The organism is Achromobacter sp. NPDC008082 (assembly GCF_042957345.1).
In the GTDB taxonomy this organism is placed as follows: Bacteria; Pseudomonadota; Gammaproteobacteria; order Burkholderiales; family Burkholderiaceae_B; genus Achromobacter; species Achromobacter kerstersii_A.
On sequence record NZ_JBIBIB010000005.1, the window covers coordinates 56,706 to 140,992 of the forward strand.

The following is an 84,287-nucleotide window of genomic DNA, read 5'->3' on the forward strand; positions in this document are numbered from 1 at the left end:
GTCTGTGAACCTATGAAGAATCTGCAATTGGCGGGCGTTGCCCGCGCGATGTTCGCCAGCCGGCGTGCATGGGTATTTGGCGCCGCGATGGCCATCGCGGGTGTGGCGAATGCCGCCCCAGTGGAAATTCAAGTCTGGCACACGCTGTCTGACGCGAATAAGGCCGAGTTCGAAAAGCTGGCCAAGCAATACAACAAAGAACAGGACCAGGTCAGCGTCAAGCTGCGTGGGTTCAGCTCGCAGGACGCCCTGGAACAAGAAGCCGTCAGCGCCGTCAAGGCGAAGAAGGCGCCTAACCTGGTGCAACTGACCGACAACCACTCCCCGGAAGTCGTGGCCCAGCACAAGGCCATCCTGCCCATGCACGAATTGCTGGCCAAGTACCCGATCAAGGACCTGAATTGGTTTGTGCCGGCCACCAGCAGCTTCACGCGCGACAGCAAGGGCCGTCTGCTGGCGTTCCCCTGGATGGCGGAAATCCCGGTGATGTTCTACAACACCGCCGCCTACAAGAAGGCCGGTCTTGACCCCAACAATCCCGCTCGCACCTGGACCGGCCTGCAAGCCGAACTGCTGAAGCTGCGCGACGTGGCCGATATCGACTGCCCCTACGCCTCCAGCGATCAGGTCACGGTCCACCTGGAGAACCTGGCCCCGATCAACGGCCAGCAATTCACCACCAACAACAACGGCCTGGATGCCGTGACCAAGAAGAGCGCTGCGCCTGCCATGCAGTTCGACACGCTCTACATGCGTCACGTCTCGCTGATGGTCAGCTGGAAGCGTTCGCTGCTGTTCATGGCGCACACCGGCGACGCCTCGGCGGACAAGCTGTTCGCCAAGGGCGAATGCGCGGTGCTGACGGCGAACTCGGGCGCGTTCGGCACGTTCCTGAACACCAAGTCCCTGTCGTTCGGCGTGGCGCCGGTGCCTTACTACGATCAGGCCACGAAGTCCGCCGGCCAGCCGTTTGTGAGCGGTTCGGCCCTGTGGGCGCTTGAAGGCCGCCCGCAAGCCGAAGAAAAGGCCACCGCGCAGTTCCTGGCCTGGCTGTCCAAGCCGGTTGTGGCTGCCGAGTGGCATCAGCGCACGGGCTTCCTGCCGCTGACCGAAGCCGCGTTCCGCGCCTCGGACGTGTCGTTCTACAAGAGCATCCCGGGCGCACAAGCCGTGATCGCGTCGATGAGCAACCGTCCGGCCAGCAACAGCCGCGGCTTCCGCATGGCGAACTACAACCGTATCGAACCGGTGCTGAACCAGCAGTTGAACGATGCGTTTGAAGGCAAGGTGCCGCCCGTCTCGGCCCTGAACAACGCCGCGACGCAAGCGCGCTCCATCGCCGCGCAACGCTGATCGCACACGGCTGACCGGACGGCGTCCGCGCCGTCCGATTCGCCTGCAAGAACCCGGCCTCATGGCCGGGTTTTTTTTCGTCCCTGTTTTCATCCATAAGGCTCGTCAGGGCAGGGTGGATCAAAGCATCCATGCGTACATGCCAGTCTGGCGGGCAGTCTGCCCGTCGTCCACCATGCGCGGCATGCGTACTACTTCCGGTGCGCCCTTTGCTCGTGGTGAGGCATGGTTCGAATCTTCTTCCTGACGGCTGCGCTGTCCTGCCTGGGGGCCTGCACAAACGGGCCGTTCAATGGCGGCGTCAGGCCTTCCTGGTCAACCTCCGCGCCGGTTGCGCGGGCCTTCCGCTTTGACTGGCGCCTGTCGGGCGACCCTGCGGTCGCGCCGTTGCAAGTGTTCGACGACGGCAAGGATGTCTGGCTGCAATTCACGCCTGGCCAGGCGTTGCCAGCGATTTTCGGTGTGCGTGGAAATGGCGAGCACGCGCTGCCGTATGTGCGGCGCGAACCCTATGTCGTCGTGTCGGGCGACTGGCACGCGTTGCGGTTTCGCGGAGGGCGGCTGGCGGCGCGGGCCGAGCGGGATGGCGACGACGATGTCGCGGCGCAAGCGCCGGTGGATGCAGAGCCCGTGGTGCTTGAATCCGCGACGCCGCGCCAAAGCGTCAATGACCAAAGCGTCAATGACCAAAGCGTCAATGAACTGGCGTCCAACGGGCCGTTGCGCCCAGCTGTTCTGGCGGGTTCCCATTCAGACGAGCCCACAGCGCAGACGCCGGTCAGCGCTAACGCATCAACCGTTCTCTCCGCCCCGCAAGCGCCGTTGCCGGTTGCGGCCGCTCCGCGATATCGCGCCGCACCGCCAGACACCACCTTGCGCGGCGTGCTGGCGCGCTGGGCGGATAGTTCAGGTTGGACGTTCGCGCCGCAGCACTGGGCGGTCGACGTTGATATTCCCTTGTCCGCATCGGCGGACTTTGCGGGCGACTTCAAATCCGCCGTCCGTGAATTGCTGGGCGCCACAGAGCTGGCCGACCGGCCATTGCAGCCGTGTTTTTACGGCAATCAGGTGTTGCGGGTGGTGCCCTTGGCGCAGTCCTGCACACGCGCCGCCACGCCCGCGGGAGGGGGAGCATGATGTTCCGTCAAGGGATGCGCATCGTCGCGGGCGGGGTCGTGATCAGCATGCTGGGCGCTTGCGTGGCGTCGCAGCAGGCGGCGGAACTTGGCCGCAGCGCGAGCCAGCGCCACGCCACGCTTGCGGACCAGCATCAGGCATTTGCGAATGGCCTGACTGACCGCCAGGCACGAATCGCCGCGCAGGAAGTGGCCGCGCCTTGGCTGGCCGGCAAACCGCAGCCGTTGGCGCGCGACGTCACCTTGCCGCCCGCATTGCGTGAAAACGTGCCGACCACGCTGATGCTGGCTGAAGAAGCCGATCTTTCCACCTTGGCGCAGCGGCTGGCCGCTGCGACGGGTATTCCGGTGCGGGTCAAGCCCGATGCCTTGCTTGCGCTTGAACATTTCTTGCCGCGCCTGGCGTCGAATGCCAGCTTGCCCGTCCCCGCGCCCGCCCGTCTGGAAGTCCGCGATGGGCCATTGCCGCTTGCCGACTTGCTGGACGCATTGGCTGCCCGGTTCTCAGTGCATTGGCGCTATCAGCATCAAGCCATTGAGTTCTATCGCACGGAAACCCGGGTGTTCGACATGCGCGCGCTATCGCTTGCCAGTACGGTCGACATCCGGCTGGGCCGTTCGGGCAGCGACGACGGCGAAGGGTTCGAAAGCACGTCCAACACCACCTTGTCCGCCCGTGAGCACAACGCGTTAGCGGTATTGCGAGCCAACATCACCCCGTTCCTGACGCGCTCAGGTTTCGTTGCTGACGCAGTGGACGGCGCGACGGCGTTGGTGGTCACGGACACGCCTGAAGCGCTTGACCGTGTGGCGCTCTATCTCGACCGCGAGAACAAGGCGTTGACGCGCCGCGTGCGGCTGGTGTTTGAAGAGATCACCGTCATTGCCAAGCAATCGGCGTCCGGAGGCTTGGACTGGAACGCGCTTTACGCCGCCGCAGGCGCGTCGGCCCGCTTCGCGATGGGGGCGGTATCGGGCATAGGCGCGGCGGAGTGGGCTGGCGGCGTGGGCAGCGGGCCGTTCCAAGGGTCGCAGGCGGTGGTGTCGGCGCTAAGCACCATGGGCGCCATCGTCCGGCACAGCAAAGTCCCCGTACTGACCTTGAACCGCCGGCCCGTCACGCATGCAATCCGCACCACGTTTTCCTATATCGACCGGGTCCAGAGCACGTCGGTGCCGGGCGCAACGGCAGCCGGCGCCAATGGCTCGCTGCCCGCCGTGTCCATCAGTCAGAAGGAAGAAACCGTCGGCTCGTTTTTGACCTTGCTGCCCGATATCCAGGAAGACGGTCAGATCCTGCTGTCTGTTGCCTATGACAACGCGGTGGCGCATCCGCTGAAGACGATCACGTTCGGCGAACGCGGCAATCAGGTGCAAGTCCAGCAGATCACGATTGACGGCAACGGCACGGTGCAACAGATCGAACTGCGGCCCGGTCAGCCCGTCATCTTGTCGGGTTTCGACCGCCGGCAAGACCAGCACGATCGCCAACGGCTGGCGCCGGGCATGCCGCTGATCACGGGCGGGCAAGACAGTGCGGCGCAGGAGCGCGAGACCACGTTGATGCTGGTGACGGCGCAGGTCGAAGAAGGCTACTAAGGACGCGATATGAACCGAGCTCCCTATTTTTTGATGGTTGAATGTCCGGGCAGCGCACGCTATCTGGCGTTCGGGCTGCGTTGGCTCGCGCTGATTGGTTCCGACGTGCCGGGTTTGGCGCGGGCGCGTGGCCGGCGGCTTCGGGCGACCCACGTGGTAGTCGGCGGCTCGCCCGCCACCATGGCGGGCTATGGCAGAACGCAGTCGGCATGGCGCCGGGGCGGTCGCGCGGGGCGGTCCCGCTGCGGCGGTGCGCCGCACATCCAGGCGGCCGCTCAGCTATACGCGCTGTTGTATCCCGCGGGCGGCCATTGCCTGATCCCGTTGCCTGACGGCCGCTATTGGCTGGCGGCGGCGCAAGATGGCATGGCGCTGTCGCAGGCGGATCGCGTGTTTGACTCGCACGATGAGGCGTTGCACGCGCACAGGCGCTTGGCCGATGACCGGCCCGGATTGCAGGCCCATGACGCTGGCACGGTATGGGCGGCGCTGTTGCAAGCGGTGGAACCCGGCGCGCAGTTGACGCCATTGCAGACGCGCTGGGCCGCATTGCCGCTTGTGCCGCGCGTTTTTCTGGCGTGCGTCGGGCTGTCGGCTGTGGCGCCGCCGGTATGGAACCTGTTGTCGGCACGCTTCCCGGTTCGTGAACCTGCGGTGGCTTTGCCATCCGCCGAGCCGGTGGCTGCGCTGACGCCATCGCGGCCGTTGCTTGCAGGCATGTCGGCGCATGCTCGCACGGAACTGTCGATGCTGTTGCGCAGCGTGGGCAAGCTTCCCGTTCTCGTGCAAGGTTGGGCGTTGCGCCGCGCGCAGTGTGACGCGGGCGAAAAAGTCTGGGATTGCGCTGCGGTTTACGCGCGCGCCTCGCCGCAGGCCACGAATCTCCAACTGCACCATCGGTTGCCTGTCGGCTGGAGGGTGTCTTTCAATCCGCTTGAAGAAGCGACGTTGCGCTGGCGCATCCCATCGGCGCTGGTGCCGTTGGCGTCCATGACGTTACCCAGCGCGCTGCGCGTCGATACCGAACTGGCCGGGGCGTTGCAGCAGTTGCAGCCTGCTTTCACCGCTGTGGCGCTGGCGCCAGCCGTTGCCTTGTCGTCACCGTCGCCATCCTCTCCCTCTTCTACGGGCGGGCCGGCAGAGGCTGCACAAACATTCCAACCTTTGGTCCGGCGTCGCGCGTTGCGCATGCACGGCCCGTTGCGGTCATTCGCGCTGTTGCCTGGCCCGATCGAAACGGTGCGCTGGTCTCGTCTGGCCGTGAACGTGCAGCCCCTACACCGGCCCACGTTGGCGGCCAGCACGCTGGTTGCCGAATTGCACGGAGATCTCTATGAACAGGATTAGGCTTACCGTCCGGCGCGAGGCGCAATGCTTGGCTGTGGCGGTCTCGCTGGCCATCTGTGCGCCGGCCCAGGCGTCGTCGCCGCAAGTGGATGAGGCTCACGTGTGGCCAGATGTTGAGACGGTGCAAACGCTGTTGCGGGCCGATGCGGCCGCCGCGTTGGCCGATTGCCGGACGCCGGGGATCTGCCAGCCGGCGGCCGCCCCCGCGGGCCATTCGGCCTCCAGCGGGCCGAAACAGGACGACATCCGCGTGGCCGCGATCTTCGGGTCCACTCGGCGGCTCACTGTCGATGTCGTGGTCAATGGCGCGTTGCTGCGCTATCGGGCAGGCCATGGTGCGCCTATCGCCGGGGCGGTCTCGGCGAATGGTTATCAACTGCTGGCAGTCGTTGGGGCTTGCGTGCACTTGCGCCGCAACGAACACGATCACATGGCCTGCGTGCCGCTCGGGAGGGCGCTGCCATGACACTGCCTGCAACGCAGCCAGACATGCGTGGCGCTATGCGGCAAGCTGAAACGCGACTGAAGCCGAGCGAACCGCAAGCGCTGCAAACCGCCGACGACATCTCCCGGCTAGCGCCCGCGTTCGTGCGCGCGTTGGGCGACGAATTCGATCTTGCCTCATTGGCGGGCCGGTTGTGCCCGGTGCTGCTGGACAGCGGCGAAGCCGCGCTGTTCGCTGTCACCGAATACGCGCTGGGCGATACCGCCGACGAACTTGAACGCATGGTGCGCGCGGCCGGATACCGCCTGGCCAGGCCGTCACGCTACATCCTGCCTGCGCCCTTGCTGCTGATGATTGCGCGCGGGCAATTGACGGCGGCGGGCTTGGCGCGGCGGGGAAAAGGATCGCCGGCTGAGCGTACATCCGCGTTGGCGGCCTTGTTTCAGGACATCGTCCGTTGGGGCGTGACGCAAGGCGCCAGCGATGTCCATATCAACGTCAATCAGCGGCAGGCTTTTTGCGATATCCGCTACACCATCAATGGCGAGTATGTCGGCACGGAGCGCTTTGCGGGGCTTTCGAATGCGACATTGCTGGAAGTTCTGGCGGTGGCCTGGATGGAGGTGCGTGGGGGCAACGGCGCGGTGTTCGATCCGGCGCTTGAGCAGCAAGGGCGTATTGCGCTTGAGGTCGACGGCATCCCGATTGTGTTGCGCTGGGCATCGCTGGCAACGGATGCAGGGCCGTCGGTCTGCCTGCGGATGCTGCGCTTGGACGCCACGGCGGATGGCGATCTTCACGCCCTGGGTTATCTGCCCACGCAAATCGAGACGTTGCTGCGCGCCCGCGACCGCGAAGGTGGCGCCATTGTGCTTGCCGGCGTGGTTGGTTCCGGCAAATCCACGACCATCGCGACGTTGATGCGGGGTATCGACGCTACGCGCAAGGTCATCACCTTGGAAGACCCGGTTGAATACGTTATCGCCAACGCATTACAGAACACGTTGAACGGCGCGCTGGCGGAATCCGCGTGGCCGACGCTGGACGCCAAGTTGAAGACCATCAAGCGGTCGGCAATGAATGATCTGCTGATTGGAGAAATCCGAGATGTGGATACGGGACGCGCGTTCATGGACCTGGCCAGTTCGGGCGTCAGCCTTTACGCCACCACGCATGCGGGGTCGGCGGCCATGGTGCCTGAACGGCTGGCGTCGGAGGCGATTGGCGTGTCCCGGGATTTCCTCGCGACACCCGGCATGCTCAAGCTGCTGGTGTATCAAACCTTGTTGCCGCGCTTGTGTTCGGCCTGCGCGTTGCCGCTGGAATCTCTCTGGCGAGAGCAAACGTCTTCACGCACATCGGATTCGGCGTTCGCTGCCCGGTGGGATTGGCAGGCGTGGGCACACGACATGGAACGCGTGTACCGATTGGAGCCGCATACGCTGAAGGTCAGGAATGCGGCCGGCTGCGACGCGTGCCGCCGTCCGCAATTGCCTGATCTCAATGGCACGGCGGGGCGCTGTGTGGCCGCGGAAATGATCGAGCCCGAGCGGGTAGAGGGTTTTCTGGAACGCGTACGTGTGCGCGATAACGCGGCGTTGATGTCGGCCACGCAACGGGCAGACCCCTGGGCGTGGCGCGATGCTGCATCACGCGGCGCAAGGGCGTTGGACGGCGCCTTGCATCGCGTCAGCACCGGCGAGGTGGACCCGCGAGCGCTGCTGCGCCGCTTCGACCTTCTGGTTTTGCCGCAAGCAGCCAGCGCAGGACTGGGCGCAGAACTAGGCGCAGAACCGCACGCCGCTCCGCACGCCGCACCCGTCGCCGCACCGGTCGCCGCACCGTTCGCCAGCCGGGATCGGGGGCTGACATGACTTGGCTGACTTGGCCGGCGAGGGTCCGATTGGGGCCTCTTTTCGAAGCCGCGCCGCGATGGATCGATGCGTTGCGCTTTCGTTTCCACCGCGCCGACTACTACGCCTATCTTGCCGATCTGATCGACGGCACGCAGGGGCGCAAGAATCTGCGCGACATTTTTGATGACGATGCGCGTCGATACGGCTCGCGCACGGTACGGGGCCGGCTGGCTCGCCATTGGGCTGCCGCGTACCTTGAGGCGGGCGGCGACCTGGGCTTGGCGTGGCGCGACACGTTTCCTTCGGGCGAATGCTTGCTGCTTAGCTGCGTGCAGGAAGAGGGCGGCGATCTTGCGGCGGCGCTGCGCGACTTGTCGCGTGCCGTCCAGTTGGCCGGGGATGCCTGGCTGGCTGTGGCAACGGCGGCTGCGGCGGGCGTCGTTGCGGCCGCTGTCGCCTTCGCCCTGCTGTGCGCGATTCCCTACTTCAGCGTGCCGCGCTTGAAGCAGGTCTTTCAGCTGGTGCCGCCCGAAGACTATCGGGGGCTGACGCGCGGTTTGTTCGCCCTGGCGCGCGCGTTGAAGCAGTGGCTGCTGCTCTGGCTCGTGCTCAGTTTGGGCCTGGCGGGTCTGAGCCTATGGTCGCTGCCGAATCTTACCGGTCCATTCCGGCGCGTGATTGACCGGTGGCTGCTGTGGCGCTTGTACCGGGATTTTCAGGCGATTCGATTTCTTTGCCTGCTATCGGTGCTGGTTCGCCAGCACGGGGCGGCGGACACCCGGCTTCGCCGTGCGCTGTCTGTCCAGGCGCGCAGCGCGCAACCCTGGATGCACGCGCACCTGCAAACCATGTTGGAACGTATCGATGCCGGGGCAAGCGGCCCCGAGATATTCGGCACGGGCCTGCTGGATCAGGAAACCTGGTGGTACATGGCCGACATGATGGACGCGCTGGGGCTGGAGTCCGGTCTGGCGCAGGTTCGCCAGCGCGTCGAGTTGCGCCTGCTGGTGCGGGTGCGCCGGCAAGCCGCCACGCTGCGATGGTCGTTGCTGATCCTGTCGCTGGCGACCGTGTTGGGCCTCACGTTATGGCATTACGCGGTCATTGATGAGCTTCGCCAGTCCTTGACCAATTTCTACGCAAGCCAGTAGCGCGGCGACGCATCACTCAAATCACTGATTTCATCAACCAAAGGAGGCAACCATGCCTGGTCTACGGGTTCAGCAATATCGGCGCAGCACGACGCGTCAGCGAGGGTTCTCGTTGATGGAGGTGTCCATCGTTACCGCCATCGTCTTATTGATTGCCATCGTGGGCATTCCCGCGATTGGTGCGTACGTGATCGAGAACAAGGTGCCCAAGGTGGGCGAAGAACTCCAGCGGTTTATCGCCAGCATGAAAATCAATGCGCAAGGGGGCGGCGTCACGCCGTACGTGGGGTTGGATACTGGCGCAATGGCGAATGCCTTGCGCGACTCCAGCGTGCTGTCCGTCCAGGGCAGCGGCGCGTCGACGCGCGTCGTGCACGGCTTGGGCGGCAGTGGGACGGGCCGAAATGGCGTGGTGGAGGTTGTTGCCGCTGCCGTAGGGGGCGCAGGCCTGGGCTCTGCTTTCACGGTGACGCTGACCAATGTGAGTCATGCAGCCTGTCCTGCGTTGGCGTCGGTGCTGCAAAGGGTGTCGGACACGATCACCATCGGCGGCAGCGAAGGCGCCAAAGTCGTCAAAGATCTGCATTCCATCCCCATCCTGCCGTACCGCGCCGTGCAGGCCCAGGCGCATTGCGGCCAGGGAGACGTCAACACCTTTGTCTTCACGGCAAGATGATGCGGCCCGCGATTTCTGCCGGTGTGCAGTGGCGCGCCATCTTGCGTCCGCACCAGCAAGCCGGCTTTTCGTTGGTGGGCCTGGCGCTTGCGCTGGCGTTGAGCTCCGTCATCGCCATCTGGGCGTCGAACCAGGTTGTACAGCGCATCGAAGACGCGGCCGCGCGCGCCTCGGGGGTATGGCTCACGCAGGTCCGCGATGCCGCGGCAGGGATGTTGGCTCGGCATTTCGACATCTTGGCCAAGGGAGATGCCCCGTTAAGCGCGGGCGGGCAGCCCTTATTCGCGGATGCGGTGACGCCGACAGTCCCCGAGCTTCGCGCCCTGGCGCTCTTGCCGGCCGCTTTCCCGGAGCGATCGGCGATGGGGTTCGGCGCGCAGATCAGGGTAGTCAAAGGCGAAGCTTGCCCCGGCGATCGATGCCGGATCGACGCCCTGGTCTATAGCGCTGCACCGATTGTGAAATCAGGGACGCGCTTTCCTGATCTGATCGGCATTGCCGCCGTCATGGATGCTGCGCAAGGCTATGGCGGCGCGGTGTGGGCGGAGGCTCCCGGCCAGGTGCGCGGTTCGGCCTTCAGCTTCCCGAACCCGATGGAGCCCGGCGCGCCGGCCTATGCCGTTGGCACGGTGGCGCTGTGGGCCGGGGCGGGGCCTGGAACCGATCGTTCGCCCGTCATGCCCGACCTGGACCCTTTCGTCAGAATTGGCGACGCGCGTGACCCTATGCTGCAAGGTACGCTGACAGCCGCATCCTCCGTGATTGCAGGCGGGTATGTGTCGGTGGGCGCACGCGCCCAGGCGGGACAGCCCTGCGGCGTCTCCGTCGGCACGATTGCCGCGTCAGACGTTGGCGAGCTCCTGACCTGCCAATCGGGCGTCTGGCAACGAGCCAGCAGCGGCTTTGGGGGCGCCTACAGCATCAATTATCCGCGGGGCTGCTGGCATTTTTCCGGGGCATCCACCGCGAACCCCGTCACCGGGCAATGCTCTTGCCCGCCCGGCTTTGCTGACGTCATTGTGTCCGCAGGCGGGAAATGGACTGAAACCGAAGGGTGGACCACCGGTTATGTCTGCGTCAGATAGGGTGTCTGGCACCCATTCCCGCGCTTTTCCGCCAAACCTCTATAATCAAAGATTCGCCTAAATCCTGCGTCATCCACGATGAAATCCTCCGAGATTCGCCGCCAGTTCCTGCAATTCTTCCAGTCGAAGGGACACACCATTGTTCCCTCGTCGTCGCTCGTCCCCGGCAACGACCCGACCTTGCTCTTCACCAATTCGGGCATGGTCCAGTTCAAGGACGTGTTCACGGGCAAGGAATCGCGGTCGTACTCGCGCGCCACCTCGTCGCAGCGCAGTGTGCGCGCCGGCGGCAAGCACAACGACCTGGAGAACGTGGGCTACACCGCCCGCCACCATACGTTCTTCGAAATGCTGGGTAACTTCAGCTTCGGCGACTACTTCAAGCGCGACGCCATCCAGTACGCCTGGGAACTGCTGACGCAGGTTTACAAGCTGCCGGCCGAAAAGCTCTGGGTCACCGTGTACCAGGAAGACGACGAGGCCTACGACATCTGGGCCAAGGAAGTCGGCGTGCCGACCGAGCGCATCATCCGCATCGGCGACAACAAGGGCGCGCGCTACGCGTCTGACAACTTCTGGCAGATGGCCGACACCGGCCCTTGCGGCCCGTGCTCGGAAATCTTTTTTGACCACGGCCCCGAAATCTGGGGCGGCCCCCCGGGATCTCCCGAGGAAGACGGCGACCGCTACATCGAAATCTGGAACCTGGTGTTCATGCAGTTCGAGCGCGACGCCCAAGGCAATATGCCGCGTCTGCCGCGCCCCTGTGTCGATACCGGCATGGGTCTGGAACGTATCGCCGCCGTTTTGCAGGGCGTGCATTCCAACTACGAAATCGATCTGTTCCAGAAGCTGATTCACGCTGCTGCCCGCGAAACCGGTGTGAAGGATCTGGACAACAACTCGCTGAAGGTCATTGCTGACCACATCCGCGCGTGCTCGTTCCTGATCGTGGACGGTGTGATCCCCAGCAATGAAGGCCGCGGCTATGTGCTGCGCCGCATCGTGCGCCGCGCGCTGCGCCATGGCTACAAGCTGGGTCAGACCAAGCCGTTCTTCCACCGTCTGGTGCCGGATCTGGTTGCCGAAATGGGTGAAGCCTATCCGGAACTGGCCGCCATGGCCGACCGCGTGGGCCAGGTGCTCAAGCAGGAAGAAGAACGCTTTGGCGAAACGCTTGAGCACGGCATGCGCATTCTGGACACCGCGCTGGCCAACGTGCCCAAGGGCGGCGTGCTGGACGGCACGACGCTGTTCACCCTCTATGACACCTACGGCTTCCCCGTGGACCTTACCGCCGACATCTGCCGCGAACGCGAAGTGGAAGTCGATATGGCCGGTTTTGAGGTCTCGATGGAGCGCCAACGCGACCAGGCTCGCGCCGCCGGCAAGTTCAAGATGGCCGAAGGCCTGAGCTACGAAGGCGCCGACACGCGCTTCGAAGGTTACGAAAAACTGGAACTCGACAACGTCAAGGTCACGGCCTTGTATGTCGATGGTTCGCAAGAGCAAGAAGTGAAGGCCGGCCAAAACGCTGTGGTCGTGCTGGACGTCACGCCGTTCTACGCGGAGTCGGGCGGCCAGGTTGGCGACACCGGCTTGCTGGAAGCGGATGGTGTGCGCTTTGCCGTGGCCGATACGCTCAAGATTCAGGCCGGCGTGTTCGGTCACCATGGCACGCTGGAAGCGGGTTCGCTCTCGATCGGCGATACGTTGCTGGCGCGCGTTGACGCCGTCCGCCGCGCCCGCACGGTGCGTAACCACTCGGCCACTCACTTGATGCACAAGGCCTTGCGCCAGGTGCTGGGCGCGCACGTGCAGCAGCGCGGCTCGCTGGTGGACCCTGACAAAACCCGTTTCGACTTCGCGCAAGATGCACCGATGACCGCCGAGCAGATCGCGCGTGTCGAAGCCATCGTCAACGCCGAAGTGCTGGCCAACCAGCCCACCGTGGCCCAGGTCATGGCCTACGACGACGCGGTCAAGGGCGGCGCCATGGCGCTGTTCGGCGAAAAGTACGGCGACACCGTGCGCGTGCTGGACATCGGTTTCTCGCGCGAACTCTGCGGCGGCACGCACGTCAGCCGCACGGGCGACATCGGCCTGTTCAAGATCATTTCCGAAGGCGGCGTGGCGGCCGGTGTGCGCCGTATCGAAGCCATCACGGGCGACAACGCGTTGGCTTGGGTGCAGAACCAGAACGCCTTGCTGACCCAGATCGCGGGCATGTTGCGCAGCACGCCGGCCGATGTGCCGGCGCGTATCGCGCAGGTGCAGGATCAGGTCAAGGCGCTGGAAAAAGACCTCGAGCAATCGCGCAACAAGCTGGCCGCCAGTGCGGGTAACGACCTGGCTACCAGCGCCGCCGTTGACGTCAAGGGCATCAAAGTGCTGGCCGCCAGCATCGCCGATATTGATCCCAAGGCGTTGCGCGGCATGGTCGACAACCTGAAAGACCGTCTGAAGCCGGCGGTGGTGCTGCTGGCCACCGGCGCGGCCGATGGCAAGATCAGCGTGGTGGGCGGCGTTACCGCCGACCTGACCGACCGCATCAAGGCTGGCGATCTGGTGGGCTTTGTCGCCAGCCAGGTCGGCGGCAAGGGCGGCGGCCGCCCGGACATGGCCATGGGCGGCGGCACTGATCTTGCAGCCTTGCCCGCCGCCATTGCCGGCGTGCAGAAGTGGGTGGACGAGCGTCTGTGATGAGCAGCGGGGATACCGGCCTGAATGCGGGCGCGCAAACGCCTGCGTTTCAGCAGGAAGTGGATGCCAGCGGCCTGACGTGTCCGCTGCCCATTCTGCGCGCCAAGAAGGCGTTGGCGCAGATGGTCAGCGGCGAAGTCTTGCGCGTCGTCACCACCGACCGCAATGCCATTCGTGACTTCCAGGCGTTTTCCCGGCAAACCGGCAATGCGCTGGTTGCGCAGCACGAGGCCGATGGCCATTGCGTGCACTACCTGCAACGGCGCTGATCTTCCGGCCTTCGGCCAATAATCATCGGCCGATGCAATAAAAAGGCCCGCGTTCCTGCGGGCCTTTTTGCTTGGCGCTGACGGCTTTACTTGTGGATGGCCGCAGCGACTGCCTGCGTGATGGTGAAGTCCACCAGATCGCCTTCTTTTAGCTGCTGCAAGCGTGCCTGAAGCGCCGGGTCCTTGACCTGGATGGTGCGCATCCCGCCTTGCGGGCCCTTCAGCGTGACCAGGTTGGCGCTTGTATTGATGTGCCAGATCTCGGCAGTGATGGTCGTTTGGCGGCCCATCGCGCCGCCTGGCTTGGCGCCTGGCGCACTACGGGTCGCGGCGGTTTCTGTCACGACCTCGGGCGCGCCCGAGCCTGCGCGGCGTACGTCGACCGCGACGGATTCGTAATAATCCAGCGTCAGGGTATCGCCCGTTTTGATCTGTTGGAAATTGCGCACCTCCGGGCCTGCGACGACATCGATGGAATTGCCGTTGGCGCCTTGCAGAGTGATGGTGCGCGTGGCGGGGTCGACCGCCGTCACCTTGCCGGACGCCGTGGTGAGCGCCGCGCCGACAACGCGGGCAGACGCCGCAAATGGCATCGCCAATGTGCCCAGCAAAATGCCCGTCAACGCCAGGCGCGCAACGGGAGTGAAGACAGATTTCTGGTTCTTCATGATGTGGCACCCTCCAGTAGAGGAAGTGTTGGGAAAAAACACGAGGGGAACTGGGGATAAAGCGAGCTCAGCGGAAGACATCCGCCTTCAGGACGAGGGTTTGAATACTGCGATGAGCCGACGCCGCAGGGGCGTGGCCGGGTGGAGCAAAGCGTGGAGTAAGGCGCAGGATGACATAAATCCGATCTCTCCAATCGGGTTATTCTTCAAACGCACTAACGATCAACCGCAGGAAATGCAGACGTGGGCGCGGCGGGAAGGCTACACTTTGGTCTGCGGCGGGCTCCGGCCCGTTTTTGTAGAATACCCGGATGTGGTGTTTTAGGATACAAAACGCGCCGCCACGACTGATTCAGCACCTGCATTTGCCAGCTGGCTTGTTTAGGTGCTAGAATTTCCCGTTTTTCACAACTAATTCAAGGGATTACCTATGGTGGTGATTCGCCTGGCCCGCGGTGGGTCCAAGAAGCGTCCGTTTTACAACCTGGTGGCCACCGATTCGCGTAACCGTCGCGACGGCCGCTTCATCGAGCGCGTGGGTTTCTACAACCCCGTAGCTAGCGAAGGCACGGAAAACCTGCGCATTGCGCTGGATCGCGTGCAGTACTGGACCGGCACTGGCGCCCAACTGTCGCCTGCTGTTGAGCGTCTGGTCAAGGACTACTCGGCTAAGGTTTCCGCCGCTGCTTAATTGCCGCGTCGACCAACCAAGTCGTTAGTTCAGCTGTAAAAGCTACCATTCTTAGCTGTTTCATCCTTACCAAGAGCGCGATACATGTCTGATGCCGCAACCTCTAACGCGGCGCCTACGGATTTGATCGAGCTGGGCCGCATCACTGCAGCCTACGGTGTGAAAGGCTGGGTCAAGGTGCAGCCTCATTCGGCCAATGCCGAAGTGCTGCTCTCAGCATCTCAATGGTGGTTGACTCGCCCTGTGCCTGAATTGGCGCGGGGCGCTGTCGCGTCTGCGCCTGCCGCAATCAAAGTTCTGCAAGCCCGCTCGCAAGGCGCCACGGTCGTGGCCCAGCTGGCGGGTATTGCTGATCGCGATCAGGCCGAAGCCTTGCGCGGATATTCCGTGCAGGCGCCGCGCGGATCTTTCCCCGCGCCGGAAGAAGACGAATACTACTGGGTCGACCTTATCGGCTGCGCGCTGTACACCAGCGCCAACGGTGAACCCGCCTTGATTGGCGTGGTGGACGAAGTCCTTGATAACGGCGCTCACGCCGTCTTGAAGGTCTTGTGCCAGCGGGCAGGGGCCGAAGGGCCCGAGCCCATCCTGACCGCCAAAGGCCGACCCGCCGAAATGCTTGTTCCGTTCGTACGTGCGCACATACACGCCGTCGATCTGGCTGCTCGCCGCATTGACAGCGACTGGCCGGCGGATCTTTGATGCGATTTGACGTCGTTACGCTCTTTCCCGAAATGTTCGGGGTAGTGCGCGATCTGGGTGTCACCGGCCGGGCGCATGCCCAGGGCCGGTGGTCCTTGCATGCATGGAATCCACGAGATTTCACGCACGACGTTCATCGCACGGTGGACGACCGCCCTTACGGCGGCGGCCCCGGAATGGTGATGATGGCGGGGCCTTTGGAAGCCGCTGTCAACGCCGCTCAGGACGCGCGCGCCGCGCTTGGCCTGGGCCGAGCCCCCGTTGCGCTGCTGGCCCCGGTCGGGCAGCGCTACGATCAGGCGGGCGCCGAAACACTGGCCGCAAGCGACGGAATCATCCTGATTTGCGGCCGATACGAAGGGGTGGACCAGCGCTTCATTGAACGCTGCGTGACCCATGAAATCTCGCTGGGCGACTTTGTGTTGTCTGGCGGAGAAATCGCCGCGCTTGCGGTGATCGATGCCGCCGTGCGTCTCTTGCCCGGCGTGCTCAACGATGGCGATTCCGCCTTGCAGGATTCGTTCAACGACACCTTGTCCGGCTTGCTGGACAGCCCCCATTACACGCGCCCCGAAGTCTACGAGGGTGAGTCCGTGCCGGCGCCGCTGCTTAGCGGTCACCACGCCAACATCGCCCGTTGGCGACGCGAACGCTCGCTGGCGTTGACCGCCGCCCGGCGCCCCGAGCTGCTTGAATCCGCCCGCGCCAAGGGCTGGTTGAACAAAGCCGATGAGCGCTTTTTGGCTGAACTGGCCGGCACGTATGACCCGGCTTCCGATCCGCCTAAGCGTCGGCGTAAATCTTCAAGCAAGCCTGCGGCCAGTATGCCCGCAACGCCGAACGCTTCCGTAGCCTCCAACGAAGCGGCAAGCGCCAGTGCATCCCCAACGCCTGATGCGGCCGCCACCCCGGACGCTGCTGCGACGCCGGACGCATCTTCCTAACGCTTTTCATCAGACTGGCGCTGTTCGACCCCGCTAGGGATGTTCCTAGGTTGTGGGCGGTTTGCGTGCTCCTTAGTATTGAAAATTACATGCAAATGAAATTTTCATATGAATCAGCCCCGCCGCGCCGAATCTGGCCAGTCCTCCTCTGAACGCCCAGGCCCGGCGTCATCGCGCCTGTCGTCCGGGCGGCCGGAATCCGCCGTTGATATGTGGCTGGGTCAGCAATTGCGCCAGTTGCGCAAGCAACAGGGCCGCTCGCTGACCGATGTGGCCAGCGCGTGCGGCATGTCGGTCGGGCTGTTGAGCCAGATCGAGCGGGGCTTGAGCTCCGCTTCGGTCAAGACGCTGGACCTGCTTGCCCGTGAATTTCAGGTGTCGGTCAATTCGCTGCTGCGCAATGCCGAGCACACGCAGGGCGAGGATGGCGGCCGCGTGGCGCGCGCCGGTACGCATCGGTTTATCGACCTGAGCGAAAAAGGCATCAGCAAAGAGATGTATACGCCGCCCGCCTGCCGCAGCATGGACCTGTGCCGCGCCACCATCGAGCCGGGCGGCTCCACGGGCAATGAGCTATTCGTGACGGGGCAGGGCGAGCAGATCGGCGTCGTGCTCAAAGGGTCGTTAGAACTCTGGGTGGGCGACCGCGTCGTGCTGCTCAACGAAGGCGACAGTTTTTGCTATGCCAGCAGCACGCCGCGCCGCTGGCGCAATCCTGGCTCGCAGGCGACGGAAGTCATCTGGGCCATTTCCAACATCACTCAAGCCGCGGGGGACGACACGCAACAAGCGCTCTAGGCGCGCAGCATCCACAGCGGCGTGGCGACACTGGGGATCGCCGCGCCACCGGACACGCCAGGCGTTGCCCGGACTTCTTTGCCACGATGAGGAAATGTCATGAAATTCAAGACTCTGGTTGTCTCGGTATTTGCTGCATTGTCCATGGCCGCGGGCGCGCACGCCCAGACGGTGTTGAAAGTGGGGTCCACACCCACCGGCAGTCCGTTCACGTTTCTCGACACCAAGACCAACAGCATTGAAGGCGTGATGGTCGACATCGTGAAAGCGGTTGGCAAAGAAGCGGGCTTCGAAGTGCAGATCGAACCCATGGCGTTTTCGGCGCTGATCGGTTCGCTGACGTCCAAGCGCATCGACATCGTGTCCGCGGCCATGTTCATCACGCCGCAGCGTCAGCAGGTGGTGAGCTTTTCGGACCCGGTCTATCGCTATGGCGAAGGGCTGATGGTGCTGAAGACCGACAACAAGGATTACAAGTCCTTTGCCGACATGAAAGACATGACGGTGGGCGTGCAGGTAGGGACGGCGTTTGTCGAGCCCATCCAAAAGAGCGGCATGTTCAAGGAAGTGAAGCTCTACGACAACCCGCCTGACATGATGCGCGACGCCAATGCCGGCCGCATCCAGGGCGGGTTCATGGACTACCCGATTGCAGCCTACATCCTGACGCAGGGCAACTACCCGAACCTGAAGATGGCGCAGTCTTACCAGCCGACCATCATGGGCAGCCTGGGGCTGGCGACCCGTAAGGAAGACACCGCGCTGCTTGACCGCATCAACAAGGCGCTGGTCAAGCTGAAGGCGGACGGCGCCATCGACGCCATCCTGAAAAAGTGGGGTCTGTCCGGCGCGTGATGCCGGCCTGATCTCAAGCAACTCGCAGTTTTTGCATCAGCCTGGCCGGTGCGCGTGCGCGCGCCGGCGGGCGGGGCGCATCCCGCGTTCCCGTGGGCTGTCTCGTCGGGGTGGGTGAAGTCATGATGGAATTCTTCAAGGATTCGGCGGAGTACCTGCCGATACTGCTGCAAGGGGCAAAGCTGACAATCCTGGTGACGCTGGGGTCGTTGGCGCTGTCGACCGTGCTGGGCCTGGTATGGGCGCTGATGCGGGTGTCGGGCAACACGTTCCTGTCCAAGCTCAGCGGCGGCATCATCAATCTGCTGCGCGGCATTCCGATCATCGTGCTGCTGTTCTATATCTATTTCGTGATGCCCGACATGGGCGTGTCGTTGACAGCCGTGCAGGCCGCCATCATCGGTTTGGGCGTGGCGTATTCCGCCTATCAGGCAGAGAATTTTCGTGCGGGGATTCAGGCGATCGATCGTGGCCAGATCGAAGCCGCGATGGCGATGGGCATGAGCTGGAGCATGACGATGCGCCGCGTGGTGCTGCCGCAGGCCGTGAAGATTGTGCTGCCGCCGTACGGCAACATCATGATCATGATGCTCAAGGATTCCTCGCAAGCCTCCACCATCACCGTGGCGGAACTGGCCTTGCAGGGCAAGCTTATCGCCGTGTCGACCTTCAAGAACGCGACGGTGTTTTCGCTGGTGGCGTTGATGTACCTGGTGATGTGCGTGCCGCTGATTCTGCTGGTCCGGCACTTGGAAAAAAGGAGCGCCACGAAATGATCGAACTCCAGGGAGTCCGCAAAAGTTTCGGCCCGCTAGAGGTGCTGAAGGGAATTGACGCCGAAGTCAGCAAGGGCGAAGTCGTCTGCGTGATCGGCCCATCGGGTTCGGGCAAATCCACCATCCTGCGCTGCATCAACGGGCTGGAACGCTACAACGCCGGCCGCATCACGGTGGATGGTGAATTGGTTGATGCTGACGCGCCTTCCATCGTGTCCATCCGCACGCAGGTGGCGATGGTGTTCCAGCGCTTCAACCTGTTTCCGCATCGCACCGCGTTGGAAAACGTGATCGAAGGGCCGATCTTCGTCAAGAAGGAGCCGCGTGCGCAAGTGATGGAACGCGGGCGTGAATTGCTGGCCAGTGTGGGCTTGGCGGACAAGGCGGACGCGCATCCGAATCAGTTGTCGGGCGGCCAACAGCAGCGCGTGGCGATTGCGCGCGCGTTGGCGATGCAGCCCAAAGCGATTTTGTTCGACGAGCCCACCTCCGCGCTGGACCCGGAGCTGGTGGGCGATGTGCTGGGCGTCATGCGCAAGCTGGCGGAAGCTGGTATGACGATGGTGGTCGTGACGCACGAAATGAGTTTTGCCCGCGAGGTTGCCGACCGCGTCATGTTCTTCGATGGCGGCGTCATGGTGGAGCAGGGCGCGGCCCGCGAAGTGCTGAATCATCCGCAGCATCCCCGTACGCAGGACTTCCTGCGCCGCGTGCTGCATCCCATGTAAGGAATCATCATGCAGCAAGCGCCGTTTCCCTTATCTCCGTCATTGTGGGCGGCCACCGCCGCGCCGCCTCCGCCGACCGTGCCGCTGATGGCCTCCACGCAGGCGGACGTGCTCGTCATCGGCGGCGGATACGCCGGCCTGAGCACGGCCTTGCATCTGGCCGAGCGGGGCGTCAAAACCGTGGTGCTGGAGGCGCGCGAGATCGGCTTTGGCGGATCGGGGCGCAATGGCGGGCAGGTGATTCCCGGCTTGAAATACGACCCGGACGCCTTGATCTCGATGTTCGGCCACGACCGCGGTGAGCGGCTGTTGCGGTTCGCCGGCGCTACGGCTGACTCGGTGTTCAACTTGATCGACCGCCATGCCATGGATGTGCCGCATGTGCGTAAAGGCTGGATTCAAGGCGCGCATACCGCCGACGCGTTGCGCACCGCGCACGACCGCGCCGCCCAATGGGCGCGCCATGGCGTGGATGCGCAGCCGCTGGATCGCGCGCAGGTTGCCCGTTTGCTGGGCACGGATCGGTATCTGGGCGGATGGGTCGATAACCGCGCGGGCGCCGTGCAGCCCTTGAGCTATGTGCGCGGCCTGGCGCGTGCGGCATTGAATGCGGGTGCGGTCATTCACACCGACACGCCGGTCACGGGATTGAAGCGCGATGGCGGTAAATGGACCGCCACCACCGCGCGCGGCGCGACGGTTTCCGCCGACCGCGTGGTGATGTGCACGAACGCCTATGGCGGTGATTTGTTGCCCGGCTTGAAGACGTCCATCATCGACGCCAACACCTTCCAGGTGGCCACGGCGCCGCTGCCGGAGGCCGTGCGCGCAGGCATCTTCCCCGAAGGGCATGTCACGTCGGACACCCGCAACCTGCTGCTGTACTTCCGGTTGGATCACCAGGGCCGATTGCTGATGGGCGGCCGCGGGCCTTTCCGTGAACCCAAGGGGCCGCAGGACTGGGCGCATCTGGAACGCGTGATGCTGAAACTGTTCCCGCAGGTGGCCGGCACGCCGTTCGAATATCGCTGGTGCGGACGCGTCGCCGTCACGCGCGATTATCTGCCGCATCTGCACGAGCCCCAGCCGGGCCTGCTGGTGGATATCGGCTGCCAAGGGCGGGGTGTGGGCTTGCAGACCAGTATGGGGCGGGCGATGGCGCAATACGTGGCCACGGGTGACGCCAATGCGCTGCCGGTGCCGCTGTCGCCGATCGTGCCGTTCCCGCTGTACGGGCTGCGCCGGCTTTACGTCAATGCGGTGGTGACCTGGTATCGCCTGAATGATGGTGGCGTGTAGAGCGGGGCCGCAATGAAAAAAACCCCGGACCCATCGTCCGGGGTTTTTCGTTCAAGCGGCCAGACCGTTTGCTTAGTCGCCCAGCTTGGCGCGCTGTTCGCGCACCTTCTGCAACGTTTCACCAAACTGCGCCATGCGCGCCTTTTCCTGTTCCACAACCGCTGCCGGGGCGCGTTCGACGAAGCTGGCGTTGGACAGCTTGCCGTTGGCCTTGGCGATCTCACCCTCCAGGCGCGCGATTTCCTTGTCCAGGCGGATGCGTTCAGCGGCCACGTCAATTTCCACGTGCAGCATCAGGCGGCTGGCGCCCACGACCTGGACCGGCGCACCGGCGTCGGGCAGCGTGTCCAGCACATCGACCTGGCTCAGCTTGGCCAGCGCGGCCAGATACGGCGCATTGCGCTTGAGCGTGGGCGCGTCGCCTTGGGCGCACAGCGGCACCTTCTGGGCGGGCGACAGATTCATTTCGCCACGCAGCGCGCGCACGGCTTCAACCTGCGCCTTGAGCTCAGCCACATCGGCTTCCGCCGCGGCGTCCACGGCGGCCGGGTTGGCTTGCGGATACGGCTGCACGCTGACGCTGTCGGCAACGCCTGCCTTGCGCTTGCCCGCCACCACCGACACCTTCTGCCACAGCTCTTCGGTGATGAACGGAATGATCGGGTGCGCCAGGCGCAACACGCATTCCAGCACGCGGATCAGCGTGCGGCGCGTGCCCAGTTGCTGGGCTGGCGTACCGGTCTGGATCTGCACCTTGGCCAGTTCCAGGTACCAATCGCAGTATTCGTCCCAGACAAAGCGGTACAGCGCGTTGGCGATGTTGTCGAAGCGGTAGTCGGCAAAGCCGCGCGCCACATCGGCTTCCAGCGTCTGCATCTGGCTGACGATCCAGCGGTCCACGAACGAGGTTTCGCCCGCGTCCGAACCCGTCAGGTCATGGCCTTCGGTGTTCATCAGCACGAAGCGGGTGGCGTTCCACAGCTTGTTGCAGAAGTTGCGATAGCCCTCGCAACGCTTCAGGTCGAAGTTGATGTTGCGGCCCAGCGTGGCGTAAGCGGCCATCGTAAAGCGCAGCGCGTCGGTGCCGAAGGCGGGAATGCCGTCCGGGTACTGGCGGCGCGTGGCCTTTTCAATGGCGCCTGCTTGCTTGGGATTCATCAAGCCGTAGGTGCGTTTGGCGACCAGGCCGTCCAGGTCGATACCGTCGATGAGGTCAACCGGGTCCAGCGTGTTGCCCTTGGACTTGCTCATCTTCTGGCCGTCGGCGTCGCGGATCAGGCCGTGCACGTAGACGTGCTTGAACGGGATCTGGCCGGTCATGTGCGTGGTCAGCATGACCATGCGGGCGACCCAGAAGAAGATGATGTCAAAGCCGGTGACCAGCACGCTGGAGGGCAGGTAGCGTTGCAGGTCCGGCGTGTTGTCCGGCCAGCCCAGCGTCGTGAAGGGCACCAGGCCCGACGAGAACCAGGTGTCCAGAACGTCCGGGTCGCGCTTCAGGTCGCCCGTCACGCCAGCGGCGCGGGCTTGCTCGATGGCGCCCGCTTCGTCGTGCGCCACAAAGATCTGGCCGTCGTCGGAATACCACGCCGGAATCTGATGGCCCCACCACAGTTGGCGCGAAATGCACCAGTCCTGGATGTTGTTCAGCCACTGGTTGTAAATGGTGGTCCAGTTCTCCGGGTAGAACTGGATGCGGCCGTCGGCCACGACTTCCAGCGCCACTTCGGTGATGCTCTTGCCCGGATTCAACGTGCCTTCCGGCGCGGGCTTGCTCATGGCCACGAACCATTGGTCCGTCAGCATGGGCTCCAGGACGACGCCGGTGCGGTCGCCCTTGGGCTGCATCATCTTGTGCGGTTCGATCTTGACCAGATAGCCTTCGGCATCCAGCTGGGCCACGACGGCCTTGCGGGCTTCGTAGCGCTCCAGGCCCTGGAACTGCTTGGGACCGTTTTCGTTGATGTGCGCGTCTAGCGTGAAGATCACGATCAGGGGCAGATCGTGGCGCATCGCGCAGGCGTAGTCGTTGAAGTCGTGCGCGCCGGTGATCTTCACGCAGCCAGTGCCGAACGCCGGGTCGACGAAATCATCCGCGATGATGGGGATGTTGCGGTCGCACAGCGGCAGCTCGACTTGCTTGCCGATCAGGTGCTGGTAGCGCGGATCTTCCGGGTGCACGCACAGCGCGCCGTCGGCCAGCATCGTTTCCGGGCGGGTCGTGGCGATGGTCATGCCGCGCAAGGTGACGGTCTGGCCGTCCTTGTCGACGATGGTTTGCGGGCCGTCGACGAAGGGGTAGAGGATGTGCCACATGTGGCCATCGGTTTCTTCGGACAGCACTTCCAGGTCGGACACGGCGGTCAGCAGTTTCGGGTCCCAGTTGACCAGGCGCTTGCCGCGGTAGATGAGTCCCTGTTTATGCAGGCGCACAAAGGTTTCGACGACGCCGCGCGACATGCGGTCGTCCATCGTGAAGTATTCGCGCGGCCAGTCGGCCGACGCGCCCAGGCGGCGCACCTGCTCGGTGATGGCGTTGCCCGACTTTTCTTTCCATTCCCAGACCTTTTCCACGAATTTTTCGCGGCCGAGGTCGTGGCGGGAAACCTTCTGGGCGTCGAGCTGTCTTTCAACCACGATCTGCGTGGCGATGCCGGCGTGGTCGGTGCCGGGAATGAAGACGGTGTCGTCGCCCGACATGCGGCGGTAGCGCACCAGCCCGTCCATGATGGTCTGGTTGAAGGCGTGCCCCATGTGCAGCGTGCCCGTCACGTTGGGCGGCGGGAACTGGATGACGTAGGGCTGGCTTTCCGTCCCCGTTTTTACATGCTGGCCCGCCGTGAAGTACCCGCGCTTGTCCCACTCGGCGTACCAGCGGGATTCCAATTCGGAGGGTTCGAAGCTCTTGGAGAGTTCCGGGGTGTCGCTCGCGGCATTCGCGGCGTTCGGGGGGGCAGCTTGAGTCATTACAGGGTTCCGGCAAACAGGGCGCCCGGCGTAGGGATACGGGCAGCAAACCGCTCATTTTAAGATGTAATGCGGTCTTCTCAGCGTGTTAGAATACCGGGTTACTGAAAACCTTTTAGAAGTCCCTGAATTCATTGAGGATTCCTTCAGAAATATGCGCCGAAAAGCGCACCTTTCTGTATTCTCAACAAGAATTGAGGGCGCATCCGATCGGTAGGCAGTGTCGAATCCCTGCCTTGGCCATGTGGTTCAGGACGGCCCGGAATGCGCAACGGCATCGTTCAAGCAATCCGGACCGCCTGTGCGCCAACAGCGCGATGACACTTCAAGGGTGACACCGACAAGTGCAGAGCCACGCCAGGCAATTCATCAGAAACCAGTCAGAAATCAGCTTTCGGAGTTCCTTATGTCCATCCAACGCACCCTCTCGATCATCAAGCCCGACGCCGTCGCCAAGAACGTCATCGGCCAGATCGTCGGCCGTTTCGAGCAAGCCGGCCTGAAGGTCATCGCCGCCCGCCTGGCGCAACTGTCGCGCGCCGACGCCGAGCGTTTCTACGCCGTGCACTCGGAACGCCCCTTCTTCAAGGACCTGGTCGACTTCATGATCTCGGGCCCGGTCTTCGTGCAAGTGCTGGAAGGCGAAGACGCCATCCTGAAGAACCGTGACCTGATGGGCGCCACGGACCCGAAGAAGGCTGCTCCCGGCACCATCCGCGCCGACTTCGCCGACAGCATCGACGCCAACGCCGTGCACGGCTCGGACGCTCCGGAAACGGCTGCTGTCGAAATCGCTTTCTTCTTCCCCGAAATCAACATCCACAGCCGTTGATTTTCGCGTAAGCACTGTTCTTGTTTTTTAGCGTTACCCAGGTCATGGAATCCGTCGAACGAATCAATCTGCTGGGGCTGGATGGCTCCGCCCTGTCCGAACTTGTCGGGCAGTGGGGCGGCAAGCCGTTTCGCGCCCGCCAGCTGCAGCGCTGGATGCACCAGCGCGGCGCCGATTCGTTCGACGCCATGACCGACCTGGCTCGCGAATTCCGCAGCCAGCTCGCATCGAATTGCCGCATCGAAGCCTTGCCCGTCAACATCGAGCAGCGCTCGACCGACGGCACGCGCAAGTGGCTGTTCGATGTGGGGGAGGGCAATGCCATCGAAACCGTCTTCATTCCTGAAGACGATCGCGGCACCCTTTGTATTTCCAGTCAGGCCGGCTGCGTGGTGAATTGCCGCTTTTGCTCGACCGGGCATCAGGGCTTTAACCGCAATCTGAAAACCAGCGAAATCATCGGCCAGCTGTGGTGGGCCAAGCGCGTGCTGGAGGCCGACATCGGCACCGCCCGCCTGGAAAGCGCCAAAGCCACCGAAGATACGCGCGTCATCAGCAACGTGGTCATGATGGGCATGGGCGAGCCCTTGCTCAACTACGACCAGGTGCTGCCGGCGCTGCGTCTGATGCTGGACGACAACGCTTACGGCCTGTCGCGCCGCCGCGTGACGGTGTCCACGTCTGGCGTGGTTCCCATGATGGACCGCCTTTCGCAAGACTGTCCGGTGGCGCTGGCCGTGTCGCTGCACGCGCCCAACGATGCGCTGCGCGATGAGCTCGTGCCGCTGAACAAGAAGTACCCGCTGAAGGAGTTGCTGGCGGCCTGCGAACGCTATCTGGCGTTTGCCCCGCGCGACTTCATCACGTTTGAATATTGCATGCTGGATGGCATCAACGATACCGACCAGCACGCCAAGGAACTGATCCAAATTGCACGCCAGCTGCGCTGCAAGCTCAATCTGATTCCGTTCAACCCCTTCCCTGAGTCGGGCCTGAAGCGTTCCAACTCCGCGCGCGTAAAGGTGTTTGCGCAGCGCCTGATGGACGCCGGCATCATCACGACCGTGCGCAAGACCCGGGGCGACGACATCGATGCCGCTTGTGGTCAACTGGCCGGAGAAGTGCGCGACCGCACTCGGATTACCGAGCGCAATGCCGCACAGCGCCAGACCATACCAATTAAACAGGTGCATGCATGACGCAGGATTTCGCTTCTGCAGTTTCTGAAACGCCCGCCAGTGCAGCGGGCAACGTCGGCTCGGCGTTACGCGCGCTGCGCCAGTCCAAGGGCTGGTCGCTCGACGAAGTGTCCAGCCGCATCAAGTTCTCTACCAAGCAGATCGAAGCCCTGGAAAACGAAGCGTGGGCTGACTTGCCCACCGGCGTTTCCCTGCGCGGCCTGGTGCGCAACTACGCGCGCCTGCTGGGCGCGGATTCGCAAGCCATCGTCGATTCGCTCGACCCGAAAGCGCGCGTCACCGGTCCGGTGAAGCTGAGCCCGGGCGCGCTGCATTCGGCCAATTCCATTCCCCAGTCCAGCGCCGATGACGACCGCTCGTCCTCGACCTCCTGGGGGTGGCTGATCGCCATCGTGCTGGTGCTGGCTGCCGGCGTGGCGTATGCCTTCTGGCAGGGCTGGTTGCCGCAGCAATGGCTGCCGTTCGACTGGCTGCCGAAGCCGACCAAGTAAAAACCGGTTCCACCGATGCAAGATTCCTCTCTGCCTTGCCAGGACGCGCCGCCTCCCGCCGTGGGCGCCGCTACGCGCCGCGCCACGCGTTCGGTGGCGGTCAAGTGGGGCGAACGTGTCGTGATGATCGGGGGCGATGCCCCTGTCGTCGTGCAGTCCATGACCAACACCGACACCGCGGACGCCATCGCCACCGCGATCCAGGTCAAAGAGCTGGCGCTGGCCGGCTCCGAGCTGGTGCGGATCACGGTGAATACGCCCGAGGCCGCCCGTGAAGTGGTCGCCATCCGCGAACAGCTCGACCGCATGGGTGTGAACGTGCCGCTGGTGGGCGACTTCCACTACAACGGCCACAAGCTGCTGACGCAGTTTCCCGAATGCGCGCAGGCGCTGTCCAAGTACCGGATCAACCCCGGCAACATGGGCGGCGGCAAGCGGCGCGACGACAACTTCGCGCAGATGATCGAAGTGGCTTGCCGCTACGACAAGCCCGTGCGCATTGGCGTGAACTGGGGCAGCCTGGACCACGAGTTGATGGCGCGCAAGATGGACGAAAACAGCCGCCGCGCGCAGCCTTGGGAAGCCCAGGCCGTGATGCGCGATGCGCTGGTGGTATCGGCCATCACCAATGCGCAGCGCGCCGAAGAACTCGGCTTGCGGCGCGACGCCATCATCCTGTCGTGCAAGGTCAGCCACGTTCAGGACCTGATCGCCGTCTACCACGATTTGTCTGCCCGTTGCGACTACCCGCTGCATCTGGGCCTGACCGAAGCCGGCATGGGCAGCAAGGGCATCGTGGCGTCCACCGCCGCGCTGGCCGTGCTGCTGCAACAGGGCATCGGCGACACCATTCGTATTTCGTTGACGCCGGAACCCGGCGGCGACCGCAGCCGCGAGGCGGTTGTGGCGCAAGAAATCCTGCAGACCATGGGCCTGCGCGCGTTCACCCCCATGGTGGTTGCGTGCCCCGGCTGTGGCCGCACCAGCAGCACGTTCTTCCAGGAACTGGCCGATAGCATCCAGTCCTTCCTGCGTCGTCAGATGCCGGTCTGGAAGTCGCAATATCCGGGCGTCGAAAGCATGAACGTCGCGGTCATGGGCTGTGTGGTCAATGGGCCGGGCGAAAGCCGCCATGCCGATATCGGAATCAGTCTGCCGGGAACGGGCGAAGTGCCCGCGGCGCCGGTATTCGTGGATGGCGAACGCACGGTGACGCTCAAAGGCGACCACATCGCCGAAGAGTTCCAGGCCATCGTCGAAGACTACGTGGCGCGCCGTTACGGCGTGCTCGCCTCTCATTAAAGAAAGGGTGTAGCCGTGAAGCGCGCCGGCAGGCGCGTGATGCGGCATGATCAAGATGACTCAAGCTTTCCAGAAAGTCGCCGCCATACGCGGCATGAATGACGTGTTGCCCGGGCCGAGCGCCCGCTGGGAACAATTCGAGGAAATCGTGCGCGGCTGGCTGCGCGGCTACGGCTATCGCAATGTGCGTACGCCCGTGCTTGAGCATACGCGCCTGTTCACGCGCGGCATCGGCGAAGTCACCGACATCGTCGAAAAAGAGATGTACACGTTCACCGATGCGCTGAACGGCGAATCGCTGACGATGCGTCCTGAAATGACGGCCGGCATCGTGCGTGCGTCGATTGAGCACAACATGCTCTATGACCGCCCGCAGCGCGTGTATTCGATCGGCCCCGTGTTCCGCCACGAGCGCCCGCAGCGCGGCCGCTATCGCCAGTTCCATCAGATCGATGTGGAGGCCCTGGGCTTCACCGGCCCCGATGTGGACGCTGAGCTGATCGTCATGCTGGCCCGCCTGTGGAAGCTGCTGGGTCTGAAGGACGTGCGTCTGGAATTGAATTCGCTGGGCCAGCCCGCCGAACGCGCCGCGCATCGCGCCGCGCTGATCGAGCACCTGGAAAAGCATCGCGACATCCTGGACGAAGACGGCCAGCGCCGCCTGTACACCAACCCGCTGCGCGTGCTGGACACGAAGAACCCCGCCATGCAGGAAATGGCCAACAACGCGCCGCGCCTGTTCGACTTCCTGGGCGAAGAGTCCCGTGCCCACTTTGACGGCGTGTGCCAGCGCCTGACCGAAGCCGGCATCGAATACAGCTTGAACCCGCGCCTGGTGCGCGGTCTGGACTACTACAACCTGACCGTGTTCGAGTGGGTGACCGATCGCCTCGGTTCCCAAGGCACCGTGTGCGGCGGCGGCCGCTATGACGGCCTGATCGAACTGCTGGGCGGCAAGCCCGCGCCGGCCGTCGGGTTCGCCATCGGCATGGAACGTCTGCTGGACCTCTGGGAACAAAGCGTTGAGCTTGCGGCGCCTGCAGAGTGCGACGTTTACGTCGTGCATCAGGGCGAAGACGCGCAGCGCCTGGCCGCCCGCGTGGGCGAAGACCTGCGCGATGCGGGCCTGTCGGTCATCGTGCATGCCGGTTCGGCGGGCTTCAAGTCCCAATTCAAGCGTGCCGACGCCAGCGGCGCCCGGGTTGCGGTTATTCTTGGCGCCGATGAAGTCGCGTCGCAAACCGCCAGCGTCAAATATTTGCGTGCGGACGCCCAGGGCGACGCCGCGCAGCAGCAGGTTCCGTTGTCGGGCCTGGCTGCGGTACTGAACAACAAGGGTTAAGGCATGGCATACGATCTCGAAGAACAGGAAAAACTCGACGCTATCAAGGCGTGGTGGGCCCGTTACGGCACGCTCGTCGTGACGCTGTTTGCCGTGGTGGCGCTGGCCTGGGGCGGCTGGTGGGGCTGGAAGGCCTACGAATCGCACCGTGCCAATCAGGCCATGGGCTACTTCGAAGCGCTGGAAGATGCGGCCCGTCTAGGCGGCGCCGATTCGTCGGTGCGCATCAAGACCGCCGCCGCCACGCTGCGCGATCAATATCCGGCAACCGGCTACGCCGCCCGTGGCGCGCTGGTGGCCGCGCAGGCCCTGGCTGCTCAGAAGGACGAAGCCGGCGCCCGCGAACAGCTGGAATGGCTGGCCGCGCAAGGCAAGAACCCGGCCATGCAAGCCGTGGCGCGCCTGCGTCTGGCCGGCATGCTGCTGGATCAGAAGCAATATGATCCGGCGCTTGCACAACTGAACAACCCGCCGGCCGCTTTCGCCGCCTTGTTCGCTGACCGCCGCGGCGATATTCTCGCGGCGCAAGGCAAGCGCGACGAAGCGCGTGCGGCATGGCAAAGCGCCATTGATGGCCTGGGTACGGCAAACCCGCTGACCCAGGTTGTGCAATTGAAATTGGATGCCCTGAGCGGAGCGTGACTGTAATGCGTAAATTTGCACCTGGTCGTACGTGGCGTGGCGCCGTTTGCCTGGCAAGCTTGCTTGCCTTGGGCGGATGCGGCCTGTTTTCCCATGATGACGGCCGTTACGATCCCGCTCCCCTGACCGAGTACAAGGCCGGCATGTCCGTGCGCCAAGTCTGGTCTGCATCGGTTGGCAGCGGTTCCGGCCTGGGTTTTGCGCCCACCGTGCTGGGCAGCGCCGTCTATGCCGCGACGCCGGATGGCTCGGTTGGCAAGTTTGATCTGCAAAGCGGCCGTCCCCTGTGGAAGGCCAAGACGGACGGCAAGCTGTCCGCCGGCGCCGGCAGCGACGGCACCACCACCGCCGTGGCGTCGCCCGACGGTGACGTGATCGCCTTTGATGACAACGGCAAGGTGAAGTGGAAGGTTCGCGCCACCAGCGACGTCACGATCCCGCCGGTGGTGGGCTACGGCATCGTCGTGGTCCGCAGCGGCGACTACCGCATCCAGGCGTTTGACGCCAACAGCGGCGAGCGCGTCTGGAACGTGCAGCGTCCCGGGCCGTCGCTTGCCCTGCGCAGCGTGTCGCAGATGGTGCTGGCCGAAGGGCTGGTTATCACCGGCCTGCCGGGCGGCAAGCTGATGGCGATTGCGTCCGACAGCGGCAACGTGCAATGGGAAGGCACCGTGGCGACCCCGCGCGGCGCCAGCGATCTCGAACGCCTGACGGACGTTGTCGGCGCGCCGCGCATTGCGGGTAACCTCCTTTGCGGGGTGGCCTACCAAGGGCGTATCGTGTGCTTTGACGTCACCGCCGGTGGCCGTCCCCTGTGGGCGAAAGACTTTTCCAGCGTCAGCGGTTTGTCGCTGGACGATCGTTTCGCCTACGCGGCCGACCAGAACAGCGTCGTCAATGCGTTTGCACTGGATAATGGCGGCAATGTCTGGAAGCAGGCAGCGCTGAAGAACCGCCAGCTCACTGCACCGGCTATGCTCGGTGGTGCGCTTGCAGTTGGCGACCTGGAAGGCTATTTGCACTTCCTGTCGCGTAGTGATGGCAGCCTGATGGCGCGGCTGTCCGTGGGTGGAGGCGCCGTCGTTTCGCCGCCGCAAACCACCCCCCAAGGTGTGCTGGTCCAGACGGGCAATGGCAATCTCGTCATGATCGGCGCCAACTAAAACCTATAGAACAAAGCCTTACACCGTGTCTTTCAAGCCTGTCGTTGCCCTGGTCGGTCGCCCCAATGTGGGGAAGTCGACCCTTTTCAACCGCCTGACGCGATCGCGCGCCGCGTTGGTGGCCGATTTTTCCGGCCTGACCCGCGATCGCCATTACGGTGAGGGCAGGGTAGGCGATATCCCGTTCATCGCAATCGATACCGGCGGTTTCGAGCCGGTCGCCAAAGACGGCATCCTGCTCGAAATGGCCCGCCAAACGCGCCAGGCCATCGCCGAAGCCGATGTCGTGGTGTTCCTGGTGGACGCCCGCGCCGGCCTGAATGCGCATGACCACGAGATCGCCCAGTTGCTGCGCAAGTCGGGCCAGCAACGCGTGCTGCTGGCGGTGAACAAGGCGGAAGGCATGGGCCTTGGCCCCGCTATCTCCGAGTTCCACGAACTGGGTTTGGGTCAGCCGTATCCGATTTCGGCCGCGCACGGCGACGGTATCGTCGACCTGATCGAACTGGCCTTGAAGGATCTGGCCGAGCCGCCCGCCGAAGACGTGCCGTTTGACGAGGATCACGCTGAAGGCGAACACGATCACCGCATCAAGCTGGCGATTGTGGGCCGCCCGAACGTCGGCAAATCGACGCTCATCAACACGTTGATGGGCGAAGAACGCGTGATCGCGTTCGACTTGCCCGGCACGACGCGCGACGCCATCGAAATCGATTTCGACCGCGATGGCCGCCGCTACACGCTGATCGACACCGCCGGCCTGCGCAAGCGCGGCAAGGTGTTTGAAGCCGTTGAGAAATTCTCCGTCATCAAGACATTGCAAGCCATCGAGGCCAGCAACGTCGTGCTGCTGATGCTGGACGCGCACACCGAAATTTCCGAACAAGACGCCCACATCGCGGGCTTCGTGCTGGAAACAGGCCGTGCGGTGGTCGTCGCCATCAACAAATGGGACGGCCTGGACGGCGAAGAAAAGGAACGCATCGAACGCGAATTCCAGCGCAAGCTGCGCTTCCTGTCGTTCGCGCGCGTGCACACCATTTCGGCGCTGCGCGGGCAGGGCATCAAGCCGCTGTTGAAGTCGATCAATTCAGCGCACGCTGCGGCATTCGCCAAGCTGTCCACGCCCAAGCTGACGCGCGAACTGCAAGCCGCCATCGAGCAGCAGCAGCCGCCGCGCAAAGGCATTTTCCGTCCGAAGATGCGCTATGCGCACCAAGGCGGGCAAAATCCGCCGCTGGTCGTCATTCACGGCAACGCGCTGGACGCCATCCCCGATTCGTATCGCCGTTATCTGGAAACGCGTTTCCGTAATGCGTTCGATCTGGCCGGCACGCCGTTGCGCATCGAATTCAAGTCGTCGCATAACCCCTACGCGCAGGAAAGCTGATCCATGAGCCGTTTCTGGAGTCCCGTGGTCGGGACGCTCAGTCCGTACGTTCCGGGCGAGCAGCCCAAGCTTCAGAACCTGGTCAAGCTGAACACCAACGAGCATCCTTACGGGCCGTCGCCCAAGGTGCTCGATGCGATCCGCGCGGCTTGTGACGATACGCTCAAGCTGTATCCCGATCCGTCGTCGGACCGTCTGCGCCAAGCGATTGCGGCGACGGTGGGCGTCGAGCCGGGTCAGGTGTTCGTGGGCAACGGTTCCGACGAGGTGCTGGCGCACGTCTTCCTTGCGCTGTTGAAGCACGATCGTCCGCTGCGTTTCCCGGACATCACGTACAGCTTCTATCCGGTCTACTGCGGCCTGTATGGCGTGCAGTACGAAACGGTGCCGCTCACGGCAGATTTCCGCATCAACGTCGATGACTACCTGCCGGGCGCAAACGGCGCGGCGGGCGCCATCATCTTCCCGAATCCCAATGCGCCTACCGGCCGCGCGCTGAGTTTGGCGGAAGTCGAGCGCGTCGTCGCCGGCAACCCCGACGCGGTTGTCGTCGTAGACGAGGCCTATGTGGATTTCGGCGGCGAATCGGCGGTGGGCCTGGTTGCCCGTTACGACAATCTGCTGGTTGTGCAGACCTTGTCGAAATCGCGCTCGCTGGCCGGGCTGCGCGTGGGTTTCGCGGTGGGCAGCGCCGAACTCATTGATGGGCTTGAGCGCGTAAAGAACAGTTTCAACTCCTACCCCATTGATCGCCTGGCATCGGCCGGCGCAGTGGCGGCGCTGGAAGATACAGAGTACTTTGAGAAGACTCGCCAAGCCGTGATCGAAACCCGGTCGCGGATGACGGCAGGCTTGGAGTCGTTGGGGTTTGAGGTGTTGCCGTCGGCTGCGAATTTCGTGTTCGCGCGGCACCCCTCCGAAGACGCTGCAAGTTTGGCCGCCGCCTTGCGCGAGCGCAGCATCATCGTGCGCCATTTCCGTCATGCGCGCATCGATCAGTTTCTTCGCATTACCGTGGGCACGGATGAGCAGGTTGACCTGCTTTTGAAGGGGCTCGCGGAGGTCCTGCAAGGGTAAGCTTCAGGGGCTTTTCAGCTTGAAATCTCTGGTGTCACTTTTGCTTCCGGGCCAAGTAGCACGGCCCGGGAAAACCCTGTAGAGTACGTGTTTCGGTGTGCTCCACCAGTACAAAAAAGCACACCACCACTCAATAACAAACAAATGGAGCCTGGCCAATGAGCAATAAAGGGCAAACTCTGCAAGATCCGTTCCTGAACACGCTGCGCAAGGATCATGTGCCCGTGTCGATCTACTTGGTGAACGGTATCAAGCTTCAAGGGCAAATCGAATCTTTTGATCAGTACGTCGTGCTGTTGCGCAACACGGTCACGCAAATGGTTTACAAACACGCCATTTCCACCGTCGTTCCCGCCCGCGCCGTTAACTTTCAGGTGGAAGTCCCTGCTGAGTAATCTCGCTCCAGCTGTACCTTTTATTGCCCGCCAGACGGTAAACGTCGGCGGGCATTTTCGCTTTGGCTCCAATATGGTGCATGTATGCGCGCTCTGATTATCAGCGTTGATCTGGGTGATCCAGACTTCGCGGCCCATGCCGAAGAATTCGCCATGCTGGCCAAGGGCGCTGGCGCGGAAGTCGTCGGCACCCTGACTGCCCGTCGCGATCGTCCCGACGCCAAGTTCTTCATCGGCTCCGGCAAGGCGGACGAGGGCGTGGCGATGGCGCAAGCCTTGCTGGCCGACATCGTCCTGTTCGATCAACCCTTGTCGCCCGCGCAGCAGCGCAACCTTGAACGCGCATTCAACCTGCGTGTCGTGGATCGCGTTGCTCTCATCCTGGATATCTTTGCGCTGCGTGCAAAAAGCCATGAGGGCAAACTGCAGGTCGAACTGGCGCAGTTGCAGCATCTGGCCACGCGTCTGACGCGCATGTGGAGTCACTTGGAGCGTCAGCGCGGCGGTATCGGCATGCGCGGCCCGGGCGAATCCCAGCTTGAAATGGACCGCCGGATGATCGGCGCCAAGGTCAAGACGCTGCGCGAGCGGCTGGATCGCGTCGAACGCCAGCGCACGACCCAGCGCCGCGCGCGGGCGCGAGGCGGTGCGCTGTCGGTATCGCTGGTGGGTTATACCAACGCCGGCAAGTCGACGCTGTTCAATGCGCTGACGCGCGCGGACAGCTATGCCGCCGACCAGCTTTTCGCGACGCTGGACACGACCACCCGCCGCATCTGGATCGAAGGGGCCGGGTCTGTCGTGGTGTCGGATACGGTAGGATTCATCCGCGATCTGCCTCACGGTCTGATCGCCGCATTCCGGGCGACGCTGGAAGAAACCGTGCATGCGGATTTGCTGCTGCACGTGGTCGATGCGGCCAGCCCCCAACGCGACGAGCAGATTTTCGAAGTCAACAAGGTCCTCGCTGAAATCGGCGCCTCCGCGATTCCCACCATCCTGGTCTACAACAAGATTGACCGGGCTGGATTGGAACCCCGAGTGGAGCGCGATGCACATGGTACGATTGCGCGAGTATTTGTAAGCGCCACCGAGCGCGCCGGTTTGGACGCGTTGCGCGGGGCAATTGCGGAGACCGGACAGATTGTGGGAAACAATGCCGCGAATTATCAAACTCTTCAATCTGAATGACCCCGGCTGGGGTCGTGGGAACAACAATGGCTCCGAGCCGCCGCCGAAGCGGCCTCAAGGCAATGGAGACGGCCCACCTGACCTGGACGAAGTCTGGCGCGATTTCAATAATCGCATCGGATCGCTGTTCGGTCGCAAGGGCGGTGGCGGTGGCAATAACCGCCCCAATAACCGTGGCGGCATGACGCCGCCTTCGCCGCGTGGCGCGCGCATCGGCCTGGGCGTCATCGCTCTGGTCGCGGCGGGTGTCTGGCTGGCAAGCGGCTTCTACATCGTGCAAGAAGGCCAGGTCGCGGTAGTGACCCAATTCGGCAAATACAAGAGCACGTCGCAAGCCGGTTTCCAATGGCGCTTGCCGTACCCCATTCAAAGCCAGGAAATCGTCAACGTGTCGCAACTGCGCACGTTTGAAGTCGGTTTCCGTGGCGGTTCGCGCAACAAGGTGCTGCCCGAGTCGCTGATGCTCACGACGGACGAGAACATCGTCGATATGCAGTTCGTCGTTCAGTATCGCCTGCGTGCCGATGGCGCACCCGATTACCTGTTCATGACGCGCGACCCGGACGAATCCGTCCGCCAGGCCTCTGAAACGGCAATGCGCGAAGTCGTGGGCAAGCAGTCGATGGACTTCGTGCTGTACGAAGGCCGTACGATGGTGGCCACGCAAGTGCAGGCGCTGATGCAGCAGATTCTGGACCGTTACCAAAGTGGCGTGCAGGTCAGCACCGTCGCCATCCAGAACGTGCAGCCGCCCGAACAAGTGCAAGCCGCATTCGATGACGCCGTCAAGGCCGGTCAAGACCGCGAGCGCCAGATCAACGAAGGCCAGGCTTACGCCAACCAGGTTGTGCCGCTGGCCAGTGGCCAGGCTTCCCGCATGACCGAACAAGCCGAAGGTTACAAGGCCAAGGTCGTGGGTGACGCGCAAGGTAATACGTCGCGCTTCACCAGCATCCTGGGCGAATACGAAAAGGCGCCGCAAGTCATGCGCCAGCGTATGTACCTGGAAAGCATGCAAGACATCTTCACGCGCGCCAGCAAGGTCATGGTTGACACCAAGAGCAACAACAACATGTTGTACCTGCCCTTGGACAAGATCATGCATCTGGCCGCTCAAGACGCCAGCAAGTCCAGCGTCGGCAACCCGGGTTCGCCTGCGTTGATCAGTCCGCCGGTTCAGCCGCCGTTGCGTGGCAATGCCGTTCCGGCGCCTCAGTCTTCCGGCAGCAGCAATAGCAACACGCTGCCTCGCGACCGTACGTCGCGCTAACCCGGAGGAGTCCTGATCATGCAACGTTTTATGCCCATCCTGGTCGGCCTGCTCATCGTGCTGGCCGCCCTGTCTTCCTGCGTCTTCGTCGTGCGCGAGCGCGACTACGCCCTGGTGTTCTCGCTGGGTGAAGTGCGCAAGACCATTAGTGAACCCGGCCTGTATTTCAAGGCCCCGCCGCCGTTCCAGAATGTCGTGACGCTCGACAAGCGCATTCTGACCATCGAAACCAACGAAGCCGAACGCATCCAGACTTCCGAAAAGAAGAACCTGCTGATCGATTCCTACGTGAAATGGCGTATTGCGGACCCCCGCCAATACTACGTTTCGACGGGCGGCAACGAGCGCGTGGCGCAAGAGCGCCTGCAAGCGCTGATCCGCGACGCGCTGAACGCCTCGGTCAACGTGCGTACCGTGCGTGATGTGGTCTCGACCGAACGCGACAAGATCATGGCCGAGATTCTCACCAACGTGGCCAAGCGCGCCGAGCCTCTGGGCGTGCAGATCGTTGATGTGCGTCTGCGCCGTATCGAGTTCGCGCCCGAGATTTCGGAATCGGTGTACCGCCGCATGGAAGCGGAGCGTACGCGCGTCGCTAACGAGCTGCGTTCCATCGGTGCTGCCGAAGGCGAAAAGATCCGCGCTGAAGCCGACCGCCAACGCGAAGTGATCGTGGCCCAGGCCTATGCCAAGGCCCAGGGCATCATGGGTGAGGGCGATGCCGCCGCGGCAGCCATCTACGCTCAGGCCTATGGCAAGAACCCGCAGTTCTACACGTACTACAAGAGCCTGGAAGCCTACCGTGCTTCGTTCTCGAAGCCGGGCGACGTGCTGGTGGTCGACCCCAGCTCCAGCTTCTTCCAGTTCATGAAGGACCCGGCCGGCGACGCGCTGGCGCCCGTTACCGTACCGGCCAAGTAATTGCCGCGCGAGTAGCAGGACAAAAAGCCCCTTGGATATCCAAGGGGCTTTTTACTGGCGCGGCGACGGTGGCGGTGACCGTGGTGGCGACGGTGGCGGCACCCCTGTCAGGGCAACCAGGGACAGTTCCCCGCCAGCATCATCCCGGCTGGCGCTGGCCGCTGACTCATGTACAATATCGCGTAAGCTAGAAAACATTCCGCAGCGGCTGAGCGGGCTTACGCCCCCTCAGCCGCTTTTTCGTTTGGGCGACGCCCACGCATCACTTGGCGTTATTCAGGTAAACATTCATGGGTAACTGGTTGCTGCCCGAGAGCCTTGCCGACGTACTTCCGGCAGAGGCCCGGCGCATCGAGGAATTGCGCCGCGAACTTCTCGATTTGTACCGTACTTACGGCTTCGAGCTGGTCGCGCCGCCCCTGGTCGAATACATCGATTCATTGCTGTCCGGCACCGGTAGCGATCTGGATCTGCGCACGTGCAAGCTGGTCGACCAGCTGACCGGACGCACGCTTGGCGTGCGGGCGGACATGACTCCTCAGGTCACGCGCATTGATGCGCACTTGTTGAACCGCGCTGGCGTGACCCGCCTGTGCTATTGCGGCAACGTGCTGCACGCCCGCCCGGCGGACTTGCTGTCCAGCCGCGAGCTGTTGCAGATCGGCGCCGAGATTTACGGTCATGCCGGTTTTGAAGCCGATCTGGAAATCATCCAGCTCGTGCTGGAAACGGTGGCGATTGCTGGTGTTCGTAACCCCCGTCTGGACTTGTGCCATCCGGGTGTGGTTCGCGCCATCGTCGAATCCGACCCGGCGGCTGTGGCCCTGGCTGAAGACGTCATCCGCCTGCTGCGGGAGAAAGACGTGCCAGGGCTGGGTGAATTGGCCGCGCGTGCGCCTGGCATGCGCGCAGAGACGCTGAAGGCGCTGCAGTTGCTGCCGAATTTTTATGGCGGCCCTGAAGTGTTGAAGGAAGCTCGGCGCGACCTGCCGTTGCTGCCGGGTGTGGCGGCGGCGCTGGACGCCTTGCAGGTGGTGGTGGATGCCATGCCGAATGTCGCGTTCGGTGTTGATTTGGCCGACGTGGGTGGCTATGGCTACCATTCCGGCGTGAAGTTTGCGCTGTACGCGGAAGGTTGGCACGACGCCCTGGTCAGTGGTGGCCGCTATGACGACGTCAGCCGTGCATTCGGCCGGGCGCGTCCCGCCACCGGCTTCAGTCTGGATTTACGCAAACTGGCGGCAGGTTTGCCGCCAGCGGAACGGGCGCGTGCAGTTCGCGCGCCCTGGGGGCAGGCCCCCGCCTTGACCGAGGCGGTTCGCCGTCTGCGCCGGTCAGGGGAAATTGTCGTTCAGGTATTGCCCGGTCACGAGCAGGATCAGGACGAATTCGTTTGCGATCGCGAGCTGGCGCTACAAGATGGCGCCTGGACGGTCAGAACGCTGTGACTAACTCCCTCTTGGAAACGAGAGGGCCGCGGGGAGATTTCCGGATTTCCCGAGAAACTCGATATTGATTCGTAACATGAGCAAGAACGTAGTCGTAATCGGCACCCAATGGGGTGACGAGGGCAAAGGCAAGATCGTCGACTGGCTGGCGGAATCCGTCCAGGGCGTGGTGCGCTTCCAAGGCGGTCACAATGCCGGCCATACGCTGTGGATCAATGGCAAGAAGACGATTCTTCGCCTGATCCCGTCGGGCATCATGCATCCCGGTGTCACCTGCTTTATCGGCAACGGCGTTGTGCTGTCCCCGGAAGCTCTGCTCAAGGAAATTGAAGAGCTGGAAGCTGCCGGTCTGGACGTGCGCTCGCGCCTGCAGATTTCTGAAATCTGCCCGCTGATCCTGCCTTACCACGTCGCCATCGACAAGGCGCGCGAAGCGCGCAAGGGCGACGGCAAGATCGGCACGACCGGTCGTGGCATCGGCCCCGCATACGAGGACAAGGTCGCCCGCCGCGCGCTGCGCGTGCAAGATCTGTTCAATCCCGAACTGTTCGACGAGAAGCTCGCCGAAGTGCTGGATTACCACAACTTCGTGCTGACCCAGTATCTGGGCGCCGAAGCGGTTTCGGCCAACGAAGTGCGCGACCAGGCCATGGCCTTGGCTCCCGCCATCGCGCCGATGGTCAAGGACGTGTCGAGCAATCTGTACGCCATGCAGCAGGAAGGCAAACGCATCCTGTTCGAAGGCGCGCAGGGCGCTTTGCTGGACGTCGATCACGGCACGTACCCCTTCGTCACCAGCAGCAATTGCGTGGCTGGCGCGGCGTCGGCCGGTGCTGGCGTGGGTCCGCAGCAGCTGGATTACGTCCTGGGCATCACCAAGGCCTACACGACTCGCGTCGGTTCGGGCCCGTTCCCGACCGAACTGGTCGACGAAATCGGTACCCGTCTGGCCACCATCGGCAAGGAATTCGGTTCGGTCACGGGCCGTCCGCGTCGTTGCGGCTGGTTTGATGGCGCGGCCCTGAAGCGTTCCGTTCGTCTGAACGGCATTTCCGGTCTGTGCATCACCAAGCTGGACGTGCTCGACGGTCTGGAAACCATCCAGCTGGGCGTTGGCTACCGTGTGAACGGTGAGTTCCGCGACGTGCTGCCTTACGGCGCCCACGCTGTGGCTCAGGCTCAGCCGGTGCTGGAAGAACTGCCGGGCTGGTCGGAATCGACCGTTGGCATCACCGAGTACGACAAGCTGCCCGTGGCGGCTCGCCGTTACCTGGAGCGCGTTGCCGAAGTGTGCGGCGTGCCGATCGACCTGGTGTCGACCGGTCCCGACCGTAACGAAACCATTGTCCTGCGTCATCCCCTGAAGGGCTGATCGGGTTATTATTCCAAAGGCCGCCGCCGGTCTCATACCGGCGGCGGCCTTTTCGTATCTTTAAGCAGGAGATGCTTGCCTATGAGCACGCCGACCAATGATGACAGCCATCTGTGGGTGACGTGGGACGATTACAACCGCCTGATCGAACGCCTGACGTTGCAGGTGCATCAGTCGGGATGGAAGTTCGACAAGATTCTGTGTCTGGCGCGCGGCGGTATGCGTGTCGGCGACGTAATGTCCCGTATTTTCGATGTGCCGCTGGGTATCTTGGCCACGAGCAGCTATCGCGAAGCGGCAGGCACCAAGCAAGGCGACATGGATATCGCCCAGTTCATCACCATCACGCGCGGCACCTTGTCCGGGCGGGTGTTGCTGGTGGACGACATGGTCGATACCGGTAAAACCTTCAGCAAGGTCTATGACCACCTGAAAAGCCAGTTTGCCGACATCACCGAGCTGCGCAGCGCCGTGTTGTGGTGGAAGGGGCATTCGCAGGCAACGCCCGACTACTACGTCGAGAAGCTGCCCACGAATCCCTGGATTCACCAGCCGTTTGAAGACTACGACAGCCTGCGTCCGCATCAGCTGGAAGCCTGGATTCGCAAGGGCTCGCAAAGCTGAATCCGGCGGGGTGGAGGAAGGGGAGTTTGGCGGCGTAGTCGCCAAGCGTCCCTCCTAGTAGTCAAACTATGCATGACCATGCTAGAATCGCTGGTTATCGCTAAACCGAACTTGGCTTGTTACTCTTTGGGTAGTCTTTGGGTAACGGAAACAGCCAGCGCAATTCGTTGCGCCGCCCAAGGTCCCCGTTCCGCGATCATCGCGGACCTGGGTCTCACCTAGCGCGGCGTTGCTGGTAAGCAAGCCAGGTTTGTCATCAACTTTTGTTACCCTACAAGCAGGCCAATCACTTTATGCCTATCGTTCGACTGAAGGAAAACGAACCGTTTGAAGCCGCTCTGCGTCGCTTCAAGCGCACCATCGAAAAGACCGGTTTGCTCACCGAGCTGCGTTCGCGCGAGTTCTATGAGAAGCCCACGGCTGAGCGCAAGCGCAAGCATGCTGCCGCTGTGAAGCGCCACTACAAGCGCATCCGTAGCCAACAACTGCCCCCGCGCCTGTATTGATTTTTGATTCCCGAATCTATTGATTCCAGAATCATTCATCCAGGATCTACTCGCCCGAGTCGACGTCGTCGACGTAGTCGGGCGATATGTGCAGTTGCGAAAGGGTGGGGCCAACTTGCTTGGCCTGTGCCCCTTTCATAACGAAAAAAGTCCGTCATTTACTGTCAGCCCCACCAAGCAGTTCTATCATTGCTTCGGCTGTGGAGCGCACGGCAGTGCCATCACGTTTCTGATGGAACATACGGGCACCAGTTTCCCCGAAGCCGTGCGTACGCTCGCGGCTTCGGCGGGAATGACGGTTCCCGAAGAAAATCGTAGTCCACGCCAGCAACAGGAATCCGCGCGCCGCAAGGCCGAGGAGTCTCGTCATACGCAGGTGCTGGATGCCGCTCAGGCGCATTACCTGAAGCAGTTGCGTGCATCGCCCGCCGCGATCCGCTACCTGAAACAGCGTGGCCTGACAGGCGAAATCGCGGCGCATTTCGGCCTGGGCTGGTCAGGTACAGACCGCCACGGCTTGTCGCACGTTTTTCCGAATTACGAAGACCCCACGCTAGTGGAGTCCGGCCTTGTCATTGAGTCCGAAGACGGGCGTCGTTACGACCGTTTCCGCGAACGCATCATGTTTCCGATCCGCAATGCGCGAGGAAGCTTGATCGGGTTCGGTGGGCGCATCATCGGCAAGGGCGAACCCAAATACCTGAATTCCCCCGAAACCCCCCTGTTTTCCAAGGGCCATGAACTCTATGGTTTGTGGGAGGGGCGCCAGGCCATCCGGCAGGAAGGGCAGGTGATTGTGGTTGAAGGGTATATGGACGTTGTCGGGCTGGCGCAGCAAGGCATTGCCAATGCCGTCGCTACCCTGGGCACCGCCACGACCCCTGACCACGTGAAGAAGCTGCTGCGTACCAGCGACAAGGTGATCTTCAGTTTCGATGGGGACGGAGCCGGTCGGCGAGCGGCTTGGCGCGCCTTGCAGGCTTGCCTGCCGGTGCTGCGCGATGACATCGCAATTCGCTTCCTGTTTTTGCCCTCGGAACATGACCCGGATTCCTATGTTCGCGAGTTGGGCGCCGAAGCGTTCCGGGCTTGCTTGGGCGATGCGGTTGCGCTGTCGCGCTTCTTGCTGGATGAATTGGCGTCGCGGCACAACATGAACGAGGCCGAAGGCCGGGCAAGCTGCCTGCACGAAGCCAAGCCTTTGTTGGCTGCCATTCCCGAGTGCGCATTGCGCGTGCAGATCGAGCGGGAGATGGCCAAGCTGGTCCAGCTGACGCCCGAGGAAATGTCGCAGATCCTGGCGCAGCAACCGGCCAAGCCCTTCGCGCCAGCGGCCAAGCCGGCGGCGGGTGAGGCGGCCCCGGGTCCGGGGCCGGCAGGGCCAGATCATGATGGCGGTCATCCTGACATGGGCTACGACTTTGCGGGCCATGACTTCAGCGACATCCCTGCCGACGAGCCAGACTACGCCGATTATGGCCATTTCCCGTCTCAAGGCGGGGCGTCTGCGGGCGCTGGCGGTGGTCAGCGCGCGGGAGGCAAGCCGGAATGGAAAGGCAAGAGCGACTGGAAGGGCAAGGGTGACTGGAAGGGCGGCAAGGGCAACTGGAAAGGGCGTCGGGATAACGACGTTGGGGGTTTCGAAGGGCGCCGTACGATGCCGTCGCTGGCAAAGCGACTGCTGGGATTGCTGCTGGCGCACCCGGAATTAGTCGATTCCATGGGCGATCAGCAGCTTGAAGTCATCGACCATGGCCCCCATCTAGGGTTAGTAAGGGACTTGATCATGCTGGCGCAGTCCAGCGGTGCGCGCCACGTGGGCGCATTGCTCGAGGCCGCGGAACCGGATTCGGATTTGGCCACGGTTCTCAAGGGCTTGCGGGCGGATGTTTTGTCGCAGGAAGACTTGCCCGACCCCCAGACCGAGTGGGATGACGCTTTGCGGCGGATTGAGTTTGACTCAGCCAAGCTTGAAATGGCGAAGTTGGCGGCAGCGGGGTTGGCCACGGACGAGGCGCGCAAGCGCTACCTGGAGCTGTCCAGCCGATTGGCCGTACTGAAAGGTGCCGGGATTCGTTAAATGCGCTAAAATCAAGGGTTTTCCGCTTGCCGGAAGCTAAGGTTCTTCGCCCCCATTTGATTCATTTTCAGTTGATGTCGGCTTAATTCTTCCTGAATGTGCTGATAGTCCTGGATGATTGGATGGCCGGGCGGGATCTTGCTGGCGGTTCGGTAAAGAGTGTGCAGGAAGCTGGAATCAATTCTGGCCGTTGGAATCTAAGGAAGACGGATTGCAGCTAGCGATTGGAAGGGCGGCGCGGCGGGTGAAGGCAAAGCGTGTGCAGGCAAAGCGTGTGTAGGCCAACCCTCCCCCCATCGGCGCCAGCCTATTGAAGCAAGCCCTTTGTGTACGCCCTTCAAACGATAAGTGAAGACAAAATTTTAGGTTTATGCGTTCGGGTTTAAGTTGAGGTTTAGGTTAAACACCAACGCGTAAACGATACATCGTTAATTATTATGCTGACAGCGTATCGCTGAAGGCTGAGCGGTGAATCAGGCAGTTCAGCGGTGAGCATTTTTGCGTAGCGTTAGTGGTTTGGGTGCTGTGTCTACATAAGCTGCTAGGGGCAACGACCCCCATAAGCAAGCAAAGCCTATTTATAGGCAGACAGCCCCCCCGGCGCCCGGAATCCGCCGCGGAATGAGGTCATGCACGTCAAGCGCCTAACAGGTATTGCACCTGAATGGCTCCTGGCGAGCTCGAAAGAGTTGGCGCTGCGAACAACGCAGCCGCGTGGCCTTAGCCGATTCACCAGTTTTACCCGTATTTGCGCCGCGCTGGGCCACCGTCCAGGGCGGCTTTATGCGGTGCAACATGCCCAAACGGGTTGCGACGACCACGGAAGCGACTATGACCAAATCCACCGGCAAATCCTCCTCTGCAATTGATGCGGCTGAAATCAAGGCCCCTGCGGCCAAGCGCGCCGTAAGCATGGCGGCGGAAAAAGCGCCCGCCAAGACGGCGGTGAAGGTCGCCAAGCCCGCTGCCAAGACGGCTGCCAAGAAGGCAACCAAGACGGCTGCGGCTGATAAGCCCGAAAAAGTGACGAAGGCTCGCGCCAAGAAGGCTGAGGACAAGCTCGCCGACTTGGTGGGTGGCAGCGCACCGCGTTCGGGCCCGGTTCCGAGCGGCCGCCGCCCGGGCCGTCCCGCCAAGAACGCCAATAACGATTCCGACGGTTTCGACGACACGATGGACGGCGAAGGCGAAGTCCTGCCCGATCTGAAGCCGCCCAAGCGCGGTGGCAAGCGCGGCAAGGCTGATCCCAAGGATCTGATCGCCCGCGGCCCCGTGACGCCGGAAGAATACGAAGCTCGCCGCAACCGCCTGAAGCAGCTGATCAAGCTGGGCAAGGACCGCGGCTACCTGACCTACGGCGAAATCAACGACCATCTGCCTGACGATCTGGTCGACGCCGAAGCCATCGACGGCATCATCAGCACGTTCAGCGACATGGGGATCGCGGTCTACGACCAAGCCCCCGACGCCGAAACGCTGCTGATGAGCGAAAACGCCCCGGTTGCGTCCAACGACGACGACGTCGAAGACGAAGCCGAAGCTGCGTTGACCACGGTGGATTCCGACTTCGGCCGCACCACCGACCCCGTGCGTATGTACATGCGCGAAATGGGCTCGGTTGAGCTGCTGACGCGCGAAGGCGAAATCGAAATCGCCAAGCGCATCGAAGACGGCCTGAAGCACATGGTCATGGCCATCTCGGCCTGCCCGACCACGATCAACGAAATCCTGGCCCACATCCTGCGCGTGCGGGAAGGCCAGGCGCAGATCGACGAAGTGGTCGACGGCCTGGTTGATCCGGAAGACGGCGAAGAATATGCCGGCGCCGGTGTCACCGCCGATGAAGACGAAAGCGATGACGGCCCCGCGGGCGGCATGTCCAGCAAGCAGCTGGAAGACCTGCGCGTGAAGGCGCTGGCCAAGTTCGACGAAGTCAACAAGCAGTTCGACAAGATGCGCCTGTCGTACGAGAAGGACGGCTACAAGTCGGACATCTACGTGCGCGCCCAGGAATCCATCCAGAACGAACTCATGGGCATCCGCTTCACGGCCAAGATGGTCGAGAAGCTGGCTGACACGCTGCGCAACCAGGTTGAAGAAGTGCGCCAGCTTGAGCGCGCCGTTCTGCACACGTGTGTGGACCGTGCCGGCATGCCGCGCACGCACTTCATCAAGGTCTTCCCGGGCAACGAAACCAACCTGCAGTGGGTGGTGGACGAAGTCGCGGCCGGTCATCCGTACGCCGAGACGCTCGAGCGCCAGATTCCCGCCGTGCAAGAACTGCAGCAAAAGCTGATCGACCTGCAAACGCGCGTCGTGCTGCCGCTGAAGGACTTGAAGGACGTCAACAAGCGCATGGCCACGGGCGAAGCCAAGGCTCGCAAGGCCAAGCGCGAAATGACGGAGGCCAACCTGCGTCTGGTGATCTCGATTGCCAAGAAGTACACGAACCGTGGCCTGCAGTTCCTGGATCTGATTCAGGAAGGCAACATCGGCTTGATGAAGGCCGTGGACAAGTTCGAATACCGTCGCGGCTATAAGTTCTCGACGTACGCCACGTGGTGGATTCGTCAAGCCATCACGCGTTCGATCGCCGACCAGGCGCGTACCATCCGTATCCCGGTTCACATGATCGAAACGATCAACAAGATGAACCGGATCAGCCGTCAGATTCTGCAGGAAACCGGCGCTGAGCCCGATCCCGCGACCCTGGCGCAGAAGATGGACATGCCCGAGGACAAGATCCGCAAGATCCTGAAGATCGCGAAAGAGCCGATCTCCATGGAAACGCCGATCGGTGACGACGATGATTCGCACTTGGGCGATTTCATCGAAGACACGTCGACCCTGGCGCCTTCGGATGCGGCTTTGCACGGTTCCATGCGTGATGTGGTCAAGGAAGTGCTAGACTCTCTCACCCCGCGTGAAGCCAAGGTTCTGCGTATGCGTTTCGGTATCGAAATGAGCACCGACCAGACCCTGGAAGAAGTGGGCAAGCAATTCGACGTGACTCGCGAGCGCATCCGCCAAATAGAGGCTAAAGCGCTGCGTAAGCTGCGTCACCCCAGCCGGGCCGACAAGCTGAAGAGCTTCCTGGAAGGGCAGTAATTTTTTCCTGGGCCTCTAGCTCATGCCTGGTTAGAGCAGCGGACTCATAATCCGTTGGTGCCGAGTTCGACTCTCGGGGGGCCTACCAAAGAAATCAAGGGGTTACGTCACGTTGACGTAACCCCTTGTTCTTTATGGAATTGACTGTGTCCAGTAGTGTGTACGGTGCCGCTTGTGCAGCGACCCGACGTGTCAGTCAAACACATTCAACAGCACGTCGGCCACCACGGCGGTCGCCACAGCGACAAGAATAAGATCCGTGCCAGCAACCTGCCATTCATAGCCAGGGTAGACCGGTAGCCTCGCCAGCATGGGAGCAGGGACCATCTTCTTGGCAATGCCTGGGGGCAGGGGCTTTCCTCGGGCGAGGTTTTTCCGGATGCCCGGTGGCAGCGAGCTATAGCCAGATAACCCGTACTCCCGCGCATAGCCTTGGGCGGTTGATAGGGTTATGCCGGCGTACCGTAGCGTGACGTTCCCGCCGCCGTCATGACTATCTCCGCCCTTGTCCTTGGACGACTGGCCCTTATCCCCCTTGCCCTTGTTATTGCCATTGCCGTTGTTGCCTTGGCCCTGTCCCGCGTTGTCGGGTTTTCCTTTGCCTTCCGGTGGAGCTGCGGGAGTCGCGCTGGCCCAGGCCACACAGCATGCGGCGGCAATTACAACAAGCTTCAACTTTGCGCGGTACATAGCAAACACTCCTAGGCAACGCAAATGCGCTGAGCTGATTCTAGAACTGCTGATCCAGCGTAGCGGGACAACGTCTGATAAAGATGTAATGGTTAAGCATGTCGGTGACGTGACTCGCCCACCTTCAGCCGTCAGTGCTCGAATTGTTCCGACTTGGAAAACATATTTCGTCACGACGCCGTCGAAGTGCCCAACGACAAGGGCGACGCCCTACGACGCATTGATTGTCAGTTCCTACCAAGAATTCGCGCGGGTTGCGTGGTCTTTCACGCCTCGCGCTTTTCTTTTTGAGGAGTGATTTTTTGTGGTTTAAAAATATCACTATTGTGGTCGACTTCAACACCATCTGGATGGTATGGTGCGGACTCTCATTCACTTTTGAGGCCATTGCGGACACTGGACGCCTGGTGTTGGATTGACGCTGCATGAGTCAGGCAAGTGAGCGCAGTTGGCATACTTTCTTCGCATGGGGAGGTATGAACGATGTCTTATCTGGGTATCGACGTGTCCGAACTCAAACTGCGCTGCACCCTGCTGCTCGGACCGAAGAACGACAAATGCAAACGCAAGGTGGTGGCCAATAATCGGCAAGGCGTGTACGAGCTGATTCGATGGTGCGCCAAACACGGGGTGTCGTCGGATCAGGTGCATGGCGTAATGGATGGCACGGGGCTTCATCACGAGCAATCGGCCACGACGCTGCACGACACGGGCGCGACGGTTTCGCTCGTCAACCCGGAAGATGTTCATGACTTTGGCCAAACGCGGGATATGCCATCTCGGACCGATGGGCTCGATAGCCTGACGCTGGCTCGTTACGGTGTCGCGGCGCAACCGCCGACCTGGCAGCCGTCTCCCGCTCACGTCCGTGCACTTCGGGACTTGGTGGCGCAATGGGAGGCGTTGTCGGAAGACCGGACGCGATCGCTGAACCGGTTAAAAAAAGCTGACGCGAGCGCTGCGCTGGCGCTGGTGGAAAGCTCGATCAGCAATTCGCTGTGTTTCTATGATGGCGAAATGGCGCGATTGGAAAGGGCGATTGACGATCACATCGACCACCATTCTGATCTGCAAGAAGACGCTGCCTTACTTGCGATGATTCCCGGGACCTGTCTGAACCGTTCCCCCTCTCGTGAGAATTGTTGAACATCATCTCCGGTTTCATTTTGTAGTATCTCCACTGAAAGCAATTGGAAAGGTGGAGAAATGCCGGCTTGTAATGATTGCGAGGGCATTGTTCAGAATAAACGTGGCGCGCCCGGTCACGATCAGTTGATATGCCTGGAAGTCGTCAGAAGTTTGGCGTCGGTCACGCGCGGCGCCAGGCACGAAGCATTCATTTGCTCGGTCTGCAATACCGAGTGGGATCACCTGTACGACAAGAAAGACGAGAACGCGGGGTGGAGCCGGTGTTAGGCCGCCAGCGCCAGCGTGCGGTTGACGCTAGTGCCGCTGTTGTCACCGCGGCGCCATTCCCTTGCGTAGCCGGTTAGGCGCTTCCATCAGCGACGTCGTCATGTCGTCGCGTTCTTGCACACAGGGTTCGTCGCGCAAGGCTTTCATGAAGTCGTCGTAGAGCTCGCCCGTCAAACCGGCGGGCCGCTTGAAGTCGCCCGACAACTGATAGGCGCGCAGCAAGACGGACCTAAGCCGTTTGACCTCCCAGAGCAGAGAGATCACGTCGGGGTTCCAGGGCTGACGCTCGCGGATGGTGCGCAAGTCGGCGTGGGTGAGCGGGGATTTGAACGGCATAGTGGACAATACTGTTTATATATCCAGTATAGTCCGCCATAAACGGGGTCATTTCATCGGCGTGGCAATCAATTTTTCGGCGGGGTAGGGAACGAGGAAGTCACGGGTCCGTTCGCTGGGCGACGTCAGCCAGTCGCCGTAGGCGCCTTCGGGCAGGATGACGACCATGCGCTTTTCCTCGCCGGGCCGGTGGTAAAGCTGGAACAGCGGGTCGTGGTCGGCGTTGATGGTCAACATGGTGAAGCTTTCGTTGAGCTGGCCGCTGGCATCGCGCCATCGGTCCCATAGGCCGGCGATCCCTAGCGGAGCCCCATCGGCTCGCGCAAAGCGCGTCGAGATGGTCGAACCCGACCGCCAATCCGGCTCGAATATCGCGTCCGCGGGAATGATGCAACGTTGCGCCCGGCGCCAAGCATTGCTGAACGTGAACGACTTGGCGGCGGTCTCGCTGCGTGCATTGAACGTAGAGAGTTTGCCCGCCTTGTCTTGCCCGTCGGCGCGAGTTAACGCAGAGATCAACCCCCAGCGGCCGGTCACGGCTTCGCGCTCGGGGACGGCGTCGTCGCCGGCGTCGTGTTCCACCGGCCTGCGCACGAATACTCCCTGATATCGAGGCCACATGTCATAGGGGCCGGCAGCGGGTTTCGTGCGCACGCCGAACTTCTGTAGCAGCAGTTCGGCATCCTTCAGCGTCTGATAGTGCGAACACATGCATGCCTCGTCAGGGGGAAGCGGCGAAATCAGTATACGGGTGTCTGTCAGCCTTCCGTTGGCATCCTGAGAGTACGATTTATTCCATGGAAAAACCTTCATCACAGCAGGCCCTGCTCTGGGTAGTCGCGGCCTGCTTTTTCATGCAGACGCTGGACACCACGATCGTCAACACCGCCTTGCCCTCGATTGCACGCAGCTTGGGCGAGGACGTACTGGCGTTGAAGCCTGTGGTGGTCGCGTACACGCTGACCATGGCAATGTTCACGCCCGCGTCGGGCTGGCTGGCGGATCGCTATGGCACGCGTCGCGTGTACTTGGCGGCCATTTTGATATTTGCCGTGGGCTCGGTGTTTTGCGCCGTGGCTCAGACGCTGACGCAGTTGACAATTGCGCGGGTGGTGCAGGGCGTGGGCGGCTCCATGCTGTTGCCGATCGGGCGCCTGGCGGTCCTGCGCACGGTGCCGGGTGACCAATACATATCGGCGTTGGCCTTCGTGTCGATCGCGGGTCAGATCGGTCCTATTTTTGGTCCGACCCTGGGCGGGTTGCTGGTGCAGGTGGCAAGCTGGCACTGGATTTTCATGATCAATGTCCCGATCGGCATCGCAGGCCTGTTTGCCGTGCGCCGCTACTTGCCTGAAGATGCATTGACGGATGTGGCGCCGTTCGATGTGCTGGGTTGCGCCTTGTTGTCGTTGTGCATGGTGTCGTTTTCGCTTGGCCTGGACTTGCCGGCGGGTGCCGGCCGCATGGCGTGGTCGGCAGGCTTGTTCGCGCTTAGCGCCCTGACGGTGTTGCTATATGTGGTGCATGCGCGCCGGCGTCAGAATCCGCTTTTCCAGTTGCGGTTATTTAACGAGCCTAATTTCAGCGTCGGCTTGGTGGGCAATCTGGTTTGCCGGATCGGCAGCAGTGCGGTGCCGTTCCTGTTGCCGCTGTTGCTGCAATTGCAGTTGGGCTATAGCCCGCTGCAATCGGGGCTAATGATGCTGCCCGCTGCCATCGCGGGGACGATATCCAAACCGTGGATCGCCCCGCTTGTGCGGCGTTTCGGCTACGACACGTTCCTGTTGGTCAATACGCTGTTGGTCGGCGCGTCGATCGTGTCGTTCGCCGCGATTTCCCCTGGGTGGCCACTCGCGTTGCAGGTGCTTCAGCTTGCCCTGTTCGGAGCGACCAACTCCATGCAATTTGCGGCGATGAACAGTGTGACGTTGAAAGGACTGAGCAAGCGGGACGCCGCTAGCGGGAACAGTCTTTTTTCAATGATCCAGATGCTCGCCATCGGCTTGGGCGTCACCATCGGTGGCGGGTTGGTCGGCATGTTCTCGGGCGAGGCGAATGCCGCATTGGGCCGCGCATTCACGTTGAGCTTCGTCTGCGTGGGCGTCATCACCTTGTTATCGGCCTGGGTGTTCCGGCGGCTGGATATGACGCAATTGGGCCGTCCGGCGGGCAACCGGCCCGCCGCTGGCTAACGAATTCTTAGCGCCCGAAATGGAAGAGCGCCCCAGCTCTAGATGAGTCTGAGGCGCTCCTGCCCGGCTTCGCACGCGATGGGTGTCAGACAGCCCGGCAACTCAAATCTACTGCTCGGCAATCACGTCGACAATAGGGAAAACCCTGGAAAATTAGTGGCTTACATGATTTCCTAGCGATAGGAATATCACGCCTGAATCACCCCTCGCCGCCGTCGGCGCGAGGGGTTTTTCTTTGTGCATCGCAATGGATTTTGCGTTGAAAAAAGGGGCGTGACCAATTTGCCCACCTCGGTATCTGCGAATTGTGGCTCCCGCGTGGCAAGCCGACACTGCAGCCTACTTTCAAGGAACCGGAGAGCAGAGATGCGGGCAATACGTTTACGTCAGTTGGGCCAAGGCATGACCGAGTACATCGTGGTCGTGGCCTTGGTGGCCGTTGCGGCGATCGCCGTCTATCAGTACTTCGGGCAAGTGGTGCGCTCGCAGACGGCGGCCATGGCGCGCGAACTTGCAGGGGAAGACGGCGGCACGCAAACGCGCGCCGCGCAGCAAGCGGCGCAGAAGGCGGCGGCGCAAACCAAGGCGCGTTCGCTCAAGTCCTTTACCGGCAACGCCACGGATGCGAAGTGATCATCCATCGTCACATGCCACCGTATCGACAGCACGGCCAAGCCTTGGTGCTGGGCATGTTGATTGTGTCCGTGGCTGCGGCTTCTCTGGTCATGCTCTACAACCTGGGCCAGACGGTATCAGGCCGAATTCGCCTGACGCACGCGGCGGATGCGGCCGCTTACAGCGGCGCGCTTGAGCAGGCTCGCGTGCTTAACGCCATCGCGTATGTCAATCGAACACAGATTGCGCATCAGGTCGCGATGGCGCATCTGGTCACGCTTGCCGCGTCGGCGCAGTATGGCCGTGCATTGCACGCGCAGCGCACGCGGGGGAATCCGCCGGCCAGTCTGATTGCGATGTTGTTCGGGCCAGAGATGGGGCTGGCGTACCGCGCCGGACAAGCGTCACCTATTGTTGACGCGCAGTTGGCAAGCGCATTCGCGCAGCACGACCGCGTCGTGCATCAAGTGTTGGAAACTGCCGCCAATTCGGCAATGACGGCGTTGACCAAAACGCGTGATCGCATCATGCAAAAGGTGCTTGCCGCCAATCTGGACGATGTGGCTTCAGCAGGGGATCAGCGTGCAGGCAATATCGCCTTGCGTCTGTTGTCGGACGCATGGCCTGGCTTTGTTGAACGCCATCACGCCAACCGAAAAACGGGCTTGTGGCCGGCAGTAGATCTAGCGGCAAGCCGCTACGGTTTTCTGAAACCGCGCAACGCCACGCGGCGCAATCCTTGGCCTGTCAGCCATCGCTGCCCGTTGAAGCGTCATGAGCTGCGCCGCCGGGGTTCGACATGGCTTGGGCCGGACGGACGGTGGGGCGCATTGGATACGCAGTCGTTCCATGCCCTGCGATCAAACCGCTGGGTCGGCTGCTACTTCCGTGAATACGCAATGGGTTGGGGGACCACGCAAGGTCAGAAAAGCAAAGGACCCGACGGCCTTGATTATGTGGATGAACCGCCTGCTGATTTTTCTCAAGAGGATTTTTGGCGCTGGGTAGAGCAATCGACATCGTGGGACATCTTCAACGGCGTGACGAATCCCATGGCCAATTCCTACGCGATGGCGTCCGCGCAACGGTGGCCCGGCCAAGGCCTGCCGGCCTACCGGGAAGTCGCGCCGTCGCGTATGCACTTGCCCTTGCGCTTCGCAGTTAGCGTGCGCATGGCAGGCGCCTTGTTGAAGACGACGGATGCCGCCAGCGCAGTGGCCACACCCATCGGTATTTTCCGCTATGCCGCGTTGGGGCAGTCAGGGGGAATAAGCGTCACCAGCGCCGCAGAAACGTACTTCTTGCGCCCGGATTCGCGTGCCGATGGCCATGGCGAACTGGCCACGCTGTTTCGTCCGTACTGGCAGGCCCGTCTGTCTGCTGTGTCTTCTCAAGAACGGCTCTTGGCCAAGGGAACGCCATGATGCAGATCTCGAAAAAGCCCGAGCTGCTCAGCCGACAACGCGGGCAGGCCATTGTCGAGGCATTGCTGATGATGCCTTTGATGGGCGTATTGATCTGGGCGGTGTCCTGGGTGGGCAGCCTGCAACTTTCCGCGCAGCAGATGTCGCAGGCCAGCCGCAAGGCAGCCATGGCAGCGGCAATGGGGCAACCGGCCATCACGCGTGATGCGATGACCCCTATTGGCCTGAGTCGTGAAGTCGAACCCTTGACCGGTGTGGCTGAGCAGCACGTGGCGCGCTTGCAGGACGAATGGTTTGGCGTGGGGCTGCAGCTGCTGTCTGTGCATGCAAAGGCACAGGCACACGCGAAGTCGCATGCAAAGGCACACGCAATGGCGCATGCGAAGCCACATGCAATTCCACATCCAGGCGCGAACCCTCTTGTATCTGCGATGACCGCGCCGATCAATCGCTACACCCGTGTCGCGGTGGGGGCGGGGTATGCGCACGGAGATAAGGACGCCACACATCGCATTGCCCACGCGCCAACTGCATGGCGAAAGGCGGAACGCGTTTCGGTGGCGCAGGCGCGAAGGGCGGAATCGTTGGTATCGCGCGTAGATGGCCCGTGGGATAGGCCGACGTTTCAGACGGATTGGCTTTCCGCATGGGCGGATGTGGTGCCGACAGATCGGCTGAAACAACAAAGAGGGCAGGCCAAATGAGCAGATATTCGCAGGCTAAGTCTCGACGAGAGCGACGAGCCATCGTTCGCCATGTCTGTTTGCCGATGCTGATGAGCGGGTTGGCTGGAATCGCCATGCCCACTTTCGCGGGGCCCGCCGATCTTGCTGCACAGGCGTTGACGGCGGACACGGAAAAAGCGAGGTTGAGCCGACTGCGTTTTCCTCCCGGCTCCAGCCACGTTCTGCTGGCTGATCAGCTCTGGCTCTACGGCTATCCCGCGCAGGTGTTGGTGTTTGATACGCCAGCCACGGCCCCGAATTTGATCCGCATGCTCTCTGCGCAACAGCCCGCGCTGGTTGATTTGAATGTGCTGCCTGGCCAGTTGATCTTGTCGGGGCGTTTCGGTGACGAACAGTGGGTAGCGCAGATGCAGAGCACGCGCGACGGGCGCACGGTTGGCAGCGTTTCAACGATGCGTCTGGTGCCTGCGTCCAATCCTATGTCTTTGCCCACGCCTGCCTGGCTGCCAGAGGGCGCTCGGCTGCACCTGGATTTCGCGGTGATGGAAGCAGGCGTCAGGGTGTCTGAACGTATTTGGCGGCATGCGCTGCCGCCTGCGCGATTGACGCCGCTTGTCCAGGCGGGTTTGCGGCGCGAGGGGTGGCGCCAACTATCTGAAGACGGCCCCGATCAATCGTGGACGCGGCGAAACGATCGTATGCAGATATCGGTCACGCCGCTTGAGACTGGCAGCGGCCTTCGCGTTACGGGATGGGCGTCATGAAAAAACTGCTTATTCAAAGTGCCAAGCGCTTGCGTCGAGTCAGCATATACGGATTGGCCTTGCTTGCCGGCTTGGTATCGGCGTGGGCGGTGCGCGAACACGTGCAGAAGCGGGTCGAAGCGCTAGAGGCCGAGGCGCGCACTCCCGTGGTCGAGCGTTTGGTCGCAGCGTATCCCCTAGCCGCCGGGACGCTGCTGGAAGACGTTCATCTGGCTGTGCGCGAAATTCCGGCGCGATGGGCGCCTAGCGCCAGTGTGGACCCGTTAGGGTTGAGCAGCTTGCTAGGGGGCATTCTGGTGGCTGACGTGGGCGCCGGAGAACCTTTACTGAAAACGCAATTGCGCTTCAATGCACCCAAGCCCGCACTGGCATCGCGGTTGCAGACGGGGCAGCGGGCGTTGACGGTGTCGGCCGCAGACCTGGGCGGCCTGGCCAGCCAGTTACGGGCGGGCGATTTGATCGACATCTACGTCACATTCCCTCATCGGCAGCGAGAGCTCACCGTGCCGTTATTGCAGAGCATGCGGGTATTGACCGTCGACGATGAGGCCGATGGCGACAAAGGGGGGATGGGCGCCGGAACCATCACCCTGGCCGCCGACCCGGCCCAAGCCATGAAATTCGTTGCAGCCAGACAGGCCGGCACGTTGACGGCGATGGTGCGGCATCGCGACGACGTGGCGGCGGTGGCGGCGTCCAAGCAAACGGATCTGGCCTCGCTGATCGGGCTGGACCCCGACCCCTTGCCCGCCCCGGGTGTGGCCATTCTGTACGGCGACCGCGTGGACGCGCACGCTGCCGTGCTGTCCTCGGACGCGGCCGCACGGCCTCGCCTGGAATCGGAGCGGCCATGAGACGACTGGCATGCGTTATTGGCGTCATCGTCTTGAGTCTGCCTTCGCTGGCCGCTCGTTCTGCTTCAGTCGAGCTCGAGTTGCAAGTGGGCGAGACGCGTGTCCTGCCGCACCCCGGAGTGAAAAGAGTGGCGATCGGCAATGGACAGGTGCTTAGCGCCGTTACCGCCGAGGGGCGCGATGTCGTGGTCTTCGCACGCGCCGAAGGCGTGTCTTCGGTGCATGTCTGGACGGCGGCGGGGCGCAGTCATGCGTATGAGTTTCGGGTGGTGCCTGCCGGCGCGCCTCGGTTGCGGGCCGAGGTTGAAGCGCTGCTAGCCCGCATCCCCGGCGCACGCAGCGCAAACGTGGGCGGACGCATCCTGATTGAGGGCGACGATTTGTCAGATGACGATCGCGCGCGTATCGCCGCCTTGGCTGAGCGCTATCCCGCCATTCTGGATTTCACGGGGCAGGTCGGCTGGGACCGCATGGTCTTGCTGGATGTACAGGTGGTTGAGATCCCGACATCCCGATTGCGTGAGTTCGGCGTGCGTTGGGACGGCATGACACAAGGCGGGATGAATGCCGGTTTGGCGTGGGATGCCGGATCGCGGGGGCGCATGACCCGGCCTGGGGAATCGGTGATTGAAACGGCGGGGCCGGGTTCTGCTGCAGCGGGCTACTTCGGCATCAATGCGTTGTTGTCCTCGCGGATCGCTGCCCTGGCGCAAAGCGGCGAAGCGGTGATGCTGGCTCAGCCGCAATTGCTGGCGCGTAGCGGGTCAAGCGCGACGTTCCTGGCGGGCGGGGAAGTGCCCTATGCGTCGACAGATTCGCGCGGCAATCCCACCACCTTGTTCAAGCCCTATGGCGTGTCGCTGAACATCACGCCACGCATTGACCGCAATGGGGTCATCCGCTCTTTGATTGAGGTCGAGGCCAGCTCTGTCGATACGTCGCTCAGCGTGGCGGGCGGGCCGGCCTTGCGCACTCGGCGGGCGTCAACCGAATTCAACGTGCGTTCGGGCAACACGCTGGTCATCGGCGGTTTTCTGTCGCGGGAGCAGGGGCAAGAGGTCAACGGTCTGCCATGGTTGCAGAACATCCCCATTTTGGGTGCGCTATTTTCGTCGCGCCGATATCAGCAGCGGGAAACGGAGTTGGCGATTTTCGTCACGCCAAAGATCGTGTCGCAAAGCGAGCCGGCCATGTTGGATCGGGTGCGGCGCGGACGTGACGCGCTGGAGGCCTCGTTTCCCGAGCCGCCTCGGCTAGGCACGACGACGCCCGCCGTCACCGAAGGATGGAATCCCTATTCGGGTGAGGGTTCCCAATGGATAGGGCAAGACAGCACTGCGCAAGAGAGCGCAGCGCAAGAGCTGGGACGGGGGAATTGACATGCTTGATATCGAGATGACGTATGAAGACTCGGGCGTTCGCCGCCAGACTGCCTTCCTGCCGGTGCTGATCGGCAGGGGCGGGCATTGCGGCTTGCGCATCGTGAACTGGCGGGTGGGGCGTCAGCACGCCAGGTTGACTCGCGAAGACACTCACATCGTGTTGGAGGATCTGGGTACGCTGGGCGGCACCCTGGTGAACGGTGTCAGGGTGGCGCGGCATGCGCCGGTGCTGCCCGACGATGACATTCTGATCGGCCCTTGCCGTTTAAGAGTGAAGTGGGCCGGGAGCGGCACGCCCGTCCACGCGGACGCGCCAATGCATGGGCCTTCCGATTCCGCCGAAGCCATGCCAGATGCCGCCCTGCCAGCGTCCACGGTTGCTGCGGTCATGCCGGTGACGTCCCATCGGTTGCAAGAACGACAGCAAGTACGGGCGCAAGAACGGGTGCAAGAACGGCAACACGCACGGCAACACGAACGCCAACATGAACGCCAACACGAACGGCGGCGTTTGCATGCGGCGTTGCTGGAGGCGCTGGATTTGCGCAGGCGTGATGTGGCGGGCATGAGCGATGACACATTACGCGCTGAAGCCGAGCGCCTGCTCACGCATATTGTCGCGACCGATACCGACGTGCCGGCCGAAGCGGACCGGGCGGCGTTGTGCCAAGAGGTGCTGGACGAGGCCGTCGGCTTGGGGCCTCTCGAACCCTTGCTGGCCGCGCCGGACATTACTGAAATCATGGTCAACCGCTATGACGAGATCTATGTCGAGCGCGGCGGACGGCTGTGGCGGCATCCGGCGGCATTCACCAGCGAACAATCGGTGCGCTGGGTGATCGAACGCATTGTCACGCCGTTGGGCCGCCGCATCGACGAAAGCTCACCAATGGTGGATGCGCGGCTGCCAGATGGGTCGCGGGTGCACGCCATCATTCCGCCCGTGGCGATGAAGGGCGCCAGCCTGACGATACGGAAGTTTCCGCAGCGGCGTCCCAAAATGCCCGATCTGATTGCGGCGGCATCCTTGAGCAACGCCATGGCGCAGTTTCTTTCGCTGTGCGTGAAGATGCGCAAAAACCTCGTCGTGTCGGGCGGGACCGGCTCGGGCAAGACGACCTTGCTGAACATCCTGTCCAACGAGATTCCAGATGGCGAGCGCATTGTCACCATCGAAGATGCCGCCGAGTTGCGGTTGAATCACGATCATCTGGTGGCGCTGGAGGCGCGGCCGGCTAACCAAGAGGGCCGGGGGCATATCGATATCCGCGAACTGGTGCGCAACGCCTTGCGCATGCGGCCGGACCGGATTGTCGTCGGCGAATGCCGCGGAGCGGAAGCGTTCGATATGTTGACGGCCATGAACACCGGCCACGAAGGGTCATTGACGACCTTGCATGCGAATTCGCCGCGTGACGCGCTCGGCCGCCTGGAGTCGATGATCCTGATGGCGGGCCTGGACTTGCCCCTGGACGCCGTGCGTGAACACATTGCCGCTAGCGTGGATCTTGTCGTGCAGCAGGCTCGGCTGGCGGACGGGCGGCGCGTTGTGACGTCTATTGCGGAAGTGGCTGGCATGGAAAGCGGCCGCATTCAATTGCAGGATCTGTTTCGGTTTGACCGCCAGTCTGGCTTTGTGGGTTGTGGCGCGCTGCCGGGCTTTGCGCAGGGGTGGGCGGATGAGGGGGCCACGCTAGACCCCGGCTGGTTTACGGAAGCAGGTGGTCCGGTCAGCCCGATTGCCGCCACCTTTTCACAAGGCTCGCCATGATCTGGCTGGCGGCCTCGGCCGCGATGTGCTGTGTCGCGCTATTGGCTTGGCATGCCCAGTTGTGGTTCGCGCCTGCGCTGCGCAAGTATCGCGAGCTCTACACGCAAGATGCAGGCGTGCGCTTGAGTGAAGTGTTTCTCTTCATTGACCCTGCCCAACTATGGGTGGCGGCCGTTGCTTGCGCGGGCGTAACGGCCGCGCTGGTGTTCTCCGTGACGGCAAGCGCAGTGGCGGCGGCGCTGTCGGCCGGGGTCGCATCCAGGGCGCCACGCATGATGGTCGATGTGCTGCGCCGCAGGCGGGCGTGCCGTTTCGAGCAGCAGTTGCCAATGGCGTTGCTGATGTTGGCGTCGGCATTGCGGGCGGGCGTTGCGTTGCCTACGGGTTTGCGTCATGTCGTGGAACAGAGCGGCGCGCCGCTGGCGCAGGAGTTCGGGCTGATGCTGCGCGAGCAACGGCTGGGTGTGACTTGGGATGCCGCGCTGGAAAATTTGCAGCAGCGCATGCCGGCCGATTCCACCGCCTTGGTGGTTGCCGCCATGCGTATCGCCGCGCAGACGGGCGGCAATCTTGCCGAGGCGCTGGAGAGCATCGCGCAGACCTTGCGCGCCCGGTTGCAGTTGCAGGCGAAATTGCAGGCGCTGACGTCTCAAGGCCGACTACAGGCCTGGATCGTGGGGGCGTTGCCTTTGGTGTTGTTGGCGGTGCTGGATCAACTTGAACCCGACGTCATGGGTTTGTTGTGGCACACCCCGATGGGGTGGGGCGTGCTGGCGATTATCGGGGTGCTTGAAACCGCTGGCGTACTGCTGATCCGGCGAATCATCCGAATTGATATCTGACGGGGGCGATGATGTGGCTGACTCTGGGAATGTTGACGGCGGCGGCGGGCGCCGCGGGCTTGACGTGGTTGGCGTTGCGGCCGTTGCTGTGGGGCAAGCAAGAGGCGGCCGCTGAATTACCGTGGTGGTGGCGGGCTGCGTGGCCTTGGGTGTCGGCGGTGGCGCCGTTGGTGGGGCCGCTGTGTTCGTGGCGATTGCGCGTTCGCCTGACCCGGTTGATTGAGCAGGCGGCGTTGCCGGCCAGCGTCGGCTATGCGCATATCGCCGCGTTGTCCGCCAGCGTGGCTCTTGCCGCAGGCGTGGCGGCGGCGGGCATCTTGTTGCTCAACGATTACCCGGTGGGGGTGGCGTTGCCATGGACGACGATTCCTATTCTGAGCGCCGGCATCGCACCCGGGTTAGGGTTGCGCAGCCTGGCGGAAAAGCGACGCCGCAGTATCGAACGCGATCTGCCTTTCGTGTTCGACATGATGACCCTATGCGTGGAAGCCGGTTTAAGCGTGCAAGGCGCATTACAAACCGCCGCGCAGAGCGGACCGCCCGGCGCATTGCGAGACGCCTTGGCCGATGCCTTGGCCGAGATGCGTGCGGGGGTAGGGCGCACCGCCGCGATCAAGGCGTTGGCGGAACGCAGCAACAGCCCGCTTGCGCGAACATGGGCGGCCGCGCTGGCGCAGGCAGAGGCTTTGGGCATCAGCCTGGGGCCGGTGCTGCGTGCCCAGGCCGCTCAATGCCGCAGCGACCGGCACCTGCGCGCCGAGCAACTGGCCATGCAGGCGCCTGTGAAAATGCTGTTGCCGCTGATCGGATGCATCTTTCCATGCACCTTCATCGTGCTGGCGTTTCCGATTGCGATCCAACTGCTTCAAAGCGTGCAATGAGCCGTCATCCGCCACTGAGCACGGATCGGCTGCGGTTGCTGCGCGTAGACAGTTGGGCGGGGCGGATGCGGGGGCTGCTGGGAAGAAGGCCACCCGGTGGGCGGTCCGGCATCTTGTTGATGCCGTGCGCCGCCGTGCATACCTTTGGTATGCGTTACCCCATTGATGTCGCGTTTGTATCGCGCAAGTTGCGCGTGATGCGGGTGTGCAGGGCGCTTGCGCCCTGCCGCATCGCTTTATGCCTGGGCGCTATTGCTGTTGTCGAGCTGCGAGCTGGCGTTATTGATGCCGAACACCGAGGTGTAGGCCGGATAGAAGCTGCAATACAACACGCCACCGGCCGCGATGTTGAACGGGATCTGCAATGTGCCGGCAAATTGAGGCGACAGCCCCATCGACACCAGTAAACCCGCGCACAAATCGATGAACAGGAATATCAAGGCCCAGGTGGCGCCATAGACCAGGAACGGCCATTTGTTGCGCCAGCAGGCGATGCCGGAAAAGAACAGGGCCTGTACCAAGCGCAGGCCATGCCAGGCAACCAACACGGGGGCATGCCAGAACAGCGCCGCAATGATCACATAGATGATCGCGAAGATGGTCAGCGGCACGCGCATGGCCAGCAGGACGGGTTCTAACGTGCGCTCAACCGAGGCGATGCGAAACGCTTCAGCCATGGAGTCCATGAACGGCAGGAACGTCAGCAGGCCCGTCAACATGCTCAGCCCCGCGTACAACAGACCCATCAGAAAGAGTTTGCGGAAGACGCCGGGCTGCTTGAGGGGCTTGCCCCACATTGACGGCAGCATGACGCGGTCGGCGTCCACGTGCTTGCACGCCGATAACGTCATGAGGGTGATGATGGGCATGAGCGCCACAACCAGAATCGGTCCCACCGGCGGTGTCGCGCTGGCGAAGACCACCAAAAGGCTGATGAACATGGCCCAGGTGAACATGGCCAGAGGTTGTTTGCGGAACAGACGGAAACCGTCTCGAACCCATTGCCAGCCGGATGTCGCGGGTAGGAATGCTGCTTGCATGGCTCTCTAAGGGTGTGATCTCTCAAAATTGGACGCGCTAGCCCCATTATGGGGGGCGTAACGGTTACGGCAATATTGGCAAGCCGGGGCGGTGGCGTGCTTGCAACACTCTTTCGAAGTGACGCGGGTCGTGCGGCTTCAGCGTTTGCGCCGGCCGCGGCAGGAAAAAGTCGTACAGGCGGGACACCCAGAAGCGCAGGGCGGCAGCGCGCAGCATCAACGGCCAGACTTCACGTTCCGCATCGGTAAATGGGCGCACGCTGGCGTAGGCGGCGAGCCAGGATTGCACCAGTTCCGGGATGAACTCCCCCGTGTCGCGTTCGATGCACCAGTCATTGACGCTGACCGCCACGTCGAACAGCCAGGTGTCGCAGCCTGCGAAATAGAAGTCGATGATGCCGCCCATGAGCGGGTCTTCAAAGGTGCCGGCGAACAGCACGTTGTCGCGGAAAAGGTCGCAGTGCGCCGGGCCGGTCTGTAGCGCTTGCCAGGCGGGCGTTTCGACGGCGGCCTGCTGAGCGGCCAGCTCGGCGCTCAGCAACTGGGCTTGCGCGGGCTCCAGGAACGGCATGACCTTGGGCGCCGTTTCCACCCACCAGGACAGGCCACGCAGATTGGGCTGGTGAATCGGGAAGTCCCGGGCGGCCAGATGGGCGCGGGCCAGCGTGGCGCCAGCCAGGGCGCAGTGCGCGGCGCCGGGGGCGGGTTCATAGCCGCCGGGCAGGCGCGAAACAATGGCGCAAGGCTTGCCGTGCAGCGTGGTCAGCCGGGTGCCGTCGCGCAGGGTCTGAGGCTGCGGCACCGGGATGCCGCGCTCCGCCAGGTGATACATCAGCTCGATGTAAAAGGGCAGTTGGGCGTGCGTCAACACTTCGAATAGCGTCAGGACGTACTCGCCCCGCGTGGTGTAGAGGAAGTAGTTGGTGTTCTCGATACCCGCCGTAATCCCTCGAAGCGAGACAAACTCGCCCAGGTCGAATTGCGCCAGAAGGGCGCGCGCGTCGTCGTCGGATACGGGAGTGAATACGGCCATTGATATGCAAGGGTGATGGGTTAACGGACGCTCGGACATGCCTGTGCGGCGGCGGCGGCGCAATTTTAGACCACATAGCGGGTGGGGTTGCGCAGAGCCCGAAGGCCCGGGTGCGCACGCACGCCGGACATAATGCCGCTAAGCCCGTAAAATACCGCATCCCCTTGTTTTGTAGAGTGATTCTTGGACTCCCCCGACTGGCGGCTGTGCGTCGCCCCGATGATTGACGTGACCGACCGCCATTGCCGCTATTTCCACCGGCTGCTGGCGCCCCGCGCACGCTTGTATACGGAAATGATCACGACGGGCGCGCTGCTGCACGGCAATGTCCCGCGTCATCTGGATTTCGACGAAGCCGAGCATCCGGTGGCGTTGCAGCTGGGCGGCAGCGAGCCTGACGCCTTGGCGCAAGCGGCCAAGCTGGGCCGCCAATGGGGCTATGACGAAATCAACCTGAATTGCGGCTGCCCGTCGGAACGCGTGCAAAAGGGCGCGTTCGGTGCTTGCCTGATGGCGGAGCCGGCGCTGGTGGCCGATTGCATGAAAGCCATGCAGGACGCCGTCGATATCCCCGTTACCGTCAAGCATCGCCTGGGCTTGGATTACGAAGAATCCTACGCATTCGTCCGAGACTTCGTCGGCAAAATCTACGACACGGGATGCCGGGTTTTCATTGCCCATGCCCGCAACGCGGTGCTCAAGGGCCTGTCCCCGAAGGGCAATCGCGAAATTCCGCCGTTGCGCTATGACGTGGTCAAGCAGCTGAAGCAAGACTTCCCCGACTGCACATTCGTGCTGAATGGCGGGCTGGCGGATGCGGAGCAATCTGTTCAGGCTGCGGACGAGTTTGATGGCGTGATGCTGGGCCGCGCGGCCTGGCACACCCCGCGCGTGCTGTCGGAAGTGTCGTTGCGGCTGTGGCCGTCGGTGCGCCTGCCCAGCGATGCGCAGGTCGTGGACGCCATGACCGAATACGCCGCCCGGCAAGTCGCCAAGGGCGTGCCGCTGCGCGTGATGACACGGCCAATGCTGGGCTTGGTGAATGGTCAGTCAGGTGCACGCCGCTGGCGCCGCATGTTGTCGGACCCGGCGCTGCTGGCCGCCAACAATCCTGATCTGATCTACGACGCCTGGCGCAGCCAGCGGCAGGCGCCGGAAATGCGCGGCGCCGCATTTCAAGCGGCGCCGGCAGGGGTGTAGCAGCAGGGTGTAGCAGCAGGGGGTCGCAAGCAGTGGGGGTTATTGCCATCCGTTGCAGCGAGAAGACTGCGGCTTACCGCAGTCTGACCCCCTGGCTCTTATGACTTGGCCGGTTCGGTCGTTTCCGCGGGCCAGTCGCGGATATACGCCTTCAGCATGTTGTTTTCGAACTGCTGGGCGGCAACGATGGCCTGCGCCATGTCATAGAACGAAATCACGCCCATCAGCGTCGGGCCGTCCATGACCGGGATGTAGCGCGCGTGCTTTTCCAGCATCAGGCGCTGCACTTCGTCGGCGCTGGTGTTGGGCGACACGCTGACCGGGGCGTCATCCATGATCGAGCGGATGGTGGTTTCACCGGCGCCGCCGTGCGCATGCATGTGACGGATGATTTCGCGGAACGTCAGCATGCCGGTCAGCGTGCCGAATTCCATGATCACCAGCGAGCCTATGTCCTGCTCGCTCATGGTTTGCACGGCCTGGGACACAGGCATGTCGGGCGACGCCGTATAGAGCGTATCGCCCTTGACGCGCAAAATCTCGCTGACCTTCAACATCGGTTCCTCCTGGGCGGACTACGCCCGAATGCATTGCTATTTCTTATTCGCTTCCAATTGCAGCAAGGGAGCGATTCCATTTTCGGTATTCTGCGCTTCTCCGCACAGTTCTTCCAGCGTGGGCGTATTTTGCTGGGAAATTACGGCTGAAGCGACTCGCAATATCTCCGGGTCGTCGCGGACCCTGGGCTGATTGCGGTCAAGCAGGAAATTGTCTACCACGGGCGCCATCGACGTTTCGCGTGCGTCGCAGGTCAACACCCAGTTGTCGTCGGGGCTTCGGGTGGCCAGGCCCATGGCGTTCAGCGTTTCCAGTACCTCGCTCAGTTCATCCTGGTGCAGGTGCAACTGAGACGCCAGCACATTGGCCGGCATGCCGGGCGGGTTGGCGGATTGGACTCGGCGCAGCGCGCGCAACGCGTCCAGCGCATCGACAAATTGCGCGCCCGGATAGCGGTTGATTTCCCACCGGCCCAAGCGGATCAGCGGGGCGCTCGAGGCCAGGGTGGCGCCCAGCAGCACGGCCAACCAGGACAAATAGATCCACAGCAAAAAGATGGGCAGCGTGGCGAACGCGCCATAAATGATGGTGTACGTGGGAAACCGGGTCAGGTAATACGCGAATCCCGACTTCATGACCTCAAGCACGATGGCCGTCACGCAGCCGCCTACCAGCGCGTCGCGCCACAGCACTTCGCGGTTGGGCACCACGACGAACAGGGCGGCGAAACCCAGCGCAGTCAGTATCAGAGGGATGAAGGAAATGGCGATGCTGATGACTTCGGGCACATCCGCCACCAGCCCCAGCGATTCGCGCGCGACGAACGACGTGGCCCACAAGCTGGCCCCGGCCAGGACGGGCCCCAGCGTGATGATGGCCCAATAGACCAGCGCCCGCTGCGGCAGGGGGCGCTGGCGCGTCACGTGCCAGATGTCGTTGAACGCCTGGTCGATCGTCATGATCAGCAACAGGGATGTCACCAGCAGGAACGCGCCGCCAATCGCGGTCAGGCGCGAGGCCTGGCGGGCGAACTGGTTCAGGTATTCCATGATGTTGTCCGAGACGGACGGCGGCATCAGGCTGTTGGTCAGGAAGTCTTCCAGCGCGACGCGGAATTCCTGGAACACCGGGAAGGCGGTGAACAAGGACAGCACCACGGCCAGCATGGGCACGATGGCCAGCACCGTGGTGAACGTGAGGCTGGAGGCGACTTGAAGCAGCTTTTCTTCGTTCGCGCGTTGCGCGGTGAATCGGAAGACGCGTCCGGCCCTCGCGACCCATGAAGAGCGCGAAGTCGAGGGGTCGGTAGCCGCCAGGGTTGCGGCGTCGGGCTCGGCGGGGCGATTCATCAGGCGATAATAGCAGCATGAACCCTGAACTCAACCCCCGCTTGCGCCTTGTAGCCTCGGTTTCACTGTTCGCCCTGATCGTCTTGTGCGTCACCTGGGAAACCGTGGTGGCGCCGGTGCGGCCGGGCGGTTCCTGGATGTTGCTAAAGGCGCTGCCGCTGGCGTTTCCCTTGCGCGGCATTTTGCGCGGCAATCTATATACCTATCAATGGGCGTCGATGTTGTCGTTGCTGTATCTGATGGAAGGGGCCGTGCGCGCGATGTCCGATCCCGCTCCGCTTTCCGTGCTGATGGCATGGGGCGAGATCATCCTTTCGGCGACCTTCTTTCTTAGCGCCATTTTCTATGTGCGGCCCGCCAAACGGGCTGCCAGGAGCCAACGCGCATGAGCGTCCCATCTACCGTCCATTCCCTGTCTGATCTTCAAACAGACAATTCATTCGCGGCGCTGCCCGCGGCGTTCTATACCCGTTTGACGCCCCAAGGGCTGAATAATCCACGCCTGCTGCATGCCAATGCGGACGCCGCGGCGCTGATCGGCCTGGACCCCTCGGCGTTTTCCACGCCTGAATTCCTGCAAGTGTTTTCCGGTGCGCAGCCGTTGCCTGGCGGGGACACGCTGGCGGCTGTTTATAGCGGTCATCAGTTTGGCGTGTGGGCGGGGCAACTGGGGGATGGGCGCGCCCATCTGCTGGGGGAAATCAAGGGCCCGGAGGGCGGCTGGGAACTGCAATTGAAGGGCGCAGGCATGACGCCGTATTCGCGCATGGGCGATGGGCGCGCAGTGCTGCGTTCGTCGGTGCGTGAATATCTGGCCAGCGAAGCGATGCATGGGCTGGGCATTCCCACCACGCGCGCGTTGGCGCTGGTAGTGTCTGACGACCCGGTCATGCGTGAAACCGTGGAAACGGCCGCTATCGTGACGCGTATGTCGCCCAGTTTCGTGCGTTTTGGCTCGTTCGAGCATTGGTCGTCGCGACGCCAGCCAGACATGCTCAAAACCCTGGCCGATTATGTCGTCGACCGCTTCTATCCGGAATGCCGCGAGGCGCCCGCGGGCGAACCGCAGACGGATGCGGCCGTTTATATGAACCTGTTGCGCGCCGTCACGCGGCGTACCTCCTTGCTGATGGCCGATTGGCAGGCGGTGGGGTTTTGCCACGGCGTGATGAATACCGACAATATGTCGATACTGGGCCTCACGCTGGATTACGGGCCGTATGGCTTCATGGACGGATTCCGTCTGGGCCATGTTTGCAACCACTCGGACACGGAAGGGCGCTATTCCTGGAACCGCCAGCCGTCGGTCGCGCTGTGGAACCTGTATCGCCTGGGCGGCAGCTTGCATACCCTCGTTCAAGACGTGGAAGGGCTGCGTGCGGTATTGGACGAGTATGAAGCGGTGTTCACCCGCGCCTTCCACGACCGCATGGGCGCCAAGCTGGGCTTGGCGGCATGGCGGCCGGCCGACGAACCCTTGCTGGATGATCTGCTCAAGCTGATGGACGCCAACCAGGCGGATTTCACCTTGTCTTGGCGCAGGTTGGCGGATGCCGTGCTGGGGCAGCGCAGCGCGTTTGAGGACCTGTTCATTGACCGGGCCTCGGCCGCAGCCTGGCTGGATCGGCTGCTGGCGCGCCATCAGGAAGACGGGCGGCCCGCGCAAGACGTGGCCGACGCTATGAACCGCGTCAACCCGCTGTATGTGTTGCGTAACCATTTGGCCGAAGAAGCCATACGCGCGGCGAAGACGGGCGATGTCAGCGAGATCGATACGTTGATGACGCTGTTGCGCAATCCGTATGTGGCCCAAGCGGGCTATGAGCGCTATGCCGGGTTGCCGCCAGATTGGGCGGGCAGTTTGGAGGTCAGTTGCTCGTCTTGAAGCAAACTGCGCGCGTTTTCCGAAAATAAACTAACCAATTCTTGTGTTTTTACGAGAAAAAGGGGTGATAGGCAGTGAAATATGGCGTTTTTTTTCACTGCAATCATTCGTTTCCATTGTAAATCTCGTAAGATTGTCGCCTGCGGGACACTCAGGATGGTATGCCGCATCCTTGGGGCATTTGTCGACAATTTTCAATATAAAGCACTCTGAATATGCCTGGCGCAGATGGTTTGCTATGTATCGGTCTGCTCGAGGATGATGCCGACTTCCGTGAGGAGTTGGCGTTAGGCTTGGGCGGATATGGTTTTCGGGTGGCATTTGCTTGCGACAATGCTGCGGCGTTTTATCGCCGATTGCAGGAGCAGCCGTGCGATATCGTCATTTTGGACGCGCACCTACCCGGTGAAGACGGATTTTCCGTGGCCACCCGCCTGCGCGCGTTGAGTCCGGTCGGCATCGTCATGCTGACGGGGCGCAGTGCGCTTGAGGATCGCGTGCGGGGGCTGGAAGGCGGGGCGGACGTCTATATGACCAAGCCCGTGGATTTGCTGGAGCTTAGCTCCGTCATTCGCAGCCTGGCCCGGCGCATGCGTCTGGCCAAAGCGCCTCGTCCTGCGGATACCGAAACGCGGGCCTCGGCGGACAGCACGTGGTCGTTGCAGGATGGCGGCTGGATTCTGGTGGCCCCCGATGGCGCGTCGCTGCATCTGAGCGCGCAGGAGCGGACCTTCCTGATGGCCTTGATGGATGCCGCCGGCAGCGCGGTCAGCCGCCAGGTGTTGGCGGAACTATTCCTGCCGGACAGCCCTGGTGGATTCGAACTGCGCCGCATCGACGTGCTGGTGAGCCGTTTGCGCGCGAAAGCGCAAAGCGCCGGACTCAAATTGCCGGTGCTGTCCGTGCGCGGCCAGGGTTACGTGTTCGCCGCCTGAGCGTCTGACGAATCTGCCGCGTTGGCGGGATTTGCGGGGTCCGCTGCGCTTGCCGCGTTTGCCGCGTTTGCCTTCACGGGCAGCGTAATCACAAACCGCGTCCCCACGCCGACCGTGCTCTGCATGGTCAGTGATCCGCCTTGGTTCTGGCAAATGCGGCGCGCCAGATACAGCCCGATCCCCATGCCCTGCGTTTCCCGGTGCGCGGAGCGCCGGAAATGCGGTTCGAAGATCCGGGTCTGTTCTTCTTCCCCGATGCCCGGGCCGCGATCAACCACGGCCATCCACGCCATCGGCACGTCATTCACGCGGATCTGGCCGGTTTCGACCTTGACCGGCTCGTTGGCGGGCGAATACTTGATGGCGTTGTGAATCAGGTTACGCACGACCACGCTGGTCAGGGGGCGATCGCAATAAACCGGCAATGGACCATCGGCTTGCATCACCAGCGCGTGCGCGGTGTCGGGCTGCATGGCCGTCACGACGTCGCGCGCCAGTTCAGCCAGATCGGTGTATTCGCCGCGCGGCGCCCAGGCCTGTTCTTCAAGACGGTCTTGATTGAGCAGTTGGTCCATCAGCTCGGTCATCCGGGCGACCGAGCGATGAATGCGGCCCAAGCGATTGTCGACCGCCTCGCCACTGTCGGAAAGGATCATGTCCAGCGATTGTGCCGCCGCGCTGATCGTCGCCAGCGGCGCACGCAGTTCGTGGGATATCAACGCGTTCATCTGGCGCTGGGTGTCCAGCGCGCCAGCCAACTCGGCCAGCCGCAACTCGCCTTGGGCGACATGTTCGGCATCGGCGTAATCGTGCGCGGGGCGTTCAGCGCCGGATAGCGGACGCGACTGCCGAACCAGCGCCACACTGAGCAAGGCGCTGAAAACCAATAGCAACCGGACCAGTTCGGCCGCCGTGCCGGCGTTGTCCGCGCCCTGGGACATCCAAGCGTCATGCCCCAGCATCCAGGCGGACGCCGCATAGACACCCGCCAAAACGAGCGACAGCGCGCGATCGGTCTTGCGCAGCAGGGTGCGCGCGGCGAACCACAGGCAAAGGGGCACGCTGATGCCCGCACAGACGCCAGCGATCCATGCCGGGATCAGGCCGTTCTCGGTTTCATAAACGAAGATCAACGCTAGCGCCGCGATGCCGGACAGTCCGATAGCAAGGACGCGGCAGGCGCCTGCCAGCCAGGCGGCTTGCGGCAGATCGCCCAGCCGTGTGGCAAGCAGTGGCGCGGTCAGCGACAACAAGGCCGCAAAGGACCCGGCCTGCAATGCGCCGGGCGGCAGGAAGTCGGGTAGTGACCGAAACAGGCCTTCCAGCACCATGAAGGCCAGACCCGCGCCGAAGATGGCGGCTCGGGTGGTGGCCCATGCGACGGCGCACGCCAAGCCGCACGCCATCGCGACGCCCGCCGTCAGGCCAAGCGGCATGTCTTCATAAGCGCTATTCAAGCCATACGCGAACCCCACCCCCGGCCACAGCAAAATGCCCAGCAGCAGGGTGAACCAAGGCAGCGAGGCTTGCGATCCGGCGAGAGCACGATGCGCACGTTGTTGGCGAAAACGCCAGCGGGTGCGAAGAAACAATCCTTCCGTCAACTAGGAACCCATTGGTGATTCGGCGCGAGGTCGCGCGTATGGGCGAAGTTTACGACAGCCCCACGGATTGCGCGGACGCCAAGGTCTTCCAAAATCTCTTGGGTGGCGGAATCGGGCACATCTTCGGCGTAAACCGCCATGTCCAGCGTTGTGGCGGTGGCCACGACCGTGGCGGCCAGGTGCTGACTGCCAGGGCTGTGCAGCAAGCCGGTGATGAAGCTGCCGCACAGTTTCAGATACGACACCGGGTATTCGTGCAGCCGTTCCATCGCGCCAAATTGCTGTGACAGCCGCGACACCCCGACACGTGCGCCGGCGGCGGTGACGATGTCGCACAGTTGGCGCAGGTCGTTGCCTTGTTCGACAAGGCCGGCCGCATCCACTTCAATGATCAGGCGCGCCGTCAGCGCTGGCCGGTCAGCCAGCATGCGTTCCAGTCGGGAAAGGAAGGACGTTTGCGCCAGCGACGCCAGCGATACCGGCACCGTCAGCGCGTCGGAATGAGTGAACAGCCAATCCATGCCCAGGCGGATGGCTTGAATATCGCATTCGGCGGATAGGCCCAGGCGCACGGCGGGCGGCATGAAAATCGAGGCGGGAACGGGATCGCCGCCAGACGTGTCGTGCAGGGTCAGGCTGGCTTCGTAATGCAGCAGTGCGCCCGACACGTCATAGAGCGGCAGTACAGACAGCGAAAAGCGGTGCTGCTCCAGCGCCGTCGCCAAGGCGTCGTGCCAGCTGTATTCCCCAATCCGCGTGCTGTCGGCCGCCTGGCTGGCGGGCGTGATCTGGTCATCGTCGGCACTTTCCGCGCACATCAGCGCATGGTCCAGCCGCGCCAGCGTGTCGCTCATGTTGTCGCCTGGGGCGAACGCGGTCATGGCCAGCGCCCAGCGGCACCAGCCGTATTTATCCATTGGTACCCGCAGCGACCGCAGCTCGCGCCGCACGCGTTCGGCCAGCAGGCTGGCTTGCGGCGCGGACGTGCGGGGCATGAGCAGCGCGAAGTCCGAACCGCTGATGCGTGCGATGTGCGCATCCGGCCCGCCGAATTCGGCAATCAGCTTGCGCAGCCGGTCGGAAGATGAGCGCAGCCATTGGTCCGTAAACGCCCGCGATAGATGGCGGTTGATCTGCGCCAGGTCACGCTGCCGGAACATCAGGATATGGCCCGCCGATTCAGACGACTTGTCAGCCAGCGCCGCCCTGAATTGGTCAACGAAATGCTTGCGGTTTGACAGCCGCGTGATGGGGTCCCGATAGATTTCGCTTTGCAGGGACTCGATCTTGGCGTTTTGTTCTTCGACCGTTGCGGCCACGCGGCGTTGGGCGTCGACCAGCGCTTGGTCTACCCCCGCCAGCTCGCACGACCCGGCAGGCGCCGTACTGTTGCCGGGCGCCAACGCGCGCACTCGTTCGCAGATGTCGCGTGACGTACGCGTCTCAATCCACCGCACCAGGTTCACGGCGAACAACGACCAGAAGACGCCCGCCGCCAGCACCAGCCCCAGAACGCGCACCCCGCCTTGCCAGAGCGTATCGCGCGCCAATCGCGTGTCGGCCTGAACCGTGACGGTGCCTCGGACACGGCCATCCGCCGACACATACGGGCGTGATATGGCGGGCGCTTGCACGTTCAGCCAGGCGTTGCGCCAGTCTGCGTCGCGCGCCGACGCGCCAGGCTGCTTTTGACGTTCGACGACCGCGGTGCCCCCTTCGTTCGTGATACGCACCAGCGCATACAAGCCCTGGCCAAACAACTCATCCGCCAATACGGCCCGGTCTCTTGCACTGGACGGGGCATGGGACAGCGCCCAAGTCAGGGCGCTGGCGCCGCCTTCACTTTGTTGCGTCAGTTGCGCGTTCAGATAGCGGTGAGCGGCCAACATTCCCAGAGCCTGAGCGCCGAGCAGGATGAAGCCGATCAAGAGGGCAGTGCAAAGAAGTATCCGGCGTAATGTCGACATGGGTGTGGGATTCCCTTCGCGGCTAGCGGGCCGGTCCATCGCAAGAACGGGCGGGCCGCCGGTTAAAGGGGGCGTCGGACGACGAACGTCTCCGACGGGAAAAAACCTGGATAAGAAACGTGACACACGTTACTAATACCTCAGGGACGCCTCTGACACTGTAATTCGGCATGTCACAGAACGTACAGAATATTACGAAATTCGCCACGATATCTGACAACCTGTGCAATTATTTCGATCGTGATAATTGCCCGATTGAGAACTATTGAGACAGGGCGTATTAATTTTTGGGCGTTGGCTGTCGTAGTAAGGGTAGGGCATGGATCTTTGGACCGGCCAGCACATGCTACCCAAGGACCCCATGACCATCCACGAGCAACCTGAGAGCCTTAGGATTTCAAGGAAAAGAGGCGCGTTGCCTCTGAAGTGTGGCGTTTTTTTGCGAAAATAATGCATAATTTAAAAAATGTTACAGCCCTTGGGTTCTTTCTTGGACCGCAACGCCAGGGGTTTCTAGATAGGGGGCTCCGTGCGTGAGAGTTACCTGCTCGCACTGTGCCTGACGCTCGCAGGCGCACTTGCAGCGATAAGCGTGTTCTTTGTTCGCAGGGAACGCGCATTGCGTCACCGATTGACGCGCGATGAATTGACCGGCGTCCTTAGCCAGCAGGAGCTGCATCGTCGCGCGCGTTTGCTGCTGGCCCAGAAAGAAGGGCCGGCGCGTCGGGGCGCCTTTTTCCTGGTCAGCTTCGAGCAATACGCCGAGATCAGCGCAATGTTGCGCGCCGGCGAAGAGCAAGCGCTGCTGGTGCAGGTCGCCAACCGGCTCAGCCTGCTCGCCCGCACGCTGGGCGGCTTGGTGGCGCGTACGGGTACCGACGCCTTCACGCTCTGTGTGCCCGAGGTGGATGAGCCCGGAGCGGCGCAGGTGTCGGCCAAACTGCTGGAAGATTTAAGCGTGCCTTATGAGCTGGGCGGACGCCCGCTGATTGCGGTTTTCCGCATCGGAGCGGCGTTGTACCCCGAGCACGGCCGCACGGTGGAAGAGCTGCAACGCTGCGTTCAGGTCGCCATGGTGCCCTTGAAAGAGCGGGGCGGCCCCGGATGGAATCTTTTTGATTTCAGGCTGTTAGCCCGCCATCGGGATCAGCAAGGCCTGGAAAACGACCTGCGTCTGGCGTTGACCACGCCCGCCATGGAGCAGTTCGAATTGTTCTACCAGCCGGTCTGCGATAGCGGTACCGGTGTGGTTCAAGGGTGCGAAGCGCTGCTGCGTTGGCATCACCCCACGCTGGGCAGTGTGTCGCCCGCGGTCACCATTGAATTGGCGGAACGCAGCGGCCTGATCGTGCCGCTGGGCGCATGGATCTTGGAGCGCGCCTGCTCCCAAGCCGCGCAGTGGCCGGCAGCCTGGCGCGTGCATGTGAATCTGTCGGTCAAGCAGATGAACGAGGACGGCCTGGTGCAACTCGTGTCAGATGTGCTGGCCGCCACGGAACTGTCGCCCCGCAAGCTGGTGCTTGAGATCACGGAATCAATCTTCATCCTGCACTACGAGCGGCACGTGAAGATTCTGAACACCCTGCGCGCCCAAGGCATCGGCGTCGCGCTTGATGATTTTGGCTGCGGCTATTCCAGCCTGAATCACCTTCGCCACCTGCCCATTGATTGGGTGAAGATCGACCGCAGCTTCATCTCGGCGCTGGAATCCGATGCCGGCAGCCGCGAAGTCGTCTCCGCGTTGTTCGGCCTGTGCCAGGCGATGCGCCTGCCCGTCGTGGCCGAAGGCGTTGAAACCGAAGGGCAGCGCGAAATCCTGAAGTCCCTGGGTTGCCGCGTCATGCAGGGTTTCCTGCTGGGGCGGCCCGCCCCGGCCGCCGAAATCCAGGCTTTGGCTGCGGCGGTGTCATAATCTGGGTTGCTTGCAAACCCGACCTGTTGACCTCCTATGCCCGGCAATACCCTAGGTACCCTTTTTACCGTCACGAATTTCGGCGAATCCCACGGGCCGGCCATCGGTTGCGTCGTGGATGGCTGTCCTCCGGGGCTGAGCCTGGACGCCGCTGATATCCAGCTTGAATTGGATCGCCGCCGCCCTGGCACCTCGCGTCACGTGACGCAGCGCCAGGAAGCCGACCAGGTCGAAATCCTGTCGGGTGTGTACGAAGGCGTGACCACGGGCACTCCCATTGGTCTGCTGATCCGCAACACGGATGCGCGCAGCAAAGACTATTCCAACATTGCCGACACCTTCCGCCCCGGCCACGCCGACTACGCCTACTGGCGCAAGTTCGGCGTGCGCGATCCGCGCGGCGGCGGCCGGTCGTCGGCCCGCTTGACGGCGCCCACGGTTGCCGCCGGCGCCATCGCCAAGAAATGGCTGGCCGAACAGTACGGCGTGAAAGTGCGCGGCTACATGAGCCAGCTGGGTCCCATCGAGATTCCTTTCGTGACGTGGGACGACGTTCCGAACAACGCGTTTTACGCACCCAACGCCGACGTCGTGCCTGAACTGGAAGCCTACATGGACCAGTTGCGCCGCGACGGAGACTCCATCGGGGCGCGCATCGAAGTCGTTGCCGAAAACCTGCCGGCCGGCTGGGGCGAACCCATCTACGACCGTCTGGACGCCGACATCGCGCACGTGATGATGGGCTTGAACGCCGTCAAGGGCGTGTCCATTGGCGCGGGCTTCGCCAGCATTGCGCAGCGCGGCTCCGAGCACGGCGATGAAATCACGCCCGACGGTTTCCTGACCAACCACGCGGGCGGCGTGCTGGGCGGTATCTCGACCGGCCAGCCGATCACCGTGTCGCTGGCCATCAAGCCCACGTCCAGCATTCGTGTTGAGCGCCGCTCGGTCAATCGCGCCAATGAGCCCACCGTTGTGCAGACGCTGGGCCGTCACGATCCGTGCGTGGGCATCCGCGCAACGCCTATCGCCGAAGCCATGCTTGCGCTGGTGCTGATCGACCACGCCCTGCGTCATCGTGGGCAGTGCGGCGACCCCCTCTGATCCATCCCCGGCAGTCTTGCCCCATCGTCTCCAGGAGGCCGATTTGAACCGTAAACGTCATCTGTTGCGCGGCACGGCCGCCGCGCTGGCGCTGACTGCGCTGGCCGGTTGCACCGGCATGAACACCACGCAGTCCGGTGCCATCGGCGTCAACCGCACGCAGTACATGTCGAGCCTGGTGCCCTCGCAGGCGCTGGAGCAAGAGGCCAGCCAGCAGTACGCAGACATTCTCAAGCAAGCCCAAGCCAAGGGGCTGCTGGATCGCGATGCGCAGCAAGTGGCCCGCGTGCGCGCCATCTCCCAACGGCTGATCGCGCAAGCAGGCGTCTTCCGTCCGGACGCCAGCGCCTGGAAGTGGGAAGTGCATGTGCTGTCCAGCGACGAGGTCAACGCTTGGTGCATGCCGGGCGGCAAGATCGCGGTCTATACCGGCCTGATCTCAAAGATCAAACCTACCGATGACGAACTGGCCGCCGTGCTCGGCCATGAAATTGCCCATGCCTTGCGCGAGCACGCACGCGAACGTGTATCGCAGCAGATGGCCACGAACCTGGGCTTGCAGGTGTTGTCGATTGCCACCGGTTCCAGCGCGGCGGGCGATCTGGGCGGGGAACTCACCAACGTGATGTTCACCTTGCCCAACAGCCGCACGCACGAGACCGAAGCGGATCGCATGGGCGTGGAACTGGCGGCCCGCGCGGGCTTTGACCCACGCGCCGCCGTCACGCTGTGGCAGAAGATGGGCGCAGCGGACTCCGGCAACGCGCCGCCCGAAATCCTGTCTACGCACCCGTCGGCGGCCTCGCGTATTACTGACTTGCAGGCCGCCGCGCAGCAGGTGATGCCGCTGTATCAGCAGGTCAAGAAGTAGCGCCTGGCGCCGGCTTGACGCCCGGCCCGCGCATGATGGTGATACCCAGGCTGGCCAGGATGCGCCGCGTTTCGGCATCTGGCACGTCTTCGGCATACACCGCAATGTTCAGCGTGCGGGCGGTCTCAAGCACCGAGGCCGTCAACTGCTGGCTGCCCGGGCTTTGCGACATGCCGCCCACAAAACCACCCCCCAGCTTCACGTAGGACAGCGGCAGCGTATGCAGTTGGGCCACCGCGCCAAACTGCTGCGCCAGCCGGCGCACGCCGATATGCGCGCCGAATTCCGACGCCACGCGGGCGAGCGTAGCGATTTGTTCGTGGCATTCCACCAGACCGTGCGCATCGATTTCCAGGAACAAACGATGCGCCAGCGGGCGGCGTTCCGTCAGCAGCAGCGCCAGCTGGCGGAAGAACTTCTGGCCACGCAACGAGGGCAGGGCGACGCGCACCGCCAATTCGCCGTCGTGGCTTGCCAGCCAATCCAACCCCAAGCGCACGGATTCCAGATCGCAATCGGCCACTAGGTCCAGCCGCACCGCGGGCGGAATGAACAGCGTAGCGGGAATGGCCTCCTGGTCGGGGGCCGTGCGCAGCATCAGCATCGCTTCGGTGCGCACCGTGCCGCCGTCAGCAGCCAGCAAAGGCTCCGTCGCCAGTTCGAAATGCTTGTCTTCCAGCGCGGTCAGAATCGCGTCCTTCCATGCCCGTTCGCCCGATTCCGACGGCGACTGCATGTCGGTCGCGCCTGCAATCACGACATGATCATTGTTGGCGCTTTCGGCGCGCATCAGCCCGAAGTCCAGGCGCGCCAGCACAGGGCCGGCCTGATTGCCCTGGCTGTAATCCGTCATGGCCGACGCCCAGCGGCAGAGATGGCCTTCGCCCACCGGGATGCGCGAGGCGTGCAAATCTGCGCGCAGCCGTTCGGCAACCATCATCGCCTGGGGCGCCGCGCAATTAGGCAGCAGCAACGCAAAGTCAGATCCATTCAGACGAGCCAGCAAGGGGGCGGCCACATTCAAGGACTTCAGCGTGCCTTGAATACGTTCGCACGCGGCGCGCAGCCACTGGTCGATGAACTCGCGCGGCATGTGGCGGTTCAGGTCGGCCAGATCACGTTGGCGGAACACCAGCACATGTCCGCCGCGCTTGGCGGACGGATCTTCCAGCGCGCGCCGGAACTCGTTGACGAAGTACTTGCGGTTGGGCAAGCCCGTCACCGGGTCCTGGTTAAGTTCCAGCTCCAGCGATTCGATCTTGGCGTTTTGTTCCTCGACGCTGGCGTACACGCGTTCACGCGTCTGATTCAACGCCTGCACCACGCCCGACAATTCCGGCACGCGCGCTTCCACCTGCTCGGGCGGCGTGTCCTGGCCAATGCTGCGCACGTGGTCGCTGATTTCCCGCAGCAGGCGGTTCTTGATCCAGCCCACCAGCACGAACGCGAACACAGCCCACAGCACGCCCGCGCCCACCACCAGCGCAATCATCTTCAAGCTGCTGCGCCACAAGGCTTCCCAGGCATAGGCGTCGTTGGCGGTGAGCGTCACTTCGCCAATCTGGCGCCAGCCGTCGCTGACCGCGTGGCTGGCCGATTGCGTGTCCAGCGGCGCCAGCTTCTGGAACCAGGCGGGTACCGCGTTCGGCGTGGCGGTAGACTTGCGTTCGATCAGCACCTTGCCGTCAGGGTCGGTTAACCGCACCAGCGAAAAATGGCCGCCGTCATACAACGCCGACACCAGCAGTTCCTGAAGCACGGGGTCGTTATTGGCGGGCTGTGACAAGGACAGCGCCAGCGACACCGCCGCGTCGGTACTTTGCACCTGCAATTGGCCCGACAGGTATTCACGCGCCGAGTTCACGCTGAGCGCCAACGTACCCAGCAAGATGACGCCAATGGCCAAGGTCACGCTGAGCAGTAGCTGTCGAAGTATGGACATAGTCTTGTTTCCGGCGATCAGGGGCGGATGCCTTCCCGATCCATGCGTTGAAGTAGATCACGCCAGCGGCTGAGCCGATCAACCGGCGCGGCGGGTTTGCCATCCACGTAGACCCCGTCGGCATTGAAGCTGAACACCGGCGTCAGGTCGCGGCGCTGCGTGGCGGGCAGAATGGTAGAAATCAGGCTGTCCAGCACCAGCGGAACCGCATTTGGCGTTTCGTAATAGCCCAGCACCATGTGGGCCACCTGGCTGCTGCTGGCCGGGCCGCCGACACGCGCGCGAACATAGATGAAGCGCAGCTTGTTGGCGGGTACGCCCATCGCCAGCAACGTGAAGTACTTGCCGATGACGTAGTCTTCGCAGTCGCCCGCGCCCTTGCCCAGCGATTCCAGCGGCGTCGCCCAGTAGTCGGCCTGCCCCCAGATGGTGGCGTCTTCGCCAGACAGCAGCGCCCGATTCCAAAAATCATTCGCCGTCGTGAGACGGTCGCGTTCCAGTGCGGGCGGCGGGGCGCGCAACAACTGTAGCCAGTTCCCGACCGACTTCGCACCCTTGGCGCCATAGCGGCTGGCGGCCAGGCTTTGCAGACGATCGGAACTTACCTCGAGCGCAAAGCTGCCGCCCCAGACGCAAGCCAGGCATAGCAGCACCAATCGGCACAGGGTCACCAAGCCGCGGAAACGGTGAGTCGAGGACATGAAACGGATTTTCACATTTTTCCGGCTCTCGCAGACATGCCAGAGGAAAAAATGCTGGCGAGCAAAGGGGCAGGGCCGTGGCCGGCCCGCCCTTTGCCGCCCTATGGCTTAGCTGTGGTCGACGTTCAGCTTCCCCTTTTGCAGCAGGTCATTGATGATGGCCTGGTTGCTCAGCGCGCCATTGTTCGTCAGGTCCACATTTTCCAGCACGATCTTCTGATCAGCGCCTTGGGCAATCTGGCCCTTGGTGTTGATGTCGATGACCGTGTTGTTGCCTTCCTTGTGGATGTTCAGGTACTGCGTCAGCGTGCCATCCTTCTCGCCAATCAGCAGATCCTTCAGATCCAGCACGTCGCCGCCATTGGCGATGGTGTCGGCAGAGAAGTCCTTGATCGTGTCAACCGCAGGGGCGCCCACGGTGCCTTGATCGTTCAGCTCGAACTTGAACGTGTCGCTGCCCGCGCCGCCGTAGAGCGTGTCGTCACCCTTGCCGCCAATCAGCGTGTCGGCGCCCGAACCGCCATCCAGCACGTCGTTGCCCGCGCCACCATGCAGGTAGTCGTTGCCCGAGCCGCCGTAGAGGATGTCGTTGCCATCATCGCCGTACAGGGTGTCGTTGCCGCCCTGGCCGTAGATGATGTCGTCGCCCGTGCCGCCGTGGACGGTGTCGTCCCCGCCGCGCAGATCATCCGTCAGGTTGAACTGCGCGTGGTTGGCCTTCAGGTAGTCGTAGATCTCGGTGGTGGTTGCGGCATGGCCGTTCTGGTAAGCCAGGAAGTCCTGCAACGCCTTCAGGCCTTGGCCATCATGCGAACCGGCGGCGACCGTGCCCCAGGCAAGGTGATCGGTATTGATCGTGTCGCCAAAGATGATGTCGTTGCCGGCGCCGCCGTTGATGACGTCGTTACCCACCACGGCCGGGTCGGTGCTGGAGCTGCCGCTTTGCAGGGCGGCGGCCAGGTCTTCACCCTTGAGCACGATATCCACATCGCCGCCCGGGGCAGCGATGACATTGCTGGCCGAATAATTCGTACGCACGATATCGTCGATATACACCGTGGCGTTGCTGCTGCCCGAGGTGTTGTCGGCCACGTCGAACACAAAGCGGTAGGTGCCGCCTGCGTACGTATTGGTCGTGATCGTCGTCCAGTTCGACATGGCGCTGGTGATGCTGCCCTTGTCGACGGTGATCCAGCTGCCGTCGGCCTTCTGCAACTGCAACGACCACGTGAACACGTCACCGGTGTTGAAGCTGCCCGTGGCCGCCGAGAAGCTCATCTTGCCGAAGCCGGAGTAGTTGAACGTTGGCGTAATGGCGTTGGTGCTGGTGCCGCCAGCGGTATCGATGATGCGGATGTAGTCGTTGCTGACGCGGCTTACTGAACCGCCATTGCTTGTACCGGAAACCGTCCAGCTGCCAATGTTGCTCCAGCCCGAGCTGGAGTTGAAGTTGGCGATGGTGCTGGTGCTGGAGCCGTTACCGAAACTGGCGTAGGTCGTCACCGCGCCACCCGTGCTGCCCGTGTTGTCGAACAAGCGCAGGTAGTCTTCGTTGACCCCGTTGCCGATGCCGATGCCGTGCACGGTGCTCAGGTTAGACAGCGGCGCGAACCCATTCACCGATTCCTGCACCGTGGTCTGGTCGGTGGTGCTGCCGTCGCCGCCCGTCGAGCCGTTGCTCTTGATGTAGTAGGTTGGGTCGCCATCGGTCAGGAAGAACGTGACGTTTTCATAACCGTTCGCCACCGACTTGCCCGCCGCCGTCTGGCCGTTGAACCACGACACGGCGCTGTTGAAGGCCGCTTCGTAGTTCGTGCCGCCCGTCGCCGACAGGTTGTTGATGGCGTTCAGCAAGGTCTGCACATTCGACGACGTCAGATTCTGCAACGTCACCGGCGTACCCGCCGACGTCGCAAAACCAATCAGCGTGACGTTGACGATGCCGTCATGGCCGACCAATTGGTTGGCCAGGTTCGTCAGCGCGTCCTTGACGAGCGCAATGCGCGACTGGCCCGAGCCGGAGGTGGAACCGTCCAGCTTGTACGCCATACTGCCCGACGTATCCACGACCAGGGCGATGTTGTAGTTCTTGCCCGGCTCCACGGTCACGACCGTGCCGCCCTTGTCGCCCAGGATGATGTCATCGCCCGACCCGCCATTCAGCACCGGCGTGGTGCCCGTGCCGCTGCCGACGTTTTCGCCCGTCACCACATTGTTGGTGTTCAAGACGAAGTTGTACGTGCCGGACGTGTTCTGGCCGCCATGGTCGGTGCCGCCGGTATCGCGCACCTGGAACCCGATCGAGGTATCCAGGCCATTGGCCGACGGCGTAAAGACGAGCTTGCCTGCCGCGATGTCCGCGGCCGACACGGCCGTGTTCAGCGCGACGGGGCTGCCGTTGAGCGTCAACGTGCCATCGGTGGGCAGGCGCGAGATGATCACGCTTTGCAGGGCGTTGCCTTCCGCGCCGTCGCTGAAATTGAACTCGGCCACCGTGAAGACATGGCTGGTGCCAATTTCCACATTGGCGGAGTTGTCCGCGGCGACTGGCGCGTCGTTCGTGCCCACAATCGACACCGAGATCGGCTGCACCGTTGTACCGTCCCCCGTGACGACGTTGAACGATTCCGAGAGCGTGGCGCCAGCGGGCAGGTTTTGCACCGCCGGCAGGCTGTTGTTCAGCGTGTACGTCCAGTTGCCGTTGGCGTCGATCGAGAACGTGCCGTACTGGCCCACCACATTGGTCTGCGCAACCACGCCGCTTTGGCCCACGTCCGCATCCACCACGGTCAGCTTGCCGCTGGTGGACAGGGAGTAGTCCTCGGTCACTGTGCCGGACGTCTGGCCGGTGATCACCGGCGCGTCGTTCGTGCCAGTGATGGTGACGGTGACCGGCAATTGCGCCGTCCCGCCATGGCCGTCGTTGACGGTCACTGTGATGGTGTCAGTCACCTGCTGGCCTTCCTTCAAGCCCTGGACGTTGGCGCTGGTGTTGTTCAGCGTGTAGGTCCACTTGCCCGAGCTGTCGACCGTAAACGTGCCATACGTGCCCGCGCCGTTATTGCTGACCGACCAGGTGTGCGTATCGGTCGTGTCGACGTCGGTCTTGGTCAGCTGGCCCGTGGTGCTCAGCGTGCCGTCTTCCTTCACGGCGCCCGCCGCCGTGCCGGCAATGGTTGGCGCATCGTTGGAACCGGTGACCGTCACGGTGATGACCTGGGTCGCCGTGCCGCCGTGGCCGTCATTGATGGTCACGGTGATGGTGTCGGTCACCTTCTGGCCATCGGCCAGCGCCTGAACCTTGGCGTTGGCGTTGTCCAGCGTGTACGTCCACTTGCCGGTCGCGTCCACGACAAAGGAGCCGTACGTGCCCTTGCCGGCGTTGTTCAGCGTCCAGGTGTGGGTGTCGGTGGTATCGACATCCGTCTTGGTCAGTTGGCCGCTGACCACTTGCGTGCCGTCCTCAGTCACGCCGCCGCTGACGACGCCGCCGATGGTCGGGGCATCGTTCGTGCCGGTGACCGTAATCGTGACAACCTGCTGCGCCGTGCCGCCATGGCCGTCGTCGACGGTCACGGTGATGGTGTCGGTCACTTGCTGGCCATCGGCCAGCGCTTGCACCTTGGCGTTGGCGTTATCCAGCGTGTAGGTCCACTTGCCGGTGGCGTCGACCGTCAGCGTGCCGTACGTACCCTTGCCCGCGTTGTTCACGGACCAGGTATGCGTGTCGGTGGCGTCGACATCGGCCTTGGTGAGTTGGCCGGTGATCACCTGCGTGCCATCTTCCTTCACCGCGCCCGTCGTCACGCCACCGATGGTCGGGGCGTCGTTGGAACCCGTGACGGTGATGGTAATGACCTGTTGCGCCGTGCCGCCATGGCCGTCGTCGACGGTCACGGTGATGGTGTCGGTGACTTGCTGGCCAGCCGCCAGGGCTTGGACCTTGGCGCTGGTGTTGTCCAGGTTATAGGTCCACTTGCCGGTTGCGTCGACGGAGAAGGTGCCGTACGTACCCTTGCCAGCGTTGTTGACAGACCAGGTGTGCGTGTCGGTAGCGTCCACGTCGGTCTTGGACAACTGACCCGAGATGCTGCTTTGTGCAGCATCTTCCGTGACCGCGCCCGTCGATGCGCCCGAGATGGTCGGGGCGTCGTTGGAACCCGTGACGGTGATGGTGATGACCTGCTGCGCCGTCCCGCCATGGCCGTCATCGACCGTCACGGTGATGGTGTCGGTCACCTGCTGGCCAGCCGCCAGGGCTTGGACCTTGGCGCTGGTGTTGTCCAGGTTGTAGGTCCACTTGCCGGTCGCGTCGACGGAGAAGGTGCCGTACGTACCCTTGCCAGCGTTGTTGACAGACCAGGTGTGCGTATCGGTGGCGTCCACGTCGGTCTTGGCCAACTGGCCCGAGATGCTGCTTTGCGCAGCATCTTCCGTGACCGCGCCCGTCGATGCGCCCGATATCGTGGGCGCGTCGTTGGAGCCGGTGACGGTGATGGTGATGACCTGCTGCGCCGTCCCGCCATGGCCGTCATCAACGGTCACGGTGATGGTGTCGGTGACTTGCTGGCCAGCCGCCAGGGCTTGGACCTTGGCGCTGGTGTTGTCCAGGCTGTAGGTCCACTTGCCGGTTGCGTCGACAGAGAAGGTGCCGTACGTGCCCTTGCCCGCGTTGTTCACCGACCAGGTATGCGTATCGGTGGCGTCCACGTCGGTCTTGGCCAACTGACCCGAGATGCTGCTTTGCGCAGCATCTTCCGTGACCGCGCCCGTCGATGCGCCCGAGATCGTCGGGGCGTCGTTGGACCCAGTGACGGTGATGGTGATGACCTGCTGCGCCGTCCCGCCATGGCCGTCGTCGACGGTCACGGTGATGGTGTCGGTGACTTGCTGGCCAGCCGCCAGGGCTTGGACCTTGGCGCTGGTGTTGTCCAGGTTGTACGTCCACTTGCCGGTTGCGTCGACGGAGAAGGTGCCGTATGTACCCTTGCCCGCGTTGTTGACAGACCAGGTGTGCGTGTCGGTAGCGTCCACGTCGGTCTTGGCCAACTGACCCGAGATGCTGCTTTGCGGGGCATCTTCCGTGACGGCACCCGTCGATGCGCCCGAGATCGTGGGCGCGTCGTTGGAACCGGTGACGGTGATGGTGATGACCTGTTGCGCCGTGCCGCCATGGCCGTCGTCAACGGTCACGGTGATGGTGTCGGTCACTTGCTGGCCAGCCGCCAGGGCTTGGACCTTGGCGCTGGTGTTGTCCAGGTTGTAGGTCCACTTGCCAGTCGCGTCGACGGAGAAGGTGCCGTACGTACCCTTGCCCGCGTTGTTCACCGACCAGGTATGCGTGTCGGTAGCGTCAACGTCAGTCTTGGACAACTGGCCCGAGATGCTGCTTTGCGGGGCATCTTCCGTGACCGCGCCCGTCGATGCGCCCGAGATGGTCGGGGCGTCGTTGGAACCGGTGACAGTGATGGTAATGACCTGCTGCGCCGTCCCGCCATGGCCGTCATCAACGGTCACGGTGATGGTGTCGGTCACCTGCTGGCCAGCCGCCAGGGCTTGGACCTTGGCGCTGGTGTTGTCCAGGTTGTAGGTCCACTTACCGGTCGCGTCGACGGAGAAGGTGCCGTACGTACCCTTGCCCGCGTTGTTGACAGACCAGGTGTGCGTGTCGGTAGCGTCCACGTCGGTCTTGGCCAACTGACCCGAGATGCTGCTTTGCGCAGCATCTTCCGTGACCGCGCCCGTCGATGCGCCCGAGATCGTCGGGGCGTCGTTGGAACCCGTGACGGTGATGGTAATGACCTGCTGCGCCGTGCCGCCATGGCCGTCGTCGACGGTCACGGTGATGGTGTCGGTCACCTGCTGGCCAGCCGCCAGGGCTTGGACCTTGGCGCTGGTGTTGTCCAGGTTGTAGGTCCACTTGCCGGTCGCG

The 84,287-nt window shown here is 62.8% G+C and carries 71 protein-coding genes, 1 tRNA gene and 1 pseudogene (1 of these 73 only partly in view); 59 read left to right on the forward strand and 14 right to left on the reverse strand.

The window, feature by feature from the left end:
- The 12 genes from ACFZAI_RS20055 to ACFZAI_RS20110 all read left to right on the forward strand — a co-directional run.
- Positions 1 to 8, forward strand: partial view of a D-amino acid dehydrogenase gene (locus tag ACFZAI_RS20055; RefSeq protein WP_391568582.1) — the final stretch only. 1,249 nt of this gene lie to the left of the window's left edge; only the last 8 of its 1,257 coding nucleotides appear in the window; its start codon lies beyond the left edge, outside the window; the stop codon is at positions 6 to 8.
- A gap of 4 nt (positions 9 to 12) precedes the next feature.
- Positions 13 to 1,353 (forward strand): extracellular solute-binding protein, encoded by a 1,341-nt coding sequence (locus tag ACFZAI_RS20060; protein WP_391568583.1) that lies wholly within the window; start codon positions 13 to 15, stop codon positions 1,351 to 1,353.
- Positions 1,354 to 1,578: 225 nt separating this feature from the next.
- Complete coding sequence (locus ACFZAI_RS20065) at positions 1,579 to 2,490, forward strand: TcpQ domain-containing protein (protein ID WP_391568584.1); 912 nt, start codon at positions 1,579 to 1,581, stop codon at positions 2,488 to 2,490.
- Positions 2,487 to 4,088, forward strand: a complete 1,602-nt coding sequence (locus tag ACFZAI_RS20070) for a hypothetical protein (protein ID WP_391568585.1) — start codon at positions 2,487 to 2,489, stop codon at positions 4,086 to 4,088. The genes ACFZAI_RS20065 and ACFZAI_RS20070 overlap by 4 nt, the downstream gene beginning before the upstream one ends.
- Positions 4,089 to 4,097: 9 nt before the next feature.
- Complete coding sequence (locus ACFZAI_RS20075; protein ID WP_391568586.1) at positions 4,098 to 5,435, forward strand: hypothetical protein; 1,338 nt, start codon at positions 4,098 to 4,100, stop codon at positions 5,433 to 5,435.
- Positions 5,422 to 5,901 (forward strand): hypothetical protein, encoded by a 480-nt coding sequence (locus ACFZAI_RS20080; RefSeq protein ID WP_391568587.1) that lies wholly within the window; start codon positions 5,422 to 5,424, stop codon positions 5,899 to 5,901. The genes ACFZAI_RS20075 and ACFZAI_RS20080 overlap by 14 nt, the downstream gene beginning before the upstream one ends.
- A gap of 35 nt (positions 5,902 to 5,936) precedes the next feature.
- A complete protein-coding gene (locus tag ACFZAI_RS20085) occupies positions 5,937 to 7,754 on the forward strand; it encodes an ATPase, T2SS/T4P/T4SS family (RefSeq protein ID WP_391569171.1) in 1,818 nt (605 codons plus the stop codon).
- Entirely contained in the window at positions 7,751 to 8,887 is a 1,137-nt protein-coding gene (locus tag ACFZAI_RS20090) for a hypothetical protein (protein ID WP_391568588.1), read from the forward strand. Before ACFZAI_RS20085 ends, ACFZAI_RS20090 begins: the two co-directional genes overlap by 4 nt.
- Before the next feature lie 52 nt (positions 8,888 to 8,939).
- On the forward strand, positions 8,940 to 9,563 hold the full coding sequence (locus tag ACFZAI_RS20095) for a type 4 pilus major pilin (RefSeq protein WP_391568590.1): 624 nt from the start codon (positions 8,940 to 8,942) through the stop codon (positions 9,561 to 9,563).
- 41 nt (positions 9,564 to 9,604) lie between these two features.
- Positions 9,605 to 10,648, forward strand: coding sequence for a prepilin (locus ACFZAI_RS20100; RefSeq protein WP_391568591.1), 1,044 nt, complete (start codon positions 9,605 to 9,607; stop codon positions 10,646 to 10,648).
- Between the two features lie 78 nt (positions 10,649 to 10,726).
- Positions 10,727 to 13,351, forward strand: a complete 2,625-nt coding sequence (gene alaS / locus ACFZAI_RS20105) for an alanine--tRNA ligase (protein WP_391568592.1) — start codon at positions 10,727 to 10,729, stop codon at positions 13,349 to 13,351.
- Positions 13,351 to 13,620 carry a sulfurtransferase TusA family protein gene (locus tag ACFZAI_RS20110; RefSeq protein WP_391568593.1) on the forward strand — a complete coding sequence of 90 codons (270 nt, stop codon included), beginning with the start codon at positions 13,351 to 13,353 and terminating at the stop codon, positions 13,618 to 13,620. Before alaS ends, ACFZAI_RS20110 begins: the two co-directional genes overlap by 1 nt.
- 86 nt (positions 13,621 to 13,706) lie before the next feature.
- On the opposite strand, the gene ACFZAI_RS20115 is transcribed toward ACFZAI_RS20110, so the two are convergent.
- Positions 13,707 to 14,288 carry a hypothetical protein gene (locus tag ACFZAI_RS20115; RefSeq protein ID WP_391568594.1) on the reverse strand — a complete coding sequence of 194 codons (582 nt, stop codon included), beginning with the start codon at positions 14,286 to 14,288 and terminating at the stop codon, positions 13,707 to 13,709.
- 430 nt (positions 14,289 to 14,718) lie between these two features.
- On the opposite strand from ACFZAI_RS20115, the gene rpsP reads away from it, so the two are divergent.
- The 8 genes from rpsP to ACFZAI_RS20155 all read left to right on the forward strand — a co-directional run bounded on the left by rpsP (position 14,719) and on the right by ACFZAI_RS20155 (position 21,081).
- Entirely contained in the window at positions 14,719 to 14,979 is a 261-nt protein-coding gene (gene rpsP, locus ACFZAI_RS20120; protein ID WP_006224007.1) for a 30S ribosomal protein S16, read from the forward strand.
- Between the two features lie 84 nt (positions 14,980 to 15,063).
- Positions 15,064 to 15,681, forward strand: a complete 618-nt coding sequence (rimM, locus tag ACFZAI_RS20125; protein ID WP_391568595.1) for a ribosome maturation factor RimM — start codon at positions 15,064 to 15,066, stop codon at positions 15,679 to 15,681.
- Positions 15,681 to 16,625, forward strand: coding sequence for a tRNA (guanosine(37)-N1)-methyltransferase TrmD (gene trmD, locus ACFZAI_RS20130; protein WP_391568596.1), 945 nt, complete (start codon positions 15,681 to 15,683; stop codon positions 16,623 to 16,625). Before rimM ends, trmD begins: the two co-directional genes overlap by 1 nt.
- A gap of 210 nt (positions 16,626 to 16,835) precedes the next feature.
- Positions 16,836 to 17,423, forward strand: coding sequence for a helix-turn-helix domain-containing protein (locus ACFZAI_RS20135; RefSeq protein WP_391569172.1), 588 nt, complete (start codon positions 16,836 to 16,838; stop codon positions 17,421 to 17,423).
- A gap of 99 nt (positions 17,424 to 17,522) precedes the next feature.
- A complete protein-coding gene (locus ACFZAI_RS20140) occupies positions 17,523 to 18,278 on the forward strand; it encodes an ABC transporter substrate-binding protein (RefSeq protein ID WP_391568597.1) in 756 nt (251 codons plus the stop codon).
- Positions 18,279 to 18,400: 122 nt separating this feature from the next.
- The gene (locus tag ACFZAI_RS20145) at positions 18,401 to 19,054 is read left to right on the forward strand and encodes an amino acid ABC transporter permease (RefSeq protein ID WP_175169801.1); all 654 of its coding nucleotides are present in this window, start codon (positions 18,401 to 18,403) and stop codon (positions 19,052 to 19,054) included.
- The gene (locus tag ACFZAI_RS20150) at positions 19,051 to 19,782 is read left to right on the forward strand and encodes an amino acid ABC transporter ATP-binding protein (RefSeq protein WP_391568598.1); all 732 of its coding nucleotides are present in this window, start codon (positions 19,051 to 19,053) and stop codon (positions 19,780 to 19,782) included. Before ACFZAI_RS20145 ends, ACFZAI_RS20150 begins: the two co-directional genes overlap by 4 nt.
- A gap of 9 nt (positions 19,783 to 19,791) precedes the next feature.
- A complete protein-coding gene (locus ACFZAI_RS20155) occupies positions 19,792 to 21,081 on the forward strand; it encodes an NAD(P)/FAD-dependent oxidoreductase (protein WP_391568599.1) in 1,290 nt (429 codons plus the stop codon).
- Between the two features lie 72 nt (positions 21,082 to 21,153).
- Here the strand turns inward: ACFZAI_RS20155 and ACFZAI_RS20160 are convergent, their stop codons facing one another.
- Positions 21,154 to 24,048, reverse strand: a complete 2,895-nt coding sequence (locus tag ACFZAI_RS20160; protein WP_391568600.1) for a valine--tRNA ligase — start codon at positions 24,046 to 24,048, stop codon at positions 21,154 to 21,156.
- 406 nt (positions 24,049 to 24,454) lie between these two features.
- Here ACFZAI_RS20160 and ndk point away from each other — a divergent pair, with 406 nt between their 5' ends.
- The 20 genes from ndk to ACFZAI_RS20260 all read left to right on the forward strand — a co-directional run bounded on the left by ndk (position 24,455) and on the right by ACFZAI_RS20260 (position 46,489).
- Positions 24,455 to 24,880 (forward strand): nucleoside-diphosphate kinase, encoded by a 426-nt coding sequence (ndk, locus tag ACFZAI_RS20165; RefSeq protein ID WP_006223997.1) that lies wholly within the window; start codon positions 24,455 to 24,457, stop codon positions 24,878 to 24,880.
- Between the two features lie 44 nt (positions 24,881 to 24,924).
- Positions 24,925 to 26,079, forward strand: a complete 1,155-nt coding sequence (gene rlmN / locus ACFZAI_RS20170) for a 23S rRNA (adenine(2503)-C(2))-methyltransferase RlmN (protein ID WP_391569173.1) — start codon at positions 24,925 to 24,927, stop codon at positions 26,077 to 26,079.
- The gene (locus tag ACFZAI_RS20175; protein WP_054427444.1) at positions 26,076 to 26,570 is read left to right on the forward strand and encodes a helix-turn-helix transcriptional regulator; all 495 of its coding nucleotides are present in this window, start codon (positions 26,076 to 26,078) and stop codon (positions 26,568 to 26,570) included. Before rlmN ends, ACFZAI_RS20175 begins: the two co-directional genes overlap by 4 nt.
- Before the next feature lie 15 nt (positions 26,571 to 26,585).
- Positions 26,586 to 27,872: a flavodoxin-dependent (E)-4-hydroxy-3-methylbut-2-enyl-diphosphate synthase gene (ispG, locus tag ACFZAI_RS20180; RefSeq protein ID WP_391568601.1), complete on the forward strand. Its 1,287-nt coding sequence runs from the start codon at positions 26,586 to 26,588 to the stop codon at positions 27,870 to 27,872.
- A gap of 55 nt (positions 27,873 to 27,927) precedes the next feature.
- A complete protein-coding gene (gene hisS / locus ACFZAI_RS20185) occupies positions 27,928 to 29,214 on the forward strand; it encodes a histidine--tRNA ligase (protein WP_391568602.1) in 1,287 nt (428 codons plus the stop codon).
- A gap of 3 nt (positions 29,215 to 29,217) precedes the next feature.
- Positions 29,218 to 29,856: a YfgM family protein gene (locus tag ACFZAI_RS20190; RefSeq protein ID WP_391568603.1), complete on the forward strand. Its 639-nt coding sequence runs from the start codon at positions 29,218 to 29,220 to the stop codon at positions 29,854 to 29,856.
- A 5-nt stretch (positions 29,857 to 29,861) separates the two neighbouring features.
- Positions 29,862 to 31,019: an outer membrane protein assembly factor BamB gene (bamB, locus tag ACFZAI_RS20195; RefSeq protein ID WP_391568604.1), complete on the forward strand. Its 1,158-nt coding sequence runs from the start codon at positions 29,862 to 29,864 to the stop codon at positions 31,017 to 31,019.
- Positions 31,020 to 31,044: 25 nt separating this feature from the next.
- Positions 31,045 to 32,409, forward strand: coding sequence for a ribosome biogenesis GTPase Der (gene der, locus ACFZAI_RS20200; protein WP_391568605.1), 1,365 nt, complete (start codon positions 31,045 to 31,047; stop codon positions 32,407 to 32,409).
- Between the two features lie 3 nt (positions 32,410 to 32,412).
- Positions 32,413 to 33,486, forward strand: coding sequence for a histidinol-phosphate transaminase (gene hisC, locus ACFZAI_RS20205; protein WP_391568606.1), 1,074 nt, complete (start codon positions 32,413 to 32,415; stop codon positions 33,484 to 33,486).
- A 158-nt stretch (positions 33,487 to 33,644) separates the two neighbouring features.
- Entirely contained in the window at positions 33,645 to 33,881 is a 237-nt protein-coding gene (hfq, locus tag ACFZAI_RS20210; protein WP_006218585.1) for an RNA chaperone Hfq, read from the forward strand.
- Positions 33,882 to 33,965: 84 nt separating this feature from the next.
- A complete protein-coding gene (hflX, locus tag ACFZAI_RS20215; protein ID WP_391568607.1) occupies positions 33,966 to 35,072 on the forward strand; it encodes a GTPase HflX in 1,107 nt (368 codons plus the stop codon).
- Positions 35,038 to 36,342, forward strand: coding sequence for an FtsH protease activity modulator HflK (gene hflK, locus ACFZAI_RS20220; RefSeq protein WP_391568608.1), 1,305 nt, complete (start codon positions 35,038 to 35,040; stop codon positions 36,340 to 36,342). The genes hflX and hflK overlap by 35 nt, the downstream gene beginning before the upstream one ends.
- Before the next feature lie 18 nt (positions 36,343 to 36,360).
- Positions 36,361 to 37,263 carry a protease modulator HflC gene (hflC, locus tag ACFZAI_RS20225; protein WP_054427453.1) on the forward strand — a complete coding sequence of 301 codons (903 nt, stop codon included), beginning with the start codon at positions 36,361 to 36,363 and terminating at the stop codon, positions 37,261 to 37,263.
- Between the two features lie 290 nt (positions 37,264 to 37,553).
- Positions 37,554 to 38,711, forward strand: coding sequence for an ATP phosphoribosyltransferase regulatory subunit (locus ACFZAI_RS20230; protein WP_391568609.1), 1,158 nt, complete (start codon positions 37,554 to 37,556; stop codon positions 38,709 to 38,711).
- Positions 38,712 to 38,787: 76 nt separating this feature from the next.
- Positions 38,788 to 40,083, forward strand: a complete 1,296-nt coding sequence (locus ACFZAI_RS20235) for an adenylosuccinate synthase (protein WP_391568610.1) — start codon at positions 38,788 to 38,790, stop codon at positions 40,081 to 40,083.
- Between the two features lie 81 nt (positions 40,084 to 40,164).
- Complete coding sequence (locus tag ACFZAI_RS20240; RefSeq protein WP_391568611.1) at positions 40,165 to 40,707, forward strand: phosphoribosyltransferase; 543 nt, start codon at positions 40,165 to 40,167, stop codon at positions 40,705 to 40,707.
- Between the two features lie 293 nt (positions 40,708 to 41,000).
- On the forward strand, positions 41,001 to 41,213 hold the full coding sequence (rpsU, locus tag ACFZAI_RS20245) for a 30S ribosomal protein S21 (RefSeq protein WP_006218592.1): 213 nt from the start codon (positions 41,001 to 41,003) through the stop codon (positions 41,211 to 41,213).
- Positions 41,214 to 41,232: 19 nt separating this feature from the next.
- The gene (gene dnaG, locus ACFZAI_RS20250) at positions 41,233 to 43,293 is read left to right on the forward strand and encodes a DNA primase (RefSeq protein WP_391568612.1); all 2,061 of its coding nucleotides are present in this window, start codon (positions 41,233 to 41,235) and stop codon (positions 43,291 to 43,293) included.
- A gap of 831 nt (positions 43,294 to 44,124) precedes the next feature.
- Complete coding sequence (gene rpoD / locus ACFZAI_RS20255; RefSeq protein ID WP_391568613.1) at positions 44,125 to 46,401, forward strand: RNA polymerase sigma factor RpoD; 2,277 nt, start codon at positions 44,125 to 44,127, stop codon at positions 46,399 to 46,401.
- 9 nt (positions 46,402 to 46,410) lie between these two features.
- Positions 46,411 to 46,489, forward strand: a tRNA-Ile gene (locus tag ACFZAI_RS20260).
- Between the two features lie 104 nt (positions 46,490 to 46,593).
- Here the strand turns inward: ACFZAI_RS20260 and ACFZAI_RS20265 are convergent.
- Complete coding sequence (locus tag ACFZAI_RS20265) at positions 46,594 to 47,091, reverse strand: anti-virulence regulator CigR family protein (protein WP_391568614.1); 498 nt, start codon at positions 47,089 to 47,091, stop codon at positions 46,594 to 46,596.
- Positions 47,092 to 47,574: 483 nt separating this feature from the next.
- On the opposite strand from ACFZAI_RS20265, the gene ACFZAI_RS20270 reads away from it, so the two are divergent.
- Positions 47,575 to 48,237, forward strand: coding sequence for a transposase (locus tag ACFZAI_RS20270; RefSeq protein WP_391568615.1), 663 nt, complete (start codon positions 47,575 to 47,577; stop codon positions 48,235 to 48,237).
- 312 nt (positions 48,238 to 48,549) lie between these two features.
- On the opposite strand, the gene ACFZAI_RS20275 is transcribed toward ACFZAI_RS20270, so the two are convergent.
- Both ACFZAI_RS20275 and ACFZAI_RS20280 read right to left on the reverse strand, forming a co-directional pair.
- Entirely contained in the window at positions 48,550 to 48,843 is a 294-nt protein-coding gene (locus ACFZAI_RS20275; protein ID WP_054427461.1) for a hypothetical protein, read from the reverse strand.
- Positions 48,844 to 48,891: 48 nt separating this feature from the next.
- Positions 48,892 to 49,554 (reverse strand): SOS response-associated peptidase, encoded by a 663-nt coding sequence (locus ACFZAI_RS20280; RefSeq protein ID WP_391568616.1) that lies wholly within the window; start codon positions 49,552 to 49,554, stop codon positions 48,892 to 48,894.
- Positions 49,555 to 49,640: 86 nt separating this feature from the next.
- Between ACFZAI_RS20280 and mdtD the strand changes: the two genes are divergently transcribed.
- The 11 genes and pseudogenes from mdtD to ACFZAI_RS20335 form a co-directional block, all read left to right on the forward strand.
- Positions 49,641 to 51,035, forward strand: coding sequence for a multidrug transporter subunit MdtD (gene mdtD, locus ACFZAI_RS20285; RefSeq protein ID WP_391568617.1), 1,395 nt, complete (start codon positions 49,641 to 49,643; stop codon positions 51,033 to 51,035).
- 366 nt (positions 51,036 to 51,401) lie between these two features.
- Positions 51,402 to 51,668 (forward strand): hypothetical protein, encoded by a 267-nt coding sequence (locus tag ACFZAI_RS20290; protein ID WP_391568618.1) that lies wholly within the window; start codon positions 51,402 to 51,404, stop codon positions 51,666 to 51,668.
- Between the two features lie 14 nt (positions 51,669 to 51,682).
- Positions 51,683 to 53,074: a hypothetical protein gene (locus ACFZAI_RS20295; RefSeq protein ID WP_391568619.1), complete on the forward strand. Its 1,392-nt coding sequence runs from the start codon at positions 51,683 to 51,685 to the stop codon at positions 53,072 to 53,074.
- The gene (locus ACFZAI_RS20300) at positions 53,071 to 53,778 is read left to right on the forward strand and encodes a pilus assembly protein (protein ID WP_391568620.1); all 708 of its coding nucleotides are present in this window, start codon (positions 53,071 to 53,073) and stop codon (positions 53,776 to 53,778) included. Before ACFZAI_RS20295 ends, ACFZAI_RS20300 begins: the two co-directional genes overlap by 4 nt.
- Positions 53,775 to 54,524: a hypothetical protein gene (locus tag ACFZAI_RS20305; RefSeq protein ID WP_391568621.1), complete on the forward strand. Its 750-nt coding sequence runs from the start codon at positions 53,775 to 53,777 to the stop codon at positions 54,522 to 54,524. The genes ACFZAI_RS20300 and ACFZAI_RS20305 overlap by 4 nt, the downstream gene beginning before the upstream one ends.
- A complete protein-coding gene (cpaB, locus tag ACFZAI_RS20310; protein WP_391568622.1) occupies positions 54,521 to 55,378 on the forward strand; it encodes a Flp pilus assembly protein CpaB in 858 nt (285 codons plus the stop codon). The genes ACFZAI_RS20305 and cpaB overlap by 4 nt, the downstream gene beginning before the upstream one ends.
- Positions 55,375 to 56,757 (forward strand): type II and III secretion system protein family protein, encoded by a 1,383-nt coding sequence (locus ACFZAI_RS20315; protein ID WP_391568623.1) that lies wholly within the window; start codon positions 55,375 to 55,377, stop codon positions 56,755 to 56,757. Before cpaB ends, ACFZAI_RS20315 begins: the two co-directional genes overlap by 4 nt.
- A 1-nt stretch (position 56,758) precedes the next feature.
- Positions 56,759 to 58,531: an ATPase, T2SS/T4P/T4SS family gene (locus ACFZAI_RS20320; RefSeq protein WP_391568624.1), complete on the forward strand. Its 1,773-nt coding sequence runs from the start codon at positions 56,759 to 56,761 to the stop codon at positions 58,529 to 58,531.
- Positions 58,528 to 59,373: a type II secretion system F family protein gene (locus ACFZAI_RS20325; RefSeq protein ID WP_391568625.1), complete on the forward strand. Its 846-nt coding sequence runs from the start codon at positions 58,528 to 58,530 to the stop codon at positions 59,371 to 59,373. The genes ACFZAI_RS20320 and ACFZAI_RS20325 overlap by 4 nt, the downstream gene beginning before the upstream one ends.
- A gap of 11 nt (positions 59,374 to 59,384) precedes the next feature.
- Positions 59,385 to 60,254, forward strand: a complete 870-nt coding sequence (locus ACFZAI_RS20330) for a type II secretion system F family protein (RefSeq protein WP_391569174.1) — start codon at positions 59,385 to 59,387, stop codon at positions 60,252 to 60,254.
- Between the two features lie 65 nt (positions 60,255 to 60,319).
- Positions 60,320 to 60,487: pseudogene (locus tag ACFZAI_RS20335) on the forward strand (DUF192 domain-containing protein); the annotation flags it as partial.
- Between the two features lie 3 nt (positions 60,488 to 60,490).
- Here ACFZAI_RS20335 and ACFZAI_RS20340 read toward each other — a convergent pair.
- Positions 60,491 to 61,294, reverse strand: coding sequence for a BPSS1780 family membrane protein (locus ACFZAI_RS20340; protein ID WP_391568626.1), 804 nt, complete (start codon positions 61,292 to 61,294; stop codon positions 60,491 to 60,493).
- Between the two features lie 64 nt (positions 61,295 to 61,358).
- Positions 61,359 to 62,327 carry a homoserine kinase gene (locus tag ACFZAI_RS20345; RefSeq protein WP_391568627.1) on the reverse strand — a complete coding sequence of 323 codons (969 nt, stop codon included), beginning with the start codon at positions 62,325 to 62,327 and terminating at the stop codon, positions 61,359 to 61,361.
- A 183-nt stretch (positions 62,328 to 62,510) separates the two neighbouring features.
- On the opposite strand from ACFZAI_RS20345, the gene dusA reads away from it, so the two are divergent.
- Positions 62,511 to 63,527: a tRNA dihydrouridine(20/20a) synthase DusA gene (gene dusA / locus ACFZAI_RS20350; protein ID WP_391568628.1), complete on the forward strand. Its 1,017-nt coding sequence runs from the start codon at positions 62,511 to 62,513 to the stop codon at positions 63,525 to 63,527.
- Between the two features lie 98 nt (positions 63,528 to 63,625).
- Here dusA and ACFZAI_RS20355 read toward each other — a convergent pair whose 3' ends face one another.
- Both ACFZAI_RS20355 and ACFZAI_RS20360 read right to left on the reverse strand, forming a co-directional pair.
- A complete protein-coding gene (locus ACFZAI_RS20355; RefSeq protein ID WP_391568629.1) occupies positions 63,626 to 64,084 on the reverse strand; it encodes a CBS domain-containing protein in 459 nt (152 codons plus the stop codon).
- A 36-nt stretch (positions 64,085 to 64,120) separates the two neighbouring features.
- Entirely contained in the window at positions 64,121 to 65,434 is a 1,314-nt protein-coding gene (locus tag ACFZAI_RS20360; protein WP_391568630.1) for a YihY family inner membrane protein, read from the reverse strand.
- 17 nt (positions 65,435 to 65,451) lie between these two features.
- Between ACFZAI_RS20360 and ACFZAI_RS20365 the strand changes: the two genes are divergently transcribed.
- The 3 genes from ACFZAI_RS20365 to ACFZAI_RS20375 all read left to right on the forward strand — a co-directional run bounded on the left by ACFZAI_RS20365 (position 65,452) and on the right by ACFZAI_RS20375 (position 68,254).
- Positions 65,452 to 65,823: a DUF2069 domain-containing protein gene (locus ACFZAI_RS20365; protein ID WP_054427475.1), complete on the forward strand. Its 372-nt coding sequence runs from the start codon at positions 65,452 to 65,454 to the stop codon at positions 65,821 to 65,823.
- Positions 65,820 to 67,319, forward strand: a complete 1,500-nt coding sequence (locus ACFZAI_RS20370; RefSeq protein WP_391568631.1) for a YdiU family protein — start codon at positions 65,820 to 65,822, stop codon at positions 67,317 to 67,319. Before ACFZAI_RS20365 ends, ACFZAI_RS20370 begins: the two co-directional genes overlap by 4 nt.
- 215 nt (positions 67,320 to 67,534) lie before the next feature.
- On the forward strand, positions 67,535 to 68,254 hold the full coding sequence (locus ACFZAI_RS20375) for a response regulator transcription factor (RefSeq protein WP_054427477.1): 720 nt from the start codon (positions 67,535 to 67,537) through the stop codon (positions 68,252 to 68,254).
- Here the strand turns inward: ACFZAI_RS20375 and ACFZAI_RS20380 are convergent.
- Together ACFZAI_RS20380 and ACFZAI_RS20385 are read right to left on the reverse strand one after the other, a co-directional pair.
- The gene (locus tag ACFZAI_RS20380) at positions 68,236 to 69,846 is read right to left on the reverse strand and encodes an ATP-binding protein (RefSeq protein WP_391568632.1); all 1,611 of its coding nucleotides are present in this window, start codon (positions 69,844 to 69,846) and stop codon (positions 68,236 to 68,238) included. The genes ACFZAI_RS20375 and ACFZAI_RS20380 overlap by 19 nt on opposite strands.
- A gap of 8 nt (positions 69,847 to 69,854) precedes the next feature.
- Positions 69,855 to 71,747 (reverse strand): EAL domain-containing protein, encoded by a 1,893-nt coding sequence (locus ACFZAI_RS20385; protein WP_391568633.1) that lies wholly within the window; start codon positions 71,745 to 71,747, stop codon positions 69,855 to 69,857.
- Positions 71,748 to 72,354: 607 nt separating this feature from the next.
- Here ACFZAI_RS20385 and ACFZAI_RS20390 point away from each other — a divergent pair.
- The 3 genes from ACFZAI_RS20390 to ACFZAI_RS20400 are packed head-to-tail and all read left to right on the forward strand — an operon-like array spanning position 72,355 to position 75,712.
- Positions 72,355 to 73,737, forward strand: a complete 1,383-nt coding sequence (locus ACFZAI_RS20390; protein WP_391568634.1) for a putative bifunctional diguanylate cyclase/phosphodiesterase — start codon at positions 72,355 to 72,357, stop codon at positions 73,735 to 73,737.
- A gap of 36 nt (positions 73,738 to 73,773) precedes the next feature.
- Entirely contained in the window at positions 73,774 to 74,841 is a 1,068-nt protein-coding gene (gene aroC, locus ACFZAI_RS20395) for a chorismate synthase (protein WP_391568635.1), read from the forward strand.
- A gap of 43 nt (positions 74,842 to 74,884) precedes the next feature.
- Entirely contained in the window at positions 74,885 to 75,712 is an 828-nt protein-coding gene (locus tag ACFZAI_RS20400) for a M48 family metallopeptidase (protein WP_391568636.1), read from the forward strand.
- Here ACFZAI_RS20400 and ACFZAI_RS20405 read toward each other — a convergent pair.
- The 3 genes from ACFZAI_RS20405 to ACFZAI_RS20415 form a co-directional block, all read right to left on the reverse strand.
- The gene (locus ACFZAI_RS20405) at positions 75,702 to 77,654 is read right to left on the reverse strand and encodes a LapD/MoxY N-terminal periplasmic domain-containing protein (RefSeq protein ID WP_391568637.1); all 1,953 of its coding nucleotides are present in this window, start codon (positions 77,652 to 77,654) and stop codon (positions 75,702 to 75,704) included. The two genes, ACFZAI_RS20400 and ACFZAI_RS20405, sit on opposite strands and share 11 nt — an antisense overlap.
- A 17-nt stretch (positions 77,655 to 77,671) precedes the next feature.
- Positions 77,672 to 78,355, reverse strand: coding sequence for a transglutaminase-like cysteine peptidase (locus tag ACFZAI_RS20410; RefSeq protein WP_391568638.1), 684 nt, complete (start codon positions 78,353 to 78,355; stop codon positions 77,672 to 77,674).
- Between the two features lie 108 nt (positions 78,356 to 78,463).
- A partial coding sequence (locus tag ACFZAI_RS20415) for a VCBS domain-containing protein (protein WP_391568639.1) occupies positions 78,464 to 84,287 on the reverse strand: 5,824 nt, incomplete at its 5' end.

Coding starts and splice junctions, on each gene's coding strand:
- ACFZAI_RS20060 (WP_391568583.1), top strand. CDS start 13: ATGAAGAATCTGCAATTGGCGGGCGTTGCCCGCGCGATGTTCGCCAGC.
- ACFZAI_RS20065 (WP_391568584.1), top strand. CDS start 1,579: ATGGTTCGAATCTTCTTCCTGACGGCTGCGCTGTCCTGCCTGGGGGCC.
- ACFZAI_RS20070 (WP_391568585.1), top strand. CDS start 2,487: ATGATGTTCCGTCAAGGGATGCGCATCGTCGCGGGCGGGGTCGTGATC.
- ACFZAI_RS20075 (WP_391568586.1), top strand. CDS start 4,098: ATGAACCGAGCTCCCTATTTTTTGATGGTTGAATGTCCGGGCAGCGCA.
- ACFZAI_RS20080 (WP_391568587.1), top strand. CDS start 5,422: ATGAACAGGATTAGGCTTACCGTCCGGCGCGAGGCGCAATGCTTGGCT.
- ACFZAI_RS20085 (WP_391569171.1), top strand. CDS start 5,937: ATGCGGCAAGCTGAAACGCGACTGAAGCCGAGCGAACCGCAAGCGCTG.
- ACFZAI_RS20090 (WP_391568588.1), top strand. CDS start 7,751: ATGACTTGGCTGACTTGGCCGGCGAGGGTCCGATTGGGGCCTCTTTTC.
- ACFZAI_RS20095 (WP_391568590.1), top strand. CDS start 8,940: ATGCCTGGTCTACGGGTTCAGCAATATCGGCGCAGCACGACGCGTCAG.
- alaS (WP_391568592.1), top strand. CDS start 10,727: ATGAAATCCTCCGAGATTCGCCGCCAGTTCCTGCAATTCTTCCAGTCG.
- ACFZAI_RS20110 (WP_391568593.1), top strand. CDS start 13,351: ATGAGCAGCGGGGATACCGGCCTGAATGCGGGCGCGCAAACGCCTGCG.
- ACFZAI_RS20115 (WP_391568594.1), bottom strand. CDS start 14,288: ATGAAGAACCAGAAATCTGTCTTCACTCCCGTTGCGCGCCTGGCGTTG.
- rpsP (WP_006224007.1), top strand. CDS start 14,719: ATGGTGGTGATTCGCCTGGCCCGCGGTGGGTCCAAGAAGCGTCCGTTT.
- rimM (WP_391568595.1), top strand. CDS start 15,064: ATGTCTGATGCCGCAACCTCTAACGCGGCGCCTACGGATTTGATCGAG.
- trmD (WP_391568596.1), top strand. CDS start 15,681: ATGCGATTTGACGTCGTTACGCTCTTTCCCGAAATGTTCGGGGTAGTG.
- ACFZAI_RS20135 (WP_391569172.1), top strand. CDS start 16,836: ATGTGGCTGGGTCAGCAATTGCGCCAGTTGCGCAAGCAACAGGGCCGC.
- ACFZAI_RS20140 (WP_391568597.1), top strand. CDS start 17,523: ATGAAATTCAAGACTCTGGTTGTCTCGGTATTTGCTGCATTGTCCATG.
- ACFZAI_RS20145 (WP_175169801.1), top strand. CDS start 18,401: ATGATGGAATTCTTCAAGGATTCGGCGGAGTACCTGCCGATACTGCTG.
- ACFZAI_RS20150 (WP_391568598.1), top strand. CDS start 19,051: ATGATCGAACTCCAGGGAGTCCGCAAAAGTTTCGGCCCGCTAGAGGTG.
- ACFZAI_RS20155 (WP_391568599.1), top strand. CDS start 19,792: ATGCAGCAAGCGCCGTTTCCCTTATCTCCGTCATTGTGGGCGGCCACC.
- ACFZAI_RS20160 (WP_391568600.1), bottom strand. CDS start 24,048: ATGACTCAAGCTGCCCCCCCGAACGCCGCGAATGCCGCGAGCGACACC.
- ndk (WP_006223997.1), top strand. CDS start 24,455: ATGTCCATCCAACGCACCCTCTCGATCATCAAGCCCGACGCCGTCGCC.
- rlmN (WP_391569173.1), top strand. CDS start 24,925: ATGGAATCCGTCGAACGAATCAATCTGCTGGGGCTGGATGGCTCCGCC.
- ACFZAI_RS20175 (WP_054427444.1), top strand. CDS start 26,076: ATGACGCAGGATTTCGCTTCTGCAGTTTCTGAAACGCCCGCCAGTGCA.
- ispG (WP_391568601.1), top strand. CDS start 26,586: ATGCAAGATTCCTCTCTGCCTTGCCAGGACGCGCCGCCTCCCGCCGTG.
- hisS (WP_391568602.1), top strand. CDS start 27,928: ATGACTCAAGCTTTCCAGAAAGTCGCCGCCATACGCGGCATGAATGAC.
- ACFZAI_RS20190 (WP_391568603.1), top strand. CDS start 29,218: ATGGCATACGATCTCGAAGAACAGGAAAAACTCGACGCTATCAAGGCG.
- bamB (WP_391568604.1), top strand. CDS start 29,862: ATGCGTAAATTTGCACCTGGTCGTACGTGGCGTGGCGCCGTTTGCCTG.
- hisC (WP_391568606.1), top strand. CDS start 32,413: ATGAGCCGTTTCTGGAGTCCCGTGGTCGGGACGCTCAGTCCGTACGTT.
- hfq (WP_006218585.1), top strand. CDS start 33,645: ATGAGCAATAAAGGGCAAACTCTGCAAGATCCGTTCCTGAACACGCTG.
- hflX (WP_391568607.1), top strand. CDS start 33,966: ATGCGCGCTCTGATTATCAGCGTTGATCTGGGTGATCCAGACTTCGCG.
- hflK (WP_391568608.1), top strand. CDS start 35,038: ATGCCGCGAATTATCAAACTCTTCAATCTGAATGACCCCGGCTGGGGT.
- hflC (WP_054427453.1), top strand. CDS start 36,361: ATGCAACGTTTTATGCCCATCCTGGTCGGCCTGCTCATCGTGCTGGCC.
- ACFZAI_RS20230 (WP_391568609.1), top strand. CDS start 37,554: ATGGGTAACTGGTTGCTGCCCGAGAGCCTTGCCGACGTACTTCCGGCA.
- ACFZAI_RS20235 (WP_391568610.1), top strand. CDS start 38,788: ATGAGCAAGAACGTAGTCGTAATCGGCACCCAATGGGGTGACGAGGGC.
- ACFZAI_RS20240 (WP_391568611.1), top strand. CDS start 40,165: ATGAGCACGCCGACCAATGATGACAGCCATCTGTGGGTGACGTGGGAC.
- rpsU (WP_006218592.1), top strand. CDS start 41,001: ATGCCTATCGTTCGACTGAAGGAAAACGAACCGTTTGAAGCCGCTCTG.
- rpoD (WP_391568613.1), top strand. CDS start 44,125: ATGACCAAATCCACCGGCAAATCCTCCTCTGCAATTGATGCGGCTGAA.
- ACFZAI_RS20265 (WP_391568614.1), bottom strand. CDS start 47,091: ATGTACCGCGCAAAGTTGAAGCTTGTTGTAATTGCCGCCGCATGCTGT.
- ACFZAI_RS20270 (WP_391568615.1), top strand. CDS start 47,575: ATGTCTTATCTGGGTATCGACGTGTCCGAACTCAAACTGCGCTGCACC.
- ACFZAI_RS20275 (WP_054427461.1), bottom strand. CDS start 48,843: ATGCCGTTCAAATCCCCGCTCACCCACGCCGACTTGCGCACCATCCGC.
- ACFZAI_RS20280 (WP_391568616.1), bottom strand. CDS start 49,554: ATGTGTTCGCACTATCAGACGCTGAAGGATGCCGAACTGCTGCTACAG.
- mdtD (WP_391568617.1), top strand. CDS start 49,641: ATGGAAAAACCTTCATCACAGCAGGCCCTGCTCTGGGTAGTCGCGGCC.
- ACFZAI_RS20290 (WP_391568618.1), top strand. CDS start 51,402: ATGCGGGCAATACGTTTACGTCAGTTGGGCCAAGGCATGACCGAGTAC.
- ACFZAI_RS20295 (WP_391568619.1), top strand. CDS start 51,683: ATGCCACCGTATCGACAGCACGGCCAAGCCTTGGTGCTGGGCATGTTG.
- ACFZAI_RS20300 (WP_391568620.1), top strand. CDS start 53,071: ATGATGCAGATCTCGAAAAAGCCCGAGCTGCTCAGCCGACAACGCGGG.
- ACFZAI_RS20305 (WP_391568621.1), top strand. CDS start 53,775: ATGAGCAGATATTCGCAGGCTAAGTCTCGACGAGAGCGACGAGCCATC.
- cpaB (WP_391568622.1), top strand. CDS start 54,521: ATGAAAAAACTGCTTATTCAAAGTGCCAAGCGCTTGCGTCGAGTCAGC.
- ACFZAI_RS20315 (WP_391568623.1), top strand. CDS start 55,375: ATGAGACGACTGGCATGCGTTATTGGCGTCATCGTCTTGAGTCTGCCT.
- ACFZAI_RS20320 (WP_391568624.1), top strand. CDS start 56,759: ATGCTTGATATCGAGATGACGTATGAAGACTCGGGCGTTCGCCGCCAG.
- ACFZAI_RS20325 (WP_391568625.1), top strand. CDS start 58,528: ATGATCTGGCTGGCGGCCTCGGCCGCGATGTGCTGTGTCGCGCTATTG.
- ACFZAI_RS20330 (WP_391569174.1), top strand. CDS start 59,385: ATGTGGCTGACTCTGGGAATGTTGACGGCGGCGGCGGGCGCCGCGGGC.
- ACFZAI_RS20340 (WP_391568626.1), bottom strand. CDS start 61,294: ATGCAAGCAGCATTCCTACCCGCGACATCCGGCTGGCAATGGGTTCGA.
- ACFZAI_RS20345 (WP_391568627.1), bottom strand. CDS start 62,327: ATGGCCGTATTCACTCCCGTATCCGACGACGACGCGCGCGCCCTTCTG.
- ACFZAI_RS20355 (WP_391568629.1), bottom strand. CDS start 64,084: ATGTTGAAGGTCAGCGAGATTTTGCGCGTCAAGGGCGATACGCTCTAT.
- ACFZAI_RS20360 (WP_391568630.1), bottom strand. CDS start 65,434: ATGAATCGCCCCGCCGAGCCCGACGCCGCAACCCTGGCGGCTACCGAC.
- ACFZAI_RS20365 (WP_054427475.1), top strand. CDS start 65,452: ATGAACCCTGAACTCAACCCCCGCTTGCGCCTTGTAGCCTCGGTTTCA.
- ACFZAI_RS20370 (WP_391568631.1), top strand. CDS start 65,820: ATGAGCGTCCCATCTACCGTCCATTCCCTGTCTGATCTTCAAACAGAC.
- ACFZAI_RS20375 (WP_054427477.1), top strand. CDS start 67,535: ATGCCTGGCGCAGATGGTTTGCTATGTATCGGTCTGCTCGAGGATGAT.
- ACFZAI_RS20385 (WP_391568633.1), bottom strand. CDS start 71,747: ATGTTGGCCGCTCACCGCTATCTGAACGCGCAACTGACGCAACAAAGT.
- aroC (WP_391568635.1), top strand. CDS start 73,774: ATGCCCGGCAATACCCTAGGTACCCTTTTTACCGTCACGAATTTCGGC.
- ACFZAI_RS20405 (WP_391568637.1), bottom strand. CDS start 77,654: ATGTCCATACTTCGACAGCTACTGCTCAGCGTGACCTTGGCCATTGGC.
- ACFZAI_RS20410 (WP_391568638.1), bottom strand. CDS start 78,355: ATGTCCTCGACTCACCGTTTCCGCGGCTTGGTGACCCTGTGCCGATTG.